Source organism: Mycolicibacterium sp. XJ1819, assembly GCF_053483675.1.
This window is the reverse complement of the sequence record NZ_JBEFST010000015.1, coordinates 57672-154899: the sequence shown is the minus strand read 5'-3', so window position 1 is coordinate 154899 and position 97228 is coordinate 57672. Positions and strand designations below refer to the sequence as shown.

The 97228-nt window shown below is 66.9% G+C and carries 94 protein-coding genes and 1 tRNA gene (1 of these 95 running past the window's edge); 54 read left to right on the top strand and 41 right to left on the bottom strand.

The genetic code is table 11. The annotated features are described in order from the left end of the window. Positions 1 to 4 precede the first annotated feature (4 nt). From ku to ABQE89_RS18045, 3 genes are read right to left on the bottom strand one after another with little or no spacing between them, the layout of a single operon-like run. On the bottom strand, positions 5 to 940 hold the full coding sequence (gene ku, locus ABQE89_RS18055; RefSeq protein WP_448419040.1) for a non-homologous end joining protein Ku: 936 nt from the start codon (positions 938 to 940) through the stop codon (positions 5 to 7). Positions 941 to 949: 9 nt separating this feature from the next. Continuing rightward, positions 950 to 1906 (bottom strand): carbohydrate kinase family protein, encoded by a 957-nt coding sequence (locus ABQE89_RS18050; protein WP_448419038.1) that lies wholly within the window; start codon positions 1904 to 1906, stop codon positions 950 to 952. Positions 1907 to 1923: 17 nt separating this feature from the next. Then, the gene (locus ABQE89_RS18045; RefSeq protein WP_448419036.1) at positions 1924 to 2157 is read right to left on the bottom strand and encodes a hypothetical protein; all 234 of its coding nucleotides are present in this window, start codon (positions 2155 to 2157) and stop codon (positions 1924 to 1926) included. A gap of 31 nt (positions 2158 to 2188) precedes the next feature. On the opposite strand from ABQE89_RS18045, the gene ABQE89_RS18040 reads away from it, so the two are divergent. Continuing rightward, on the top strand, positions 2189 to 4459 hold the full coding sequence (locus tag ABQE89_RS18040; protein WP_448419034.1) for an ATP-dependent DNA ligase: 2271 nt from the start codon (positions 2189 to 2191) through the stop codon (positions 4457 to 4459). Between the two features lie 13 nt (positions 4460 to 4472). Here ABQE89_RS18040 and ABQE89_RS18035 read toward each other — a convergent pair whose 3' ends face one another. Continuing rightward, the gene (locus tag ABQE89_RS18035) at positions 4473 to 5348 is read right to left on the bottom strand and encodes an LLM class flavin-dependent oxidoreductase (RefSeq protein ID WP_448419032.1); all 876 of its coding nucleotides are present in this window, start codon (positions 5346 to 5348) and stop codon (positions 4473 to 4475) included. 60 nt (positions 5349 to 5408) lie between these two features. Here ABQE89_RS18035 and ABQE89_RS18030 point away from each other — a divergent pair, with 60 nt between their 5' ends. Continuing rightward, entirely contained in the window at positions 5409 to 5681 is a 273-nt protein-coding gene (locus ABQE89_RS18030) for a DUF4235 domain-containing protein (protein ID WP_448419030.1), read from the top strand. A gap of 4 nt (positions 5682 to 5685) precedes the next feature. Here the strand turns inward: ABQE89_RS18030 and ABQE89_RS18025 are convergent, their stop codons facing one another. Together ABQE89_RS18025 and ABQE89_RS18020 are read right to left on the bottom strand one after the other, a co-directional pair. Then, positions 5686 to 5958 carry a DUF4873 domain-containing protein gene (locus tag ABQE89_RS18025; RefSeq protein ID WP_448419028.1) on the bottom strand — a complete coding sequence of 91 codons (273 nt, stop codon included), beginning with the start codon at positions 5956 to 5958 and terminating at the stop codon, positions 5686 to 5688. Continuing rightward, a complete protein-coding gene (locus tag ABQE89_RS18020) occupies positions 5955 to 6845 on the bottom strand; it encodes an AurF N-oxygenase family protein (protein WP_448419027.1) in 891 nt (296 codons plus the stop codon). Before ABQE89_RS18020 ends, ABQE89_RS18025 begins: the two co-directional genes overlap by 4 nt. 126 nt (positions 6846 to 6971) lie before the next feature. Between ABQE89_RS18020 and cobF the strand changes: the two genes are divergently transcribed. From cobF to ABQE89_RS17995, 5 genes are read left to right on the top strand one after another with little or no spacing between them, the layout of a single operon-like run. Continuing rightward, positions 6972 to 7721 (top strand): precorrin-6A synthase (deacetylating), encoded by a 750-nt coding sequence (gene cobF / locus ABQE89_RS18015; protein WP_448419025.1) that lies wholly within the window; start codon positions 6972 to 6974, stop codon positions 7719 to 7721. A 29-nt stretch (positions 7722 to 7750) separates the two neighbouring features. Next, positions 7751 to 8143 (top strand): phage holin family protein, encoded by a 393-nt coding sequence (locus tag ABQE89_RS18010; protein ID WP_448419023.1) that lies wholly within the window; start codon positions 7751 to 7753, stop codon positions 8141 to 8143. A 19-nt stretch (positions 8144 to 8162) separates the two neighbouring features. Further along, positions 8163 to 9026, top strand: a complete 864-nt coding sequence (locus tag ABQE89_RS18005) for an Fpg/Nei family DNA glycosylase (RefSeq protein WP_448419021.1) — start codon at positions 8163 to 8165, stop codon at positions 9024 to 9026. Positions 9027 to 9035: 9 nt separating this feature from the next. Further along, positions 9036 to 9785 (top strand): SDR family oxidoreductase, encoded by a 750-nt coding sequence (locus ABQE89_RS18000; protein WP_448419019.1) that lies wholly within the window; start codon positions 9036 to 9038, stop codon positions 9783 to 9785. 46 nt (positions 9786 to 9831) lie between these two features. Next, positions 9832 to 10149: a hypothetical protein gene (locus tag ABQE89_RS17995; protein WP_448419017.1), complete on the top strand. Its 318-nt coding sequence runs from the start codon at positions 9832 to 9834 to the stop codon at positions 10147 to 10149. A 3-nt stretch (positions 10150 to 10152) separates the two neighbouring features. On the opposite strand, the gene pgi is transcribed toward ABQE89_RS17995, so the two are convergent. Then, positions 10153 to 11820 (bottom strand): glucose-6-phosphate isomerase, encoded by a 1668-nt coding sequence (gene pgi, locus ABQE89_RS17990; RefSeq protein ID WP_448419015.1) that lies wholly within the window; start codon positions 11818 to 11820, stop codon positions 10153 to 10155. Between the two features lie 48 nt (positions 11821 to 11868). Between pgi and ABQE89_RS17985 the strand changes: the two genes are divergently transcribed. Continuing rightward, the gene (locus tag ABQE89_RS17985; protein WP_448419013.1) at positions 11869 to 13317 is read left to right on the top strand and encodes an NAD-dependent succinate-semialdehyde dehydrogenase; all 1449 of its coding nucleotides are present in this window, start codon (positions 11869 to 11871) and stop codon (positions 13315 to 13317) included. A gap of 58 nt (positions 13318 to 13375) precedes the next feature. Continuing rightward, entirely contained in the window at positions 13376 to 15367 is a 1992-nt protein-coding gene (locus tag ABQE89_RS17980; RefSeq protein ID WP_448419011.1) for an acyltransferase family protein, read from the top strand. Between the two features lie 7 nt (positions 15368 to 15374). Here ABQE89_RS17980 and ABQE89_RS17975 read toward each other — a convergent pair whose 3' ends face one another. After that, positions 15375 to 15677 carry a chorismate mutase gene (locus ABQE89_RS17975; RefSeq protein ID WP_448419009.1) on the bottom strand — a complete coding sequence of 101 codons (303 nt, stop codon included), beginning with the start codon at positions 15675 to 15677 and terminating at the stop codon, positions 15375 to 15377. Between the two features lie 199 nt (positions 15678 to 15876). On the opposite strand from ABQE89_RS17975, the gene pcrA reads away from it, so the two are divergent. Continuing rightward, complete coding sequence (gene pcrA / locus ABQE89_RS17970; protein ID WP_448419007.1) at positions 15877 to 18216, top strand: DNA helicase PcrA; 2340 nt, start codon at positions 15877 to 15879, stop codon at positions 18214 to 18216. Here the strand turns inward: pcrA and ABQE89_RS17965 are convergent. Then, positions 18213 to 18722, bottom strand: coding sequence for a hypothetical protein (locus ABQE89_RS17965; protein ID WP_448419005.1), 510 nt, complete (start codon positions 18720 to 18722; stop codon positions 18213 to 18215). The two genes, pcrA and ABQE89_RS17965, sit on opposite strands and share 4 nt — an antisense overlap. A 9-nt stretch (positions 18723 to 18731) precedes the next feature. Further along, positions 18732 to 19802, bottom strand: coding sequence for a M23 family metallopeptidase (locus ABQE89_RS17960; protein ID WP_448419003.1), 1071 nt, complete (start codon positions 19800 to 19802; stop codon positions 18732 to 18734). A gap of 247 nt (positions 19803 to 20049) precedes the next feature. On the opposite strand from ABQE89_RS17960, the gene sucC reads away from it, so the two are divergent. The 3 genes from sucC to ABQE89_RS17945 all read left to right on the top strand — a co-directional run bounded on the left by sucC (position 20050) and on the right by ABQE89_RS17945 (position 23827). Beyond that, the gene (gene sucC / locus ABQE89_RS17955) at positions 20050 to 21216 is read left to right on the top strand and encodes an ADP-forming succinate--CoA ligase subunit beta (protein ID WP_448419001.1); all 1167 of its coding nucleotides are present in this window, start codon (positions 20050 to 20052) and stop codon (positions 21214 to 21216) included. A 13-nt stretch (positions 21217 to 21229) separates the two neighbouring features. Further along, positions 21230 to 22132, top strand: coding sequence for a succinate--CoA ligase subunit alpha (sucD, locus tag ABQE89_RS17950; RefSeq protein ID WP_448418999.1), 903 nt, complete (start codon positions 21230 to 21232; stop codon positions 22130 to 22132). 165 nt (positions 22133 to 22297) lie between these two features. Beyond that, positions 22298 to 23827: an acetyl-CoA acetyltransferase gene (locus tag ABQE89_RS17945; protein ID WP_448418997.1), complete on the top strand. Its 1530-nt coding sequence runs from the start codon at positions 22298 to 22300 to the stop codon at positions 23825 to 23827. A 16-nt stretch (positions 23828 to 23843) separates the two neighbouring features. Here the strand turns inward: ABQE89_RS17945 and ABQE89_RS17940 are convergent, their stop codons facing one another. Beyond that, entirely contained in the window at positions 23844 to 24692 is an 849-nt protein-coding gene (locus ABQE89_RS17940; RefSeq protein WP_448418995.1) for an LLM class F420-dependent oxidoreductase, read from the bottom strand. A 188-nt stretch (positions 24693 to 24880) separates the two neighbouring features. Between ABQE89_RS17940 and ABQE89_RS17935 the strand changes: the two genes are divergently transcribed. Genes ABQE89_RS17935 through ABQE89_RS17910 form a run of 6 tightly spaced genes read left to right on the top strand, consistent with a single transcriptional unit; the run spans position 24881 to position 32696 of the window. Then, positions 24881 to 25705, top strand: coding sequence for a DUF5336 domain-containing protein (locus ABQE89_RS17935; protein ID WP_448418993.1), 825 nt, complete (start codon positions 24881 to 24883; stop codon positions 25703 to 25705). Between the two features lie 57 nt (positions 25706 to 25762). Further along, positions 25763 to 27079: a cell division protein PerM gene (locus tag ABQE89_RS17930; protein ID WP_448418991.1), complete on the top strand. Its 1317-nt coding sequence runs from the start codon at positions 25763 to 25765 to the stop codon at positions 27077 to 27079. Positions 27080 to 27089: 10 nt separating this feature from the next. Then, a complete protein-coding gene (gene purN, locus ABQE89_RS17925; protein WP_448418989.1) occupies positions 27090 to 27719 on the top strand; it encodes a phosphoribosylglycinamide formyltransferase in 630 nt (209 codons plus the stop codon). Then, the gene (gene purH / locus ABQE89_RS17920; protein ID WP_448418987.1) at positions 27716 to 29284 is read left to right on the top strand and encodes a bifunctional phosphoribosylaminoimidazolecarboxamide formyltransferase/IMP cyclohydrolase; all 1569 of its coding nucleotides are present in this window, start codon (positions 27716 to 27718) and stop codon (positions 29282 to 29284) included. The genes purN and purH overlap by 4 nt, the downstream gene beginning before the upstream one ends. 57 nt (positions 29285 to 29341) lie before the next feature. Beyond that, positions 29342 to 30724: a sigma 54-interacting transcriptional regulator gene (locus ABQE89_RS17915; protein ID WP_448418985.1), complete on the top strand. Its 1383-nt coding sequence runs from the start codon at positions 29342 to 29344 to the stop codon at positions 30722 to 30724. Next, a complete protein-coding gene (locus tag ABQE89_RS17910) occupies positions 30717 to 32696 on the top strand; it encodes a vWA domain-containing protein (RefSeq protein ID WP_448418983.1) in 1980 nt (659 codons plus the stop codon). The genes ABQE89_RS17915 and ABQE89_RS17910 overlap by 8 nt, the downstream gene beginning before the upstream one ends. Positions 32697 to 32704: 8 nt before the next feature. Here the strand turns inward: ABQE89_RS17910 and ABQE89_RS17905 are convergent, their stop codons facing one another. From ABQE89_RS17905 to ABQE89_RS17870, 8 genes are all read right to left on the bottom strand, one after another. Then, positions 32705 to 33286, bottom strand: coding sequence for a DUF1707 SHOCT-like domain-containing protein (locus ABQE89_RS17905; protein ID WP_448418981.1), 582 nt, complete (start codon positions 33284 to 33286; stop codon positions 32705 to 32707). A gap of 94 nt (positions 33287 to 33380) precedes the next feature. Further along, on the bottom strand, positions 33381 to 34142 hold the full coding sequence (locus ABQE89_RS17900; RefSeq protein ID WP_448418979.1) for an SDR family oxidoreductase: 762 nt from the start codon (positions 34140 to 34142) through the stop codon (positions 33381 to 33383). Continuing rightward, positions 34142 to 34909, bottom strand: a complete 768-nt coding sequence (locus tag ABQE89_RS17895; protein ID WP_448418977.1) for an enoyl-CoA hydratase family protein — start codon at positions 34907 to 34909, stop codon at positions 34142 to 34144. Before ABQE89_RS17895 ends, ABQE89_RS17900 begins: the two co-directional genes overlap by 1 nt. Continuing rightward, positions 34909 to 36069 (bottom strand): acyl-CoA dehydrogenase family protein, encoded by a 1161-nt coding sequence (locus ABQE89_RS17890; RefSeq protein ID WP_448418975.1) that lies wholly within the window; start codon positions 36067 to 36069, stop codon positions 34909 to 34911. The genes ABQE89_RS17895 and ABQE89_RS17890 overlap by 1 nt, the downstream gene beginning before the upstream one ends. Next, positions 36066 to 38009, bottom strand: coding sequence for an acetyl/propionyl/methylcrotonyl-CoA carboxylase subunit alpha (locus ABQE89_RS17885; protein WP_448418973.1), 1944 nt, complete (start codon positions 38007 to 38009; stop codon positions 36066 to 36068). Before ABQE89_RS17885 ends, ABQE89_RS17890 begins: the two co-directional genes overlap by 4 nt. Before the next feature lie 79 nt (positions 38010 to 38088). Continuing rightward, positions 38089 to 39684 (bottom strand): acyl-CoA carboxylase subunit beta, encoded by a 1596-nt coding sequence (locus ABQE89_RS17880; protein WP_448418971.1) that lies wholly within the window; start codon positions 39682 to 39684, stop codon positions 38089 to 38091. Next, on the bottom strand, positions 39681 to 40832 hold the full coding sequence (locus ABQE89_RS17875; protein ID WP_448418969.1) for an acyl-CoA dehydrogenase family protein: 1152 nt from the start codon (positions 40830 to 40832) through the stop codon (positions 39681 to 39683). Before ABQE89_RS17875 ends, ABQE89_RS17880 begins: the two co-directional genes overlap by 4 nt. Further along, positions 40829 to 42553: an acyclic terpene utilization AtuA family protein gene (locus tag ABQE89_RS17870; RefSeq protein ID WP_448418967.1), complete on the bottom strand. Its 1725-nt coding sequence runs from the start codon at positions 42551 to 42553 to the stop codon at positions 40829 to 40831. The genes ABQE89_RS17875 and ABQE89_RS17870 overlap by 4 nt, the downstream gene beginning before the upstream one ends. Before the next feature lie 205 nt (positions 42554 to 42758). Here ABQE89_RS17870 and rpmF point away from each other — a divergent pair, with 205 nt between their 5' ends. The 8 genes from rpmF (at position 42759) to ABQE89_RS17830 (ending at position 49539) form a co-directional block, all read left to right on the top strand. Continuing rightward, positions 42759 to 42932: a 50S ribosomal protein L32 gene (gene rpmF, locus ABQE89_RS17865; protein WP_448418965.1), complete on the top strand. Its 174-nt coding sequence runs from the start codon at positions 42759 to 42761 to the stop codon at positions 42930 to 42932. Positions 42933 to 42985: 53 nt separating this feature from the next. Further along, positions 42986 to 43672 carry a response regulator transcription factor gene (locus ABQE89_RS17860; RefSeq protein WP_448418963.1) on the top strand — a complete coding sequence of 229 codons (687 nt, stop codon included), beginning with the start codon at positions 42986 to 42988 and terminating at the stop codon, positions 43670 to 43672. After that, entirely contained in the window at positions 43673 to 45157 is a 1485-nt protein-coding gene (locus ABQE89_RS17855; protein ID WP_448418961.1) for a HAMP domain-containing sensor histidine kinase, read from the top strand. Between the two features lie 165 nt (positions 45158 to 45322). Further along, positions 45323 to 46636, top strand: a complete 1314-nt coding sequence (locus tag ABQE89_RS17850; protein WP_448418959.1) for a S1C family serine protease — start codon at positions 45323 to 45325, stop codon at positions 46634 to 46636. A gap of 11 nt (positions 46637 to 46647) precedes the next feature. Further along, the gene (locus ABQE89_RS17845) at positions 46648 to 47193 is read left to right on the top strand and encodes a MogA/MoaB family molybdenum cofactor biosynthesis protein (RefSeq protein WP_448419062.1); all 546 of its coding nucleotides are present in this window, start codon (positions 46648 to 46650) and stop codon (positions 47191 to 47193) included. Between the two features lie 69 nt (positions 47194 to 47262). After that, a complete protein-coding gene (locus ABQE89_RS17840; RefSeq protein WP_448418957.1) occupies positions 47263 to 47421 on the top strand; it encodes a hypothetical protein in 159 nt (52 codons plus the stop codon). Between the two features lie 391 nt (positions 47422 to 47812). After that, positions 47813 to 48457 (top strand): porin MspA, encoded by a 645-nt coding sequence (locus tag ABQE89_RS17835; protein WP_448418955.1) that lies wholly within the window; start codon positions 47813 to 47815, stop codon positions 48455 to 48457. 437 nt (positions 48458 to 48894) lie between these two features. After that, a complete protein-coding gene (locus tag ABQE89_RS17830) occupies positions 48895 to 49539 on the top strand; it encodes a porin MspA (protein ID WP_448418955.1) in 645 nt (214 codons plus the stop codon). A gap of 73 nt (positions 49540 to 49612) precedes the next feature. Here the strand turns inward: ABQE89_RS17830 and mscL are convergent, their stop codons facing one another. The 4 genes from mscL to ABQE89_RS17810 form a co-directional block, all read right to left on the bottom strand. Beyond that, positions 49613 to 50059: a large-conductance mechanosensitive channel protein MscL gene (gene mscL / locus ABQE89_RS17825; protein WP_448418953.1), complete on the bottom strand. Its 447-nt coding sequence runs from the start codon at positions 50057 to 50059 to the stop codon at positions 49613 to 49615. Between the two features lie 91 nt (positions 50060 to 50150). After that, positions 50151 to 50822 (bottom strand): SAF domain-containing protein, encoded by a 672-nt coding sequence (locus tag ABQE89_RS17820; RefSeq protein WP_448418951.1) that lies wholly within the window; start codon positions 50820 to 50822, stop codon positions 50151 to 50153. A 73-nt stretch (positions 50823 to 50895) separates the two neighbouring features. Continuing rightward, complete coding sequence (locus ABQE89_RS17815) at positions 50896 to 51240, bottom strand: FmdB family zinc ribbon protein (RefSeq protein ID WP_448418949.1); 345 nt, start codon at positions 51238 to 51240, stop codon at positions 50896 to 50898. Positions 51241 to 51327: 87 nt separating this feature from the next. After that, a complete protein-coding gene (locus ABQE89_RS17810; RefSeq protein WP_448418947.1) occupies positions 51328 to 51909 on the bottom strand; it encodes a 5-formyltetrahydrofolate cyclo-ligase in 582 nt (193 codons plus the stop codon). 85 nt (positions 51910 to 51994) lie between these two features. Here ABQE89_RS17810 and ABQE89_RS17805 point away from each other — a divergent pair, with 85 nt between their 5' ends. From ABQE89_RS17805 to ABQE89_RS17785, 5 genes are all read left to right on the top strand, one after another. Further along, a complete protein-coding gene (locus tag ABQE89_RS17805; RefSeq protein WP_448419060.1) occupies positions 51995 to 52885 on the top strand; it encodes a UTP--glucose-1-phosphate uridylyltransferase in 891 nt (296 codons plus the stop codon). A gap of 37 nt (positions 52886 to 52922) precedes the next feature. After that, positions 52923 to 54227 carry a molybdotransferase-like divisome protein Glp gene (gene glp, locus ABQE89_RS17800; protein WP_448418945.1) on the top strand — a complete coding sequence of 435 codons (1305 nt, stop codon included), beginning with the start codon at positions 52923 to 52925 and terminating at the stop codon, positions 54225 to 54227. Positions 54228 to 54245: 18 nt separating this feature from the next. Beyond that, a complete protein-coding gene (locus ABQE89_RS17795) occupies positions 54246 to 54899 on the top strand; it encodes a GNAT family N-acetyltransferase (protein WP_448418943.1) in 654 nt (217 codons plus the stop codon). 145 nt (positions 54900 to 55044) lie between these two features. Beyond that, positions 55045 to 56004, top strand: a complete 960-nt coding sequence (gene sepX, locus ABQE89_RS17790) for a divisome protein SepX/GlpR (protein ID WP_448418941.1) — start codon at positions 55045 to 55047, stop codon at positions 56002 to 56004. Positions 56005 to 56058: 54 nt separating this feature from the next. Beyond that, positions 56059 to 56131 (top strand) — tRNA-Ala (locus tag ABQE89_RS17785). Between the two features lie 5 nt (positions 56132 to 56136). Here the strand turns inward: ABQE89_RS17785 and ABQE89_RS17780 are convergent. Then, positions 56137 to 56757 carry a superoxide dismutase gene (locus ABQE89_RS17780; RefSeq protein ID WP_448418939.1) on the bottom strand — a complete coding sequence of 207 codons (621 nt, stop codon included), beginning with the start codon at positions 56755 to 56757 and terminating at the stop codon, positions 56137 to 56139. Between the two features lie 230 nt (positions 56758 to 56987). Here ABQE89_RS17780 and ABQE89_RS17775 point away from each other — a divergent pair, with 230 nt between their 5' ends. Next, positions 56988 to 57986, top strand: a complete 999-nt coding sequence (locus ABQE89_RS17775; protein WP_448418937.1) for an acetyltransferase Pat — start codon at positions 56988 to 56990, stop codon at positions 57984 to 57986. A 12-nt stretch (positions 57987 to 57998) separates the two neighbouring features. On the opposite strand, the gene ABQE89_RS17770 is transcribed toward ABQE89_RS17775, so the two are convergent. Next, the gene (locus ABQE89_RS17770; RefSeq protein ID WP_448418935.1) at positions 57999 to 58658 is read right to left on the bottom strand and encodes an envelope biogenesis lipoprotein LpqN; all 660 of its coding nucleotides are present in this window, start codon (positions 58656 to 58658) and stop codon (positions 57999 to 58001) included. A 166-nt stretch (positions 58659 to 58824) separates the two neighbouring features. On the opposite strand from ABQE89_RS17770, the gene ABQE89_RS17765 reads away from it, so the two are divergent. Beyond that, a complete protein-coding gene (locus ABQE89_RS17765; RefSeq protein WP_448418933.1) occupies positions 58825 to 60339 on the top strand; it encodes a PE-PPE domain-containing protein in 1515 nt (504 codons plus the stop codon). Between the two features lie 8 nt (positions 60340 to 60347). Here ABQE89_RS17765 and ABQE89_RS17760 read toward each other — a convergent pair whose 3' ends face one another. Then, entirely contained in the window at positions 60348 to 60659 is a 312-nt protein-coding gene (locus ABQE89_RS17760) for a hypothetical protein (RefSeq protein ID WP_448418931.1), read from the bottom strand. Between the two features lie 110 nt (positions 60660 to 60769). Here ABQE89_RS17760 and ABQE89_RS17755 point away from each other — a divergent pair, with 110 nt between their 5' ends. After that, entirely contained in the window at positions 60770 to 61432 is a 663-nt protein-coding gene (locus ABQE89_RS17755) for a DUF5642 family protein (protein ID WP_448419058.1), read from the top strand. A gap of 10 nt (positions 61433 to 61442) precedes the next feature. Then, positions 61443 to 62099 carry a DUF5642 family protein gene (locus ABQE89_RS17750; protein ID WP_448418929.1) on the top strand — a complete coding sequence of 219 codons (657 nt, stop codon included), beginning with the start codon at positions 61443 to 61445 and terminating at the stop codon, positions 62097 to 62099. Here the strand turns inward: ABQE89_RS17750 and ABQE89_RS17745 are convergent, their stop codons facing one another. Further along, positions 62100 to 62696 carry an alpha-ketoglutarate-dependent dioxygenase AlkB family protein gene (locus ABQE89_RS17745; protein ID WP_448418928.1) on the bottom strand — a complete coding sequence of 199 codons (597 nt, stop codon included), beginning with the start codon at positions 62694 to 62696 and terminating at the stop codon, positions 62100 to 62102. A 33-nt stretch (positions 62697 to 62729) separates the two neighbouring features. Continuing rightward, the gene (gene soxR / locus ABQE89_RS17740; RefSeq protein WP_448418926.1) at positions 62730 to 63164 is read right to left on the bottom strand and encodes a redox-sensitive transcriptional activator SoxR; all 435 of its coding nucleotides are present in this window, start codon (positions 63162 to 63164) and stop codon (positions 62730 to 62732) included. A gap of 55 nt (positions 63165 to 63219) precedes the next feature. On the opposite strand from soxR, the gene arcA reads away from it, so the two are divergent. Then, positions 63220 to 64422, top strand: a complete 1203-nt coding sequence (gene arcA, locus ABQE89_RS17735; RefSeq protein WP_448418924.1) for an arginine deiminase — start codon at positions 63220 to 63222, stop codon at positions 64420 to 64422. Here arcA and ABQE89_RS17730 read toward each other — a convergent pair. Beyond that, positions 64419 to 65255, bottom strand: coding sequence for a type IV toxin-antitoxin system AbiEi family antitoxin (locus ABQE89_RS17730; protein ID WP_448418922.1), 837 nt, complete (start codon positions 65253 to 65255; stop codon positions 64419 to 64421). The genes arcA and ABQE89_RS17730 overlap by 4 nt on opposite strands. A gap of 133 nt (positions 65256 to 65388) precedes the next feature. After that, positions 65389 to 66930: a dolichyl-phosphate-mannose--protein mannosyltransferase gene (locus ABQE89_RS17725; RefSeq protein ID WP_448418920.1), complete on the bottom strand. Its 1542-nt coding sequence runs from the start codon at positions 66928 to 66930 to the stop codon at positions 65389 to 65391. A gap of 24 nt (positions 66931 to 66954) precedes the next feature. Between ABQE89_RS17725 and rsmI the strand changes: the two genes are divergently transcribed. After that, entirely contained in the window at positions 66955 to 67791 is an 837-nt protein-coding gene (gene rsmI, locus ABQE89_RS17720; protein ID WP_448418918.1) for a 16S rRNA (cytidine(1402)-2'-O)-methyltransferase, read from the top strand. Here rsmI and ABQE89_RS17715 read toward each other — a convergent pair. Next, positions 67741 to 69000, bottom strand: coding sequence for an aminodeoxychorismate synthase component I (locus tag ABQE89_RS17715; RefSeq protein WP_448418916.1), 1260 nt, complete (start codon positions 68998 to 69000; stop codon positions 67741 to 67743). The genes rsmI and ABQE89_RS17715 overlap by 51 nt on opposite strands. 117 nt (positions 69001 to 69117) lie before the next feature. Between ABQE89_RS17715 and ABQE89_RS17710 the strand changes: the two genes are divergently transcribed. Genes ABQE89_RS17710 through ABQE89_RS17700 form a run of 3 tightly spaced genes read left to right on the top strand, consistent with a single transcriptional unit; the run spans position 69118 to position 71725 of the window. Beyond that, entirely contained in the window at positions 69118 to 70323 is a 1206-nt protein-coding gene (locus tag ABQE89_RS17710; RefSeq protein ID WP_448418914.1) for an amidohydrolase family protein, read from the top strand. Beyond that, on the top strand, positions 70323 to 70958 hold the full coding sequence (locus ABQE89_RS17705) for a TetR/AcrR family transcriptional regulator (protein ID WP_448418912.1): 636 nt from the start codon (positions 70323 to 70325) through the stop codon (positions 70956 to 70958). The genes ABQE89_RS17710 and ABQE89_RS17705 overlap by 1 nt, the downstream gene beginning before the upstream one ends. Next, a complete protein-coding gene (locus tag ABQE89_RS17700) occupies positions 70958 to 71725 on the top strand; it encodes an SDR family NAD(P)-dependent oxidoreductase (RefSeq protein ID WP_448418910.1) in 768 nt (255 codons plus the stop codon). Before ABQE89_RS17705 ends, ABQE89_RS17700 begins: the two co-directional genes overlap by 1 nt. Positions 71726 to 71743: 18 nt before the next feature. Here ABQE89_RS17700 and ABQE89_RS17695 read toward each other — a convergent pair whose 3' ends face one another. Both ABQE89_RS17695 and ABQE89_RS17690 read right to left on the bottom strand, forming a co-directional pair. After that, entirely contained in the window at positions 71744 to 72997 is a 1254-nt protein-coding gene (locus tag ABQE89_RS17695; protein WP_448418908.1) for a cytochrome P450, read from the bottom strand. Between the two features lie 5 nt (positions 72998 to 73002). Then, positions 73003 to 74466: an aldehyde dehydrogenase family protein gene (locus ABQE89_RS17690; RefSeq protein ID WP_448418906.1), complete on the bottom strand. Its 1464-nt coding sequence runs from the start codon at positions 74464 to 74466 to the stop codon at positions 73003 to 73005. Between the two features lie 272 nt (positions 74467 to 74738). On the opposite strand from ABQE89_RS17690, the gene ABQE89_RS17685 reads away from it, so the two are divergent. Continuing rightward, positions 74739 to 75332, top strand: a complete 594-nt coding sequence (locus ABQE89_RS17685) for a TetR/AcrR family transcriptional regulator (protein ID WP_448418904.1) — start codon at positions 74739 to 74741, stop codon at positions 75330 to 75332. Between the two features lie 14 nt (positions 75333 to 75346). Here the strand turns inward: ABQE89_RS17685 and ABQE89_RS17680 are convergent, their stop codons facing one another. Genes ABQE89_RS17680 through ABQE89_RS17665 form a run of 4 tightly spaced genes read right to left on the bottom strand, consistent with a single transcriptional unit; the run spans position 75347 to position 79989 of the window. After that, positions 75347 to 76813, bottom strand: a complete 1467-nt coding sequence (locus ABQE89_RS17680; RefSeq protein ID WP_448418902.1) for a pyruvate, phosphate dikinase — start codon at positions 76811 to 76813, stop codon at positions 75347 to 75349. Continuing rightward, complete coding sequence (locus ABQE89_RS17675) at positions 76810 to 77415, bottom strand: hypothetical protein (RefSeq protein WP_448418900.1); 606 nt, start codon at positions 77413 to 77415, stop codon at positions 76810 to 76812. Before ABQE89_RS17675 ends, ABQE89_RS17680 begins: the two co-directional genes overlap by 4 nt. Positions 77416 to 77426: 11 nt before the next feature. Next, positions 77427 to 78374 (bottom strand): DUF7064 domain-containing protein, encoded by a 948-nt coding sequence (locus ABQE89_RS17670; protein WP_448418898.1) that lies wholly within the window; start codon positions 78372 to 78374, stop codon positions 77427 to 77429. A 16-nt stretch (positions 78375 to 78390) separates the two neighbouring features. Beyond that, positions 78391 to 79989 (bottom strand): PEP-utilizing enzyme, encoded by a 1599-nt coding sequence (locus tag ABQE89_RS17665; RefSeq protein ID WP_448418896.1) that lies wholly within the window; start codon positions 79987 to 79989, stop codon positions 78391 to 78393. 132 nt (positions 79990 to 80121) lie between these two features. On the opposite strand from ABQE89_RS17665, the gene ABQE89_RS17660 reads away from it, so the two are divergent. The 5 genes from ABQE89_RS17660 (at position 80122) to ABQE89_RS17640 (ending at position 85849) form a co-directional block, all read left to right on the top strand. After that, positions 80122 to 80772 carry a TetR/AcrR family transcriptional regulator gene (locus ABQE89_RS17660; RefSeq protein ID WP_448418894.1) on the top strand — a complete coding sequence of 217 codons (651 nt, stop codon included), beginning with the start codon at positions 80122 to 80124 and terminating at the stop codon, positions 80770 to 80772. Positions 80773 to 80897: 125 nt separating this feature from the next. After that, positions 80898 to 81779 carry a hypothetical protein gene (locus ABQE89_RS17655; protein WP_448418892.1) on the top strand — a complete coding sequence of 294 codons (882 nt, stop codon included), beginning with the start codon at positions 80898 to 80900 and terminating at the stop codon, positions 81777 to 81779. 243 nt (positions 81780 to 82022) lie between these two features. Next, positions 82023 to 83129 (top strand): hypothetical protein, encoded by a 1107-nt coding sequence (locus ABQE89_RS17650; protein WP_448418890.1) that lies wholly within the window; start codon positions 82023 to 82025, stop codon positions 83127 to 83129. A 594-nt stretch (positions 83130 to 83723) separates the two neighbouring features. Next, complete coding sequence (locus ABQE89_RS17645) at positions 83724 to 84911, top strand: CaiB/BaiF CoA transferase family protein (protein ID WP_448418888.1); 1188 nt, start codon at positions 83724 to 83726, stop codon at positions 84909 to 84911. 269 nt (positions 84912 to 85180) lie between these two features. Next, a complete protein-coding gene (locus ABQE89_RS17640; protein WP_448418886.1) occupies positions 85181 to 85849 on the top strand; it encodes a hypothetical protein in 669 nt (222 codons plus the stop codon). A gap of 21 nt (positions 85850 to 85870) precedes the next feature. On the opposite strand, the gene ABQE89_RS17635 is transcribed toward ABQE89_RS17640, so the two are convergent. After that, the gene (locus ABQE89_RS17635) at positions 85871 to 87148 is read right to left on the bottom strand and encodes an amidohydrolase family protein (RefSeq protein ID WP_448418884.1); all 1278 of its coding nucleotides are present in this window, start codon (positions 87146 to 87148) and stop codon (positions 85871 to 85873) included. 215 nt (positions 87149 to 87363) lie between these two features. Here ABQE89_RS17635 and ABQE89_RS17630 point away from each other — a divergent pair, with 215 nt between their 5' ends. From ABQE89_RS17630 to ABQE89_RS17620, 3 genes are read left to right on the top strand one after another with little or no spacing between them, the layout of a single operon-like run. Further along, positions 87364 to 89742, top strand: a complete 2379-nt coding sequence (locus ABQE89_RS17630) for a CaiB/BaiF CoA transferase family protein (protein ID WP_448418882.1) — start codon at positions 87364 to 87366, stop codon at positions 89740 to 89742. A 35-nt stretch (positions 89743 to 89777) separates the two neighbouring features. Continuing rightward, a complete protein-coding gene (locus ABQE89_RS17625) occupies positions 89778 to 90713 on the top strand; it encodes a hypothetical protein (protein WP_448418880.1) in 936 nt (311 codons plus the stop codon). Next, complete coding sequence (locus ABQE89_RS17620; RefSeq protein ID WP_448418878.1) at positions 90710 to 91513, top strand: SDR family NAD(P)-dependent oxidoreductase; 804 nt, start codon at positions 90710 to 90712, stop codon at positions 91511 to 91513. The genes ABQE89_RS17625 and ABQE89_RS17620 overlap by 4 nt, the downstream gene beginning before the upstream one ends. 9 nt (positions 91514 to 91522) lie before the next feature. On the opposite strand, the gene ABQE89_RS17615 is transcribed toward ABQE89_RS17620, so the two are convergent. Then, a complete protein-coding gene (locus ABQE89_RS17615; protein ID WP_448418876.1) occupies positions 91523 to 92140 on the bottom strand; it encodes a TetR/AcrR family transcriptional regulator in 618 nt (205 codons plus the stop codon). A gap of 395 nt (positions 92141 to 92535) precedes the next feature. Here ABQE89_RS17615 and ABQE89_RS17610 point away from each other — a divergent pair, with 395 nt between their 5' ends. The 3 genes from ABQE89_RS17610 to ABQE89_RS17600 are packed head-to-tail and all read left to right on the top strand — an operon-like array spanning position 92536 to position 94273. Next, positions 92536 to 93330, top strand: a complete 795-nt coding sequence (locus ABQE89_RS17610; RefSeq protein WP_448418874.1) for a hypothetical protein — start codon at positions 92536 to 92538, stop codon at positions 93328 to 93330. A 21-nt stretch (positions 93331 to 93351) separates the two neighbouring features. Then, positions 93352 to 93984, top strand: coding sequence for a cytochrome c oxidase subunit 3 (locus ABQE89_RS17605; RefSeq protein ID WP_448419056.1), 633 nt, complete (start codon positions 93352 to 93354; stop codon positions 93982 to 93984). A 4-nt stretch (positions 93985 to 93988) separates the two neighbouring features. Continuing rightward, positions 93989 to 94273 carry a cytochrome C oxidase subunit IV family protein gene (locus ABQE89_RS17600; protein ID WP_448418872.1) on the top strand — a complete coding sequence of 95 codons (285 nt, stop codon included), beginning with the start codon at positions 93989 to 93991 and terminating at the stop codon, positions 94271 to 94273. A gap of 54 nt (positions 94274 to 94327) precedes the next feature. Here the strand turns inward: ABQE89_RS17600 and ABQE89_RS17595 are convergent, their stop codons facing one another. Beyond that, entirely contained in the window at positions 94328 to 95161 is an 834-nt protein-coding gene (locus ABQE89_RS17595) for a mycofactocin-coupled SDR family oxidoreductase (protein WP_448419054.1), read from the bottom strand. Positions 95162 to 95291: 130 nt separating this feature from the next. Here ABQE89_RS17595 and ABQE89_RS17590 point away from each other — a divergent pair, with 130 nt between their 5' ends. After that, positions 95292 to 96449: an ABC transporter substrate-binding protein gene (locus ABQE89_RS17590; protein ID WP_448418870.1), complete on the top strand. Its 1158-nt coding sequence runs from the start codon at positions 95292 to 95294 to the stop codon at positions 96447 to 96449. Here ABQE89_RS17590 and ABQE89_RS17585 read toward each other — a convergent pair. Continuing rightward, a protein-coding gene (locus ABQE89_RS17585) for an RNA polymerase sigma-70 factor (RefSeq protein ID WP_448418868.1) crosses the window boundary here: on the bottom strand, positions 96439 to 97228 show its 3' portion. 119 nt of this gene lie beyond the right edge of the window; 790 of the gene's 909 nt are visible here — the last part of the coding sequence; the start codon falls outside the window, past its right edge; its stop codon occupies positions 96439 to 96441. The genes ABQE89_RS17590 and ABQE89_RS17585 overlap by 11 nt on opposite strands.

The window sequence follows — 97228 nt, the reverse complement described above, 5'->3', positions numbered from 1 at the left end:
TCCGTCACTTCTTGGCGGCGGTCTTCTTCGCCGACTTCTTCGCGGGGGTCTTCTTCGCAGACTTGGATGCCCCCGACTTCTTCGCGGCCTTCTTGGCCGGGGCCTTCTTCGCGGGCGCCTTCTTGTCGGATTCTTTGTCACCGCCGCCGCGGCGCGCCTTCACGCTGGCCTCCAGCTTGGCCAGCAGATCGGAGACGTCCTCGCTCTCGTCGAGCTCGGTCGGCTCCTGATCCTCGGTGGTAAAGGCTTCGCCGCCTTCGAGTTTCGCCGCCACCAGTTCCTTGAGCTGGTCCTGGTAGTCGTCGTGGTAGCGGTCGGGTTTGAAGTCGTCGGTCATCGACTCGACGACCTGGCTGGCCATCTTCAGTTCGGCGGGCTTGATGTCGACTTCCTTGTCCAGCACGGGAAAGTCGGGATCACGAATCTCGTCGGGCCACAACAGCGTCTGAATCACCATCACATCGCGCTTGGAGAAGTCCTGCACGCGCAGTGCGGCAAGCCGGGTCTTGTTGCGCAGCGCGAAGTGCACGATCGCGACCCGGTCGGTCTCCATCAGCGTCTTGGCCAGCAGCACATATGATTTCGACGACTTGCCCTCGGGCTCGAGGAAGTAGCTGCGGTCGTACATCATCGGGTCGATGTCACTGGCGGGCACGAACTCGAGCACCTCGATCTCGCGGCTGCGCTCTTCGGGCAGCGTCGCGATGTCCTCGTCGGTGATGATCACCGTCTGCCCGTCATCGGACTCGTAGGCCCTGGCGATGTCACGGTATTCGACGACTTCGCCGCACACCTCGCAGACCCGTTTGTACCGGATGCGCCCATTGTCTTTGGCATGCACCTGGTGGAACTTCACGTCGTGGTCCTCGGTCGCGCTGTAGACCTTGACCGGCACATTCACCAGGCCGAAGGCGATCGAACCCTTCCAAATGGATCGCATTACGCCAGGCTAGCGGTGCTGAGGGGACAATGGGTCCCACGCGGCCGCAGCAGCGTCGCGGGTGGCGCGATCGGGCAGGTCAGCCCCGGCGCGAGCGACGGTCAGCGCCGAGGACAGCGCGGCGGTGCGCAGCACGTCGGTCAACGCCTCGGTGCTGATGTCGGCCAACGCGCGACGACGCTGGGCGCCGAGCAGATCCAGCGACCACAACGCGTCGATCAGACCGGTCATGAACGCATCCCCCGCACCGACGGTGTCCACGACTTCCACGTCATAGGCGGGCATCCGCGCCGTTCCGTTCGCGCACAACGCGAACGCCCCGCGGCCGCCCATCGTCACCGCGACGATCGACGGGCCCAGCCCCAGCCAGGTGGTCGCGACCTGTTCGGGGGAGCGATCCGGATCGATCCAGCGCATGTCCTCGTCGCTGACCTTCACCACATCGCTGCGTTGGATGAGCCGGTCGATGCGCCCGCGCGCGGCGGCGTCGTCCTCGATGAGCGCCGGACGCACGTTCGGGTCGAAGGAGACCGTCGCCGACGGATGATAGGTGTCCAGCAGCGCGGCGGTGGCCCGGCAACCCGGTTCGAGCACCGTCGCGATCGACCCGGTGTGGGTGACCAGCGGCGGTCCCACCTCGGGGGTGCCGGTCAGCTGCCAGTCGATGTCGAACACGTAATCGGCCGACCCGTCCGCACCGATGGTGGCGACCGCGGTCGGCGTTCTCTTTGCGGTGGTGCTCCCCGGAACCAGTTGCACCCCTGAGCTTTCGACATGCTCGACGATGCGTCGTCCGCGGGCGTCAGTGCCGATGTGGGTGAGGAAGTCCACCTGCCTGCCGAGCCGGGCGAGACCGACCGCGACGTTGAGCGGACTGCCGCCGACGTGCTCACCGGAGATCCGGCCGTCGCGTTCGACGATGTCGATCAACGCCTCGCCGATCACCAGGGCCCGTGGCGAGTTCATCGGAGATCCTTTCGTGGCTATCCGCCGCCGAGCACCGCGGGGTTGGCCGGGTCCAGACCGCTCGGCAGGTCGGGATCCAGGCCCGAACCGTGGGTGAACTCCTGATGGGCCATCGGTCGGCAGTTGTTGTCGATCGGCGTCTGATCACCGGAGCAGTACGGGACGAGATCCTCGGGGTCGGCCGCTGCGTGCGGAGCCGCGACCACGAGCGCGGCCGCCGCCAGCAGGCACGCCGTCAGCATTCTGCTCATGGTTCAACGCTACAGCGGGTAATACCGTGAGGTGGTGGATCAGTACGGTCGGGTGAGGCTGACCAATCCGGACAAGGTGCTCTACCCGGCGACGGGCACCACCAAGGCCGAGGTGTTCGACTACTACATCAACGTGGCCGAGGCGATGCTGCCCCACATCGCGGGCCGGCCCGTCACCCGCAAGCGCTGGCCCAACGGCGTGCATGAGTCGTCGTTCTTCGAAAAGCAACTCGCGTCCTCGGCGCCGGACTGGCTGGACCGCGGCACCATCGTGCACAGGTCCGGAACGACGACCTATCCGATCATCGACACCGTCGAAGGCCTGGCCTGGATCGCCCAGCAGGCCGCGCTCGAGGTGCACGTCCCGCAGTGGCAGTTTGTCGCGGGCTCCGAGGAACCGGGGCCGGCCACCCGGTTGGTGTTCGACCTCGACCCCGGCGAGGGCGTCAAGATGAAGCAACTGTGTGAGGTGGCGTCGGCGGTGCGCGAACTGATGGACGATATCGGGTTGACGACATTTCCGCTCACCAGCGGCAGCAAAGGTCTGCACCTCTACGCCCCGCTCGACGAGCCGATCAGCTCACGCGGCGCGGTGGTGCTGGCCAAACGTGTTGCCCAGCAACTGGAAAAAGCGATGCCCAAGCTTGTCACGTCGACCATGACCCGCAGCCTGCGCACCGGCAAGGTCTTCCTGGACTGGAGCCAGAACAACGCCGCCAAGACCACGATCGCGCCGTATTCGCTTCGCGGACGCGAACATCCGATGGTCGCCGCACCGCGCACCTGGGACGAGATCCACGACCCGAAGCTGCGCCATCTCGGGTTCGACGAGGTCCTGGAGCGCCTGGACTCGACGGGCGACCTGCTCGAAGCCCTCGACGAACCGCTGCCGTCGGTGGACCGGCTGACGAAATACCGCAGCATGCGCGATGCGGCGAAAACGCCGGAACCGGTGCCGAAGAAGGCGCCCAAGACCGGCGACAACAACCTGTTCGTCATCCAGGAGCACCACGCCCGCCGACTGCACTACGACCTGCGGCTGGAACGCGACGGCGTGCTGGTCAGTTGGGCGGTGCCCAAGAACCTGCCCGACACCCCTGCTGTCAACCACCTCGCCGTGCACACCGAGGACCATCCGCTGGAGTACCTGACGTTTCACGGCACCATCCCGAAGGGCGAATACGGGGCCGGGAAGATGGTCATCTGGGACACCGGCACATACGAGACCGAGAAGTTCAACGACCATCCACCGGACGGACCGGAGAAGGGCGGCGAGGTCATCGTCACCCTGCACGGCAAGAAGATCGACGGTCGCTACGCGCTGATCCAGACCGACGGCAAGAACTGGCTGGCCCATCGCATGAAGGACCAAAAGCGGCCGCAGGTGGGCGATCTCGCGCCGATGTTGGCCACCGAGGGGTCGGTGGCCAAACTCAAGGCGGCCCAGTGGGCGTTCGAAGCGAAGTGGGACGGGTACCGCGTCATCGTGGAGGCCGACCGCGGCAGGCTCAGCGTGCGCTCCAGGCGCGGGCGCGACGTCACCGGCGAGTATCCCCAATTCGAGGCGCTGGCCGCAGATCTGGCCGACCACCACGTGATCCTCGACGGCGAGGCGGTGGCGCTCGACCGCTCCGGCGTGCCGAGCTTCTCCGAGATGCAGAACCGGGCCCGTTCCACCCGAGTCGAGTTCTGGGCGTTCGACATCCTGCACCTCGACGGCCGATCGCTGCTGCGGGCGAAGTACACCGACCGGCGGAAACTTCTCGAGACCCTGGCCGAGGGCGGCGGCCTGATCGTGCCCGACCTGCTGCCCGGTGACGGGCCCGAGGCGCTCGAGCATGCCCGCGAACACCGATGGGAGGGGGTGGTCGCCAAGAAGCGCGACTCCACCTATCAGCCGGGCCGACGGTCGGCGTCGTGGATCAAGGACAAGATCTGGAACACCCAGGAAGTCGTGATCGGCGGTTGGCGCCGGGGCGAGGGCGGACGCTCGAGCGGGATCGGTTCGCTGATGCTCGGGATTCCGGCCGACGGGGGACTGCAGTTCGTCGGTCGCGTGGGCACGGGTTTCACCGACAAGGCCCTCGCCGAACTCAAGAAGATCCTCACCCCGCTGCAGACTGATGAAAGCCCGTTCAATGACGCGCTGCCCCGCCAGGACGCCAAGGGCGTCACTTTCGTGCGTCCCGAACTCGTCGGCGAAGTGCGCTACAGCGAACGCACCTCGGATGACCGTCTGCGCCAACCGAGTTGGCGCGGACTGCGGGAAGACAAGAGTCCGGACGAGGTGCGGTGGGAATAGTCCAGCACCCGTGTCAGACCTTGGAGATCACCTTTTCGGCATACTTCTCGATGCTGCGGATCTTGTTCTCGAGGGGCTCGGTGTCTGGTCCGACGACGTAGGGCATCCGAAAGCCGACCATGATGTCGGTGACGCCGCGGTCTTCGAGCCGCTTGATGCCGTCGGGCTTGTAGGCGTCCAGCGACATGGCATGAATCTCGAACGGCCCGCTGCGACCCTCTTCATCACGAATCTGCTTGAGCCGCTGGATGTACCAATCCAAGGCCGCCGGATCGCCGAGATCGCCACCGCCGTGCATCCAGCCGTCGTTTCGGGCGGCCCGGCGCAGGGCGGCCTCGGCGTGCCCCCCGACCAGGATCGGCACCGGCTTGCTGGGCGCCGGTGACATCTTCGTCTTGGGGATGTCGTAGAACTCGCCGTGGAATTCGAAGTACTCGCCGGTGGTGAGGCCCTTGATGATCTCGATGCACTCGTCCATGCGCTTGCCGCGACGCGCGAACGGCACACCCATCAGGTCGTAGTCCTCGCGCCAGGGACTGGAACCGACGCCCATACCCAACCGGTTGTCGAACATCGCGGCCAGCGAACCGGCCTGCTTGGCGACCAGCGCCGGCGGGCGGATCGGCAGCTTGAGCACGAACATGTTGAACTTCAGCGTCGTCGTCACCGCGCACAGCGCGCTGGCCAACACGAACGCCTCGATGATCTCCTTGCCGTCGAGGAACTCGCGGCCACCGTCCTCGGTGTAGGGGTAGGTCGAGTCCGATTCGTACGGATAGGCGAGGCTGTCCGCGATCGTCATGGCATGGAATCCGGCCGCTTCGGCCGCCTGCGCGAGCGGGATGTAGTACTTCGGATCCGTCATCGCTTCGGCATAGGTGAATCGCACGCCGCCATCCTAGGGTTCAAAAAGCGTTTAGGAACCGCCGAGGCGGGAACGTTGATCGGCATGAGCGCGGTTTCCAAAGCCATGTACATGCCCCTTCAGATCGCGATCAGCGTCGGAGGCGGACTGTTGGCGAGCAAGGTCTTCACCGAGGTCTGGCAGCGGGTGAACCCGTCGGATCGCGAACCGCCCGACCCGAAGGACCTCGACCGGTCCGCCCGCGAGGCGATCACCGCCGCCGCGCTGCAGGGGCTGGTGTTCGGACTGGTGCGCGCGGCCGTCGATCGCGCGGGTGCGCACGGCTACCGCGCGGTGACCCACCGCAGCCCCGAGTGAGACGTCACCCCGGATAGGGGGGCGCGCCCACACCGGCCACGCTGTGGGTGCCCCACGGCGTGACCTCGACGAGCTGAGCCGAGGCGCTGCGCTCTCCGATGCGCACGTCGACCTGCTGGGGAAACCGGACGGGACCCTGCGGTGTCCAGTCGAAAACCATTCCGCGCCAGTGGTATCGGCCGTCGATAGGGTCGAAGTGGCCGGTCAGCCGGACCCGCACGGTGTGGTCGCGATCGTCGACACGCATCTGCGCGGGTCCGTCGTACACCGAGGTCATTGCGGCAGGAACCCGCTGCGACGCCACATCCGCCGGGCGATCGGGCCCATCAGCCCCACCTCTTCGAGAAACGCCGCCAGCGGCGCGAAGCCGAGGATCTGGGTTTCGCGGCGGTGCGCGCTGTTGCGGGCGACCCGCCGCGCCGCGCGGCCGTCCAGACCCACCCGGCTGTACTGGACCTTGTTGGTGAACAGGAAGCGGAAGAAATACCCGCCGAGCCCGTTGACGTTGGCCACCAGGAACTTCGGCAGGCGGCGCATGTGCGGAGTGCGCCTGCGCAGCCCGTCGCGGGCGAACTGGATGTGGCGGGCTTCCTCGGCGACGTGAATGCGCATCAGGCGCTGGACCATCGGCTGTAGTTCGTCGTCGTCCATCATCTGGCGCTGCAACGAGTCGAAGATCTCCTCACCGATCAGGGCGGCCACCCACAGCGCCGGTCCCTGGAAGGCGAAGGGAAGCATGTTGATGATGACGCGCTGGTAATACCTGGGCCGCACCGGTTTCGCACCGACCCGCTCGATCGCCTTGCCGAACATCACCATGTGCCGCGTCTCGTCGCCCAACTCCGTGAGCGCGTAGTGCGTGGTGCTGGCGGTCGGATCCCGATGCATCATCTTGCGCAGCAGCGCCTGGTTGAGAATGTTCTCGAACCAGATGCCCGCTGAGAGCGTGTTGACCAGTTCCTGCCGGGACAACTCGATCTGCTGCTCGCGCGTCATCGCGTCCCACAGCGGCGTGCCGTAGAGCGACACGGTCTTCGGTGGCAGGAAGAACTTGTCGGGATCCAGCGGCGCGTCCCAGTCGATGTCGACGATCGGCGCATAGGACTTCTTGACTGAGCCGCTCAGCAGGCGCTCGGCGAACTGTGCACGCGTGGGCGCGGTCATCGTTGACCTCCTCCTGGGTGAGACAACCGTAAGGAGCCGCGACCGAAGTTGTCAATACCTGCGGTATGAGGTACTTGCGGTAGCACCAGTGTGGGCCGGGGTGGGCGCTGCCGCATACTCGCGAGCGTGACTCGGCGGATACATGTCATCGGCGTCGGCGCAGGCGACCCGGACTACGTGACGGCGCAGGCGGTCGCCGCGCTCAACGACACACAGGTCTTCTTCGCGATGGACAAGGGCGAGCAGAAGAGCGATCTGGTGGCGCTGCGCCGGCTGATCTGTGAGCGCTACATCCAACGGCCGGGCTACCGGTTCGTCGAACTGCCCGATCCGCCACGGGACAGAACGCCGTCCGACAGTCCGGCCTACCGGCGGGCCGTCTCGGACTGGCACGCGCAACGCGCCCGGCTGTGGGCCGAGGCGATCGAGACCGAGCTGGCGCCCGGTGGCGTCGGCGCGTTTCTGGCGTGGGGTGACCCGTCGCTCTACGACAGCACACTGCGGATCCTGGAAACCGTCGCGACCCACGTCGACATCGACTACGACGTGATCCCCGGCATCACCGCGATCCAGGTGCTCACCGCCCGACATCGCATCCCGCTCAACGACATCGGCGAACCCGTGCTCATCACCACCGGGCGGCAGCTGCGCGAGGGCGCACTGTCCGGCAGCGCGGTGGTGATGCTCGACGGGGACTGCTCGTTTCTGACCTGCCCACCGCAGACCCGGATCTGGTGGGGCGCCTACCTCGGAACCCCGGACGAACTGCTGGTGTCGGGCACCGTCGGCGAGGTCGGCGAGGCCATCGCCGACCTGCGCGCGCGGGCCCGCGCCGAGCACGGCTGGATCATGGACACCTATCTGCTGCGGCCCTAAGTCGCCCGCCGCGTGGCAAGATCAGCGCCATGGGATCGTTCCTGCTCCGCGCCGCACTGACCGGCCTCGCGCTGTGGGTGGTCACCCTCGTCGTACCCGGAATCACGTTCGTGGGCGCGAATTCGCGGCTGCAGGAAGTCGGCATCGTCTTCGTGGTGGCGGTGATCTTCGGGGTGGTCAACGCGTTCGTCAAGCCGATCGTCCAGATCATCTCGATCCCGCTCTACATCCTCACGTTGGGGCTGTTCCACATCGTGATCAACGCGCTGATGCTGTGGATCACGTCGTGGATCACCGAGCACACCACCCGCTGGGGCCTCTACATCGACGACTTCTGGTGGACGGCCATCTGGGCGGCCATCGTGCTCTCGATTGTGAGCTGGCTGCTCTCGCTGATCGTGGGGCGCAGCGTGCGGGACTGACCACCGGCACACTGGACCCATGCCCGAACTGCCCGAGATCGAAGCGCTCGCCGACCACCTGCGCCGCCATGCGGTGGGGCTGACCGTCGGACGCATCGACGTGTCGGCGTTCTCGGTGCTCAAGACCTTCGACCCGGCCATCAACGTGTTGCACGGTCAGACCGTCACCGATGCGGGCCGGTGGGGCAAGTATCTGGGCCTGCAGGTCGGCGACCTGCATCTCATCGCGCACCTGTCGCGGGCCGGCTGGCTGCGCTGGTCGGACAAGCTGGCCGCCGCGCCGCTGAGACCGGGTAAGGGCCCGATCGCGCTGCGGGTGCACCTGGGTGTACCAGGTGATGCGCCGGGCTTCGACCTCACCGAGGCGGGCACCCAGAAGCGCCTGGCGGTATGGCTGGTCGGCGAACCGACCACGGTGCCCGGCATCGCGGCGCTGGGGCCTGACGCGCTGTCGCTGGACCCCGACGGCCTGGCCGCGGCGCTGGCGGGCAATACCGGGCGGATCAAGACCGTCATCACCGACCAGAAGGTCATCGCGGGCATCGGCAACGCCTACAGCGACGAGATCCTGCACGTCGCCCGGCTCAGCCCGTTCGCCACCGCGAACAAGCTCTCGGAGGCGCAACTCGCGGCGTTGCACGACGCGATGATCGGGGTGCTGACCGACGCCGTGGGTCGCTCGGTCGGCCAGGGCGCCGCGACACTCAAGGGCGAGAAGCGCTCCGGGCTGCGGGTGCACGCGCGCACCGGTCTGCCGTGCCCGGTCTGCGGCGACACCGTGCGCGAGGTGTCGTTCGCCGACAAGTCGTTCCAGTACTGCCCGACCTGCCAGACCGGCGGCAAGGTGCTGGCCGACCGGCGGCTGTCCCGGTTGCTGAAATAGTCTGGCGGCGTGACTCGTCGCAAGATCTTGATCACCGGTGCCAGCTCCGGCCTGGGCGCGGGCATGGCCCGGGCTTTCGCGGCCAAGGGACGCGACCTCGCGCTGTGTGCCCGCCGCGCCGACCGGCTCGAGGAACTGCGGGCCGAACTGCTCGGGCGGTACCCCGGCATCACGGTCGCGGTGGCCGCCCTCGACGTCAACGACCACGAGCAGGTGCCGAAGGTGTTCGCCGAGCTCTCCGACGAACTGGGCGGCATCGACCGGATCATCGTCAACGCGGGCGTCGGCAAGGGCGCACGCCTGGGTTCAGGCAAGCTGTGGGCCAACAAGGCCACCATCGAGACCAATCTCGTTGCGGCGCTTGTACAAATCGAGACCGCGATCGAGATGTTCAAGAAAGCCGGTGGCGGAAACCTGGTTTTGATCTCGTCGGTTCTGGGCAATAAGGGTGTACCTGGAGTGAAGGCCGCCTATGCCGCCAGCAAAGCGGGCGTGTCGTCGCTGGGGGAGTCCCTGCGCGCCGAGTACGCCAGTGGCCCCATCACGGTGACGACCCTGGAGCCCGGCTACATCGAATCGGAGATGACGGCCGCCTCGGAGACCACGATGTTGATGGTGGACAACGAAACCGGGGTCAGGGCGATGGTCGCTGCGATCGAACGCGAACGCGGCCGGGCCGCTGTGCCGTGGTGGCCCTGGGCGCCGCTCGCGCAGCTCATGCGGGTCCTGCCGCCGCGGTTGGTCAAGCCGTTTGCCTAGCCGCCCTTGATGTTTAACCGTTTCGTGATCGTGGTAGCCGATTGCCATGATGCCAACACTGATGAAGAAGATGCCGATTCTGTTCGTCGGGGCGGCCGCCTCAGCCATTGCCTTCGCACCGCTGGCCGGTGCGAATCCGCCGCCCCCACCGCCGTGCGTCAACGCCGACGGCACCCCGTGCGCGAGCGTCGGAACCGCCGGTCCCGAGGGCGCCGCGGGCGCGATTCCGGGTGGGCCCGCTGGTCAGGCCGGCCCTGAGGGCGCCAGTGGCGCGATTCCGTTCGGGCCGTCAGGGTCCGCCGGGCCCGACGGCGCCAGCGGGTGCATCCCGAATGTCGGATGCGCCACGATTCCCGCGCCCTGACGCCTAGCTCGGGCGGCCGCGCTCGGTGCGGTAACGCCGCACCAGCGCGTCCGTCGAGGAGTCCGGCTGCGGGGCAGGCGAGGCGTCACCGGTGATCACCGGTAGCAGCGCCTTGGCCTGGGTCTTTCCGAGTTCGACCCCCCACTGGTCGAAGGAGTCGATGCCCCAGATGACCCCTTCGGTGAAGACCTGATGTTCGTAGAGCGCGATCAACTGCCCCAGCGCCGACGGCGTCAACTTGGTCGCGAGGATCGAGGTGGTGGGCCGGTTGCCCGGCATCACCTTGTGCGGCACCACATTCGGCGGAGTGCCCTCGGCGGCGATCTCCTCGGCGGTCTTGCCGAACGCCAGCACCTGCGTCTGGGCGAAGAAGTTGCTCATCAACAGGTCGTGCATGCTGCCCGCACCGTCGGCGGTCGGCAGATCGTCGGTGGGCTGGGAGAACCCGAGGAAATCCGCGGGCACCAGCCGGGTGCCCTGGTGCAGCAGTTGGTAGAACGCGTGCTGGCCGTTGGTTCCCGGCTCGCCCCAGAAGATTTCGCCGGTGCTGGTGGTCACCGGTGACCCGTCGGCCCGCACCGACTTTCCGTTGGACTCCATGGTCAGCTGCTGGAGGTAGGCGGCAAAGCGGGCCAGATCATTCGAATACGGTAATACCGCACGGGTTTCCGCGCCGAAGAACTCGTTGTACCACAGCCCGATGAGGCCGAGCAGCACCGGCGCGTTGGCCTCCAGCGGCGCGGTGCGGAAGTGTTCGTCGACGATGTGGAAACCGGACAGGAACTCCGCGAACCGCTCCCGGCCGATCACGGCCATCACGCTCAGCCCGATCGCGCTGTCGACCGAATAACGGCCACCCACCCAGTCCCAGAAGCCGAACATGTTCGCCGTGTTGATGCCGAAGTCGTCGACGAGTTTCTCGTTGGTCGACACCGCGACGAAGTGTTTGGACACCGCCGCATCGCCGAGGGCGTCGGTCAGCCAGCGCCGCGCGGCGGTCGCGTTGGTCAACGTCTCCAACGTCGAGAACGTCTTGGACGCGATGATGAAAAGCGTTGTGGCCGGGTCGAGTCCGTCGAGTTTGGCCACCAAATCGGCCGGGTCGACGTTGGAGACGAACCGCGCCTGGATGCCGGCGTCGGCGTAGTGGCGCAGGGCCAGCGTGACCATCGCCGGGCCGAGGTCGGAGCCACCGATCCCGATGTTGACGACGGTTTCGATGCGCTGGCCGGTGGCCCCGGTCCACTCGCCGCTGCGCAGCCGGTCGGTGAAGTCACCCATCTTGTCGAGCACCGCGTGGACGTCGGCGACGACGTTGCGCCCGTCGACGCTGAGTTCCGCGTCGCGCGGCAGCCGCAGCGCGGTGTGCAGCACCGCCCGGTCCTCCGAGGTGTTGATGTGCGCCCCGGAGAACATCGCGTCGCGACGCTGCTCGAGGTTCGCGGTGCGTGCGAGGGCCACCAGCAGCGACAGCGTCTCGCGGGTGACGCGATGCTTGCTGTAGTCGATGTAGAGGTCGCCGACCGACAGTGTCAGCTCGGTGCCGCGCTGCGGATCGTCGGCGAACAGCTCGCGCAGGTGTATATCGCGAACCTCGCTGTGATGCCGTTGCAGGGCCTGCCAAGCCGTGGTCGCGGTGATGTCGGGAATCTGCTGGGGGTCGACCGTCATGGGCACGACACTAGTGCGAGCACTTGGTCGAGGGTGTAAGGAAGAGTCATGGATACCGCCAAGTTGCTGTCGTCAGTGCCCACCGGCCTGTGGATCGGAGGCGAGGAGCGCGACGGCTCCGCCAGGTTCGACGTTCTGGACCCGTCCGACGATCAGGTGCTGGCCTCGGTGGCCGACGCCACCGCCGACGACGCGGTGGCCGCGCTGGACGCCGCGTGTGCGGTGCAGGCCGAGTGGGCGGGGACCCCGCCCCGCGACCGCGGCGAGATCCTGCGCGCGGTATTCGAGAAGATCACCGAACGCGCCGAGGACGTCGCCACCCTGATGACCCTGGAGATGGGCAAGGTGCTGCCCGAGAGCATGGGTGAGGTCAAATACGGCGCGGAGTTCTTCCGCTGGTTCGCCGAAGAGGCGGTGCGCGTGGCGGGTCGCTACACACACAGCCCGGCGGGCACCGGTCGCGTGCTGGTGACCAAGCAGCCCGTCGGACCCTGCTACGCGATCACCCCGTGGAACTTCCCGTTGGCGATGGGCACCCGCAAGATCGGCCCCGCCTTCGCCGCCGGCTGCACGATGATCGTCAAACCCGCGCAGGAAACCCCGCTGACCATGCTGCTGCTGGCCAAGCTGATGGACGAGGCCGGGCTGCCCAAGGGCGTGCTGTCGGTGCTGCCGACCAAGAGTCCCGGGCCCGTCACCGAGGCGCTGGTCAACGACGGCCGCCTGCGCAAACTGACCTTCACCGGATCGACGGGCGTGGGCAAGGCACTGGTCAGACAATCGGCCGACAAGCTGCTGCGCACGTCGATGGAACTCGGCGGCAACGCGCCGTTCGTGGTGTTCGACGACGCCGACGTCGACGCGGCCGTCGACGGCGCGATCCTGGCCAAGATGCGCAACGGCGGCGAGGCGTGCACCGCGGCCAACCGCTTCCACGTGGCCAACGCGGTGCGTGAGGAGTTCACCGACAAGCTGGTCAAGCGGATGAGCGAGTTCACCCTGGGCAAGGGCCTCGACGAGGCGGCCACGCTGGGGCCGCTGATCAACGCCAAGCAGGTCGCCACTGTCGAACAACTGGTCTCCGACGCGGTGTCGCGCGGGGCGACCGTCGCCGTCGGCGGCACCGCCCCCGGCGGCCCCGGCAACTTCTACCCGGCCACCGTGCTCACCGATGTGCCCGCCGACGCCCGCATCCTCAGAGAGGAGGTTTTCGGTCCCGTCGCGCCGATCACCGGTTTCGACACCGAGGACGAGGGCATCGCGGCGGCCAACGACACCGAGTACGGTCTGGCGGCCTACATCTACACCCGGTCGCTGGACCGCGCGCTGCGGGTGGCCGAGGCCATCGAATCCGGGATGGTGGGCATCAACCGCGGCGTGATCTCCGATCCGGCCGCGCCGTTCGGTGGGGTCAAGGAATCCGGCTTCGGTCGCGAGGGCGGTTTCGAGGGCATGGAGGAGTACCTCGAGACCAAGTACATCGCGCTGACGAAATAGCTCGACACGCCGCCGCGCCTGCCACCACGGGTCCGTCGGCGCGGGCAAGATTTCCCGAGTGAATGCGCGTCGTTTCGTCGCGCCCGCTGATCGCCGCCCGCTTTCGGGCCACGGCTCCTCGCGTGCGCGCGGCCAGATCCCCGCCCTGGACGGCATCCGCGCCGTGGCGGTCGCGCTCGTGCTCGCCGACCACGGCGGCATCCCCGGGGTGAGCGGCGGCTTCCTGGGCGTCGACGTGTTCTTCGTGCTCAGCGGATTCCTGATCACCTCGCTGCTGCTCGACGAATACCGGCGGACCGCGCGAATCCGCCTCACCGACTTCTGGATTCGCCGGGCCCGTCGCCTGCTGCCCGCGCTGCTCGTCATGGTGCTCGCGGTGGTGGCCTGCCGTGAGTTCTTCACCTCCGAGTCCACCGCATCGCTGCGCGACGATGCCGTCGCCGCGTTCTTCTGGATCTCCAACTGGGTGTTCGTCGCACAGCGCACCGACTACTTCGCCCAGGGCGCGCCGCCGTCGCCGCTGCAGCACACCTGGTCACTCGGCGTCGAGGAGCAGTACTACCTGATCTGGCCGGTGGTGGTGATCGCCGTGGCCGCGCTGTTCTGGGCGCAGCTGCGGCTGGCCGTGTTCGTGCTGGCCGGCGTCGGCGTGGTGGCGTCGGCGACCGCGGCGATCGTGCTGACCACCGACGCCGGAGCCGCCGAGTTGAACCGGGTCTACTTCGGCACCGACACCCGGGTGCAGGCGATCCTCGTCGGCGCCGCGGCGGCGGCCCTGTTGGTGCGGGACTGGTCGGTGCTCGTCGACGGCGGCTCGCTGATCCGGACGCGCTGGGGGCACATCGCGGCCCGCATCGCGCCGTTCGTCGGGCTGGCCGTGCTGGGCGCGGCGGTGCATTACGCCACCGGTAGCGCCGACGACTTCCGCCGCGGTCTGCTGATCGTGGTGGCGCTGGCCGCCGTCCTCGTCGTCGCGGGGGTGGCGCTGGAACAGGACGGGCCCGTCGCCCGGGTGCTCGCGTGGCGGCCCCTGGTGGGGCTGGGCGCGATCTCCTACGGCGTGTACCTGTGGCACTGGCCGATATTTCTGGCGCTCAACGGCGAACGCACGGGGTGGTCGGGTTGGCCGCTGTTCGTGCTTCGCTGCGCGGTGACGGTGGCGGTGGCCGCGGCGTCCTGGTGGCTGCTGGAGCAGCCCGTCCGCCGCTGGCGCCCGGTGATCGTCCCGATGCTGCCCCTGGCCGGCGCGACGGCCGCCACCGCCGCGGTGATCACGATGACGGTGCTGCCGGTGGGGGTCACCGTCGAGCAGCCGGCCCGCGACAGCATCGACTCCGCAGCGCTGGTCGGCCCGGAGGTGCCGGTCGAGGTGCGCACGCCCGTGCAGCACGCGCCGGGCACCCGGACCGTCTCGGTGTTCGGCGACTCGGTGGCCTGGACGCTGATGCGGTATCTGCCGCCGACCCCCGGCCTGGCGTTGAGCAACCACACCACGATCGGCTGCGGCATCGCCCGCGGCGGGCCCTACCGCTACGTCGGCGAGACCCTCAACCAGAAACCCGAATGCGACACCTGGCCGAGCCGATGGGCGCAACGCATCAACCACGAACGCCCCGACCGGGTGCTGCTGATCATCGGACGCTGGGAGGTCGTCGACCGGATCAACGAAGGCCGCTGGGCCCACGTCGGCGAACCGGGCTACGACGCCTACCTGCGCGGTGAACTCAACCGGGCGCTGGACATCCTGGGCTCGACCGGCGCGAAGATCATCGTCACCACGCAGCCCTACAACCGGCGCGCCGAACGGCCCGACGGCAGCCTGTACCCGGAGGACGACCCCGACCGCGCGGACGCCTGGAACGCGTTGCTGCGCAGCGTCGTCAAGCACCGGCCGAACGTGACCGTGCTGGACCTCAACCGCAAGCTCGGCCCGGACGGCGGCTACACCAACCGCATCGACGGCATCCGGATCCGCAGCGACGGCGTGCACCCCACGCCCGAGGCCGTGGAATGGCTGACGCCGTGGCTGACCGAGGCGCTGCGCAAGTAGGCCGGCGTCAGTGGCCGAGACGGCCGCGGCCAAGGCGCAGCAGCAGCATCGCCAGGTCCTTGCCGTCGGGCCCGAGCACGCTGTAGCGCTCGATGACCTTCATCTCGCGGCTGTGCACCAGACGGGTGCCACCGGAGGCCATCCGGGCCTTGCCGATGAGCTTGGAGACCTCGGTGCGGCGCTGGACGGCGGCCAGGATCTCGGCGTCCAGCCGGTCGATCTCCTGCCGCAGGTCATCGATGTTCATCTCGACGGGCGGTGTGGACATGGGATTCTCCGCGTTCTCGTTGTGTGGGGGTGTCGGTCTCATCCGGTTTCGGGCCTCACACAAGAGAGGAGCCCCGGATCCGAAAGCGGACCGCGGGGCTCTTTTGAGCAGCTAAACCACGGGGACCGCTGGCCGGTACCCGTAAAAAAATCGTCCTTGCTGCGTGAGCACCCATCGAGTGTGCCACCAAAGGCCACGCGGGCGCAAAGTGTCGCTGCTCAGCGGTAAGTTCGACAGCGATATGTCTCTTTCTTCGCCGGCCACTTCCTCTCCGGCTTCTTCGGCCGCAGACCAACTCCTCGACGGACTCAACCCGCAGCAGCGCCGCGCGGTGTTGCACGAGGGTTCGCCGCTGCTGATCGTCGCCGGTGCGGGGTCGGGCAAGACCGCGGTGCTGACCCGCCGCATCGCCTACCTGCTGGCCGCCCGCGACGTCGGCGTCGGCCAGGTGCTGGCGATCACGTTCACCAACAAGGCCGCCGCCGAGATGCGCGAGCGGGTCGTGCAGTTGGTGGGCCCGCGTGCGCGCTCGATGTGGGTGTCGACATTCCACTCCACCTGTGTGCGGATCCTGCGCAACCAGGCCTCGCTGCTGCCGGGGCTGAACTCGAACTTCTCGATCTATGACGCCGACGACTCGCGACGGCTGTTGCTGATGATCGGCAAGGACATGGGGCTGGACACCAAGCGGTACTCACCGCGGCTGCTGGCCAACGGCATCTCCAACTACAAGAACGAGCTGATCGGGCCCGAGCAGGCCGCCGCGGAGGCGTCGGAGGCCGGCGAGGAACTGCCGGGCATCATCGCCGAGGTGTACGCCGAGTACCAGCGTCGGCTGCGGGCGGCCAACGCGTTGGACTTCGACGACCTGATCGGCGAGACCGTCGGTGTGCTGCAAGCGTTTCCGCAGATCGCGCAGTACTACCGGCGGCGGTTCCGGCACATCCTCGTCGACGAGTATCAGGACACCAACCACGCGCAGTACGTGTTGGTGCGAGAACTGGTCGGCACCGCGGGCCCGGCCGACGATCCCGCCGCGGTGGCGCCCGCCGAGCTGTGCGTGGTCGGTGACGCCGACCAGTCCATCTACGCCTTCCGCGGCGCGACGATCCGCAACATCGAGGACTTCGAACGCGACTTCCCCGACGCCACAACGATTCTGCTGGAGCAGAACTACCGCTCGACGCAGAACATCCTCAACGCCGCCAACGCGGTGATCGCCCGCAACGCCGGGCGGCGGGAGAAGCGGTTGTGGACCGACTCCGGAGAAGGGGACCTGATCGTCGGCTACGTCGCCGACAACGAGCACGACGAGGCGCGTTTCGTGGCCGGCGAGATCGACGCGCTCGTCGACGAGGGCGGCAGTTACAACGACGTCGCGGTGTTCTACCGCACCAACAACTCCTCGCGTGCGCTCGAAGAGATCTTCATCCGCTCCGGCATCCCTTACAAAGTCGTCGGCGGCGTCCGGTTCTACGAGCGCAGGGAGATCCGCGACATCGTCGCCTACCTGCGGGTGCTCGACAATCCCGGGGACGCGGTCAGCATGCGCCGCATCCTCAACACGCCGCGGCGCGGCATCGGTGACCGCGCCGAGGCGTGTGTGGCGGTCTACGCCGAGAACACCGGGCTGTCGTTCAACGATGCCCTGCAGGCGGCCGCCGAGGGCAAGGTCCCGATGCTCAACACCCGCGCGGAGAAGTGCATCGCGGCCTTCGTCGAACTGCTCGACGGGCTGCGCGGGCGCCTCGACGACGAACTCGGCGAGCTCGTCGAGGCGGTGCTGGACCGCACCGGTTATCGCGCAGAGCTCGAATCATCAAGTGATCCACAGGACCTCGCGAGGCTGGACAACCTGAACGAACTGGTGAGCGTCGCACACGAGTTCAGCATCGACCTGGCCAACGCGGAGGCCACCGGGGAGCTGGACCCCGCCGACGAGGACATCCCGGACACCGGTGTGCTCGCGCAGTTCCTCGAGCGGGTGTCGCTGGTCGCCGACGCCGACGAACTGCCGGAGCACGGCGCAGGTGTGGTGACGCTGATGACCCTGCACACCGCCAAGGGGCTGGAGTTCCCGGTGGTGTTCGTGACCGGTTGGGAGGACGGCATGTTCCCGCACATGCGGGCGCTGGGCGACCCCACCGAACTGTCCGAGGAACGCCGACTGGCCTACGTCGGCATCACCCGTGCGCGTCAACGGCTCTACGTCAGCCGCGCCAAGGTCCGCTCGTCGTGGGGGCAGCCGATGCTCAACCCCGAGTCGCGGTTCCTCAAGGAGATCCCGCAGCACCTGATCGACTGGCGGCGCACCGATCCGGGCCCGTCGCTGCCCGCCCCGGTCAGCGGTGCCGGCCGGTTCGGCACGCCCGAGTCCCGACGGCCCGCGCCGTCACGTTCGGCGTCGAAGCGTCCGCTGGTGGTGCTCGAGCCCGGCGATCGGGTCAGCCACGACAAGTACGGCCTCGGCCGCGTCGAAGAGGTCACCGGGGTCGGGGAGTCGGCCATGTCGCTGATCGACTTCGGCAGTGCGGGCCGGGTCAAGCTGATGCACAACCACGCCCCGATCACCAAGCTCTAGCCCGACCGCGCCCAGCGTCGAGTCGCGGGCAGCAGCACCAGGGCGACGGTGGCCACCGGCAGCACCGGGATGGCATAGACCACCGGAGGCAGTTTCGCGCCCGCGACGAACAGGGCGGAGAAGATCAGCAGCGCCACCACCGCGCCGACGACGATCAGAAGTCGGCTCATCCGGCGGCGCAGCAGCAGCGCGATCAGGCCGGCGATGCTCGCCGCCGCCGACACCGCGGCCAGGAAGCCGACGGCCACGCAGAACAACGGGTCGGAGTTCCACCAGCCGGTGATCAGATCGGTGGCGATGACGGCCGTCGCCCAACCCGCCAGGATCGTCACCACGGCCGTGGCGATGGCCCCCTTGGGATTGGCTGCCTTCGCGCCCGCCGGGCCCACAGCGACGGGCCTGGCCCGCGGTATGTACGTCGTCTGAGGATCTGCGGCCGCCGCGGGAATCTGCCCGGTGGGATGACGCCGGATGATCGAGGTCTGCGGGGTGTCGTCGCCGGCCACCCGGCCAGACTAGTCGCCGGGGCCGAGTCCGCGTTTGGCCAGCCAACCGACCGGGTCGACGCGGTCGGTGCCGTTGAGCAGCACCTCGAAGTGCAGGTGCGGGCCCGTCGAGTTGCCGGTGTTGCCCATCTTCGCGATCTGGTCACCCGCCCACACCCGCTGGCCGATGTCGACCATCACCGAGCTGAGGTGGCCGTAGAGCGTCACGGTGCCGTCGGAGTGCCGCAGCTTGACCATGTTGCCGTAGCCGGCATATGGACCGGCCGAGATCACCACCCCGTCGGAGGCCGCAAGGATCGGCGTGCCAATGGAATTGGCGATGTCGATGCCGCCGTGCAGCACGCCCCAGCGGTAGCCGAAGCCCGACGTCCACACGCCGCGGGTGGGCATCACGAACATCGGCCGCTGCAACCTGGCCTCGCGCTCGGCGCGCTCCTGCGCGAACGCCGCGGCCTTGACGATCTCCTCGGCGTGCACGGCCGCGCTGGCCGCCGGCGCCACCGCCACCACCTGCATGCCGTCGGCCGATCCGGTGATCATGCCGCCGCCGATCGCCGCCGTGTCCGCGGCCAGCACCGTGTCCGCGGGGGCCTTGTCGGTGGCGTTGACCATCGTGTACGCGCCCGCCGCGGTGGCGCCCACGGCCATGGCGGCGACCATCAGCCGGCCCTTCACGGGGACCTCGGCCTTGCGGTGCGCGGCGCGGCGGCCGCCGATGGCGATGATGTCGGTCGCGGCGACGCCGTCGCTGACGTCGGTGTGGCTGTCGCGGTACGCGCGCGGAGTCGACCGGCGCTCCTGCCCCGGCTCCGGCCGGAACTCCGAGGGCACCGCCAGCCGCAGGGGCGTCTGGTCGTCGGTGTCGTTGAGATCGTCGAGTTCCGGCGCGTGAACGACCTGCGCCTCGCGGTCGAACGCGCTGTTGGCGCGGAAGTCCGACTCAGCCAGCCGGCCGAATTCGTTGAACGGGATGATGTCGGTGACCTCGGCGGCGGTCTCGGGGAAACGCGTTACGCGACCGTTGATTTGCTGGTCCGTCGGTCGACCTGCGTGAAGCCGAGACGAACGGTGCCGAGCCAACCTGAGGAGTCCTTTGTGTCGTGACCGAAACGTGATCTAGACCAGAGGCACGTTAACCAAAGTGGGAAGCGGGTGGCAAGCCAAGTGAGTATTCCGTCGCTGAATGTGACGTCTATCACGATTGCGCGGCGGTGAGATCGACCACATCAGAGGTGGGCGGTTTTTTAGCCGTTAGTTCGTGTGGATAAAGTTCCCCCGAACCCGTCAGGCAAACGTTCGACATCCGCGTTCGACAGACAGTGAGACCATGGATCTCTTCGAGTACCAGGCGAAAGAGCTTTTCGCCAAGCACAACGTGCCCACCACCCCCGGCCGGGTGACCGTCACCGCCGAGGACGCCAAGGCGATCGCCACCGAGATCGGCAAGCCCGTCATGGTGAAGGCACAGGTCAAGACCGGCGGCCGCGGTAAGGCCGGAGGTGTGAAGTACGCCGCCACCGCCGACGACGCCTTCACCCATGCACAGAACATCCTCGGCCTGGACATCAAGGGCCACATCGTCAAGAAGCTGCTGGTCTCCGAGGCGAGCGACATCGCCGAGGAGTACTACATCTCGTTCCTGCTCGACCGGGCCAACCGCACCTACCTGGCGATGTGCTCGGTGGAGGGCGGTATGGAGATCGAAGAGGTCGCCGCGACCAAGCCCGAACGGCTGGCCAAGGTGCCCGTCGACCCGATCAAGGGCGTCGACGAGGCGTTCGCCCGCGAGATCGCCGAGAAGGGCCACCTGCCCGCCGAGGTGCTCGACGCCGCGGCGGTGACGATCGCCAAGCTGTGGGAGGTCTTCGTCGCCGAGGACGCGACGCTGGTCGAGGTCAACCCGCTGGTGCGTACTCCCGACGATCAGATTCTGGCGCTGGACGGCAAGGTCACCCTCGACGGCAACGCCGACTTCCGCCATCCCGAGCACGCCGAGTTCGAGGACCGTGACGCCACCGATCCGCTGGAGCTCAAGGCCAAGGAGCACGACCTCAACTACGTCAAGCTCGACGGGGCGGTCGGCATCATCGGGAACGGTGCCGGTCTGGTGATGTCGACGCTGGACGTCACCGCCTACGCCGGCGAGAAGCACGGGGGCGTGAAGCCGGCCAACTTCCTCGACATCGGCGGCGGCGCCTCGGCCGAGGTGATGGCCGCGGGTCTGGATGTCATCCTCAACGACGAACAGGTCAAGAGTGTGTTCGTCAACGTGTTCGGCGGCATCACCTCATGCGACGCCGTCGCCAACGGCATCGTCAACGCGCTGAAGATCCTCGGTGACGAGGCGAACAAGCCACTCGTGGTGCGCCTGGACGGCAACAACGTCGAGGAGGGCCGCCGCATCCTGGCCGAGGCCAACCACCCGTTGGTGATCCAGGCCGACACCATGGACGCCGGTGCTGACAAAGCCGCCGAGCTGGCGAACAAGTCTTAAGGAGCTATGACCCATGTCTATCTTTTTGAACAAGGACTCCAAGGTCATCGTCCAGGGCATCACCGGCGGTGAGGGCACCAAGCACACCGCGTTGATGCTCAAGGCCGGCACGCAGCTGCTGGGCGGCGTCAACGCCCGCAAGGCCGGAACCACCGTGTCGCACAAGGACAAAGACGGCAATGACGTCGAACTGCCGGTGTTCGGCACCGTTGCGGAGGCGATGAAGGAGACCGGCGCCGACGTGTCGGTGGTCTTCGTGCCGCCGAAGTTCGCCAAGGACGCGATCATCGAGGCCATCGACGCCGAGATCCCGCTGCTGGTCGTCATCACCGAGGGAATCCCGGTGCAGGACACCGCCTATGCGTGGGCCTACAACGTGCACAAGGGCAGCAAGACCCGCATCATCGGACCGAACTGCCCCGGCATCATCACGCCCGGCGAGGCGTTGGCGGGTATCACCCCGGCCAACATCACCGGCCCGGGTCCGGTCGGCCTGGTGTCGAAGTCCGGCACGCTGACCTACCAGATGATGTTCGAACTGCGCGATTTCGGGTTCTCGACCGCGATCGGCATCGGCGGCGACCCGGTGATCGGCACCACCCACATCGACGCGATCGAGGCGTTCGAGAAGGACCCCGACACCAAGGTCATCGTGATGATCGGCGAGATCGGCGGCGATGCCGAGGAACGTGCCGCCGACTACATCAAGGCCAACGTCTCCAAGCCGGTCGTCGGCTACGTCGCGGGTTTCACCGCGCCGGAAGGCAAGACGATGGGCCATGCGGGCGCCATCGTGTCCGGTTCGTCGGGCACCGCGCAGGCCAAGAAGGAAGCGCTGGAGGCCGCGGGCGTCAAGGTCGGCAAGACCCCGTCGGAGGCCGCCCGGTTGGCCCGGGAGATCCTGCAGAACCAATAGCGGTTCCGCGGCCTTTTCTGCGCGCACTGGTTGGCGTGGCCGAAGCCGCATCGGTTAGCCTGTCGAACTAGCTCGTCCGCGGTGGTGAGCGTGCGCAGACTCCGCACTTTTCGCGGCGTGTCGCCCTCAGACATGCACGCTCGCGAAAAAGGGAAAGGTGAGCTCATGGCGGTCGATCCCCGCACCCCGGTACTCGTCGGCGTCGGCCAGTTCACCGAACGCATCGACGACCCCGGCTACCGGGGCATGTCGGCGGTCGACCTCGCGACCGCGGCCGCCGAGGAGGCGCTGGCCGACACGGGCGTGAGCGCCGCCGCGGTGGCGTCCGCGATCGACACGGTGTTCGCGCTGCGCCAGTTCGAGATCTCCGGTCCGATGCCGGCGGCGCTGGGTAAGTCGAACAACTATCCGCGCTCGGTGATGAACCGGCTCGGCGGCGACCCGGCTCGGGTGGTGCTGGAACCCGTTGGGGGACAAGGCCCGCAGAAGCTGGTCACCGAGGCGGGTGCCGGGATCGCCGCGGGTGAGGCCGACGTCGTGATGATCGTCGGTTCCGAGCCCGGGTCGACGGCGCGGTACTTCGCCGACCGCGAGGACAAGCCCGACTTCACCGAGCACGTCGAGGGGCAGCTCGAGGACCGCGGCCACCAGATCTTCGGCTACATCGACGACTACACGATCCGACACGGCCTGACCGGCGCGCCGGTGCAGTACGGGCTGCTGGAGAACGCGCGACGGGCCCGGCTGGGCCGCAGTGTCGCCGACTATCGGCACGAGATGGCCGAGCTGTTCGCGCCGTTGTCGAAAGTGGCTGCCAAGAACCCTCTTTCGTCATCGCCGGTGGAGCGGTCGGTGGACGAGATCGTCACCGTCACCGCCGACAACCGGATGATCTGCGAGCCGTATCCGCGGCTGCTGGTGGCCCGTGACCAGGTCAACCAGGGTGCCGCCGCGGTGTTGACGTCGATCGAGGCGGCCCGCAGGCTCGGCGTGCCCGAAGACAAGTGGGTCTACGTGCACGGCCACGCCGACCTCGTCGAGCAGGCCCTGCTCGACCGCGGCGATCTCGGCGCCGGTCCGTCGGTGAAACTGGCGGCCGAAGAAGCGCTGCGGCTCGCCGGCATCGGGCCCGACGACATCGCCACCTTCGACCTCTACAGCTGCTTCCCGTTCCCGGTGTTCGTCATGTGCGAGGCGCTCGGCATCGACGGCGACGACGCGCGCGGGTTGACCCTCACTGGAGGGTTGCCCTACTTCGGCGGCCCGGGCAACAGCTACTCGCTGCACGCCATCGCCGAGACTGTGGTCCAGATGCGAGACAGACCAGGGCAATTCGGCCTCGTCGGCGCGAACGGCGGCATCCTGAGCAAGTACTCGGTGGGCATCTACTCCACCGAGCCCGCCGAGTGGCGCGCCGACCGCAGCGCCGAACTCAACGCGCAAATCGCCGCGCTGCCGACCGTCGACGTGGTCAAGGAGCCCGAGGGCGCGGCCACCGTCGAGACGTACTCGGTGCGCTACGACTGGCCCGAAACCACCGGGATCATCGTCGGCAGGCTCGACGCCGACGGCGCACGGTTCATGGCCACCACCGTCGAGCAGGACTTGGTGGCGCTGATGTCGCAGGGCGATCCGCTGGGCGCCGCGATCACGGTGCGCAGCACCGAACACGGCAACCGCGCGTCGCTTCGGTGAGCAAAGGGCGCCGAGTCTAGGCCAGCGTGGCCAGTTTGCCCGCCAGACGTTCGACGTAGGAACCGACCTCGGCCTCGGGCTTGTCCGGCAGGCCGAACAGCACCTCGGTGACGCCGAGGTCGGCCCAGCGGGCCAGCTTGTCGGGGTCCGGCTTGAAGTCCAGCGCGACGATCTGCGGGGCGCCTTCGCGGCCGGCGCCGGCCCAGATGTCCTGCAGCAGCTTGACCGGGGCGTCGATGTCGAAATCGCGAGGTGTGGTGATCCAGCCGTCGGCGGAGCGCGCGATCCACTTGAAGTTCTTCTCGGTGCCCGCCGCCCCGACCAGCACCGGGATGTGGGCCTGCACCGGCTTGGGCCACGCCCAGCTGGGGCCGAAGCTGACGAACTCGCCCTCGTAGGCGGCTTCCTCCTCGGTCCACAGCGCCCGCATGGCCTCCAGATATTCGCGCAGCATCGTGCGGCGGCGCCCGGGCGGCACCTTGTGGTCGGCCAACTCGTCGGTGTTCCACCCGAATCCGACGCCGAGTGAGACGCGGCCGCCGGACAGGTGATCCAGCGACGCGATGGTCTTGGCCAGCGAGATCGGGTCGTGCTCGACGGGCAGGGCGACCGCGGTGGACAGCCGCACCCGCGAGGTCACCGCGCAGGCGGTGGCCAGTGACACCCACGGATCCAGGGTGCGCATGTAGCGGTCGTCGGGCAGCGTCTCGTCGCCGGTGGTCGGGTGGGCGGCCTGGCGCTTGACCGGGATGTGGGTGTGCTCGGGCACATAGAACGTGGTGAAGCCGTGGTCATCGGCGAGTTTGGCGGCCGACGCGGGAGTGATGCCCCGGTCGCTGGTGAAGAGTACGAGCCCGTAGTCCATAGAGGAATTAGAACGTGTTCTAGTCAGAAGGGCAACGTCGGGGTGGCAAACCGCCGCCCGCGGCGGCGCCGCCGGTGAGCGAAAGCGATGAGCCAGAACGGGATTCGGAGGTCGCAGACGTGCGCGCGTCGCAGTGCGTCCACGTGCGCTAGCGTGGGTCTTCAAGCCCGCCCAGAACAGGAGAGGTCATGACGTATCCCCCAGGCCCGCCCGGTAGCCCCGGATACCCGCCGGCGCAGCAGCCGACCACTCAGTTCGCCGCGCCGACCCAACAGTTCGGCAGGTCCCCCGACACCGCTTCGACCCCGCAGGCCCCGAGTGCACTGCCGATGTATCTGACCGCGGCGGTGGCGTTTCTGGGGCTCGCCGTGTATCTGGCGGGCTTCGGTCCGCTGTTCACCGCGAGCACCGACTTCTTCACGCCCGGCCTGCTCGACATCGGGATCACCGCGGCGATCCTGGCCGGGCTGCTCGCCGGCGTCGCGCTGCTGCCCAGGCAACGGGTGGCGCCCGGCGTCATCGCGGCGCTGTCGGTGCTGAGCTTCCTGCTGGTGATCGCGATCGTGCTGACCGCGCCGGCCGGGGTGTCGGCCGACTGGGGGCTGTACCTGATCATCGCGTTCACGGTGTTGCAGTCCGTCGTCGCGGTCGCCGCGCTGCTGTACGACGCCGGTGTCATCACACCGCCGGCGCCGCGGCCCAAGTACGACCAGCAGTACGGCCAGTACGGCTACTACGGCCAGCCTTCCCACGGCGGTCCGCACCAGCAGCAGGGCCCCGGCCAGCAGCGCCCCGGCTATCCGTCCCCGTACGGCTACCCGGGCGGCTACAACGCGGGTCCGCAGCAGGGCCAGCAGAGCGGGCCACCGACCCCGCCCACCGGCTTTCCCGCCTACGGGCAGCCGCCGTCGAACTCCGCGCCGACCACCCAGACTCCTGCCCAGTCTCCTCAGACGCCCACACAGCAGGAATCGCCGTCGCCTTCCGCGCAGTCTGCTCCGCCGCCGTCGTAATCTGAGCCGCGCGCGTGAACTGCGCGCGCTGAGCTTGCGCGAGGAGCGGCCCAACTAGTGGAAGACCGACCAGTCGGCACACGCCAGGCGCGTGACCTGCTCCGGGTCGCCTTCGGGCCGTCCATCGTGGCGCTGGGCGTCGTCGCGGCCGTCGTGCTGCTGCAGCTGCTCATCGCCAACAGCGACATGACCGGTGCGCCGGGTGCGATCGCCAGTATGTGGCTGGGCGTGCACCTGGTGCCGGTCTCGATCAGCGGCGCCGAGCTGGGCGTGATGCCGTTGCTGCCGATGCTGGCGATGGTGTGGGGCACCGCGCGCACCACGGCGGCGGCCACCTCGCCGCAGGCGTCGTGGTTCGTGACGCGTTGGGTGGCGGCAGCCGCGCTGGGCGGGCCGCTGCTGTTGGCGGCGATCTCGTTGGCCGTCGTCCACGACGCCGCCTCGGTGCTCACGCAGTTGCAGACCCCCAACGCGCTGGCCGCGTTCGGCGGCGTGGCAGCCGTGCACGCGGTCGGGGCGGCGCTGGGGGTCGGATCTCGGGTCGGTGGGCGGCTGCTGGCCGCGTCGCCGCTGCCGGGGTGGCTGCCCGACGCGCTGCGGGCCGCCGCCGCGGGCGTGCTGGCACTGCTCGGGCTCTCCGGTGTGGTGATGGCCGGCTCGATGGTCGTGCACTGGGCGACGATGAACGATCTGTACTCGATCACCGATTCGGTGTTCGGACAGCTCAGCCTGACGGTGTTGTCGGTGCTGTACATCCCGAACGTGATGGTCGGCACCGCCGCGGTCGCCGTCGGCTCCAGCGCCCATGTCGGGCTGGCCACCTTCAGCGCGTTCACCGTGTTCGGTGGCGATGTCCCGGCGCTGCCGGTGCTGGCCGCGGCGCCGACGCCACCGCTGGGACCGGTGTGGGTGGCGCTGCTGATCGTCGCGGCGGCCGCCGCGGTGGCGGTCGGGCAGCAGTCCGCCCGACGGCCGATGCCGTTGGGCCCGGCGATGGGCAAGGTCGTGGTGGCGGCGGGTCTGGCCGCGGTGACGATGGCGGTGCTCGGTGCCGCCGGCAGCGGGCGCCTCGGCAACTTCGGCCACGTCGGCATCGACCAGACCACCTTCGCGCCCGCCGTCTTCTTGTGGTTCGCCGGCATCGGGGCGTTGACGGTGGCGATGACGGGCGGGATCACCCGCAGGCCGGCCAAGCCGGCCGTGCCGGATCCCGAGCCGGAACTCGAACCGGAGCCCGAACCGGAGCCCGAGCCGGAGGCGGGGCCCGAACCCGAGCCGGAACCCGGGCCGGAATCTGAGGTGCCGCCGCCGGCGATCGAAGAAGTCGAGGACCACTTCATGGTCGACGACATGGACGATGACGAGGCCGATTAGGCTGCCAGGCGTGCAGGAACCGCTTCGTGTGCCACCGAGCGCACCGGCACGGGTGGTGGTGTTGGCCTCCGGTACCGGATCGTTGCTCGCCTCGGTGCTGGCGGCGGCGGTCGGTGACTATCCGGCCAGGGTGGTGGCGGTCGGAACCGACCGCGTCTGCGCGGCGCTGGACATCGCGACCGCATCCGATGTGCCGGTGTTCACCGTCCGCCTCGGCGACCACGCCGACCGCGACGCGTGGGACGCCGCGATCACCGAAGCCACCGCCGCTTATGAGCCCGATCTGGTTGTCTCGGCCGGGTTCATGAAAATCCTTGGCCCGCGGTTTCTTTCTCGGTTTCCCGGCCGCGTGGTGAACACGCACCCCGCGCTGCTGCCCGCCTTTCCCGGTGCGCACGCGGTGGCCGATGCGCTGGAGCACGGTGTGAAGGTGACCGGCTGCACCGTTCATCTCGTCGACGCGGGAACCGACACCGGGCCGATCATCGCTCAGCAGGCCGTGCCGATTCTCGATGACGACGACGAGGCCACCCTGCACGAGCGGATAAAGGTCGTCGAACGGCGGCTTCTGGTGGACGTTCTCGAGACGCTGGCGACCCGCGGCGTGACCTGGACTGGACGAAAGGCGAATCTGGGATGACAGACGACGGCCGCAGGCCGATCCGGCGCGCGTTGATCAGCGTTTACGACAAGACCGGAATCGCCGATCTGGCGCGCGGTCTGCGCGACGCGGGCGTGGACATCGTGTCCACCGGCTCGACCGCGAAAACCATTGCCGACGCCGGTGTTCCGGTCACGCCCGTCGAAGAGGTCACCGGCTTCCCCGAGGTGCTCGACGGCCGGGTCAAGACCCTACACCCGCACGTGCACGCCGGCCTGCTCGCCGATCAGCGCAACGCCGAACATGTTTCGGCGCTGGCCGACCTCGGGGTGGCGCCGTTCGAACTGGTGGTCGTCAACCTCTACCCGTTCACCCAGACCGTCGACTCCGGCGCCGGTGTCGACGAGTGTGTCGAGCAGATCGACATCGGCGGGCCGTCGATGGTGCGCGCCGCGGCCAAGAACCATCCCAGCGTCGCGGTCGTTGTCGAACCGCTGGGCTACGACGGTGTGCTGGCCGCGGTGCGGGCCGGTGGTTTCACCCTCGCCGAGCGACAGAAGCTGGCCGCCCTGGCGTTTCGGCACACCGCCGAATACGACGTCGCGGTGGCGTCGTGGATGACCTCGGTGGTGGCGCCGGAGGACGCATCGCAGCCGCTGCCGCCGTGGCTGGGCGCGACGTGGCGACGCGAAGCCGTGCTGCGGTACGGCGAGAACCCCCACCAGCAGGCCGCCCTCTACCGCGACGACTCGGCGTGGCCGGGGCTGGCGCAGGCCGAGCAGCTGCACGGAAAACCGATGTCCTACAACAACTTCACCGACGCCGATGCCGCCTGGCGTGCCGCGTTCGACCACGACGACATCTGTGTGGCGATCATCAAGCACGCCAACCCGTGTGGGATCGCGGTCTCGTCGGTGTCGGTGGCCGACGCGCACCGAAAGGCACACGAGTGCGATCCGCTCTCGGCGTTCGGTGGGGTGATCGCGGCCAACACCGAGGTGAGCGTGGAGATGGCCGAGACCGTCGCCGACATCTTCACCGAGGTGATCATCGCGCCCGCCTACCAGCCCGGTGCGGTGGAGGTGCTGGCCCGCAAGAAGAACATCCGGGTGCTGGTGGCGGCCGAACCGCAGCGGCGGGCCACCGAGTTCCGTCAGATCAGCGGCGGCCTGCTGCTGCAGCAGCGCGACGAGTTCACCGCCCCCGGCGACGACCCGGCGAACTGGACGCTGGCCGCCGGTTCGGCCGCCGACCCGGCGATGCTGGCCGAGCTCAAGTTCGCGTGGCGGGTCTGTCGCGCGGTGAAGTCCAACGCGATCGTGGTGGTGGCCGGCGGCGCCACCGTCGGCGTGGGCATGGGCCAGGTCAACCGGGTCGACGCCGCGCGGCTGGCCGTGCAACGCGGCGGTGACCGGGTGCGCGGCGCCGTCGCCGCCTCCGACGCGTTCTTCCCGTTCCCCGACGGGCTGCAGGTGCTGACCGAGGCGGGGGTCGCGGCGGTGGTGCATCCCGGCGGGTCGGTGCGCGACGAGGAGGTCACCGCCGCCGCGGCCGAGGCGGGCATCACGCTCTACCTGACCGGGGCTCGCCACTTCGCACACTGAGGCGGCCGTCTGTCGGCCTGCGGCACACCCGCGCGCGCAGTTGCGTAACTTGGAGTCGTGACTCAACCGCATGATCTGCCCTCCACCGTCGGCGAGCTGAAGGCATCCGGCCACCGCGAACGAAGCGTGAAGCAGGAGATCCAGGAGAACCTGCTGGCCGCGCTGGCCGAGGGCGCCAACCCGTGGCCGGGCATCTTCGGCTTCGAAGACACCGTGATCCCGCAGCTGGAGCGCGCCCTGATCGCCGGGCACGACGTGGTGCTGCTCGGTGAGCGCGGGCAGGGCAAGACCCGGTTGCTGCGCGCCCTGACCGGGCTGCTCGACGAGTGGACGCCCGTCATCGACGGCGCCGAACTGGCCGAACACCCCTATCGCCCGATCACCCCCGAATCGCTGCGCCGGGCCGCCGAACTGGGCGACGAGCTGCCGGTGGCGTGGCGCCACCGCAGCGATCGCTACACCGAGAAGCTGGCCACCCCGGACACCAGCGTGGCCGACCTCGTCGGCGACATCGACCCGATCAAGGTGGCCGAGGGCCGCAGCCTCGGCGACCCCGAGACCATCGCCTACGGGCTGATCCCGCGGGCGCACCGCGGCATCGTCGCGGTCAACGAGCTGCCCGACCTGGCCGAGCGCATCCAGGTGTCGATGCTCAACGTGATGGAGGAGCGCGACATCCAGGTCCGTGGCTACACGCTGCGCCTTCCGCTCGACGTGCTGGTGGTGGCCAGCGCCAACCCCGAGGACTACACCAACCGCGGCCGCATCATCACCCCGCTCAAGGACCGGTTCGGCGCCGAGATCCGCACGCACTACCCGCTGGAACTCGACGCCGAGGTGGGCGTCATCAGCCAGGAGGCGCACCTGTCCGCCGAGGTCCCGGAGTACCTGCTGGCGGTGCTGGCGCGGTTCGCCCGCTATCTGCGCGAGTCGCGGTCGATCGACCAGCGCTCGGGTGTCTCGGCGCGGTTCGCGATCGCCGCCGCCGAGACCGTCGCGGCCGCCGCGCGGCACCGCTCGGCGGTGCTCGGTGAGAAGGATCCGGTGGCCCGGGTGGTCGATCTGGCCACGATCGTCGACGTGCTGCGCGGCAAGCTGGAATTCGAGTCCGGCGAGGAGGGCCGCGAACAGGCGGTGCTCGAGCATCTGCTGCGCCGCGCCACCGCCGACACCGCGCAGCGACTGCTCGGCGGCATCGACGTCGGGCCGCTGGTGGTCGCGATCGAGAACGGTTCGGCGATCACCACCGGTGAGCGGGTGTCGGCGCGCGACGTGCTGGCCGCGGTTCCCGAGGTGCCCGCGATCGCCGAGATCCAGCAACGTCTCGGCGCGACGACCGACGGTCAGCGCGCCGCCGCCGTCGAGTTGGCGCTCGAGGCACTGTATCTGGCGAAGCGGATCGACAAGGAATCGGGCGAGGGCGAAACCGTTTATGGCTAAACATATTTCGCGATACTCGCGATACACCGGCGGGCCCGACCCGCTGGCGCCCCCGGTCGACTTGCGCGAAGCCCTGGAGCAGATCGGCCAGGATGTGATGGAGGGCAGCTCGCCGCGCCGCGCGCTGTCCGAACTGCTTCGGCGCGGCACGAACAGCATGCGCGGTGCGGACAGGCTGGCCGCGGAGGCCAACCGGCGTCGCCGGGAACTGCTGCAGCGCAACAACCTCGACGGCACCCTCGCCGAGATCAAGAAGCTGCTCGACGGGGCGGTGCTGGCCGAGCGCAAGGAACTCGCGCGGGCGCTCGACGACGATGCGCGGTTCCAGGAGATGCGCATCGAGAACCTGCCGTCGTCGCCGGCCAAGGCGGTCCAGGAACTCGGCGACTACCAGTGGCGCAGCCCCGAGGCGCGCGAATCGTACGAGAAGATCAAGGATCTGCTCGGCCGCGAGATGCTCGACCAACGGTTCGCCGGAATGAAGCAGGCGCTGGAGAACGCCACCGACGAGGACCGGCAGCGCGTCAACGAGATGCTCGACGACCTCAACGACCTGCTGGACAAGCACGCCCGCGGCGAGGACACCGAGCAGGATTTCCAAGACTTCATGGACAAGCACGGGGAATTCTTCCCGGAGAACCCGCGCAACGTCGACGAGCTGCTGGACTCGCTGGCTCAGCGCGCGGCCGCCGCGCAGCGGTTCCGCAACAGCCTGTCCGCCGAGCAGCGCGCCGAACTGGATGCGTTGGCGCAGCAGGCGTTCGGCTCGCCGTCGCTGATGAATGCGCTGGGCCGCCTGGATTCCCATCTGCAGGCGGCGCGGCCGGGTGAGGACTGGACGGGCTCGTCGCGGTTCTCCGGCGACAACCCGCTCGGCATGGGTGAGGGCGCCGAGGCGCTCGAGGACGTCGCCGAGCTCGAACAGCTCGCCGAGGCGCTGTCGCAGAGCTACGCGGGCGCCACCATGGAGGACGTCGACCTCGACATGCTGGCCCGCCAGCTCGGTGACGAGGCGGCCGTCGACGCCAAGACCCTGGCCGAGTTGGAGCGCGCGCTGATGGAACAGGGGTTCTTGGACCGCGGTTCCGACGGGCAGTGGCGGCTGTCCCCGAAGGCGATGCGTCAGCTCGGGCAGACGGCGTTACGCGATGTCGCCCAGCAGCTCTCGGGCAGACACGGCGAGCGCGACACCCGCCGCGCGGGCGCCGCCGGCGAGCTCACCGGCGCGACGCGGCCGTGGGCGTTCGGCGACACCGAACCGTGGAACGTCACCCGCACGCTGACCAACGCGGTGCTGCGCCGCGCGGGTACCGGCGTCGCGGAGCTGCCGGTGTCGATCACGGTCGAGGACGTGGAGATCTCCGAGACCGAGACCCGCACCCAGGCCGCGGTCGCGCTGCTGGTGGACACGTCGTTCTCGATGGTGATGGAGAACCGCTGGCTGCCGATGAAGCGCACCGCGCTGGCGCTCAACCATCTGGTGAGCACGCGGTTCCGCTCAGATGCGTTGCAGATCATCGCGTTCGGCCGGTACGCCCGCACGGTGACGGCCGCCGAACTCACCGGGCTCGAAGGCGTCTACGAGCAGGGCACCAACCTGCACCATGCGCTGGCCCTGGCCGGCCGCCACCTTCGTCGCCACCCCAACGCCCAGCCGGTGGTGCTCGTCGTCACCGACGGTGAGCCCACCGCGCACCTGGAGGACTACTCGACGGGTTCGGACGAGGGCCCGATGGTGTTCTTTGATTACCCGCCGCATCCGCGCACCATCGCGCACACCGTCAAGGGTTTCGACGACGTGTCCAGCCTCGGGGCGCAGGTCACCATCTTCCGGCTGGGCAGCGATCCGGGCCTGGCGCGGTTCATCGATCAGGTGGCCCGGCGCGTGGAGGGCCGAGTGGTCGTGCCCGACCTCGACGGGTTGGGCGCCGCGGTGGTCGGCGACTATCTGCGCGCGCGGCGACGCCGCTGACGGGTGGCTCAGGTGGGCTTGCGCTTGAGGCGCCTGATGCCCACCCGGCCCCACAGCGAGAAGCCGCGGATCCGGACGCACGGCGCACCGGGTGCGCCGTCGCCCTCGACGCCCTGGTCGAAAGCGCCCATCACGCCCAGGCCGTGCAGGTCCACGTTGACCTCCGGCGGCACCAGGATGGTCTGGCTGCCGAAAATCGAGTAGGCGCGGATCTCGACCTCGGGCGAGGTGAAGTCGGCGTAGCGCAGATCGACGACGCCGCCACCGAACATCGCGAATGTGGTCAGGCGGTTGGGGACGTTCCACCTGCCGCGCCGCTCGAAGCCACTCATCAGCGCGAACAACACCGTCGACGGGGCGGGCCGCACCGGGCCGCCGCTGCGACCGCGGGTGAACGCCCCGGGCAGGTCGGCCGACACCCGGTCGAGTTCGTCGTAGGTCTGCGCGGCGTAGGCCCTGTTCAACCGCTCCTCGTACTCGTCGAGACGCAGACGGCCGTGAGCGGCGGCATCGGTGAGCAACTGCGCCACCTGAATCCGATCGGTGTCAGCAGCGCGCATCGAACCGTTTCGCGACGCTGGGGTACTCATCAGTGACGAGCCTACGACGAACGCTGGCACATGCAAGGCCGTTGGCCAAACTGTGCTCTCCGCGCCCTCGGCGAAGCATGTAGTCGGGCTAATTTTACGCGGCCTGGGCCAGATAGTCGGCGAAACGCGTCGTGCCGACCGGGTTCTGCGGGACCAGGTTGGCGCCCGAGCGATAGCCCGCGACGATGCGGCCCGGCAACGGCGCCGACACCACCCGGCGGCGGCTTCCCCGCGCCGCGCGATACATCTCGGCCAGCTCCGCGTGGGGACAGATCTGCGGACCGCCGATGTCGGGTGCGCGGCCCGCGGGCTCCGCGTCGATCAGCTCGACCAGGCGCGCCGCGACGTCGCGGGTGTCGATCGGCTGGAACCGCACCCCGCGCAGCGCCCACAGCACGGGGGAGAACCGCTGGATCGCGAACGTGGTGCGGATCAGCTCGTGGAACTGCGTGGCCCGCAGCACGGTGTGCCCGACGCCCGAGGACTCCAGTTCGCGTTCGACGGCCAGCTTGGTTCGGTAATAGGGCAGCGGGATGCGGTCGATGCCCACGATCGACACGTGCACGAGGTGGCCGACCCCGGCCCGCCGCGCCGCCGCGATCAGGTTGCGCATCGACGCGACGTCCTTGCCGCCGGTGGGCTGCGTCGCGCAGTGCACCACCACGTCCACCCCGTCGAGCGCCGAATCCAGCCCGGTGCCCGCCAGCAGGTCGGCCTGGGCCCAGTTCACCCCGGTGTATCCGACATGGCTTCTGCGGCTCAGCGCCCGGACCCGGTGGCCGGCCTGGACCGCTTCGGGAACCACCCGGTGGCCCAGGGTGCCGGTCGCACCCGTGACCAGAACCGTGCGCGGCATCAGCCGACCCAGCGCGGTGGACGCTTCTGCAGGAAAGCCGTCATGCCTTCGCGGGCCTCCTCGGAGACGAACAGTTCGGCCGACTGCCGGGTGAGCGTTTCGGCATGGCGGTCGAAGGACTCCAGAATAGGCGCCGTCGTCAAGGCTTTCGACGCCGCCAGCCCCTGCGGCGAGGCCTTGGCGATCGCGGCGGTCAGCTCCGCCACCGTCTCATCGACGTCGGCGGCCGCGACGGTGACCAGCCCGACGGCGGCCGCGTCGGCCGAGCCGAACTTCTCGCCGGTCAGAAAGTACCGGCCGGCGGCCCTGGGGGTCATCTTGGGCAGCAGCGTCAGCGAGATGATCGACGGGGCGACGCCGAGGCGGGCCTCGGTCAGCGCGAACGTGCCCGCCGGCCCGGCGACCACGATGTCGCACGCGCCGATCAGGCCCAGGCCGCCCGCGCGGACGTGGCCGTCGACCGCGCCGATCACCGGGACCGGCAACTCCAGCAGGCGCCGCAGCAGTCGCGTCATCTCGCGGGCCCGGTCGACCGCGACGTCGCCGAGGTCGCGCCCGGCGGCTTCGGCGAGATCGGCTCCGGCGCAGAAGGTGTCGCCGGTGTGGCCGAGCACCACCGTTCGCACGCCGCGGTCCTCGGTGGCGTCGGTGAGCCGTTGGTGCAACTGGTCGACGAGCGCGGTGGACAGCGCGTTGCGGTTGCCGGGGGAGTCCAGCGTCAGCCGCGCGACGGCGCCGTCGACGGAGTAGCGGACCAGCGGGTCCATCAGTACGACCGGGGCAGGCCCAGCGAGGTCTGCGCGACGAAGTTGAGCACCATCTCCCTGCTGACCGGGGCGATGCGGGCCAGCTTGGCGGCGGTCACCGCCGCGGCGATGCCGTACTCCTTGGTCAAGCCGTTGCCGCCGAGCGACTGGACCGCTTGGTCGACGGCGCGTACCGAGGCCTCGCCCGCGGCGTACTTGGCCATGTTGGCGGCCTCGGCGGCACCCGCGTCGTCGCCGAGGTCGTACAGCGAGGCCGCCTTCTGCATCATCAGCTTGGCCAGTTCGATCTCGATGTGGTTCTGCGCCAACGGATGTGACAGTCCCTGATGTGCGCCGATCGGCGTCTTCCACACCTGACGGGTCTTGACGTAGTCGACGGCCTTGCCGATCGCGAAGCGGCCCATACCGACCGCGCTGGCCGCCCCCATGATCCGCTCGGGGTTCAGGCCGGCGAAGAGTTGGGCGATCGCGGCGTCCTCGGCGCCCACCAGTGCGTCCGCGGGCAGGCGCACCTCGTCGAGGAACACCTGGAACTGACTCTCCGGGCAGATCAACTCCATGTCGATCTTCGTCCAACTCAGCCCCGGTGTGTCGGTGGGCACGATGAACAGCGCCGGTTTGAGGTTTCCGGTCTTGTGGTCTGCTGTCCGGCCGACCACCAGCACCGCCTGCGCCTGGTCGATACCGGAGATGAACACCTTCTGTCCGGACAGGATCCAGTCGTCGCCGTCGCGGTGGGCGGTGGTGGTGATGCGGTGGCTGTTGGACCCGGCGTCGGGTTCGGTGATCGCGAACGCCATCGTGACGGTCCCGTCGGCGATGCCGGGCAGCCAGCGCTTCTTCTGGTCGTCGGTGCCGAACTTGGCGATGATCGTGCCGTTGATCGCGGGGGAGACCACCATCATCAGCAGCGGGCAACCCGCGGCCGACATCTCCTCCATCACCATCGACAGTTCGTACATGCCCGCGCCGCCGCCGCCGTACTGTTCGGGCAGGTTCACCCCGATGAAGCCGAGTTTGCCTGCCTCACTCCACAGTTCGTCGGTGTGCTGGCCGGCACGGGCCTTGTCGAGGTAGTAGTCCTGGCCGTAGTTGGCGGCCATGGCGGCGACGGCCTCGCGCAGCGCCTGGCGTTCTTCGGTCTCGACGAAACTGCTCACTGCTCTCCTTCGGGGTGGGCGAGGACTCGGGCCATGACGAAGCCGACGTCGACCTGCTGGCCGGGTTCGACGTTGAGTTCTTCGAGCACACCGTCGCCGGGGGCGGTCACGGTGTGCTCCATCTTCATCGCCTCCAACCACACCAGCGGTTGTCCGGCGGTGACGGTATCGCCCACCGCGGCGCCGACGCGCAGCACCGAACCGGGCATCGGCGCCAGCAGCGAACCGAGTGCGACGGCCGCGTCGGGGTCACCGAAGCGGGGCAGCGCGACGAGTTGGGCCGGGCCCAGCGGCGAGTCGACGAAGACATCGTCTTGGTAACGGGCCACGTCGAACGGAAGGTCGACACCGGCGACGGCCAGCACGACCTGCCCGGGGGTGGCCGAGACGAGTGCGACATCGTCGTGGTCGGGGAACTCGACGCCGGTGCGGGTGAACCGGTAGCGAACGTCGTGTACCTCGTCGTGGGTGTCGCGGTAGCGCTTGATCTGGTGACCCGACGCCAGGTTGCGCCAGCCACTGGGCGCTGCGGCGAAAACCGTTGCGCTCGCGCGGTTGTGGGCGGCGTCGGCGAGGGCGGTGGCCAGCGCTGAGAGCGTGACCGCCCGCTCGTCGGACAGCGGCGCCGCGAGGTCGGCCAGGCCGTGGGTCTCGAAGAACGCGGTGTCGGTGGCCCCGTCGAGAAACGCCGGATGCCGCAGCACGTTGACCAGGAGCTCGCGGTTGGTACGCACCCCGTGGATGCGGGCGCGCGCCAACGCGTCGGCGAGCACGCCCGCGGCCTGCCGACGGGTCGGCGCATGTGAGATGACCTTGGCCAGCATCGGGTCGTAATGGATGGACACCGTTGACCCGTCGGCTATTCCGGAGTCCACCCGCACGTCGCCGGGCACCGCGAACCGGTGCACCGTGCCCGCCTGCGGTTGCCAGCCCCTGGCCGGGTCCTCGGCGTACAGGCGGGCCTCGACGGCGTATCCGCGCGACGGCGGCGGTTCGGCGTCGAGCCGGCCACCGTCGGCGATGAGCAGTTGCAGTTCGACGAGGTCCAGCCCGGTGGTCAGTTCGGTGACCGGATGTTCGACCTGCAGCCTGGTGTTCATCTCGAGGAAGAAGAAGTCCCCCGAGTCGTCGGGGGCGGCCATGAACTCGACGGTGCCCGCCCCGGTGTATCCGATCGCGGTCGCGGCCAGCGTCGCGGCGTCGAACAGCTTGGACCGCATGCCGGCAACGCGTTCGACCAGTGGGGAGGGCGCTTCCTCGATGATCTTCTGGTGCCGCCGCTGAATGGAGCATTCCCGCTCGCCCACCGCCCACACGGTGCCGTGTTGGTCGGCGAGCACCTGCACCTCGACATGGTGGCCGGCGGCCAGGTAGCGCTCGCAGAACACCGTCGGATCGCCGAACGCCGAGGCGGCCTCGCGCCGGGCCCCCTCGACCTGGTCGGTCAGCGCGGCCAGGTCCTCGACCACCCGCATACCGCGTCCGCCGCCACCCGCCGACGCCTTGATCAGCACCGGCAACTGGTCGGCGGTCACGGTCTCGGGGTCGAGTTCGGCCAGCACCGGCAGACCGGCGGCGGCCATCATCTTCTTGGCCTCGATCTTGGAGCCCATCGCGGCCACCGCGGACACCGGCGGGCCGATCCATGTCAGCCCCGCGTCGATCACCGCGGCGGCGAATTCGGCGTTCTCCGAAAGGAATCCGTAACCGGGATGAATGGCGTCTGCGCCCGCGGCGCGTGCAGCGGCGATCAGCTGTTCGGGGTCCAGATAACCCTTGTTGCCGTCGAGCCGCACCCGCGCATCGGCCTCCGCCACGTGTGGGGCGTCCGCGTCGGGGTCGGTGTAGACCGCGACGGTGCCGATGCCCAGGCGCCGGCAGGTGCTGAACACCCGCCGGGCGATCTCGCCGCGGTTGGCCACCAGAACTCGAGTGATCATGTGCGCCTCTCCTTAGCGATTTCGGCGTGCTCAGTCGCGCTCACCGCGACCACCCACGCCGAAATCGCTGACATCGCGCTCACATCCGGAAGACGCCGAAGTTCGACGTCCCCTCGATCGGGCCGTTGGCGATGGCCGACAGGCACATACCCAGCACGGTACGGGTGTCCCGCGGATCGATCACGCCGTCGTCGTAGAGCCTGCCGCTCAAGAACATCGGCAGCGACTCGGCTTCGATCTGCGCCTCCACCGCGGCGCGCAGCGCGGCGTCGGCCTGCTCGTCGAACTCCTGGCCGCGGGCCTCGGCCGCGGCCCGGCTGACGATGGACAGCACACCGGCCAGCTGGGCGCCGCCCATCACCGCCGACTTGGCCGACGGCCACGCGAACAAGAACCGCGGATCGTAGGCCCGCCCGCACATGCCGTAGTGGCCCGCGCCGTAGGAGGCGCCGATCAGCAGCGAGATGTGCGGCACGGTGGAGTTGGAGACGGCGTTGATCATCATCGAGCCGTGCTTGATCATCCCGCCTTCCTCGTAGGCGCGGCCGACCATGTATCCGGTGGTGTTGTGCAGGAACAGCAGTGGCGTGTCGGCGCGGTTGGCCAGCTGAATGAACTGGGTGGCCTTCTGCGACTCCTCACTGAACAACACCCCGCGGTGGTTGGCCAATATGCCGATCGGATAGCCGTACAGGCTGGCCCAACCGGTCACCAGCGACGAACCGTAGAGCGCCTTGAATTCGTCGAACTCCGACCCGTCGACGATCCGGGCGATCACCTCGCGCGGGTCGAACGGCACCCGTAGATCCGGCGGCACCACGCCGAGCAGTTCCTCGGTGTCGAACAGCGGCTCGGCGACCGGGCCGGGTTCGGGGCCGCGCTTGCGCCAGTTGAGCCGGGCCACGATGCGCCGCCCGATGCGGAGCGCGTCGAGTTCGTCGACGGCGAAGTAGTCGGCCAGACCCGATGTGCGGGCGTGCATTTCGGCCCCGCCCAGCGATTCGTCGTCGGACTCCTCACCGGTGGCCATCTTCACCAGCGGCGGCCCGGCCAGAAACACCTTGGAGCGTTCCTTGATCATCACCACGTGGTCGGACATGCCGGGGATGTAGGCCCCGCCTGCGGTGGAGTTGCCGAACACCAGCGCGATCGTCGGCACGCCGGCCGCCGACAGCCGGGTCAGGTCACGGAACATCTGCCCGCCGGGGATGAAGATCTCCTTCTGGGTGGGCAGATCGGCGCCACCGGACTCCACCAGCGAGATCACCGGCAGCCGGTTCTGCAGTGCGATCTGGTTGGCGCGCAGCACCTTTTTCAGCGTCCACGGGTTGCTGGTGCCGCCCTTGACGGTCGGGTCGTTGGCGACCAGCATGCACTCGACACCGCTGACCGCGCCGATTCCGGTGACCACGCTGGCACCGACCTGAAAGTCGCTGCCATAGGCGGCAAGTGGGCTCAGTTCCAGAAACGGCGCATCCGCGTCGAGCAGGTTCTCGATGCGCTCGCGCGGGGTGAGCTTGCCGCGGGCATGATGCCGCTCGACGTATTTCGGCCCGCCGCCGGCCAGCGCCTTGGCGTGTTCGGCGTCGAGTTCGGCCAGTTTGGCGGTCATCGCCTCGGCCGCCTCCACGTAGGCGGGGGCGTTGGGGTCGAGGGCGGAGCGCAGCGCGGTCATGCCTGAAACCCCAGCGTTTTCGCGGCCAGCGAGGTCAGGATCTCGGTGGTGCCGCCGCCGATGCCGAGGATGCGCATGTCGCGGTACTGGCGTTCGACTTCGCACTCGGACATGTAGCCCATCCCACCGAACAACTGCACGGCCTGGTGGGCCACCCATTCACCGGCCTCGACAGCGGTGTTCTTGGCGAAGCACACCTCGGCGATCAGGTTGGACTCGCCGGCGATTTGGCGCTCGACGACGTGCCGGGTGTACACCCGGGCCACGTCGATGCGACGGGCCATCTCGGCGAGCGTGTTCTGCACCTGCTGACGGGAGATCAGCGGATGTCCGAACGTCTCGCGGTTTCGGCACCATTCGACGGTCAGATCCAGACAGCGTTGCGCGCTGGCGTAGGCCTGGGCGGCCAGGCCGACGCGTTCGGCGACGAACGCCGACGCGATCTGCAGGAAGCCGCTGTTCTCGGCGCCGACCAGGTTGGCCGCGGGCACCCGGACATCGGTGTAGGACAACTCGGCGGTGTCCGAGGACCGCCAGCCCATCTTGTCGAGCTTGCGGGTCACCTCAAATCCGGGAGTGCCCTTGTCCACGACGATCAGCGAAACCCCCGACGCACCAGGCCCGCCCGTGCGCGCCGCGGTGACGACGTAGTCGGCGCGCACGCCGGAGGTGATGTAGGTCTTGGCGCCGTTGAGGATGTAGTCGCCGGAGTCGTCGCGCACCGCGCGGGTGGTCAGATGGCCGACGTCGGAGCCGCCGCCGGGTTCGGTGATCGCCAGGCTGCCGATCAACTCGCCGCGCAACGTCGGGCGCACATAGGTGTCGATCAACCGCTGATCTCCGGACGCGATCATGTGCGGCACCGAGATTCCACAGGTGAACAGCGAGGCGAACACACCGCCGGGGGCGCCGGCCTGATGCATTTCCTCGCAGATGACCAGCGCGTCGGCCCCGTCACCGCCGCCACCGCCGGCGGCCTCGGGCAGGCCGGCGCCGAGCAGTCCGGCCTCGCCGGCCTTGCGGTGCAGCTCGCGCGGCAACTCGCCGGTGCGTTCCCACTCCTCGACGTGCGGCAGCACCTCACGTTCGGCGAACGTGCGCACCGTCTTACGCAGTTGCTCCCGCTCCGGGGTGTGCCAGATGCTCACGCCAACAACTCCTCGGGTACGTCGATGTGCCGGCTGCGCAACCATTCGCCCAGCCCCTTGGCCTGCGGATCGAACCTGGCCTGGTAGGCCACCCCCTGCCCGAGCAGCCCCTCGATGACGAAGTTGACCGCCCGCAGGTTGGGCAGCACGTGGCGGGTGACGCGCAGATCGGCTGTCTCGGGCAACAATTCGCGGAGCTTGTCCACCGTCAGCGTGTGCACCAGCCACCGCCACTGGTCGTCGGCCCCGCTGCGCACCCACACCCCCACGTTCGCGTCGCCGCCCTTGTCGCCGCTGCGCGCGCCCGCGATGGTGCCCAGTGGCACGCGGCGGGTCTCGCCGAAGCCCAGCGGTTCGGGCAGCGCGAACGGCGGGACCGCCGCGAGTTCGAGGGTCTCGGTGGCGGGCGGGATGTCGGTACGGCTGCCGTCGGCGTGCACGGCGACATGGGGCACGTCGGCCGCGGGGACGTATGCGGGACGGAACACCCCGTACACCTGGCCCTGGCCCGGAGGGCTGGTGGCGTGGAAACCGGGGTAGCTGGCCAACGCGAGTTCGACTGCGGCCGAAGAAAACTGACGCCCGACATGATCGGGGTTCGGATCGCGTACTACGCAACGCAGCAACGCGCTGGCGGTCTCCTCGGTGTCGGCGTCGACGTGGTCGGTGCGGGCCAGTGTCCAGTCCATCTCGGCGGGCTTGACGGTCAGGCTGTGTTCGAGCTGCGTGCGCACCAGCTCGGCCTTGGCCTCGATGTCCAGGCCGGTGAGCACCAGTGTCATCTCGTTGCGGAAGCCGCCGATGCTGTTCAGCGACACCTTCAACGTCGGTGGCGGCGGCTCGCCGCGCACCCCGGTGATGCGCACCCGGTCGGGGCCGTCGTCGGCCAGTTCGATCGTGTCGACGCGCAGCGTGGCATCGGGATTGGCGTAGCGCGCGCCGGAGATCTCGTAGAGCAACTGAGCGGTCACGGTGTCGACGGTGACGGCGCCGCCGGTGCCCGGATGCTTGGTGATCACCGAGGAGCCGTCGGCGTGGATCTCGGCCAGCGGAAACCCCGGGTGGAGTAACGCCGTGAGGTCGGGAAAATCTCGGGCGAAGAACGCGTAGTTGCCGCCGGTGGCCTGCGTGCCGCACTCGATGACATGGCCGGCCGCGATCGCCCCGGCCAGCCGGTCGTAGTCGGTGCGGCCCCAGCCGTGGTGGGCGGCGGCGGGCCCGACGATCACCGACGCGTCGGTCACCCGGCCGGTCACCACGACGTCGGCGCCGGCGTCGAGGCAGTCCACGATGCCCCATGCGCCGAGGTAGGCGTTGGCGGCCAGCGCGTCGCCGAAGCCGAACTCGTCGGCGCGCCCCAGCAGGTCGTCGCCCTCCACATGCGCGACCCGCACGCTCAGCCCGAGGCGCTCGGCGAGCGCGCGCACCGCCGCGGCCAGGCCCGCCGGGTTCAGCCCCCCGGCGTTGGCCACGATGCGCACCCCACGGTCGACCGCCAGACCCAGGCATTCCTCGAGTTGGGTGACAAATGTCTTGGCGTAGCCGCGGTCGGGCGCCTTCGCTCGGTCGCGGGCCAGGATCAACATGGTCAGTTCGGCCAGGTAGTCGCCGGTCAGGAAGTCCAGCTCGCCGCCGGTGAGCATTTCGCGCATCGCCGCCAGCCGGTCGCCGTAGAAGCCCGAGCAGTTGCCGATACGGACCGGAGCGCTCGCAGGCGTCACGAAGCCTCCCTTCGATGCGCGGGCCCAACCAACCGGTAGGTTAGCCTATCGGGGATTTCGGCGTGCCGAGTAGCGCTGAGCGCGACCAGCTGCACCGAAATCGCGAGGTTTTGGAAGGCGAGCAGGTCGTTCGCTATTCTGAGAGGCAATTGCCGGCGCCTCACACCATGCGCGGCGGTACCCCTTGTACAAGGAGACTTCGATCATGGCTGTGCCCAAGCGCAGGATGTCGCGTGCGAACACCAGGAGCCGTCGCTCGCAGTGGAAGGCCGAGCGCCCCGAGCTGGTCAGCGTCACGGTCGCCGGCCGGCAGCACAAGGTTCCGCGCCGGCTGCTCAAGGCCGCCCGGCTCGGCCTGATCGACCTCGACCGCGGCTAGCCCGTCGGCGCGCCTCTCAGGTCGCTCTCAGACAGGGGGTTGACACTGTGGCAGTGCGCATACTTGTCGTTGACGATGACCGCGCGGTGCGTGAATCGCTGCGTCGGTCCCTGTCTTTCAACGGATACGCCGTCGAGCTGGCCCAGGACGGCGTCGAAGCCCTCGACCTGATCCGCGCCGATCGCCCGGACGCGCTGGTGCTCGACGTGATGATGCCGCGCCTGGACGGCCTGGAGGTCTGCCGCCAGTTGCGCAGCACCGGCGACGACCTGCCGATCCTGGTGTTGACCGCACGCGATTCGGTGTCCGAACGGGTGGCCGGCCTCGACGCCGGCGCCGACGACTACCTTCCCAAGCCGTTCGCGCTGGAGGAACTGCTGGCCCGCATGCGCGCCCTGTTGCGCCGCACCACACCCGACGGCGGTGCGGACTCGGAGGCGTTGACGTTCTCCGATTTGTCCCTGGACCCGGTGACCCGCGAGGTCACGCGTGGCGACCGCTCGATCAGCCTGACCCGCACCGAGTTCGCGCTGCTGGAGATGCTGATCGCCAACCCGCGCCGGGTGCTCACCCGCAGCCGGATCCTCGAGGAAGTGTGGGGGTTCGACTTCCCCACCTCCGGTAACGCGCTGGAGGTGTATGTCGGATACCTCCGGCGCAAGACCGAAGCCCAAGGAGAGCCGCGGCTGATCCACACCGTTCGCGGGGTGGGTTACGTGTTGCGCGAGACGCCGCCGTAAATGTCGATACCGCCCGGTTACGCGCCACCGCCCCACCCGCCGCCGGCGCCGTCGACGGCGAGTTCGCTGTCATTGCGATGGCGGGTGATGCTGCTCGCGATGTCCATGGTGGCGATGGTGGTGGTGTTCGTCGCACTGGCCGTCTGGGCGGTGGTCTCGCGCACGCTCTACGACGACATCGACACCCAGTTGCACACCCGGGCCCGGCTGCTCATCGAGAGCGGTTCGCTGGCCGCGGACCCCGCCAAGGCGATCGAGGGCACCGCGTACTCGGATGTCAACGCGATGCTGGTGATCCCGGGCCGCTCCATCTACACCGCCAACCAGCAGGGCCAGACGCTGCCGTTCGGGGAACCGGAGAAGGCCGTCGTCAAGGGTGAGCTGTTCATGTCGCTGCGCAGCGCGGGCCAGCAGCGGGTGCTGGCACTGCACCTCTCCAACGACAGCACGCTGCTGATCTCCAAGAGCCTGGTGCCCACCAACCAGGTGCTCGGACGGTTGGGCACGGTGCTGCTCATCGTCGGCGGGCTGGGCATCGCGGTCGCCGCGGTGGCCGGCGGTGCGGTCGCGCGCGCCGGCCTGAGGCCGGTGGCCCGGCTGACCGCCGCCGCCGAGCGGGTCGCGCGGACCGACGACCTGCGGCCGATCCCGGTCTACGGCAGCGACGAACTCGCCCGTCTCACAGAGGCTTTCAACCTGATGCTGCGGGCGCTGGCCGAATCACGCGAACGGCAGGCCCGGCTGGTCAGCGATGCCGGGCACGAACTGCGCACGCCGCTGACGTCACTGCGCACCAACGTCGAACTTTTGATGGCTTCGATGGTGCCCGGTGCGCCGCGGCTGCCCGAAGAGGAGATGGCCGGGCTGCGCGCCGATGTGATCGCCCAGATCGAGGAGCTCTCGACGCTGGTGGGCGATCTGGTCGACCTCACCCGCGACGACGCGACGGTGGTCAGCCACGAGCCCGTCGACATGTCCGAGATCATCGACCGCTCCCTGGATCGAGTTCGCCGCCGCCGCAACGACATCACCTTCGACGTGCAGGTGACGCCGTGGCAGGTGCACGGCGACAGCGGCGGCCTGGGCCGTGCGGTGCTCAACCTGCTCGACAACGCCGCGAAGTGGAGCCCACCGGGCGGCCGGGTGGTGGTGCGGTTGACTGCGCTCGACCCGGCGCACGCGCAGCTGGTGGTGGCCGATCAGGGCCCGGGCATTCCGCCGGCCGAGCGGCAGTTGGTGTTCGAGCGGTTCTTCCGGTCGACGTCGGCGCGCGCCATGCCGGGGTCGGGCCTGGGGTTGGCGATCGTCAAACAGGTGGTGCTCCGGCACGGCGGCGCGGTGCGCGTCGACGACACCGTCCCCGGGGGCGACCCGCCGGGCACCTCGATATCGGTGATCCTGCCGGGATCGCAGATCCCGGGCGGTTCGGCGCCCCGACACGCGGTCGGTGACGTGGACTTCGCGGGTGGCCAGGGCCGACAATGAGTGTCGGGGGATTATCGGGCGGCGGCAGGGGGAAGGACTCTCAGGTGTGTCCCGAAGCTTCTCTAAGTGGATTCTCAGCCCACTTGGGCACCGTAGGCGCATATCCACCGTTGTCTTGATGTCCGCAACCCGCACCGAAGACCTGAAGGAAGAGCACCGCACGACATGACCAATCACCCGAGGTATTCGCCGCCGCCACCGCATCCAGGCCGCAGGCCCGATGTGCACGGCCACGCGGCGCCCGGTTACCCCGGCCCGCCGCGGCCAGGCCCGTATCAGCAGCAGCAATACGACTGGCGCTACGCGACCCAACAGCAGGCGCCGCAGATGCCCGGGCCCTACGATCCGTACCGGAATGCGCAGCCGCTGCAGGCGCCGCCGCAAAAACGTTCCCGCGCAGGCGCTTTGACGGTCGGCGCGCTCGCGATCGCGATGGTGTCGGCGGGGATCGGCGGGGGAGTCGCGCTGGTGGCCGCACCGGACCGGCCGTCGGCGGAGTCGGTTGCCGACGGCGCGGCGCCCACCGTTCCGGCCGCCAGCCTGCCCGCAGGCTCGGTCGAACAGGTCGCGGCGAAGGTGGTGCCCAGCGTCGTCAAACTCGAGGTGGACCTGGGCCGGGCTTCCGAGGAGGGCTCGGGCATCATCCTGACCTCCGACGGGCTGATCCTGACCAACAACCATGTGGTCTCGGCCGCCGCGGAGGGAGCCGCAGGCGGACAGACCAAGGTGACGTTCTCCGACGGGCGCACCGCGGCGTTCACCGTGGTGGGCACCGACCCCAGCAGCGACATCGCGGTCGTGCGCGCACAGGGCGTCTCGGGCCTGACGCCTATCATCGTCGGCTCGTCGGCTGATCTGCGGGTCGGCCAGGACGTGGTGGCCATCGGCTCCCCGCTCGGGCTGGAGGGCACCGTGACCACCGGCATCATCAGCGCGCTCAATCGACCGGTCGCGGCGGGCGGGGATGCCCGCAACCAGAACACCGTGCTCGACGCGATCCAGACCGACGCCGCCATCAACCCCGGTAACTCCGGTGGTGCGCTGGTCAACATGAACGGCGAACTGGTCGGCGTGAACTCCGCGATCGCCACCCTCGGCGGCGATGCGGGGCCGCGGGCGCAGGGCGGCTCGATCGGACTGGGCTTCGCGATCCCGGTCGACCAGGCCAAGCGGATCGCCGACGAATTGGTCAAGAACGGCAGCGTCGCGCACGCATCGCTCGGGGTCCAGGTCAGCAACGACACCGTCAGCGACGGCGCGCGAATCGTCGAGGTGACCGAGGGCGGCGCCGCGGCGAAGGCCGGTCTGCCCAGCGGTGTGGTGGTGACCAAGGTCGACGACCGCGTGATCAACAGCGCCGACGCGCTGGTGGCCGCGGTCCGGTCGAAGGCGCCGGGCGACACGGTGACGCTGACCTACGTGGATCCCGCAGGTGGTCCGCAGACGGTGCAGGTGACGCTGGGCAGGGCGCAGCGGTGAGCACGCCGATGCTGAGAGTGGCCGCGCCGCCGTCGGGTGCCGGATATACGGTTGGGATCATGGAACAGCCGACGGACTTGGTGGGCCGTGCGCTGGTGGTCGTCGTCGACGATCGCACCGCACATGGCGACGAGGAGGACCACAGCGGTCCATTGGTCACCGAGTTGCTCGGTGAGGCCGGCTTCGTCGTCGACGGTGTGGTCGTGGTGTCCTCCGACGAGGTCGAGATCCGCAACGCGTTGAACACCGCGGTGATCGGCGGTGTGGATCTGGTGGTGTCGGTGGGCGGCACCGGGGTCACCCCGCGCGACGTCACCCCCGAGGCCACCCGCGAACTGCTCGACCGCGAACTGCTCGGGATCTCCGAGGCGCTTCGCGCGTCGGCCCTGTCGGCCGGAATCGTCGACGCCGGGGTGTCGCGCGGACTGGCCGGCATCTCCGGTAGCACCCTGGTGGTCAACCTCGCCGGCTCGCGCGCCGCGGTGCGCGACGGCATGGCCACCCTGAATCCGTTGGCCGCCCACATCATCGGTCAGCTTTCCAGCCTGGAGATCTAACGGGTCATTGCGAACGGAAGAACGGCGAATGTCACTCCCGTGTGATCTTAGTCACACGGGAGGGTGTCGATGACGAGGCGCGCAAAGGGCAAACAAGAGCCCGAGAAGGCCGACATCGCAAAGGTCTTGTCCGAGATGGCAATTGACCAGCGGGATGATTATTCGCCGGACGACGCTGCCGAGCACGATCGGTGGTTGCGCGAAAACGTTCCGCCGCACCATAGCTGACCTGTGTATTAGTGCTAGCCACCTGCGTTCGGTGGCATTGCGCAAACCACTCCGACGCGACCGACACGTCCCGCCGCGGCGCACCCGCGTCGTGATGGCTGCGGCCCACCGGATGGCGCGTCGTATCACGGTCAAGATCAGCGCGCTGGCTGGCAAACCCTCGGAGCCCCGGTCGACGCCTCGATTCGCCGCTCGCTTCGCGTTGCCGCCCGGATGCGCCGCCGTTATGTTCCTCCTGTCAACGATGAGCTAAACGTAAGAGCAGCATGTGAGGTTTCTCATTTGCGTCACCTGAGGCTCCTGCGACGTGTGTGGTGGAGCGGTAGGGCCAGGCGCGAACAAATGAACACGGTGGATCAGCGGGGTCCACGTCGGGATAGCTAGGGAGAACATGAAGGTAATCAGTCGGGTGCTGATCGCGGTGGTTGCTGCCGTCGCGTCACTGTTCGTGAGCACTGGCACCTCTCACGCAGGGCTGGATAACGAGCTGAGTCTGGTGGATGGCCAGGATCGGACTTTGACCATTCAGCAGTGGGACACCTTCCTCAATGGTGTCTTTCCGTTGGACCGTAACCGGCTGACCCGCGAGTGGTTCCATAGTGGGCGCGCGAAGTACATCGTGGCCGGGCCGGGTGCCGAGGATTTCGAGGGCACGCTGGAGTTGGGTTATCAGATCGGTTTCCCGTGGTCGTTGGGTGTGGGGATCAATTTCAGCTACACCACTCCCAATGTGTTGTTGGACCAGGCCCCGTTGGTGCTGAGCCCGCTTGATGCCATCGGTGGTGGGTTCATCACCACGCCGAACCTGTTCCCGGGGGTGTCGATCAGTGCTGATCTGGGCAATGGCCCCGGTATTCAGGAGGTGGCGACGTTCTCGGTGGATGTCGCTGGTGAGAGTGGCGGTGTGGCGGTGTCCAATGCGCATGGCACGGTGACCGGTGCGGCCGGTGGTGTGTTGCTGCGTCCGTTCGCTCGGCTGATCTCGTCGGCGGGTGACAGTGTCACCACCTACGGTGAGCCCTGGAACATGAACTAGCTGTCTCCCAGGCTACGAACACAGCCCCCGGCAACCCTCCGGGGGCTGTTTCGTCGGTATGGGTGACGTTCGTCACGACCGGCGGGGCCCCGACGGTGGCGGGGAGGTGGCCGGCTCGCGGCAACACCCTGGTGGGCCGGATGCGTACCAACGACGACCTGTGATTTCTTAGCTGACGACGGTTCGGCGGGCGTGCTCCACAGCTAACACCGGCCGACGGTGAGAGGTCGGTTTTGACCATGCTGCCGTTGCCGCGTCGACACGGTGCCGTTATGTTCCTCATGTCACCGAGTGCGAAATCATCCAGACCAGCACGGGGTGTGCCGACTGCGACATATGAGGCTCCTGCGTCGGGTGTTGTAACGGCATCAGTGCCAGGCACGAACAAATGAACACGGTGGATCAGCGGGGTCCACGTCGGGATAGCTAGGGAGAACATGAAGGTAATCAGTCGGGTGCTGATCGCGGTGGTTGCTGCCGTCGCGTCACTGTTCGTGAGCACTGGCACCTCTCACGCAGGGCTGGATAACGAGCTGAGTCTGGTGGATGGCCAGGATCGGACTTTGACCATTCAGCAGTGGGACACCTTCCTCAATGGTGTCTTTCCGTTGGACCGTAACCGGCTGACCCGCGAGTGGTTCCATAGTGGGCGCGCGAAGTACATCGTGGCCGGGCCGGGTGCCGAGGATTTCGAGGGCACGCTGGAGTTGGGTTATCAGATCGGTTTCCCGTGGTCGTTGGGTGTGGGGATCAATTTCAGCTACACCACTCCCAATGTGTTGTTGGACCAGGCCCCGTTGGTGCTGAGCCCGCTTGATGCCATCGGTGGTGGGTTCATCACCACGCCGAACCTGTTCCCGGGGGTGTCGATCAGTGCTGATCTGGGCAATGGCCCCGGTATTCAGGAGGTGGCGACGTTCTCGGTGGATGTCGCTGGTGAGAGTGGCGGTGTGGCGGTGTCCAATGCGCATGGCACGGTGACCGGTGCGGCCGGTGGTGTGTTGCTGCGTCCGTTCGCTCGGCTGATCTCGTCGGCGGGTGACAGTGTCACCACCTACGGTGAGCCCTGGAACATGAACTAGCTGTCTCCCAGGCTACGAACACAGCCCCCGGAAACCCTCCGGGGGCTGTTTCGTGTCCAACGCGTGAAAGGCCTCAGGACTTGTCGGCGCTCGTGGTCTCGGCGGTGTCGGGGCTGGGGGCGGCGCCGTGCCTGCCGGCCGAACCGTTGGTCTCGGCGAGGATGTTGCGGATCTCGGTCAGCAGGGTCAACTCCGTGTCCTGAGCCTGCTCGACCTCGCCCTTCTTGCGCAGCCTGTTGTAGGGCACCACGACGAGGAAGTAGACGACCGCGGCGACCAGGATGAAGTTGATGGCGGCGGTCAGCAAGACGTTCAGATCGATGGTCTCGCCGCCGCCGATGCCGATCTGCAGAATGCCGTAGTCCGAGTCTTCGCCGGCCCCGATCCGGTTGATGAGCGGCTGGATGATGCTGTCGGTGAACTTCGTGACCAGCGCGGTGAACGCCGTGCCGATGACCACGGCGACCGACAGGTCGACGATGTTGCCTCGAGCGAGGAATTCCTTGAAGCCTTTCATCATGCTGGCGGTTCCTTCCTGCGATCAGAGCCGGGAATCAGACCTCTGACGCTAGTCCGCGACTTCGGCGCCATCCCCGCATTTCGTGCGGTTTCTAGTGGAATGTCAGGGTGACCGCCCGCGCGAGTGCGGCGCCCGCAACCTCGTTGGCGGCGTGGGACGGCAGTGCCACCAGCACCACCCGATCGCCCGCGCCCGTGCCCGTCGGCTTCTGCGACACCAGGACCACGATCGCGCCGGTGGCGACCACTTGCGGGCGTCCGGCGCCGTCGCCACCGGAGTCGGCCCCCGCGGCCAACACGTCGACGACGTCACCGGGGCGGATCAGGTCCAGCAGCGCGGTGTCGTCGAGGTGCAGTGGCACGAGGCGGGCGTTGCGCCCGGCCGCCGAGTCGGCCAGCCTGGGCCCCAGCAGCCGCACGTCGGTCAACGCCTCGCCGCGGCGGGCCGGTCCCGCCAACGTAGCGCCGAGGACCGCGGACAGATCGTGCTGGGCGCCATCGGGAACCGTTGGCGCCGGGCGGCCTTCGAGGCGCACATCGGCGAGGTCGAGCTCGACCCCCGGGGTCAGGTCGCGCGCGGCGACGACGACCTGTACGCGGTCGTCGTCGGGATCAGGGCGAAACGCGGCGACGCCGGCCAGCACGACGAGCACGCCCGCCGCGGCGCGACGGGCCGCCACGGTGCGTGCCCAGTCGGGCCGCAGCCGCGTCAGAAACCGGCTCAACGCCGGCGGATTCAGAGATTCGCCCCGTGCTTGCCCCATCCCGCCAACCTAGGCAGCGGAAAGCGACGACGGCGCGGACGCGATGCGCGCCTGTGGATAACTGTGCGGCTGGTCAGCCGGACGCCGCCGCGGCGGCCGTACCCGAGGAACCCGTCCCCGAGGCGCTCGTCGAACTCGTGCCCGACGACTTGTCCGACGACTTGTCCGACGAGGAGGTCGACTCCGAACCGCCCGACGAACCGTTGGACGAACTCGACTTGCTCGACGAGCTCTTGGCGGACTCGCGGCTGTCCGTGCGGTAGAAGCCGCTGCCCTTGAACACCACACCCACATTGCCGAACAGCTTGCGCAGGCGACCGTTGCACTCGGTGCAGGTGGTCAGCGCGGCGTCGGTGAAGGCCTGCACCGCGTCGAACCGATGGCCGCATGCGGTGCATGCATATGAATAGGTAGGCACGCGAAACCTCCGAGGTGGTGAAACTGCTTAGCACTCTACCGGCTCAAGTGCTAGAACCGCTACGTGGCGTGCGTCATTCCCCGGCGATCAGCCGAGCGCCACCAGCCCGCGCGCCGGGGTCAGCGCGTGGGTGACGGGGACGTCGTGGGCATCGGCGGGCAGCTTGTCGACGAGTTCGTCGTCGCGCACCACCGCGACCAACCGGGCCGCCGGATCGGCCAACGGCAGCGACCTGTCGTAGAAGCCCGCGCCCCGGCCCAGCCGGTGTCCGGACCGGTCGACCGCGAGCGCGGGCACCAGCACCACCGACGCCGTCGACACCGCCTCGGCCGGCAGCCACGGTTCGGCCGGTTCCCGCAGGCCGTGGCGCGCCGCCACCAGGCGGCCCGGGCGGTATTCGCCCCACTGAAGCGGCTGCGGTACACCGTCGCCGCCGTAGCGCGCGACCGGAAGCAGCACCCGGACACCGCGGTCGTAGAGGGAATCGATCAGCTCCATCGAGCCGGGCTCCGGGCCGACCGGCACATAGGCGCAGGCCGTCTCACCATCGCCGACCACCGACGGCAGGTGTTGCGCCAGGGCGTGGGCCTCGGCATCGCGCTGACGTGTCGGTAACGCGCGGCGGGCGGAGAGAAACGCGGCACGCAGGTCGCCTTTCACACCACCCACGCGGAGGCCTCCAAACACCTGACCCGGCAGTAACAGCAGACACCAAGAGGCTAATGTGTGAACTGTGACACGGTCGAAGGAATCGATGCCGCATACGGCGGTCGTCCCCGCTGCGGGTCTGGGTACGCGGTTCCTGCCCGCTACCAAGACGGTGCCCAAGGAACTGCTTCCCGTAGTGGACACTCCCGGAATCGAATTGGTGGCAGCAGAGGCCGCCGAGGCAGGCGCTGATCGCCTCATCATCGTGACCTCCGAGGGTAAGGACGGGGTGGTCGCCCACTTCGTCCAGGACCTCGTGCTCGAGGGCACGCTGGAGGCGCGCGGTAAGAAGTCGATGTTGGAGAAGGTGCGCCGCGCGCCGGCGCTGATCAAGGTCGAGTCGGTGGTCCAGCGCGAGCCGCTCGGGCTGGGCCACGCCGTCGGCTGCGTCGAGGAGGCCCTGGCGCCCGACGAGACCGCCATCGCGGTGCTCCTTCCCGACGACCTGGTGCTGCCCACCGGTGTGCTGGAGACGATGGCGAAAGTCCGTGCCGAGCACGGTGGTTCGGTGTTGTGCGCCATCGAGGTGGAGCCCGACGAGATCAGCGCGTACGGCGTCTTCGACGTCGAGACCGTGGCCGACTCGGCCAACCCCGACGTGATGCGGGTCAAGGGCATGGTGGAGAAACCCAGCCCCGAAGATGCGCCGTCACCGTATGCCGCCGCCGGGCGCTACCTGCTGGACCGCGCGATCTTCGCCGCGCTCAAGCGGGTTCCGCGCGGCGCGGGCAACGAGATCCAGCTGACCGACGCGATCGCGATGTTGATCGACGAGGGGCACCCCGTGCATGTGGTGGTGCATCGCGGCTCTCGACACGACCTGGGAAATCCCGGCGGGTACCTCAAGGCTGCGGTTGACTTTGCGTTGGAGCGTGACGATTACGGACCCGAGCTGCGGCGGTGGTTGGTAGAGCGACTTGACCTGGCCCAACACTGAGCGCGCGCGACGGGCCCGCTGAGACGAAAGGCGTGTTGTGCGGTCGGTGGAGGAGCAGCAAGCTCGGGTAGCGGCTGCCGCGGTGGCTCCCCGGCCTGTCCGGGTGGCGATCGCCGAGGCCCAGGGTCTGATGTGCGCCGAAGAGGTGGTGACCGAGCGTCCGCTGCCGGGATTCGACCAGGCCGCCATCGACGGCTACGCGGTGCGCAGCGTGGACGTGCTGGGCGTTTTAGGAGGCGATGCCGGAGAGGCGGGCGACGCGGAGGAGTCCGCGAACCTGTCAGACGCCTCGGAGGTTTCGGCTTCGAGTCAGGAGATCAGCCTGCCGGTGATGGGCGTGATCGAGGCGGGCGCGCGGACCCCGAGCAGACTGCAGCCGCGACAGGCCGCGCGCGTGCAGACGGGTGCGCCGATGCCCACGCTGGCCGACGCGGTTCTGCCGTTGCGGTGGACCGACGGCGGCGAGTCGCGGGTGAGGGTGCTGCGCGGGGTGCGATCCGGTGCGTACGTGCGCCGCACCGGCGACGACGTCCAACCCGGCGACGTGGCGGTGCGCGCCGGAACCATCATCGGTCCGGCGCAGGTGGGCCTGCTGGCGGCGGTCGGGCGGGAACGGGTGCTGGTGCATCCGCGACCGCGGCTGACGGTGATCAGCGTGGGCGGCGAACTGGTCGACATCTCGCGCACGCCGGGCAATGGTCAGGTATACGACGTCAACTCCTACGCGTTGGCCGCAGCGGGCCGCGACGCCGGCGCCGAGGTCAACCGCGTCGGGATCGTCGACACTGATCCCAAGGTGCTGCGCGACGTGGTCGAGGGGCAGGTCAGCCGGGCCGAGGTGGTGGTCATCGCCGGCGCCGTCGGCGGGGCGGCCGCCGAGGGGGTGCGCGCCGTGCTCTCCGAACTCGGCGAGATGGAGGTCACCCGCATCGCGATGCACCCCGGATCCGTTCAGGGCTTCGGCCAGCTCGGCGCCGACGGGGTGCCGGTGTTTCTGTTGCCCGCCAACCCGGTCAGCGCGCTGGTGGTGTTCGAGGTGATGGTGCGTCCGCTCATCCGGTTGTCGCTGGGCAAACGTCAGGCGCACCGACGCATCGTGCAGGCCCGCGCCCTGTCGCCGATCAGCTCGGTGGCGGGCCGCAAGGGCTACCTGCGGGGGCAGCTGATGCGCGACCAGGACACCGGCGAATATCTGGTGCAGGCGCTCGGCGGGACCCCGGGCGCCTCGCATCTGCTCGCGACGCTGGCCGAAGCGAACTGTCTGGTGGTGGTGCCCACCGAGGCTGAACAGATTCGCACCGGCGAGATCGTCGACGTCGCGTTCCTGGCCCAACGCGGCTGATCCGCCTGGTCTGCCGTCGTGAACCTGTGGCGTTCGAGTTCTCAGCACCCGGGGTGGCCGCTGCCCGTCGGTCCGCTGCGGGTGGCCGGTGGTGTGGTGACGCTGCGTCCGGTGCGGCTGCGCGACGGCTCGCAGTGGAGCCGAATCCGGCTGGCCGACCAAGACCATCTCGAGCCGTGGGAGCCGGCCACCGGCATGGATTGGAAAGTGCGCCACTCGATTACCACGTGGCCCTCGGTGTGCGCAGGGCTGCGGTCAGAGGCGCGCAAGGGCCGGATGCTGCCCTATGTCATCGAAGTCGACGGTGAGTTCAGCGGCCAACTGACGATCGGCAACGTGACACACGGTGCGCTGCGCTCGGCGTGGATCGGGTACTGGGTGGCCAGTACGATCACCGGGCGCGGGGTGGCGACGGCCGCGTTGGCGTTGGGCCTGGACCACTGTTTCGGTCCCGTGTCGCTGCACCGCGTGGAGGCGACCGTGCGCCCCGAGAACGCCGCGAGCCGGGCGGTGCTGGCCAAGGTCGGATTCCGCGAAGAGGGGCTGCTGCGCCGCTATCTCGACGTCGACGGAGCGTGGCGTGACCACCTGTTGGTGGCGATCACGGTCGAGGAACTCGAGGGTTCGGCGGCGTCCACCCTGGTCCGGCGGGGGCAGGCGAGCTGGGTGTAGACGAGCTCCCGATTGTTACGAATGTGACATTTGTGACAGTTGGTGCTTGTCAGCAGCGAATTACAGGTGTGTAATTGTCTCGGCGCGCCGTCTCCGGATGCGCTGGTCACGGCCCTAGCCTGAAGGGGAAAGGAGCGAAGGCGCCATGCCAAGCATCCCCCAGTCACTCCTCTGGATCTCCCTGGTCATTCTCTGGCTATTCGTGCTGGTCCCGATGCTCATCAGCAAGCGTGACGCCGTGCGCCGCACCAGCGACGTGGCGTTGGCGACGCGGGTGCTCAACAGCGGCGCCAACGCTCGCCTGCGACGACGCAGCGGGCCCGCGGCCGGACACGCGAGCGACCCGGACTGGCAGCCCGCCGAAGATGTCGACGACGACGTCGACGAACCCAGCCGGTCGGTGGTGGTGGCCGAGGCGGTGGTCGAGGAGACGGAACCCGAGTACCTCGACGTCGACGTCGTCGAAGAAGACGCCGAAGCGTTGCCCGCGGGCGTCGAGACGGTGCCGGACGTGGCCGAACCGGAGGCCGAAACCGACGAGCTGCCTTTGGAATTCGACGAGGTCGAAGAGCCGGCGGATGAGCCCGTCGACGACGGATACGAGTACGTGGCGGACTCCTCGGGTCTGGAGGTGCCGTCCGAGGCCGACCTGCAGCTGGCCGAGTCCCTGAGCGAGGCGCGCAGGCGGCGCTACGAGTCCAAGACCGCCGCGGCGGTCACCGCGCGCAAGTACCGGTTCCGCAAGCGGATGCTGACGTCGATGCTCGTCGCGTTGGTGGCGTCCGCGGTCGCCGCGCTGATGCTGGGCTCCAGCTGGTGGTGGGTGTGCGGGGCGGTGGGCGCGGTGACGGTGCTCTACCTCGGCTATCTACGCCGGCAGACCCGCATCGAAGAGCGGCTGCGCCGGCGCCGCGCCGAGCGGGTCGCACGGTCGCGCCTGGGCGTGGAGAACACCGACGACCGCGATTTCAACGTGGTGCCCGCGCGGCTGCGTCGGCCCGGTTCGGTGGTGCTGGAGATCGACGACGAAGACCCGATCTTCGAGCACCTCGACTACGCACCGTTCGCACGCGACTTCGACCTGCCGCGCGCGGCGGGGCAGTGACGCGCTCGGTTTCGACCGTCGCGCGCTGACTGGTAGCCTGTGCTACCGGTATCAGGGGCTATGGCGCAGTTGGTAGCGCGACTCGTTCGCATCGAGTAGGTCCGGGGTTCGATTCCCCGTAGCTCCACAGAGTTACACGATCAGACCGTGACCCCGGCTGGTGGCCGCGGCGAACCTGTTCTGTACGTCCTCCCAGTTGACGACGTTCCAGAAGGCCTTCACGTAATCGGCTTTCACGTTCTTGTACTGCAGGTAGTAGGCGTGCTCCCACATGTCGACCTGCAACAGCGGGATGATGCCCAGCGGAACGTTGGCCTGCTGGTCGTAGAGCTGGAAGGTGAGCAGGCGCTGACCCAATGTGTCATAGCCCAGCACTGCCCAGCCCGAACCCTGCAGCCCGTTGGCCGCGGCGGTGAACTGCGCCTGAAATTTTTCGAACGATCCGAACTGATCATCGATCGCCGCGGCGAGGTCGCCGGTCGGCTTGTCACCGCCGTTGGGCGACAGGTTCTTCCACCAGATCGTGTGGTTGACATGACCGCCGAGGTGAAACGCCAGGTTCTTCTCATTGAGGAAGATCGCCCCGTGGTCGCCGTTGGCGCGCGCCTCTTCCAGTTTGGCGATCGCGTCGTTGAGCCCCTTGACGTACGCGGCGTGGTGCTTGCTGTGGTGAATCTCGTTGATCTGGCCGGAAATGTGCGGTTCCAGCGCGCCGTAGTCGTAGTCCAGGTCCGGCAGTATGTACTCGGCCATCAGGCTCCCTCGTGTCGTTCGACGTCTTCCCGACGGCAGCCTACGAACGAAGAAGGTCATCTGTCCAACTGTTCAGATATTCAGATGACTGGTAGCGTCAGGCGTGGGTCGGCCGTCTGTGACATCGATGCAGCACATCGTGTGGCGGCTTGTCAGCAGGGCAGTTGCGTGCGGCGGCCGACCCGTTCAACCTCCCCGACTGTCCGACAGGCAGCGGGTAACCTCGTGACGTGGCCGGCCAGATTGTCGTCCGCGCCGACGAACTCGCCGCTTTGGAGGTCTTTGCCGGCTGTCCGAGCCTGGCTCTGGAGCCGCTGGCGGCGCAACTACGCCCGTTGACCGCCGCACCCGGGCAGGTCCTGATGCAGCAGGGTGAGCTCGCGGTCTCCTTTCTGTTGATCGGCACCGGTCACGCCGAGGTCACCCATGTCGGAGCCGACGGCCACGACACCGTCGCCCAACTGGAGCCCGGCTGGATCGTCGGTGAGATCGCGCTGCTGCGCGACACCGCGCGCACCGCGACGGTGGTGGCCACCGAGCCGCTGACGGGATGGGTCGGCGGACGCGAGGCCTTCGCCACCATGCTCGAGGTACCGGGCATGCTGGAGAAGCTGGTGCGCACGGCGCGCCAACGTTTGGCCGCCTACATCAACCCGATCCCGGTGCGGGTGCGCGACGGCACCGAGCTGTACCTGCGGCCGGTGCTGCCCGGCGACATCGAGCGCACCGCGAACGGACCCGTGGAGTTCTCCCGCGAGACGATGTACCGCCGCTTCCAGTCGCCGCGCAGCGTCACCAAGTCGCTGTTGAGCTATTTGTTCGAGGTGGACTACATCCACCACTTCGTCTGGGTGATCACCGACGGACCCGACGGCCCGGTGGTGGCCGACGCGCGGTTCGTGCGCGACGAGAACGATCCGACCGTTGCCGAGGTCGCGTTCATCGTCGGTGACGACTATCAGGGCCGCGGCATCGGGAGCTTCCTGATGAACGCGCTCATGGTGGCCGCGAGTTTCAGTGGCGTGCAACGTTTCACCGCGCGAGTGCTGATGGACAACTACTCGATGCGGGCGATACTGGATCGCTTCGGGGCGGTGTGGCACCGCGACGACCTCGGCGTGGTCACCACGGCCGTCGACGTTCCGGACGTCGACACCCTGCGCCTACCGTCCACGCTGATCAAACAGATCCGCGATATGACCAACCGAGTCACCAGGGCCGTCGGATGACGGAGCGACGCGTCAGGGTGTGATCGTGGTCTGCTCGTCGATGATCGACGTGGCATCCATCAGCACGCCGATCTGTTCGTCTCGCCCGTCGGCGTTGAGCTGCAGCACGAAAAGCCCGTCCTGACCGGGGATCACGACGGTCTTCTGCGCGGTGGCGTGCTTGACGCCGTCTTTGACGTACGTGCCGCCGATCTGGGTGGCGTCGAATCCGCTGAGTTTGCTCGGGCTGCCGGTCGACGCGCCTTCGTAACCGGGCAGGTTCCTGATCTCGCCCGAGGCGAATTCGAGGATCTTCGCCGGGTCGACGTTTCCGTTCAGCTTGGAGACCAACGCGATGATCGTCGGCGGTTGCGGCCCGAGCGCCGGGTCGGTGGCCACGATCGCGCCGTACGCACCCTGCGGTGTGCCGGCGTCGGCCCACCCGGGCGGGACCGGGAGGTTGATCGTCGGCGCCCCGGGCATCCCGCGTTGCACCGGCGTCTCGACGATTCCGTTTTCACGGATGTAGTCGGCGATGGTGTAATTCGGCTTCGCCGCCTGGGCCGACGTCGTGGGGCTTTCGCTGGTCGACGGCTCTTCGGTGGACTCGCCGTTGGATCCGCAGCCGGCCAATCCGATGCCCAAAGCGACAGCCGCAACGGCGATGACGCCAGCCCTCACCGACTTGCTCATTGGGTCTCCCCTCGTTGCACCTGCGCCGTAGCCTACGGTCGGCGCTCACGACGCGCAGGCGAAACTGTACGCATCCCCTCGTGCGTCCGGCGGTGATCGACACGTTTCGTTTTGCTCTCGTGATCTGGAGTGGTTGAATTTCGGCAGGCCACGAAAGGGTGCAGGAATGCGGACACTTCTACGTTCGCTGGGGGCGACGTGCCTGGCGGTTCTGAGCGTCATCGTGTTGGCGGTGGCGTGGACCACCACCGCTGCGGTGCAACTGGTGGCGACGGCGCTCATCATGGGCGGCACCGAACATCCGCTCAGCACGCCCGAAGATCCGGTGGAGTTCATCAACGGCTACATGCAGAACGCTGTCGACGGTTTCATCAACCCGGCGGCCGCCGCGCCCGCCGGCACCGGCAACGGCCCCATCCCGTCGGTCGGGCCGGACGATGACCGCTACGCGATCATCACACCCGAACAGTTCTTCCCGGTGTTCGGGTCGATGACGTTCGACGAATCCGTCGTGGTCGGCCTCGCCAACCTGTCGAAATGTGTTCGCGGCGCCGCGGACTGCCTCTACAACGACAACCCGCAGATCGATCCGACACCCCCGGCCACGCCGCCGGTGGCCGGTGACGAGTTCGTCGTCTTCGGTTATTCGCAGAGCGCGGTGATCGCCTCGCTGCTGAAGAAGGACTTCATCGACAATCCCGACGACGCTCCGGACAACGTCTCGTTTTTCCTGCTCGCCAACCCGATGCGGCCCAACGGCGGCTTCCTGTCACGTGGTCCGATGGGGCTGACGATTCCGATTCTGGGCGTGACGTTCTACGGCCCCACCCCGACGAACAGTTGTGAGGGGGACGGACCCTGCTACCGAACCGCCGACATGGCAGGGCAATACGACGGCCTGGGCGGTGACGCGGCCGTCGGTCTGACGAACGTGGTCGCCGTGCTGAACGCGGCGATGGGCTACCTGCTGCTGCACGGTGAGCTGCAGAACGCCGACTTCGACAACGGGCTCTATCAGGGTTCCTTCGGCGACACCGACTACTACCTGATCCCCACGCCGCGGCTACCCCTGCTGATGCCGTTCGCGTCGTTCGTGCCGTCGCCGATCCTCACCGCGATCGACCTGCCGCTGCGGACCTTCATCGAGGGGGCCTACCGCCGCGACATCAACCCCGGCGTCCCGACCGGTGTGGGGTTGCTGCCGTTGCACGATCCGCTGGGGACGCTGCTCAACGTGCTCATCGCGGTGCCGACCGGTATCGACGACGCGATCGCCGAGGCCACCAACGACCCGGCCAACCGGCCGCTCGGCACCGCCCCGGTCACCGGCCCGTTCGGGGTGGGCGGGCCCGATCTGCCCGAGCCGCCGTCGGAATCGGAGTCGGAGTCGGAGCTGGAATTGGAAATGTTCTCGAACCGCGCGGACAGCGACGAGGACACCATCGAAGACGACGACGACGCATTCGAGAAGACCCTGGACATGGGCCGCGAAGAGGACGACCCCGACTCCGAGTCCGAATCCGAATCCGGTGCCGTCACGACCACGGACACCTCAACGACGGGCACCACCACGACGACGGACACCACCGACCCCACCGACACCCCGACGGTGGACACCAACCCAACGACGGACACCACGACCTCGACGACGACGGGCGATACCGGCCAGACGGCGGCCTGACGGCGCGGTCAGACGTCGCAGTTCAGTGACACCGTGATCGACTTCGACACGACCACGGTGACGTACTCGCGCTTCTTGCCCTTGCCGACCGCGAACGTCTGCGTCACTTCCTGCGGGTTGCGCACGCTGGTCACGATGCACTCCTCGAGCGGACCGCTGCCCACCCGGTCGACCACCACGTCGTAGCCGCTGGCCTCCAATTCCCCGATGACCCGTGGGGCGTCGCCGGGGCGGGCGGGTTGGGCATCGGCGGCGCCCGCCGTGCCGAGTGCGAGGGCCGTCGCCGCCGCCACTGTTGTCAGACCCCATACCGTGTGCATGCGGGCCTCCGTTCGTCTGTTTGCCTGGTACTGATTCATCGCCCGCCGGACACGAGACGTTGCACGCCCCCGCCGGCCGTCAGCTGTGGTATCAACGGCGCGTGCGCGCGATGCTCGCGGCGGCGGCCTTGCTGGTCGGCGCCTGCGGCGGACAGTCCGGGCCCGCCCCCGACGGCCTGTCGGGAGCCGACGGCGCGTCGACGCGGATCGAACCGGCCAGAATCGACCGGGTCCGCGCCGAACTGCCCGACGGTTACGAGGTCGCCGGCGTCCAGAATTGGGTCAGCCCCGCGGCGGTGTGGGGATTTCGCACCGAATGGCAGGCCGAGCCGTCGGCCTGCGGGACACTGGCCGACCCGGCGGTCGATCCGTCGACGGCACGGGGCTGGTCGGGGTCGGGCGCGGGCGGCATCGTGTACGCCGCGGTGGCCCGGTCACGCGGTTCGGCCCCGGATCCGGCGGTGATCGCCGACTGTGCGCGGTGGACGATGTCGGGCGGGCAGGCAACTGGCAGCGTCGCGCTCACCGAACCCCCGGGCGTAGACGCCGAGACCGTCGCGATGGCCGCGGAGACCAGAACCGTCGTCGAGGGTGGCACCGAAACCCGCGCGCACGCCGAGACCGTCACCGCCTATCTGGCCGATCACGTCGTGTACGTCGTCGTCGTCACCGATCCCGGCTCACCGAATCCTCAACTCGGCCGGGAGTTCGCGTCCGCGTTGATGATCGAAACCGTGTCGACGCTGCGAGGCGCGGCCGACAGCGCCAGGTAGATTGACGGCGATGTCGAAATCAGCGGTGATCAGCGTGGTGTGCGTCGGCGTGCTGACGGCATGCGGCGGCGGCCATGCGGGCGAGGATGCGGCCGACGCCGATATCGCCCGCGTCAAGGAGGTGCGGTCGAGTTTCGGCCCGGAGTTCTCGGTCACCGAGACCGGTCCGACCGGTGTCGACCCCAAGTTGCTCGGGCCGCAGACGTTGCCGCCGGGCTTGAAGTTCGACCCGGCCGACTGCTTCGGCGCGACGCAGGTGGTGCCGCCGGGTGTGCAGGGCAACATGGCGGCGGTGACGGCCGAAGGCGAGGGCAACCGGTTCATCGCGATCGCGGTGGAAACCTCCGAGGAGGTGCCGCTCAACCGGCCCGCGAGCAATTGTCAGAAGGTCGGTTTCGCCGGTGGGCAGGTGCGTGGGCTCATCCAGGTGGTCGAGGCGCCGCAGATCGACGGCGTGGAGACTCTCGGTGTCCACCGAGTGGTGCAGACCGCAGTCGACGGCCGGCCGCGCACCGGACAGGTCTACACCTACCTCGCCAACTTCGGGCCGTTCCTCGTGGTGGTCACCGCCAACCCGCTGGTGGTGCCGGGCCAGCCCGTCGCGCCGGTCAACACCGAGCGTGCCGGTGAGCTGCTCACCGAGGCTGTCGCCGCGGTGAAGGGCTAGTCACCGCACGTCGTGCGGGCGGAACTGGATGCTGATCCGCGGCCCCGTCGGCCTGGTGGTCTTCGGTATCGAATGCTCCCAGGTGCGCTGACAAGAGCCACCCATCACGAGCAGGTCGCCATGCCGGTGCCGCAGGCGCAGTGACTTACCGCCGCCGCGCGGCCGCAGCGCGAAAACCCTTGTGGCGCCGAGGCTGACGATGGCGACCATGGTGTCTTCGGTGCTGCTGCGGCCGATGTTGTCGCCGTGCCAGGCCACACTGTCGTCGCCGTCGCGGTACAGGCACAGTCCGGCGGTGGTGAACGGTTCGCCGAGCTCGCCGGCGTAGGCGTCGTTGAGGCGTCTGCGCAGTTGTTTGAGGCGGGGATGCGGGGCGGGCTGCTCGGTGAGGTTGTGAAAGCTGACCAGCCTCGGGACGGCGACGACGCGGTCATACATCGGGCGCCGCTCGGTGCGCCACGGAATAGCCTCGCGCAACTGGCCGAACAGGTCGTCGGCGTCCTCGAGCCAGCCGGATCGGTATTCGATCCAGGCTCCGTTTCCGAGATGGCGCCGTTCGGCGTGCTCGAACAGCGAGCTCTGTAGAGCCAGCTCCATGCGCCCGAGTCTATCGCACAAGCGTTCGAGTCGTCATAGTCGGGCGGCGCCGGGTCCCTGCTCGGCGAGGACGTCGCCGGGGTTGGTCAGCGCGCAGGTCTTCAGGCTCAGGCAGCCACACCCGATGCACCCCGCCAGGTTGTCGCGCAACCGCTGCAGATGCAGGATCCGGTCGTCGAGATCCTGCCGCCAGACTGCGGAGAGTTTGGCCCAGTCCTTGCTGGTGGGAACCCGGTCGGTGGGCAGCGTGGCCAGCGCTTCGCGGATGCGGGCCAGCGGAATGCCCAACCGCTGGCTCATCCGGATGAACGCCACTCGGCGCAGCGTCTCGCGCGCGTAGCGGCGCTGATTGCCCCCGGTGCGACGACTCCGGATCAGCCCCTCGCGCTCGTAGAAGTGCAGCGCGGAGACCGCGACGCCGCTGCGATGCGACATCTCGCCGGGTGTGAGTTCGTGGATCAACTCCATGACCTAAACCATAGTTGAGGTGCTGGCGGGCGGACGAGGCGTTACGGTGCTAAATGTGACGCTGGGCTGTGACTCCGAGGTCGGCCGCATGCGTGTCGTCATCCTGCACCGGCCCGGGGCCGAACTGCAGCGGTTGACGCCGCGCAACAACGACGCGCTGCTGTTCGACGGCTTGCCGTGGGTGGCCAAGGCGCAGCGCGAACACGACGAGTTCGGTGCCCTGCTGACCTCACGTGGTGTCGAAGTGCTGCTGCTCGCCGATCTGCTGACCGAAGCGCTGGCGCACAGTGGCGCGGCGCGCATGCACGGGATCTCTGCGGCCGTGGATGCCCGACGTTTGGGATCGCCTCTGGCTCAAGAGCTTTCGGCATATCTTCGCACGCTTGACCCGGCGCCGTTGGCGTCGGTGCTGATGGCCGGAATGACGTTCAACGAGTTGCCGTTCAGCGGTGGCGAGGTGTCCCTGGTGCGCAGGATGCACCACGGCGGAGACTTCGTGATCGACCCCCTGCCGAATCTGTTGTTCACCCGCGACTCGTCGTTCTGGATCGGCCCACGGGTGGCGATCACCTCGCTCGCGTTGCCCGCTCGGGTGCGCGAGACGTCGTTGACCGACGTGATCTATGCCCACCATCCGCGGTTCCTCGGTGTGCGCAGGGCCTACGAGTCGCGTTCAGCGCCCGTCGAGGGCGGTGACGTGTTGCTCCTCGGCCCGGGGGTCGTGGCCGTCGGGGTTGGGGAGCGGACCACGCCGGCCGGAGCGGAGGCATTGGCGCGCAGCCTGTTCGACGACGATCTGGCGCACACGGTGTTGGCCGTCCCGATCGCGCAGGTGCGCGCGCAGATGCATCTGGACACCGTGTGCACGATGGTCGACGTCGACGCCGTGGTGATGTACCCGAACATCGTCGATACGTTGTCGGCGTTCACGATTCACCGTAACGGTGACGGCGGTGTCCGTATCGACGACGCGATGCCGTTCGTCGACGCCGCGGCCTCGGCGATGGGCATCGAGCGGTTGCGGGTGATCGCGACGGGTCTGGACCCCGTCACCGCCGAACGGGAGCAGTGGGACGACGGTAACAACACGCTGGCGCTGGAGCCGGGCGTCGTCGTGGCCTATGAACGCAACAGCGAAACCAACAAGCGGCTGGCCGACGCCGGCATCGAGGTGCTGTCGATCGAGGCCTCCGAACTGGGCACCGGCCGCGGCGGTCCACGCTGCATGTCGTGTCCGGCGGCCCGCGATCCGCTCTAACGCCCACTACCTACTCGTAGCGCGGCGCGCACCCGACCGATGACCGAAGACCCCGTATGCCCGGGCAGTGCGCAGACCAGTATCCAGCCCTGGCGTTGGAACAGTTCCCGGGTCGCGGCCGTCTGCGCGGCCAGATAGGGGTCGCTGGCTTCATCGTCGGCCAACGCCACGCCCACCTTCGGTCCGGGCCAGCCCATCGGAATGGCTGCTTCCCAGAGTTCGTCTGCCACCACGATATTCGTGCACGGTTTCGGCAAACCCGCGTCGATGAGCTGCAGCCGCAAGCGGGATTCCTGCGGGCTTTGTGCACCACCGTCCATCAGCGCGGTCGCCTCACGCGCGGCGGGAATTCCGCGGGCGCCCCGGTAGCGCTCCACCAGGACCGCCACTTGGCGCGCGGTAACCCCGGTGACCGCGGCCAGAGCGTCGATGTGAGCCACCGCCTCGTCGCGAGGAAGATGGCGGGACAGATCGAGCGCGGTCCGCGCCGGCGATGTCACGGGCAGCCGTGCGATGGCAGTGACCTCGTCGGCAGCGATCCGTTCTTGACGGATCACGACTCCGCTTCTGGCGCGGCGGTGGCGTGCGATCAACTCGACGGGCACCGTGTCGTCGATCCACGTGACGCCGTGCAGGTAAGCGGCCGCCCGCCCGGCGACGATGCCCCGGCGGCCGGTCCACAGCCACGCGGCCGCGGCATAGACGGACAAGTCCTTGGGTTGGTCTTTACGCACGTACACGTCGGGGTGCAGGGCGGTGTAGTTCCATCGCAGTGCACCCCGCGAAAGGGCGCCGGACGCAATCGCCTTGCTGCCGATGATGGGTCGAGTCATACCGACGATCGTCTTGTCGGGCACTGACGATTCCAACTGCTATGTCCCAGTTCGACACCACGGCTGTGGATAACGCATCCGCCGGTTACTGGACAGCCCTGGTGTCGATATTGAGCCTAGGACTGCGGTCGCACTACCTCCACGACGGCAGCCAGATCTGCATGTTCCACGTGGACTGCGAAATCGGGATGCCCGTCAGGATCGGGAACAGCCAGACGAAGTTGGTGATTACCAGCGCGACATAGAAGCACACCGCGATCAACCCCAGCGTTCTTCGCTCGGCGTTCTGCCCGGGTTTGTGAAGGATGTCTCCGCAGATCATCGCGATCGCCATCACCAGAAACGGCGCCATGGTCGCGGCATAGAAGAAGTACATCTGCCGGTCGATCTCGGCGAACCACGGCAGAAAGCCCGCGCTGTAGCCGACGAGGATCGCCGCGTATCGCCAATCGCGCTTGATGAACGTGCGCCACAGCGCCCAACCCAGCACCGGCACCGCGATGAACCACATCGCCGGCGTGCCGACGAGCATCACCACCTTCACGCACGACTGCGCTCCGCAGCCCGGCACGTCCTGGTTGTCGATCGCGTAGAGGACCGGGCGCAGCGACATCGGCCACGTCCAGGGTTTGGACTCCCACGGATGGTGATTGCCGTCGGCGTTGGTCAGTCCGGCGTGAAACCGGTAGGCCGCATAGGTGTAGTGCCACAGCGAGCGCACTGCGTCCGGCAGCGGCAGCACGCTGTGCTCACCGATCGAGCGGCCGACCTCGTAGCGGTTGATCGCGGTCTCGGAGGCAAACCACGGCGCATAGGAAGCTAGGTACACCCCGAACGGGATGAGCACCAGCGCGTACAGCGACGGCCCGAGGTCGCGGCGGAAGGCGCCCAGCCACGGCCGTGGCACCCGGTACTGGTGGCGTGCGGCGATATCGAACGCCATCGTCATCACGCCGAAGAAGGCGACGAAGTAAAGCCCGGACCATTTTGTCGCGCAGGCCAATCCGAGCAGCACGCCCGCGCCGAACCGCCACCATCGCACCCCCAGCCGCGGACCCCACGGTGTCTCGCCGATGCGGCCCTCGACCAACGCGTTATGCATTCGCTCACGCACCTGATCGCGGTCGACGATCAGACACCCGAACGCCGCCACCACGAACACCACCAGAAAACCGTCGAGCAGCGCGGTGCGCGACGCGACGAAGCTCACCCCGTCGGCGATCAGCAACAGCCCCGCGATCGCGCCCACCAGGGTGGAACGGCTGATCCGCCGCGCGATCCGCGCGACGAGCAGCACCACGATGACGCCGCAGACCGCCCCGGAGAACCGCCAGCCCAGACCGTTGTAGCCGAACAGTGCCTCGCCGATCGCGATCAACTGCTTGCCGACCGGCGGGTGCACCACCAGCCCGTAGCCCGGGTTGTCCTCGACGCCGTGGTTGTGCAGCATCTGCCACGCTTGCGGTGCGTAGTGCTTCTCGTCGAAGATCGGGGTGCCCGCATCGGTCGGCGATCCCAGGTTGAGGAAACGCGTCACGGCAGCCAGCGCGGTGATGACGGCCGTCATCACCCAGCCCTGCAGGCGGTCGACGGGTCCGAAGTCGGCGACCGGCATCAGGGGCGCGGGACTGATGACGGGAGCCCCGCGCGGCGCTTCGGTGGCGGGGGCGGTCACGTCTGCGATCGTAGGCTGTGCGACATGACCACCGGCCGTCTGCTTATCGGCGCCACTCCGCTGGGCCAGCCGTCGGATGCCTCTGCGCGGCTGGTCAGGGCGCTCGGCAGCGCCGACGTCATCGCCGCCGAGGACACCCGCAGGCTGCGCACCCTGGCCCGGGCCCTCGACGTCGCACCCGCGGGAAAGGTGGTCAGCCTCTTCGATCAGAACGAGGCGTCGCGGGTGCCGGATCTGGTCGCCCGGATCGCGGCCGGGGCGACGGTACTGCTGGTCAGTGACGCCGGGATGCCGTTGATCAGCGATCCGGGCTATCGCCTGGTGACGGCGTGTGTGCAGGCGGATCTGCCGGTGTCGTGTCTACCCGGGCCATCGGCGGTGACGACGGCGCTGGCGGTGTCGGCGCTGCCGTCGGAGCGGTTCTGCTTCGAAGGCTTCGTCCCGCGCAGACAGGCCGCCCGCCGAAGCTGGCTGGCCGAACTGACCACCGAACCGCGCACCTGCGTGTTCTTCGAGTCGCCGCGGCGGCTCGCCGACACGCTCACCGACGCCGTCGAGGTGCTCGGGCCCGACCGCCCGGCGGTGGTGTGCCGGGAGCTGACCAAGATCCACGAGGAGATCCTGCGGGGCTCGCTGGCCGAGCTCGCCGAGTGGGCGCGTGACGGCGTGCTCGGCGAGATCACCGTGGTGTTGGCCGGTGCGGTGCCGAAGGCCGACCTGGACGCGTTGGTGGCCGAGGTCAACGCCCTGGCCGACGAGGGCATGCGGGTCAAGGACGCCTGCGCGCAGGTCGTCGCCGCGAATCCCGGCTCACCCCCGCGGCGCGAGCTCTACGGCGCGGTGCTGCGCTCGCGCGGCTGACCGACCGATGATCGGGGCGGCCTTGTGCAGGCATTCGTCCCATTCGTGGTCGGGGTCGGAATCGGCGGTGATGCCGCCGCCCACACCGAGCACCGCGTTGCCGTCGGCGTCGAACTCCACGGTCCGGATCGCCACGTTCAGCTCGCAGCCGGCCACCGGCGAGGCCAGGCCGACCGTGCCGCAATAAACTCCGCGACGCCGCGGCTCCCAGTGCTGCAGCAGCTGACGTGCGCGCGTCTTCGGGGTGCCGGTCACCGATGCCGGCGGGAACGTCGCGTCGAGCACCTCGGTCATCGGCACGTCGACGTTCACGCGCGCGGCGACCGTCGACACCAGATGCCACACCCCCGGGGCCGGTCGCACCGTGAGCAGTTCGGGCACCGTCACCGACCCGGTCACGGCGACGCGGCCCAGATCGTTACGGACCAGATCGACGATCATGATGTTCTCCGCGACATCCTTGGTCGAGGCCCGCAACTCCGCCGGATCCGCGGTGTCTGGCAGCGTGCCCTTGATCGGACTGGACGCCACCGCCTCACCGCGCCTGCGCAGGAACAGTTCCGGTGACAGGGAGGCCACCGCGCCCCAGCCGCCAGCCAGGTAGGCCGCCCGCGCCGGCGAGGTGTGCGCGACGGCGTCGACGAAGAAGTCGAGCGGGTCGCCGTCGAGACGACCGGCGAATTGCGTGCACACACAGGCCTGGTACACCTCGCCCGCGGCGATCGCCTCCAGGCAGTCCAGCACCCCACGACGGTGCGCAAAGCGGTCCGCGTCGTCCCACGCGATCGAGCTGGGGCGCGCCGCGGACGTCGCATGTAGCGCTTCGATCGCCCACCCTGAAAGCGCCGTGCCGGTGAGGCTTTCGTACCACCAGTGGCCGTCGCGGTCCTGGCGCAGTACGCAGTTCGACCAGCCGCCGGCCGCCTCGGGTATCCGCGGGCCCGACCCGTCGGCCCCGGCCTCCGGGTACGACAGGTAGCCGAACCATCCGCCGCCGACGGGTCCGTCCGAGTCCCCGGGGGGCACGGCGAACACGTCGCCGGTCTCGACGGGCATCACCTCGACCGACGGCGCGATCACCGCGGCCGAGTCGAACCACTCACCGATCAGCGCCGCCGGAGGCGGCAGACCCCGCTGCGCGGCGCCAGCAGCGAGCGCGCGCAGTACATCGGGCGCATCGCCGAGGTCGCCCATGGGTTCGATCAGCACCGCTCAAGCGTGGCAGATAGGCCCGTGATGTGCCCGCGACGGGCACTGTTGCATTTTAAGCCACTGTGGAATAATAATCGTGTTCGAGACGCACGGCATGTAGATGAAGGGACGACGATGGCGCTCATTGAGGACACGGTCGGCACGCTGCCCTACCGCATGGTGGACTTCGACCAGCATTCCTACGAGGCGACCGACTGCTTCACACGGCACATGCCGAAAAGCAAGATCGACAGCGCCATTCGGCTGATCGACCTGCCGAGCGGTCACAAGGCCCTGTTGGCGAACGAACGGATCATCACCGCCTTCGAGAAGGAGCACGACCTCGAGAAGGCCTACGTGCCGGGGTCGTTGGCAGAGATGCTGCGCAAGCGTGCATCGGGGGACGCCGCGGACGCGGAACGGTTCTTCGAGCCGATGCAGCCCGAGTACCTCGACCGGGATGCCCGCGTGGCCCAACTCGCCGAGCAGCAGATCGAGAAGTCGATCATGTACCCCGGTGGCTGGGCGCTGCTAGCCGAACCGTTCCTCGACAGCGTGGACGCTCTCTACGACAACTTCACCTCCTTCAATCGGTGGATCGACGAGGACTGGGGATTCAACTACCGCGACACCATCTACGCGCCGGCGCTGCTGTCACTGCGCGATCTCGACCGTGCGGTGGCCGAACTCGATCGCGTGCTGGCCGCAGGGGCGCGCTTCATCTATCTGGCCGCCGGCCCGGCCTACGGTCGCAGCCCGGGCGACCCGTACTTCGATCCGTTCTGGGCCCGCATCAACGAAGCCAAGGCGGTCATCTGCTACCACATCTCGGAGTTCCACTATCAGCAGGAGGTCGCCCCGCACTGGGGTTGGAAGATCGGGCCGCCGTTCCAGTTCTCGGCCTGGCAATGGCAGAACACCTATGGAGAGCGGCCGATCACCGATACGCTGTCCGCGCTGATCTTCGACAACCTGTTCGGACGTTTCCCTGACATCCGGGTGGTGGTCAGCGAATTCGGCGCGTCCTGGATTCCGCATTTCATCAGGCACATGGACAAGAGTCGCGGCATGGCCCGGCTGGGGCCCTGGCTGGGCGGGCCGCTGACCGAGAGGCCGAGCACGATCTTCAAACGACACGTCAAGGTGGTGCCCTACCCCGAGGACGACACCGTGGCCTTGGCCGACGAGCTCGGTGGGACAGAGGCATTGGTGATGGGGTCCGACTGGCCGCATGCCGAGGGTCTGCGGGAACCCGCGGAGTTCTACGGCCGCGTCGAGTCGCTGGGCGAGGACAAGCGCCGACACTTCCTACGCGACAACGGAATGACCCTCTTTCAATAATGACCACCGCGCAACGGTCGGCGGAGGAGCGGGGTGACGACACCTTCCTCGGCCGTGGCCGCCCACGCGATCCGACGATCGAGGAACGAGTACTCGAGGCGTCGAGAGACGAGCTCTCGGAGCGCGGATTCGAGGGCTACAGCGTGCGCAGCGTCGCGCGCAGGTCGGGCGTGTCGCGACCGAGCCTTGTTCTGCGTTGGCCCGATCGTGACACCCTCATCCTGGAAACCCTTGAACACCTGGCTGAATGGCCGACTCCCAACCCGGCTGCCGACTTGCGCCAGGAGTTGGAGGCCATCGTCGCGCGGGTCGTCGAGTTGTTGAACCCCACCGTCCTCGGTATCCAAATGCGGCTGGTGGCAGACGCTCCGCGACACCCGAAACTGTTTGCGGCATTTCAGGATACGGTCATGGCCAGGGCCTCGATGCAGTTGACGACGCTGCTGAACCAAGCGGTGGCCGACGGGCAGTTGCGTGCCGACATGGATGTCGATTGGGCGGCAGATGCGCTGATCGGTGCCGTGTTCATGCGGATCGTCCGCAAGTTCGGCAAGGGTTCACTGACCGCCAACGCTCAGCGGCGGATCGTCGACTCTCTGCTCGAGACGTTCGGCTATCAACCGAAAGGTAATTGATGTATGAGAACGAGCTCGACGGAGAGGTGGCGGTCGTCACGGCGGCCGCCGGGGTGGGAATAGGACAGGCGACTGCCCGCCGCCTAGCGGCGGGTGGCGCGAATGTTGTTGTGACCGACATTCATCCGGGACGCACCCATAAGGTCGCCGATGCCATCGGCAACGATTATCCCGGTGTCCGGGTATTGGGAATCCCCCTAGATGCCGGTGACCGTGAACAGATTGACGCGGTTGTGGCCACGGTGCGCGACGAGTTCGGCCGCATCGACATCCTGGTCAACAACGCCGCAGTCAACATCATCAAGCCGATCTTCGAATGCGAGCCGCAGGACTGGGATCGGGTGATGACCGTCAATATCGATGGGCCCTGGTATCTGGCGCGTCGGGTGTTACCGATGATGCGCGACCGCGAACATGGCGCGATCGTCAACGTCACCAGTTTTGCCGGTGACGTCGGGGGAGCCGGAATCGAAACCCCCTATGCGGTCAGCAAAGGCGCGCTGAACACTCTGACGCGATGCCTTGCCCACGAAGCCGGGCCGTTCGGAATCCGGGTGAACAGCGTTAGTCCGGGTCTGACCGAGGGGACCAAATTCCTGCTCGACCATCCGGAGATCCGCGAACGTCCAGACGCCCGCGGACCGCTGCCGTCGCTGCCGCACAAGGACGAGATCGCCGAGGCGATAGCATTTCTCGCGTCGCCACGTGCTCCTCATATCACCGGGGAGATCCTGAACATTTCCGCGGGGGCGTATATGCGCAATTGAGAGTGTTCGATGCGTTTGTCAGTCGTCCATTGGCAGCGTGGCGCCGACGGGCCTGCTGGGGGTGAAGGTCGCGGGAAGGGTCGCGTATCCGTTGACCTGTCCCAACGATGGGTAGCGTTGAGCCGCTGCCAGATCGACTTCCAGATCGGGCAAACGACGCAACGTCGTTTTGAGCACTTCCTGGAATTGCACCCGTCCGAGGTTCGAGCCCAGGCAGCGGTGTGCGCCCAGCCCGAAAGCCTGGTGGCGGTTCGGCCAACGGTCCATGTCGACCTCGTCCGGGTTCTCGAACACGTCGGCGTCCTGATTGGCCGACGCCCAGGACAACAGGAGCCGGTCGCCCGGACACAGCCGTTGGCCACCAAGTTCGGTTTCAACGGTGACGGTGCGGGCCAGCGCCGGGGCGGGCGACACCCATCGCAGGAACTCCTCGGTCGCCCGCTTCAGGATTTCCGGTTCATCGATCAGACGTTGGCGTTGATCGGGATTCTCAGACAGCCAGGCATAGGTGTGCGAGAGCAACCCGGTGCTGGTGTCGACGCCGCCGATGAGCTGGAGGAAACAGATGCTGAGGATATCTTCCTCGGTCAGCGGCTTGTCGTCGATTTTCGAGTTGACCAGAAAGGTCAGCAGGTCGTCGCGGGGGTTCTCCCGGCGCTTGCCGAGTTCTTCGGAAAGTCGGCCGAGAACACCGAAGATGCCTTCGATCGCGCGCTGGTACATCTCGGAGCCGGGTACCGCCCACGATATCTCGTGGAACGGCGTCGCGACGTCCTCCCAGTCCGCGAGCGGCAGACCGAGAAGTTTCATCGTCAGCATCGCAGGCACCGGACTGGCCAGGTCTTGCACCAGATCGCATTCACCCTTTTCGCAGAACCGGTCGATCATCGCGTCGGCAACCCGCTGCAGGAACGGTCGCCAGGGCTCGGCCGCCGAAGGTGAGAACTTCGGGTTCAGCAGCTGGCGGTACTGATTGAACCGCGGCGGGTCGACCTCTATCGGAATGAGTTGCATCGGCGCCCGCGGAATCGCGGTACCCTGGCCGCCGTTACGTTCGCCAGTCGTGTCGTTATCCGAGGAAAACGTGACGTCGTCAAGCGCCACGGTCTTGACGTCCTCGTATCGCGTCACGACCCAGTAGCCGCCGTGGGCTTCTGTCCAGGCCACCGGACACTTCGCCCTCAGCTCCGCGGTGATGTTTCGCCAGTTGTCGGCGAATTCCGCTGAGTGGTGGTCGAAATCAATAACGGGGCGGAATGTTTCGTTCTTCATCTCAGTCACATCAGGCTCACAAATACGTTCTTGGGATGGGTGAATTCGCGGATACCGTCGAGGCCGCCCAGTCGACCCCAGCCGCTCTGCTTGACGCCGCCGAACGGCGTGGAGACCGGGATCCCGAGGAACCCGTTTATCCAGATGTTTCCGACGTCCAACTGCTGGGCGATCAGGTGGGCTCGCTTGAGGTTGGACGTCTGGATGTAGCCCGCCAGGCCGAAGGGAGAGTCGTTGGCGATGTGGACTGCTTCCTCGTCGGTGTCAAACGGCATCACCGCTACAACGGGACCGAAAATTTCATCACGGGCCAACGGCGTGGAATTGCCGACATCGGCAAACACGGTTGGGGCGATGAAAAACCCGTCGGCCAGGTCACCGCCCAGCCGGTCTCCGCCGGTCACCAGTCGAACATCGTCCTGCTTGGCCGTCTCGATGACCGCCATGATTCGTTCGGCCGCCTGTTGGTTGATCACCGGGCCGAAGAATGTCGACGCGGTCAACGGATCGCCGACCTCGAGCGTGCCGAGGATCCCCTTCATAAGGGCCAATACCTCCTCGTACACCGGACGTTGTACGAGTACCCGAGTGCCGTTGATGCAGCCCTGGCCGCTGCCCTGCATGCCGAGGACGGCCTGCATCGCGGCATTGTTCAGGTCGGCATCGGCGAAGATGATGTTCGCCGACTTGCCCCCGAGTTCGAGCCCTACCGGTTTGAGCACGTCCTTGGCGGTGTCCAGGATCCGTTTGGCGGTGGCTCCGCTGCCGGTGAAGTGGATCTTGTCGATACCCGGGTGCGCCACCATCGCCTGTCCGCCCTCGGGGCCGGCGGTGACGATATTCAGGACACCTGGCGGGAACCCGGCCTCGAGGAACAATTCGCCGATCCTGATTGCCGAATACGGCGCTAGCTCAGGTGGTTTCAGCAATACGCAGTTGCCAGCGGCCAACGCGGGCGCGACCGTCATACCGATCGCGTACACCGGGCCGTTCCAGGGAATGATGATGCCCACCACCCCGTAGGGTTCGCGGGTGGCGTAGTCCAGCGACGGCGTCGGCCAGGTAGGGATGACGTCACCGCTGAGTTTGTCCGCCCAACCGGCGCAGTATGCGAAGTGGTCGGCGGCAACTTGTGGTCCGCCTGATGCCGCGAATACCGGCATGCTGTTGTCGACTTGAGAGATGGCAATCAACTCTTCGGCGTGGTCGCGCAGAAGCTGGGCGGCACGGAAAAGAATCTCTCGGCGCTGGTCCGGCGGCATCGCTTTCCACAGCGGTAGGGCGGTGCGCGCAGCCTGTACGGCGTCGTCGATCTCGCGGCTCCCCGCCAGGGGGACCTCGGCAGTGCGTCTTCCGGTGGCTCCGTAGATGTGGTCGACGGCGCCACCCGACGTGTCGTCTATTCGGCGATCGCCGATCAGCAGGCCGGGTGCGGGCAGCAGCTCCAATGGTGGGGCTGTGATTGTCACACGACCTCCTTGTCACGGAGAGCTATTCGAACCAATATCGGTCATAAGCTACAGGGAAAGAACAGACCTGACAAGACTGTCGATTCTGTGTTCCACACCAGCAGAACGCGTGACTTCGTACAACGGGGCGCTGACGCGCCTCACCCCACCTGTGACCTGGCATTGCTACCATCGAGGTGCAATGGTTGCGTTTGAATCACAGTTGCTCGTCAGGATCGCCGATGCCTAGAACCTCCCCTCGCCCGCAGACACAGGTCCGCCGAAACGGGCCTGTGACGGAGGTCGGCAGTAAGGGGTTGCGCACCAAAAGGCGCATTCTCGAAGAGGCCAAGCGGCTGATGTTGGAAAAGGGATACGACGCCACCACGATCAGCGATATCACGGAGGCCAGCGGCATTCGGCGAGCCTCGTTTTACACCTACTTCACCAGCAAGCAAGACGTATTGATGGCACTCGGCCACGACTCGGAAGAGGCAGGCATTGTCGCGGCGGAGGGATTACGACGCTTGGGGCCGAAGTCGTCGATCGACGATGTGGCGCTGTGGGTTGAGGAATATTTCGCATTCTGGGATGAGCATGGAGCTTTCATTCACGCGGCTTTTCAGGCGGCTTACGCCAATCCGGATCTGAGGGACTGGAGCGTCAACGCAGAGATGATGGGGGCCGAAATTCTGGCCCGGGCGCTGGTGAAACTCCGCGGTGGAAAGCGCGCCCCGGGAGTGGACCCTTTGGTGCAGGGCTTGGCGATTCAGTCGATGATGGAACGTTTCTGGTTTCACTGGCGGGTGGCCGGTGCACCGGTCAAGGACTCGGCGATCGCCTACAGCATCGCCCACATCATCTGGGCGAGTGCGCACGCCGGTTAACCGCCGGCCGACAGCTACGCGCGCCTGGTGCGCAACGCCACTGGGATGTCTGTGAGGTCATGACAGCCCAGCCAGCGCATCAACACATGGACGACGGGGTCATCGGAAGACGTTGAGCGGACGGGGATAGCGCCGGCATAGACGCGTCCGGTCCCACCGTCGACGGTGACGGTCCGACCACGCATCGTTGTGATCGCTCCATGGCCGCAGCCCACGACGCACGGCTTGCCGAGTTCGCGGCTGACGACCGCGGCGTGCGATGTAGAACCGCCGATCTCCGTAACTACCGCTGATGCGGCAATCATGCCGTGGACGTCATTGGGATCTGTGGTGGGGCGGGCCAATACGACGTCGACACCTTCGGCTGTCTTCGCCTCGGCCTCGTCGGCTGTTGTCACGACCACGCCGGTCCCGTAACCGGGAGATGCGGGCTCGCCGTGGGCAATTGGGTCAAAGCGCGCAGCTGCGGATAGATCAAGCCGCGGGCGCAACAGCGTAGCCACATCGTCCGGTGTGAATCTGGCCAGGGCTTCGTCGCGGTCGATCACATTTTCGTCGCAGAGCGCGATCGCGATGCGCACGGCAGCTTCCGGGGAGCGTTTCGCCGCTCTCGTCTGCAGAATCCACAGCCGGCCTCCATCCACCGTGAACTCGATGTCCTGGACATCGCGGTTGACTGTTTCAAGATGTCGGGCCGCTTGGAGGAGATCCGCGTGCACCCTGGGCAACTGCTCTGCCAGTACCTCTAGACCATCAGGCGTCACGTGGCCGGACACCACGTCCTCTCCCTGCGCCCTGCCCAGCCACTCGCCGTACGATCGAGCCTCGCCATTGAGGGGGTTGCGGGTGAAGAGCACGCCGGTTCCGGAAGACTCGTCGCGGTTGCCGAAAACCATCACCTGCACGGTCACCGCGGTGCCGCCATCATGGCTCAGGCCATGATGATCGCGATAGGCGCAGGCCCGGGGCGAATGCCAGGATCGGAACACAGCGCCCACGGCTTTGACCAGTTGTTGCATCGGATCATCGGGCGGCGCGCTGCCCACCACTCGCTCGAACTGTTCGACGAATCGCGTGCGAACCTCTTCCGCCATAGGCCCCGTACCAAATTCGTCAGCGAATGTTGGTCCGTGCTCGGGCGTGATCCCCAGGTTGAGGACAGTGTCCATCATGCCCGGCATGCTGTGTTGCGCACCGGACCGCACTGAGACGATGAGTGGGATCGCGCCCCCGAACACTCGCCCGGTTTTCGCTTCCAGCCATTGCACTCCGGCCGCGAGGGCATCGTAGCCCCGGTCGGGGAGACGACCGCCCGCGGCATGGAAGGCCCGGCAGACATCGGTGGTTAGCGCAAACGCCGGTGGGGTCGGCAACCCCAGGGCGGCAAGCCTATTGATTCCCCAGGCCTTCCCGCCGAGCAGCTCGGGACCGAGTGTCGAAGAGCCGTCCAAGGTGACATAGTCAATGGTCGTAGATTTCATGCGCGGCCTTCGGCGGCCTCTTGCTCACGGGTACGACCGAGCACCTCGATGAGCTCCTGGTGCAGCTCGAACCAGACCTGGTGGTAACTGTCCACGAGTGGACTTGCGAGAAAACAATGTTCCCCGCCGTGCAACCTGGCCATGGCTTCGCTCAATCGAGCCTCGTAGATCGCTAACCGTGGTACCAGGGTGGACAGGTGGCGCAGCAGTGGACAGATGCGCTCATGCACCCGAGCTAATCGTGCGATGACTTGCTGGTCGTACTCGGCGTCGCCGTGGTCGTTCGGCACATTCGGCTCCCGGAGCTGCCACGCGCTGACGATCTCCTTGAGTTGTGTGTTGACTGCGGTGAATTCGTCGTAGACCGACGTGATCGCGGCGATGTCAAGCTGTTCGCGTTCTGCGGACAGCAACTCGTTGAGGTTGGTGCGGCCCTGCGCGGTGAGTTGCAGCGAGCTGCCCCGTTGTACGAAGTCGGCGTGCTCTGCATCAGTCAACACCCGCTCCAGGGTATCGCTTTCGAGTCCGGTGAAGTCAGGAAGATGAGATTCGGCCGCGCGTCCTTTGAGCCGAATAGTCTGTAACACCAACAGTTCGTGCATGTCTCGATCCTTCATGAGAGTGCAGTTGCCTCCTCGCGAATGCCAGCGACGGCCTTGGCGCTCAGGCCCGTCCCGCATTCGACAAATGAAAACCCACCCGATTGGTCGATGTCGCCGATGAGGTCACGGGACAGGTAGCTGTCACGTAAGAGCGGCATCCGGATGTCGGTGTGTGTTACGACCGTGATTTCCCGTCCGTCGTTGAGGATTCGGACACGGCGGATATCCGCGTCGTCGAATGAGCCGTCGATGACCTCGATCGTCGGCATGGGTAACACCGTGAAGCTCGATTGCGTTGCCGAGAAGCCGAACCCGAACTCGCCTCCCGCGCCCTGACCGACTACGCCCGACTGGTGCAGGCTCAGATCCGACGAGACAGTCGAGAAGAAGACGGCGCGTTCGACATCGGCGAGGCTGCGGGGTCCCCATGAGTGGTCTCGAATACCGAGTCCATTCGTGCGGACGGTGTCATTCCCAACTCGCAGTACACCGTTCCAGTTGTGCGCGTGATCGTAGTGTCCGCTTCCTGCACCCGAATCGGAGGTCAGCTGCGACCAGTCGATGGGGGGCAGCGCTGTGCGCAACGTGATGAGTGCGCTGATCGGCAGGACCTTCTGCCCGGGACCATCGACCTCTAACCCGACGTAGCCCGCAGTTGACTCGGTGGAGCAGCCGACCCCGTTCAGTTCGAGTTCCCACTGTCGGAATGGATCGTGGTTGTGAGCCCGAAATTCCGGATATGCCACCTCTGTGGCGATGGGGTGTCTGGCACCGAATGTGTACTGCGTACCGTCGATTGTCACGACGCCACGGATCTGTGCCTGCCGACCCGAGGGGATGAGCTTCAGATGAACGGCGAAACCGTTGCGGCTCTGGTCAAACCCGCAGAAGTACATATTCTCCTGCCAGTTGGTGCCTTGGGCGCAGTCGAGGTGCAGACGTTCGTGTCGGGCATCCATGCGTGCGTTCTGCTTTCTAGTTCCGAAGGACACTGCCCGTGTCGCCGTCGACGACGACGGTGTCACCGGTTCGCAACGTGCGGGTGCCGTGCTTGGTGTTGATCACGCAAGGTATGCCCAGCTCGCGGGCGATGATGGCACCATGACTCATTGGCCCCCCGACATCGATCACCAAAGCCGACGCCACCAACATCAGTGCACCCCAGCTCGGGTCGGAGGTGTGGCAGACAAGTATTTCACCGGGATTGAGCTGGCTCTCACCGTCCGGATCAACGATGACCCGAACGGTGCCCTGTATCCGACCGGGACTCACCCCCAGCCCGTGCAGGTCGTCGCCGGCTGAACCCTCGGTGATTACTGCAGGTGTCGGTTCGCCGATCCACGTGTCCGGCAGGTCGATCTGTCTGTGTTGCGTGAACCGCTCACGGCGAAGGGCGACAAGCTCCTTGAGATCGACCGCCGGACCGTCGACCATGGCTTCCGCCCGAAGAAGGAAGAACACGTCCTCGGGTTCGTCGATCAGGCGCCGACGCGCGAGGATGTTTCCGACCGCTCGGGCGGCCACGCGGGCGACGTCGATGGCGAGCGGATAGGTTGCCTTACCCCGCTCGCGCAGCTTGACGCCGAGCGCCAGTCGCCGGATCGCTCTGCGCGCCTTCCTCCGGCCGAGCGGCGACAGCGCCGCCAGGAGCGAGGCTTCCGCTTGCACACGTTCCTCGGCGCGCCGAGCGGCGACCGCGAGCGGAGCCCTGTCGTCCGGCATCGATGCGTAGGAGTCCAATATCGTCACCAGCGGTTTGGTGTCCTCACGCCACGACGGTACGGCGAGCTGTCCCTCTGCCGGTCCGTGGAATCCGTAACTGGCGATGAATTCGTCCAATGTCGACTGCCCACGGCTGACTTGCCACAACTTGCCCATCACGGCCAAATCCTCAGTGTCGGTGTAACCGCCTGACAACGCGGTTTCCACCCCCGACAGCCCGGCCTGGGCGCCGACCGCGGCGAGTTCGCCGAATGCTCGTTGTGCCATGTTTGAACCCCGGCAATGCACGCGCATCACGTATTCGAAACGAGTGACGGCGTCTGCCCAAAGGGCTCGCGCTTCTGCGAGATCGTCGGTGGCTTCTGAGCCGAGCGCGTGCTCTTGCCACCATCGGTGCGATTCGAGGTAGTTGCGTTCAATCAGCGCAGGAAGGCGCTTGAGCATGAGCGGCGCCTTGGCGAACATGACGGGATAGCGGGTCCGAGTGGGCTGGGACACCGCGTCCGGTCGCACTGACCCAAGGATGTCACGCTCGATCTCTTCGCCGCTGGTCCCTGGCGTGCGATCGGCCATTTTCCGAATGAAGTCGACATTGAGCGCGACCCGGCCGTAGAAGGCCGCCCACACGCGTTCATCGACCGATTTCGGCTGGGCGACTTCAGAGGCACGCAGCACCCCGAGGTCATACCAGGAGCCGCGCATCGCCCGTTCCGCGGTGTCGTCCCAAAAGTCCCAAGACAGTGGTGTGCACACGCCGGGCTGCGCCTCTGCGGCATTCACCCTTGACCACAGCGTCGTGGGGCCGCTCTCGACGTGCAGGTTGTCGATCCTGGCAGAGGTATCGCGGAGCATTTCATCCTCCCTACTCGTGTATGACACGAGTAGTGCCTGACACTAGAATCGGATCGGATATTCGTCAACCCCGGGAAGGTGATGGTCGTGACGGTTGATCGCGCGCCACGGCGACGGAAGAGAAGCCCGCGTGTGGCCCTGCGCAAAGACCAAATCACCGCTGCTGCAACTGCTTTAGTTCATGCTCATGGTCTGTCGGCGCTGACGATGTCCCGGGTAGCGTCGGAGCTGGGCGTCGGGGAGATGACGTTGTATTGGCACTTTCCGACCAAGCAATCACTTCTAGAATCCGTGGCTGATGGTCTATTGAAGGACTTGTCCACTCCCGCGCAGCGCCAGTCTGCCGGGGATCGCGCACGACGGATCGCGGAAACGTTCTGGGAATTCGTCACCGCGAACGCGGACCTCGGTGCCTTCCTGTGCTCGCGTGGCCCGGTCTTTCCCACCGAGCATGGATTTCGTTTGGCGGATGCGGCGATGCAGGCGTTCCTCGACGAGGGGTTGTCGGCGGACGACGCGGCCCGCCGGTTTGCGGCGATCTGGGTATTCACCGCGGGACACGTCACCCTCCTCGGAGGATCGCTAGGGCGGGGCGTCAAGCCTCTTCATCTCGACACATGGCGCCAGCTGGTTCGCGACAATGCTCCCGACCCAGTTAAATACCCCGCCTTGGCGACTGTTCTGCCGCCGCTACTTCGACTTGATGCTCGCGAGTATTTCGACGCGGGTTTCACACGTCTGATGGAAGTGGAAGATCGTTCTCATCGACGGTCGCGCCGGTAATCAACCGCTGTTCCCAGCGTGACGGGAAGATTCTTGACAAGAGTGTCGGGTCTTGATTGGCTCACTGAAATGAGCCTCGCGTCTCGTGGCGCGGTCCGTTTCATGGCGAGCGAATGGAAGTCAGAATGACTGTCGGTGCCCAGAAAGCCGGTGTGCAGCATGGCCCGATGGGGCCGAAGGTGCGTGTCGGGCACGTGGGAACCGGCGCAACAGGCCGAGAAGCTTTGCGCGGCATCATTGCGCATTCCGATCTCGAACTCGTCGGTCTATGGGCGGCGACACCGGAGAAGGTCGGACGTGACGCCGGGGAGTTGGCTGGCGTCGACTGGGTGGGCGTCCCGGCCGTAGGTTCGCTCAACGAAGTTCTCGAATCGGCTCCGGACGTGCTGAGCTACTGCGGAAACGGACTTGGGCGCGACGCAGAGGTGGTCGACGAAATCGGGCAAGCGATGGAACGGGGCATCGACGTCATCACCATTTCGTTGCTCGGCATGCTCTTTCCGCCGGCGGGACCCACCGATCTTCGCCAGCCGCTGCTAGCGGCTGCCGAGAAGGGCGGCGCGACGTTTCTCGCGACGGGCCTCGATCCCGGGTTCTCTAGCGACCTGTTGCCGATGACGCCGTTGACCGTGTCGGACTCGGTAGAGCACATTCATATACAGGAGATCGGGATATACGACCACTACGACGTCGAACCAGTAATCCGCGAAATCATGGGGTTCGGTCAGTCACCGTCCTACGAAGCGCCGATCGCCAGCGGGGGTGCCTTCGTGGCGTTCTGGGGTCCGATGGTGCGCCAGCTGGCCGACAGGCTCGACGTAGAGCTTGACGAGATCGTCGGCTCAAACGACTTCGCCGTACACGATCGTGACCTGGATACGTCGGTCGGTGTCATGACGGCCGGAAGCGTGGTCGCTCGTCGGGTGGCGTGCGAGGGTCGAGTGGGCGGGCGTGCCGTCATCACCGCCGAACACATCACCAGGATGACCGCCGAGGTCGCCCCCTGACTGGCCGCGGTTCGACGGAGCCGGCGAGTCGAACTACCGCATCACCATCGACGGCAACTCCAACATGCGTTGCGATCTTGCCTCGGCAGGCATGGCGGCGTGTGGGGTTCGGTCAGCGGCACCGCGATGCGGCTGGTGAACCTCATTCCCGCCTTACCCAGCGCCCCTCCGGGGCTAATCTCAGCTCCGGATCTACCGTTGACGACATCCCGAAATATCTCTCGGGGCGAGAAGGACTCGTGAATGACCGCACGCACCAGAGTCGTCATCTGGGGCCCGGGCCGGCTGGGCGGTCTTGTCCTTCGAGTGCTGCTGCAGCGCCCCGACGAGTTTGATGTGGTCGGAGTCCTCGCCTTCTCCGAGGAGAAGGAGGGCCGTGACATCGGGGAGTTGGTCGGTCTGTCCCGACATGGGGTGACCATTACCCGCGACCGTGACGCGATCGACAGGCTCGATACCGATGTCGTGGTCTACACCCCCCTGGTTGCGCTGGGCCCCACCGAGAGTCACGCTGATGCGCTGCGCCTACTGTCGGACGGCAAAAACCTGCTGCTGGCGCACGACTATTTCTATCCGGCCGGAATAAGCGAGAGCTACGCCCGCGAGATCTATGAGGCGTGCCGGCGTGGCGGATCCACGGTGATGGCGGTGGGGTCGAACCCGGGCTTCGTCGCCGAGCGTCTGGCGACCACACTTGCCGGACATACTCTTGAAGTCGCACATGTCGACATCCTCGAGCGGATGGACTGTACCGATCTGGACGCCCACATATACCCGTTGCTCGGATTCGGCGCGACGCCCGACGACTTTCCGCGCGAACAGATCGTCGCAATGTTCGACCACATGTATCGCCAGACACCGCACGCCGTGGCCGAACAGTTGGGTCAGCGCCTCGACGAGGTCGTCGTCGACGCGAGGTTCGCAACGACGGATCGGGACTTACCGAATGTCTCGGCGCCGGTGCCGTCCGGAATGGTGGCCGGCACGGAGTTCTCCTGGACCGGCTTCATCGACGGGGATCCGTTCGTGCGGATCTGTTGTCGGTGGGTTTGCGACAGACAGATCTCGGGCTGGGAAGTCGACAATGACTGGATCATCACGGTGGAGGGGACGCCCTCGGTGCAGGTTCGTTATGCGCGGGGGCTCTCGTTCGCTGACGGGGTGCGTCATGGCGGTCATATCGATGATCCCGACGGCGAGTGGTGGCTGGATTCGCAGTCGTGGACTTCCGTTGCTGCGTTCGTCAACGCGAGCTCCGGAGTCGTGGCAGCCGCACCAGGCCACATGCTTGCACCGGTGTTCGGTGCGCCTCGGCACCGTTGGTCTGGTCGGCCACTAAGGCTTCCCTGAGGCTGGTCCCTGGCGGCTCGGTGACACCCCCAGTCCCAAGCACTCAAGGTGTGCCGCGCTCGCCGGACGACATGCCGAGGGCCCCTTCGACCACCTGCCTCCGGCCAGAGGTCGTGTGTACCCACAGTGCGGCGAAGATCCCGAGAAGAAACATCGAGCCGCCGCCGAGGTCACCGGCCATGTTGAGCGGACGAACCGGCCGTTCGCCCACCAACCGTTCGTCGTGCGCGAGGCATGGGTGGGGCCCGAGCCCAGCCGTTCGGTGAACCCTGGCTTACAGCCCTCGATCATCTCGGTCTTCAGATCGGCGCCTACCAAGCGTTGGTTGGGAAGCGTCCAGTCGCGATCCTAATTAGCTAACGGCCCCTTATGGTTTGGTGCCGCTCAACCCGACCACCTCGGTACTGAGATCGCCGAGGGCATCGCTACGTCTGGTCCTGGGCCGATCCTGCCAGTTCGATGACTCGTCGACCGCTCAACGGGCCGCTGCTGTGATTGTCGTCGGACATGGATTACGAACTAGACGCGCGAACCAGAAATGACAATACTGTCAACTTGAGACGGTTTTCACGTATTCGGTGACAGGGAGCAAGGGTGCGCAACCTCCTGGAAGGTGTTCGCGTCGTGGAGTCGGCGGTTCTGCTCAATGGCGACACGGTCGGCATGCTGCTGGGCGATCTCGGCGCCGACGTGATCAAAGTCGAATCACCGCCGGGTGGCGACTATCTGAGGTATTTCCTCGGTCAGATCGTCCCCGGGGTGAGCGTGGCACACGCCCAGGTGAACCGGAACAAACGCTCGATACTTCTGGATCTGACCCGCGAGGCTGACCTTGCGACGTTTTGGCGGTTGATCGACACCGCGGATGTTTTCATCGACGGCAACCGGCCCGGGGTATGTGATCGTCTCGGGATCGGCCCGAAGGCGATGCGGGCGCGCAAGCCGTCGATCGTCTATGTGCAGCACACCGGCTTCGGCGCGAGTGGTCCGTATGCCGCGATCCCCACTCACGGAATGCTGATGAACGCGCTCGTCGGGGCGCATGCCGTCGAACGCGGCGACGACGGCCTGCTCCAGCGCGGCGCCTTCGCCGAGGACGGCGCGAACCTGGGTGGCGAGGCGACCAGCGTCGGTGCGTTGCATGCCGCGCTGCACGCGGTGGCCGCGCTGGTGCGGGCGCGCGCCACGGGTATCGGAGCCTACGTCGACGTCGCGGCGTCGGACGCGACTGCCATGACGGCATGGCTGCCGATCGTCCTACAGCTCAACGCAGATCGCATCACCGACAGGTCCGGAATGGCGGCCCGCGAAAGTGGGGCGCTGACCGGTTCGCGCTACCAGTTCTACGAGACGGCCGACGGCCGGGTGGTGCTGTTCGGTTGCATCGAACAGCGGTTCTGGGACAAATGGGCGGTTGCCGCCGGCCGCGACGATCTCGTCGACCGACGCGCCGACACCTCCAACGCATCGGTGGACTGGGGTGATGACGTCGAACGCCGACTCGTGGCCGAGGTAATCGCCACCAAACCGTTGCAGGAATGGCTCGCGCTTGCCGCCGAGCACGGGTTCGCGCTCGGCGCGGCATACCAGAGCGTCCGAGAGGTGGCCGCCGATCCGCACATCGCCGAGCGGAACGTCTTCGTCGAGGGGCAGCACCCGGTTGCCGGGCCCGTCACATATGTCGGTTCGGCCGCCGTCGTCGACGGTGCGCGCTTCACGGTGCGTAGGCATGCGCCGGCGCCCGGCGAACACACCGAGGAGATCCTGGCCGAACTTCAATGACGCTGTGCCAGCGTAGAGACGTCCTACCGGCTCACTGAGCCGGTGCCCCGATGGACGCGCCGCCGTCAACGCACCACACATGGCCCGTCACATGGGCGGAATCGTCGTCGGCCAGAAACAATGCGACCTTACTCATGCCGTACGCCGAATCGCGCTAGGCATTCGAGGATACGACCGCGACGAAATGGCCGCTGCGCCTGCGAAGCCAGGTCGGCAGCAGCGTTCGGGCCGCCCACACCTGCGACATTGTATGCAGATTCCACATCCTGGTGAAGACGGCGTCATCGGTGAAGGGGTCGCACGCCTGTTCCGGTGCCGGCGTTGGCGATCCAGATGTCGATCGCACCGAACTTCTGCGTCGCCGCATCGGCGACCGCACGCACCCCGGGTTCGGTGGACAGGTCTGCGCGCACACCAAGTCCGTCCACCTCTTTCGCAACGGATCGAGCCGCGTGATCGTCAATGTCGGCCACGACGATCCCGGCCGGCCCACGCCTGCTGATCTCCTGCGCCAGGCAGGCGCCGAGCCCAGACCCACCGCCGGTGACCACTGCAACACGTCCGGAAAACCGCATAACGCAACTCCTCGGCAGGTACCCTACTTGACAAGTCCGTCGAATACTATCGACTTTGCACAACTGCAGATTCCGGCGAAAATGATCCAACTCACCGAGCAGACGGAGGAGTGCTATATGAACTCTGAAAACGTTGAACCAGAGCATGATCCGCTATCCGAAGAGATGGACCTGATCACCTTTCAGGAGGCCGATGCACGCCTGTACAAGGAGCAGGCGCGGACCAGAGCGCTCATCGAAAAGCTCGAGTCGGCACTGGACCCGGACCCCGAGGAGAGCAGCGCACAACGGAGCCGCCTGGAGGCCCTTGGACGGGTGGAGGCGCGGCTGCGCGCCCAACGCACGCAGCCGCCTCTGCGTTGAGGCATTTCGGTGATGCCCGACTTAGCCGGACGTCGCCGTCCCGGCTACGACATCGGAAACGTCAGGTCCGCGTTGACCATCATTCGCGCTGACCGGTGTGGCTTTGATGGCCGGGGGCCGCTCGCCGTTGCCGTAGGTGTTCTTCGGGCGCGGGCTGTTCACCGTGGCCCTTCCGCTTTCGGTGACGGGGAATCGGAAGATTCGTTCGGCATTTCGGTGGGTGATCTTGTCGATCTGCTCAGGGGAAAGGTGACCGAGGACCTTGGCTGCCTCGCTCTGGCTGGCCGGCCAGGTGGTCTCGGAGTGCGGATAGTCCGATTCCCACAGGATGTTGTCGATTCCGATCGCGTCGATGGCCTCTTGGGAAAGGCCGAAGGCCTCGTTGACCGCGCACACAGCGAACTGTCGGTGGAAGATCTCCGACGGCTGTACGTCACCGAACGGTGCCCAGTACCGGTGTTTGTTCCAGACGAAGTCGGCGCGTTCCAGGACGTAGGGGATGTAGCCGACACCGCCTTCGGTCAACACGAACTGTACGTTGGGGAAGCGCCGGGGGAGTGTGCCGAACAAGAGGTCGGTGATCGTTTCGATACCGACGACAGCGGGCGCGGCTGTGATGGCAATGCTGAAGTGGGAGTCGGGAGTCGGCATCGGGATGTGCCCGCTGGAACCCAGGTGCATCGAACAGACCAGACCCGTTTCCTCGAATGCATGAAACACCGGGTCCCAATGATCGGTGTGCAGCGAGGGCTGGTTGAGGTAGCTCGGATTCTCCGGAAATGAGACGGCTCGGGCACCGCGGTCCGCACAGCGCCGGATCTCGGCCGCGGCGAGCTCGGGGTCCCACAGCTGGGTGATGATCGTCGGCACGAAGATATCGGGTGCGGCCGCGCACCATTCGTCGATGACGAAGTCGTTGTAGGCACGGACGCACAGGTCAGCGAGTTCCTTGTCCTTCATCTCGAAGAACACCCGACCGCCGAAGCCCGGAAGTGATGGGAAGAGCACACTTCCCACGATCCCGTCGGCACGGAAGTCGTCGGCACGTGCCGCTGGGTCGTAGCAACCGGGAATCAGGTCAGCGAACCGCACCGGATCGGTACCCCAGTCCTTCGGGTCCTTACCCGCAACGGCGTTGAGGCCCATCGTGGCCGAGCGCTGATCCTCGTAGACCCAGAACTGCCGTCCCTCGGCCTCGACGACGTGTGGGCCCTTGTCCATGAACTTCTTCGGTAGCCGCTTGGTCCACACGTCCGCGGGTTCGACGATGTGGTCGTCGACGCTGAACAGCTTGAGCACGTTTCCTCCCGAAGGCGATCGAATGTTGGTGGTGACAGACCTATTGAGATCAGCATCACATTGCTTTAAAATCGACAATAGCGTCGACTTTGTGTGAAGTGCAAGGCGGCGGGACTAAACCAACGGGTCGGTCATGGATCACATGCGGTAACAACACGATTGGATACTCTCGTCACTTGCGTGGGATGTATCGACTGCGAGGAGAATCAACACCTGTGACCTCATCGGACACGAGATCAGTTGCTGCCTCGCGGGTGCTCAGCCTTGCCGGCGACCTTGCAGGCGCTTACTGCACCCGGCTACTTGCCGACGGTGGCGCGCAGGTGGTGCGTATCGAGGATCCCACCGGGGACCCGCTGCGCACCTGGTCACATTCTGGTGCCGCGCGTGGGGATGGTGCGTTGTTCCAGTTCCTCGCGGCAGGCTCGACGTCGGTGGTGGTGACCGATCCGGCCGAGTTGACCGCGAGCGTGCAGGGTGCGGATGCAATCGTGTGGTCGCCGCACAGCTCGATAGCCCGGGCGCTGGCCCCAGATCGGCTGCGCGAACTCAACCCGCACGCAGTCGTCACGGCTATCACCGACTTCGGTCTGACCGGGCCGTGGGCCGGTCGACCCGCGACCGATCTCACTTTGCAGGCGATGTCGGGCGGGCCCGGCCAGCGCGGCGCACCCGAGCGCCCGCCTCTGGCGGCCGGCGGCCGGCTCGGGGAGTGGGTGGCAGGGATGTTCGCCGCCGTCCACAGTGCGGCCGCGTTGTACGGCGGCGGCGCGGAGGTGCTCGATGTTTCGGTGCTCGAGTCGTTGATCCTGACGACCACCGTTCATCCAGTGTCCTGGTACACCATCGCGGGGACACCGCTGCGACCGATCCGGGCTCGCAATCTGCCTGATATCCATCCGGCCAAGGACGGCTATATCGGTTTCATGGTGGTCACGGGCCAGCAGTGGTTGGATTTCTGCTCCATCGTCGACCGCAGCGACTGGATGGAAGACGCCGAGCTGGGAATCATGGCTAACCGATTCAAGCGGCGTCACGAACTGATGGAGGCGATCGACTCTTGGACAGCCGAACGAACGTGCGCCGAGATTCTCGAGATCGCCGACCTGATGCGGGTGCCCGCAGCTGTCGTGGGCACGGGTGAGACGATCCCACACCTCGAACACCTGGCCGCACGTGGCGCCTTCGAAGCCAACGCCACGGGCGGCTTCTTGCAGCCGGTAACACCATGGCGTCTGCACGGTGTTGCGGCTCCTGAGCGAGAGCGCGCACCCGTGCTCGGTTCCGGCGTACTACCCGACTGGTCACCGACAACGAGGACACCGAGATCGCCAACTACGAAGCGGGCCCGGCCGTTCGAAGGCATCCGTGTGGCGGACTTCACGGCCAACTGGGCCGGCCCGATCGTCGGTCATCTGCTGGCGATGCTCGGGGCCGACGTGATCCATGTCGAAAGCGGTAAGCGGCCCGACGCCATCAGAAACAACACCTGCAAGCCGATGACCGACCCGGACTGGCCGGAGTTCTCCGGCATCTTCGCGGGCACCAACACCGGGAAGCGCTCGGTCACCGTGGACATGACCACTGAGCAAGGGCGGGATCTGGCCCGGCGCCTCATCGCCACGTGTGACGTTGTCGTGGAGAACTACAGCCCCCGTGTGATGGAGTCCTGGGGACTCGGGTGGGAGCAGGTGCACGCGGTCAATCCCCGTGCGGTGATGGTGCGGATGCCCGCCTACGGGCTGGACGGGCCGTGGCGCGAACGCGGCGGCTACGCGCAGACCATGGAGATGATCTCCGGAATGGCATGGTCGACCGGCTGGCCGGACTCCACTCCCGAGATTCTGAACGGTCCCTGTGATCCAATCGCCGGCAGCCACGCGACCTTGGCGCTGATCCTGGCCCTGGAACATGTCGCCGCGGGTGGCGAAGGGGTGCTGGTCGAGGCGCCGATGATCTCTGCCGCACTCAGCGTCGCCGCAGAAGTGGTGATCGAACACAGTGCCTACGGCGCGGACCGGCACAGGACCGGGAATCGATCGAATGTCATCTCACCACAGGGGATTTACCCGACATCCGAACCGGATGCGGTCGGTATGGGCGACCGTCGGTGGGTGGCGATCTCAGTCGTCGACGATTCGGGGTGGCGAGCGCTGTGTTCGATCCTCGACAAGGACGACTGGTCCGGTTGGACCGAACCCGAGCGACGCGTACACCACGACGAGATCGACGCCGCGATCACCGAATGGACATCGAGAAACACCGTCGAGCACATCGTGCGGGCGATGACGCAGGCCGGCACACCGGTAGGTGAGGTGGTGCTCGGTCACCTCGTGCCGCAACTCGAACAGCTCCGGCATCGTGGATTCTTCGAGGAGATCCACCATCCCAAGACGGGAACCAACACCCACGCGGGAATAGCCGTTCGGTGGGCGTCGATGCCGGGAGCCGTCCAACGTGGTCCCGCACCGATGCTCGGTGAACACGACGAACAGGTGTGGATGGACGAGGTCGGTCTGTCCGTCGACGAGTTCCGCGCCCTGCGGCAGGCAGGTGTGCTCGGACGGTCCGATATCAAAGCCCTCGCCTGGTAAGGGACCAGGCGAACTCAACCGAAAGGTCACCATCGATGACGATCGAGACGCGGACTGATGAACAGCCCGCGGCCAGTGCGCCGCAACCGTCGCGCACCGCGGTGTGGCTACCGTGGGTAGTCGTTTCGGCGCTCGCCGCGATTGTTGCGCTGACGTTTGTGCTGACGGATAACAGCGCAACAGCACCCCATCCCCCCTATCCGTCTCATCATCTTGATGATCCCTACGTGCCTTGGCTTTTTGCCTATGTCTTCCCGGTCATCTGGTTCGGTCTGCTCGTCACTATCGTGGTGTGGACCGCCCGTCAGAAGTCGTTCGCGATGCCCGCGCTGCTCTTCCTCGCCGGCACCACCATGTTCTGGATCGAGTGGTTTGCGGACTGGGGCTCATATCTGGTCTGGAATCGGGACTTTCCACTTTTCGAGGCGTGGACATCCACGTGGTACCAGACTCATTTGAAGCCGATCAGCGTGGTGTTCGGTTACGGGATCTTTTTCGGTGTCGAGGCTCTCGTGTTGCTCAAGGTGGTGCCGAGAATCAGTTCCGCGCTGCAGCGAGTGCTGCCGAAGGTCTCGCCGACAGTACTGCTCATCGCGTCCTGCATGATGCTCTTCTACGCGATCGATATGATCGGCGAGCGCCTGATGACGGCCGCCGGCTGGTACTCCTACGTTGACGCGGTCGGTCCGTTCTGGGAATCAAGCCGTGGCACGATTTCCTTCGTTTGGCCGGCGATCCCGTTCCTGTTCTTCGCGGTGATCGTCTCGTTGTGTCTGCGCGTAGACGAGAACGGAAACTATCCGAACGAGCGGCTGTTCCGTGTGCATGCGCTTGCGCCGGGCTGGGGTCGTGAGTTCGCACGGCTTGCGGTGTGGATCGTCACGATGAATGTCGCGATCTTCATCGCGCAGCCACTGTTCCTGATCATCGGAAGACTGCTGTTCTTCCACGACAGCGTCTATGTTCCATGAGCACTGGGCAGACGGCGCGCCCGCACGCCGGGCGCGCCGCCCTCGTGACGGGCGCGGGACGAGGACTCGGCCGCGCATCGGCCCACCGTCTGGCGGCGGAGGGAGCGAGCACGATTCTCGTCGGCCGGGGCGCCGAAGCGCTCGGCACCGTGGCGGCAGAGATCGAGCAGGCCGGCGGACAGGCACGGGTGATCGCCGCCGACCTGACCGACGATGCCGATATCGATCGGCTCCGAAATGAGGCAGGACCGATCGACATTCTGGTGAACAACGCTGCGGCCGAGGAACAGTGGGGTCCCGTTGCCACTGCCGAGATCGACTCGTGGCGTGCGGTGTTCGAGGTGAATGTCTTTGCCCCGGTGAAGCTCATCCAGGCGTTCGCGCCCGGTATGGCCGAGCGTGGCTACGGCGTGGTGATCAACATGAGCAGTGTCGGAGGCACCCAACCGGCACCGTTTCTGGCCACTTACGGCGCGAGCAAGGCTGCGTTGGACATGGTCTCGCGGACGGCCGCGATGGAACTGGCACGCAGCGGCGTACGCGTCAACAGCATCGCATCGGGGATCACCGACATGGGCAAGACGTATGAGCTTCTCCCACCCGGCCTGCTCGCCGATGTCGGCCGGATCATCCCCGCCGGACGGCTGGCGAACGACGAGGATATCGCGGCTGCCGTGTCCTATCTATGCAGCGACGGCGGAGCGTACGTCAACGGTCAGGTGCTCACCGTGGACGGTGCGATGACGTCGGGACAGTGGTCGACGATGACGGTGATGACCGACAGCATGAATTCGGCGTGAGCGCCCGCATCACCGAGCTGTGGATTCGACAGAGACCAGGGCCGGCATGACATAGCTCTTGGCTGTGTCGAGCAGCTTGGCCGGGCTTTCGTCCTGCGAGAAGAAGAGCCAGGACAGGCAGACCTGAAGGAGCCACTTCACTGTTTCGTCGATCGACAGGTCTGATCGCATCCGTCCGCTCTCTTGCGCGGAGACGAGATGCGGTCTGACCACATCTGCTGCGCGGGCGAGGAATCGTTCCGAAGTGGCTCGGGTCCTGAAGGTTTCGCCATCGCCCATCAACGACATCGCCTTGAGCACCTCGGGCATACGTCGCGTCTCGTCCACGGCTGTGACCATCGCGTAGGCAAGATCGTCAGGGAATAGATCGGCCTTATCGAGTCGTGCTGCGGCACGTTCCAGGATGGGTTTCGACCGTCGATCTAGGACCTCATCGACGATCGCATCCCGGTCCGCGAAATGCCGATACACGGTTACCCGGTGAATACCAGCGGCGTCGGCGATCTCAGCAACGCTGATCTTGTCAATGTCTACGTCGTCGAACAACTTTTCGGCGGCGGCGATGATCCGATCACGCGTCGGATTGCGCGTCGGTCGATCGATTCGGTCCCGTTTTGGCGCCGCCATGTTCTCATTTGAGCATAGGAGCTACCCACATCGACCGCCCGACCTCAATATCGAGTTGATCCACCCTGCGCTACGGATGACCATAACTTGTAGTGAACATCAGATAGCCGTGTTTCGTGACCGGCTGGCCCGCAGTCCTGGACGACGGATCAAGTCAGATATGTTCTTCGCAAGGCACTTATGCTGACATCAGGCTGTTCAGTCATTGTCGAGTAGACAGTCGTACTAGTCGTCGATTGCGCACGGGGCCGAGCAGTAAGTGCCTCTTGCGCTACATCTAATCATATATGTAGTCTGGCCGAGTCGCGGGCGCTGCCGATCGCGCGCGTATTGAGGTGCCGCTGGGCGGCTACTCAAGACAGTTCGGATGAGCTATCAGCAAGGGGAATCACGAAATGAGTGTCGCGAAAAGTCGACTCGACGAGAGGTTGGAGTCGCTGGGGGCATGGTCGGGCGTTGCGTGGTTCATTTTCGCGGCCGGCGGATTCATCGGATCCCGTCTGGTGCCGGCGAAGTCTCCCGCGACCAATTCTGTGGAGCTTGCTGCCTTCATCAGTGATCACAAAATCCAAATCCTGGTTGGCATGACGATCCTGCTGATCGGCGGGTTTCCCTTTTTGATCACGTGGTCGTTGACGTTGGCATATCAGATAAAGCTGTACGTGAATCCTTCACCCCTGGCGTTCAACTTCAATGTCGCCGTCGGCGGGTATGGCGCCATCATCGGCATGCTGACGGGGGTAATCGGTTGCGCGATGGCATTCCGGGTGGACACGATGTCCCCGGACACCACTCAGTTGCTCTACGACCTCATCTTCTTCCTGTTCCTGATTCCGTGGCCGGCATTCGCAATGTGGCTCTTCGTCGTCGGGTTTGCCATCTTGAGTGACTGCAACAGCGGAATTATGTTTCCCCGCTGGGTCGGATACTTCTCGATGTGGGCCGGAGCGCTCGAGGTTCTCGCCTTTCTACCTGTCTTCTGGTACTCGGGCCCGTGGAGTTACAACGGCTTGGTCGCGTTCTGGGTGCCTGGTGGATCCTTCTTCATCTGGGTTGTAGTGCTGGCCGTCATGCAAGTCAGCAGGATCAAACTGGCGAGGGCCAATGCAGTGGCCGACTGGGAATATCCGGAACTGAGATCTCGAGCGGACATCTCAGATCCCTCTGTCGTAGAGCCCACCAAGGTGTAGAAGGGGTTTCAAGTGACGACCATGTCGAATAAAGCTGAGGGCATGACCGAAGAGCGTCCGCGCGCCACAGCGACCAACGCGTCGGTCCGACATATTCCCGGTGAACCGGGGATATGGGTCTTTATCTTCCTCGAGCTGTTGATTTTCGCTTGGATGTTCGGCATTTTCGTCTGGCATCGAGCTGAGAACCGTGAGCTCTTTGAAGCATCCCGGCAAGCGGTCGACCCCGTTTACGGGCTCGCTTACACGATTCTCTTGTTGGCCAGTTCATGGTGTGTGGTAACGGCCGTAGCCGCAGCCAAGAAGCGCCTCGTTGACGCCGCGTCCAAGCTGATCTGGCTGGCATTCGCATTTGGCGCTGCCTTCATTCTGATCAAGGTCGTCGATTACGCCATCAAGATGAGCGGCGGTATCACACCGTTTACAAACGATTTCTTCATGCTCTTTTATGTGATCACCTTCATTCACTTCCTCCACGTGTTGGCAGGCCTCGGCGTGCTGACATATATGCGTAGTCAAGCACGCGCCTTGGGATCGGGGGTCAGCCTGCTTGATGACAAGCGCATAGGCATGGTCGAGGTAGGAGGAATCTTCTGGCACTTCGTCGACCTGCTCTGGCTTGTCATGTTCGCACTCTTCTACCTGAGGGGATAAAGATTTGCCGAAATTGGTTTACCGACGCGCGACTTTGACGTTTGCGCTGCTTTCGCTGATAACTGTCCTGTCCTACTGGTTCACCGTCGGCCACGGATCGTCGCTTGCGCACGCGAGTGAGCCGACTGTGTGGACGGTGGTCATGATTCTCACGTACATCAAGGTGCGATGGGTGATGTTGGACTTCATGGAACTGCGTGGCTCGCGAGTCGGACTGCGAATGGTTTTCGAGTGCGTTGCGCTGGTGATGGCTACGTCGCTGATCGCCATAAACTGGTTGGTCGCATAATAATTCGGACCGTTCTTCGGTGGACAGGAATGGCCGACGTCCCCGGCCCGCGTCTCAGAGTCGGGCGTTGAAGCCAGCGTCCACAGGCATGGTCACACCGGTGATGTACTGGGCCTCGTCGGAGGCCAGGAATGCCACGGTGTGGCTCACATCGACCGGATCCAGCGCGGGCACCGGAAGGGGATTGGTCATCCGGTCGGCGATTTCGGGATGATTCCCCACCCAAGTGACGAACGAATCGTTCATGATCATAGGTGTCATGACACCGGTTGGATGAACAGTGTTGACCCGAATACTGTGTGGTGCCAGCACATTCGCATAGGTCCGCATCAGGCCGACCACTCCGTGCTTGGCGGCGACGTAGCCGTCAGGCCCGCCGTTGCCGTCCGACATTCCCTTGAGCCCTGCCGCAGAGCTGATGATGATGATGGACCCACCGCGCCCGCCGTCGACGAGCGCTTTGCGGCTGACCTTGATGGTGTTGCGGACGCCGGTGAGCATGACCCCGACCGCCAGGTCCCAAGAGAAGTCGTCGTCCTCGTGGGTCCAATCGGTATCGCCGTAGTGCATGATCCCGGCGTTCGCGACCACGATGTCGATCCCGCCGCCCAACTCGGCCACGCCGTCGTCGAAGGCGGACCGCAGCACGTTGATGTCGCGAACATCAGCGACTTTGGTGACCACGCGGGCGCCCGCTTCTCCGACCAGTTTCGCGGTGTGGTCCAGGTCGTCGACGGTGGCGAGCGGATACGGCACGGAAGGCAGATCGGCGCAGATGTCGACGGCGATGATGTCGGCGCCTTCCTCTGCAAGCCGGACCGCATGGGCTCGACCCTGGCCCCGGCCTGCTCCGGTGATGAAGGCGACCTTACCGTCCAACTTGCCCATGATCTTGGTCCTCGTCATTGTCGGATGCAGAGGGATAAGCGCTGGTTGGTCACGCTAGTAATAGTCGACACACTTGTCAAGAATGCGTTAGTCTCTCGGCTTGACAAGCGAGTCGATAAGGAAGTGGGACATGGCCGAGCATTCAGACGCTTTATCGCTCTCTCTGCCGAAGGCCACCTCCGGTGTGCGAGAACCGCATCGGGTGGCGATCATTCAGGACTGGGGAGTGGGTCTGCAGCCACTCTACGATCAGTACGACGCGACTCAACTGGCGTTCGACGAAGCCCACGAGTCCGGCCTCCTCGACCGGCCGGTCGAACTGAAGGTCGTCGAGGTCGAGGGGTTGCCCTACGCGAGGGCAACCACGATCCTCGATGCCGTCGACTCCACCGTGCGGGACTTTCAGCCGATCGCGATCATCGGTCCGCACACCTCGGAAAACGTGCCGGTGATCAACCCGTATGCGGAGCAGATCGGTATACCGTTCATTGCGATGTCCGGGGCGCTCGACCTTGCCGGACCCTGGACATTTCTGACACCGAACGGCACCTTCCCCGACGAGGCCATCCTGATGGTCGATCACGCGGTCGACGTGTGCTGCGCCTCCCGGATCGGAGTGATACGCGAGGACAACATCCTCGGTGACGAGTACGCACAACACATCAAGAGTCGCGCCAATGTCCGCGGTGTCTCGATCGTCGCCGACGTGCCGGTCGGTTCGTTCATCGATGGGGATTCCGCCGCATCCGCAATCACGGCCATGCGGGACGCCGGCGCGCAGGCCTACATGTATGTCGGCTTTGGCGCGAACGCCTTTGCAGTTTTGGGGGCGTCACAGACGCTGGCCGCGGCGGGCTATGACGTCCCGCGCATCACGATGTCGATCTTCATGGGCGCGATCGAGGGACTGACGCCCTACGCCGGGCTGATCGACAATTTCGAGGGCTGGGTCGGCGTGGACCAGTTCGATGAGCGCAACCAGACCTTCACCGCGATGCTCGACCGCTTCGAAAAGCGGTTCGGTCGCCGCCCGGTGCACTGTTACACCGCTCAGGGCTACGACATGGGCAACGTCGTCGCGCACGGGTTGGCGAGGGCCAAGCCGCACTCACGCGACGGACTCCGGCGAAGCCTCGAGACGATTCGGCGACTCGACGCCGCGGCGGGCGGGCCCGGCAACCACATCTCCTTCGGCCGGTATGACCACCGCGGCTACAAGGGCGACTACATCGTCATGCGCCAGATCCGCAACGGCGAGAACGTCCCGGCGTCAACAGCTACCGACTGATCTGTCGCGGGACGTCGACGCCGGTCAGCTTGTCGGGGTTGCGCATCGCATAGAAGTGGCTGATGCGGCCGTCGGTGATCTCGACGGTGATGACACCCTCGAAGCTGTCGCCGAGATACAGCTTGAGTGCGGGGGCGTTGTTGTACATCGCGGGTTCGATGCGTCCCTGCTCGCCGGCCACCCGGATGAGACCGACGATCACCCTGGCGACCTTCTCGGCGCCGACGATCGGTCGGCGGGCAGCGCTGACCTTGCCGTCGCTGTCGGCGGTCCACTGGACGTCGGCGGTGAGCATCTCGAGCAGGCCGTCGAGGTCGCCGGTGGAGGCGGCGGTGAAGAACCGCTCGGTCAGTTCCAGTGAGACCTTCGGGTCGACGGGCTCGAACCGCTTGCGCCGCGACTGCACGTGTTCGCGGGCGCGGTGGGCCATCTGACGCACCGCGCCCGCGGACTTGTCCAGTGTCGAGGCGATCTCGTCGTGGCTGAAGCCGAAGACCTCGCGCAGCACGAACACCGCCCGTTCGTCGGGGCTCAGCGTCTCCAGCACGACGAGCATCGCCATCGAAACCGATTCGGCGAGCACCACATCCGTCGACGCGTCGGTGCCGTCGCCGGTGTCCAGCAGTAACGGTTCGGGCAGCCACGGCCCGACGTAGTCCTCGCGTCTGCGCGACTGCGCCCGCAGACTGTTGAGTGCCTGCCGGGTGACCAGCCGGGCCAGGTACGCCTTGGTGTCGTTGACGGTCGCGAGGTCGACCTCGGCCCAGCGCAGGTAACTA

Excerpts from the sequence above, each read along its gene's own strand:
- ABQE89_RS17590 (WP_448418870.1), top strand. The coding sequence starts at position 95,292 with ATGGCCGAGCATTCAGACGCTTTATCGCTCTCTCTGCCGAAGGCCACC.
- ABQE89_RS17760 (WP_448418931.1), bottom strand. The coding sequence starts at position 60,659 with ATGCACACGGTATGGGGTCTGACAACAGTGGCGGCGGCGACGGCCCTC.
- ku (WP_448419040.1), bottom strand. The coding sequence starts at position 940 with ATGCGATCCATTTGGAAGGGTTCGATCGCCTTCGGCCTGGTGAATGTG.
- ABQE89_RS17880 (WP_448418971.1), bottom strand. The coding sequence starts at position 39,684 with ATGACCGCGCTGCGCTCCGCCCTCGACCCCAACGCCCCCGCCTACGTG.
- ABQE89_RS17615 (WP_448418876.1), bottom strand. The coding sequence starts at position 92,140 with ATGGCGGCGCCAAAACGGGACCGAATCGATCGACCGACGCGCAATCCG.
- ABQE89_RS18030 (WP_448419030.1), top strand. The coding sequence starts at position 5,409 with ATGAGCGCGGTTTCCAAAGCCATGTACATGCCCCTTCAGATCGCGATC.
- sucD (WP_448418999.1), top strand. The coding sequence starts at position 21,230 with ATGTCTATCTTTTTGAACAAGGACTCCAAGGTCATCGTCCAGGGCATC.
- ABQE89_RS17625 (WP_448418880.1), top strand. The coding sequence starts at position 89,778 with ATGACGATCGAGACGCGGACTGATGAACAGCCCGCGGCCAGTGCGCCG.
- ABQE89_RS17620 (WP_448418878.1), top strand. The coding sequence starts at position 90,710 with ATGAGCACTGGGCAGACGGCGCGCCCGCACGCCGGGCGCGCCGCCCTC.
- ABQE89_RS17655 (WP_448418892.1), top strand. The coding sequence starts at position 80,898 with ATGACTGTCGGTGCCCAGAAAGCCGGTGTGCAGCATGGCCCGATGGGG.
- ABQE89_RS17835 (WP_448418955.1), top strand. The coding sequence starts at position 47,813 with ATGAAGGTAATCAGTCGGGTGCTGATCGCGGTGGTTGCTGCCGTCGCG.
- ABQE89_RS17945 (WP_448418997.1), top strand. The coding sequence starts at position 22,298 with ATGGCGGTCGATCCCCGCACCCCGGTACTCGTCGGCGTCGGCCAGTTC.
- ABQE89_RS17665 (WP_448418896.1), bottom strand. The coding sequence starts at position 79,989 with ATGCTCCGCGATACCTCTGCCAGGATCGACAACCTGCACGTCGAGAGC.
- ABQE89_RS17905 (WP_448418981.1), bottom strand. The coding sequence starts at position 33,286 with ATGAGTACCCCAGCGTCGCGAAACGGTTCGATGCGCGCTGCTGACACC.
- ABQE89_RS17680 (WP_448418902.1), bottom strand. The coding sequence starts at position 76,813 with ATGAAATCTACGACCATTGACTATGTCACCTTGGACGGCTCTTCGACA.
- ABQE89_RS18025 (WP_448419028.1), bottom strand. The coding sequence starts at position 5,958 with ATGACCTCGGTGTACGACGGACCCGCGCAGATGCGTGTCGACGATCGC.
- ABQE89_RS17675 (WP_448418900.1), bottom strand. The coding sequence starts at position 77,415 with ATGCACGAACTGTTGGTGTTACAGACTATTCGGCTCAAAGGACGCGCG.
- ABQE89_RS17895 (WP_448418977.1), bottom strand. The coding sequence starts at position 34,909 with ATGGACCCGCTGGTCCGCTACTCCGTCGACGGCGCCGTCGCGCGGCTG.
- mscL (WP_448418953.1), bottom strand. The coding sequence starts at position 50,059 with ATGATGAAAGGCTTCAAGGAATTCCTCGCTCGAGGCAACATCGTCGAC.
- ABQE89_RS17850 (WP_448418959.1), top strand. The coding sequence starts at position 45,323 with ATGACCAATCACCCGAGGTATTCGCCGCCGCCACCGCATCCAGGCCGC.
- rsmI (WP_448418918.1), top strand. The coding sequence starts at position 66,955 with ATGACCACCGGCCGTCTGCTTATCGGCGCCACTCCGCTGGGCCAGCCG.
- soxR (WP_448418926.1), bottom strand. The coding sequence starts at position 63,164 with ATGGAGTTGATCCACGAACTCACACCCGGCGAGATGTCGCATCGCAGC.
- ABQE89_RS17975 (WP_448419009.1), bottom strand. The coding sequence starts at position 15,677 with ATGAGACCGACACCCCCACACAACGAGAACGCGGAGAATCCCATGTCC.
- ABQE89_RS17700 (WP_448418910.1), top strand. The coding sequence starts at position 70,958 with ATGTATGAGAACGAGCTCGACGGAGAGGTGGCGGTCGTCACGGCGGCC.
- ABQE89_RS17995 (WP_448419017.1), top strand. The coding sequence starts at position 9,832 with ATGATGCCAACACTGATGAAGAAGATGCCGATTCTGTTCGTCGGGGCG.
- ABQE89_RS17695 (WP_448418908.1), bottom strand. The coding sequence starts at position 72,997 with ATGAAGAACGAAACATTCCGCCCCGTTATTGATTTCGACCACCACTCA.
- ABQE89_RS17830 (WP_448418955.1), top strand. The coding sequence starts at position 48,895 with ATGAAGGTAATCAGTCGGGTGCTGATCGCGGTGGTTGCTGCCGTCGCG.
- ABQE89_RS17705 (WP_448418912.1), top strand. The coding sequence starts at position 70,323 with ATGACCACCGCGCAACGGTCGGCGGAGGAGCGGGGTGACGACACCTTC.
- pgi (WP_448419015.1), bottom strand. The coding sequence starts at position 11,820 with ATGACGGTCGACCCCCAGCAGATTCCCGACATCACCGCGACCACGGCT.
- ABQE89_RS17710 (WP_448418914.1), top strand. The coding sequence starts at position 69,118 with ATGGCGCTCATTGAGGACACGGTCGGCACGCTGCCCTACCGCATGGTG.
- ABQE89_RS17755 (WP_448419058.1), top strand. The coding sequence starts at position 60,770 with ATGCTCGCGGCGGCGGCCTTGCTGGTCGGCGCCTGCGGCGGACAGTCC.
- ABQE89_RS17840 (WP_448418957.1), top strand. The coding sequence starts at position 47,263 with ATGACGAGGCGCGCAAAGGGCAAACAAGAGCCCGAGAAGGCCGACATC.
- ABQE89_RS17885 (WP_448418973.1), bottom strand. The coding sequence starts at position 38,009 with ATGATCACTCGAGTTCTGGTGGCCAACCGCGGCGAGATCGCCCGGCGG.
- ABQE89_RS17750 (WP_448418929.1), top strand. The coding sequence starts at position 61,443 with ATGTCGAAATCAGCGGTGATCAGCGTGGTGTGCGTCGGCGTGCTGACG.
- ABQE89_RS17900 (WP_448418979.1), bottom strand. The coding sequence starts at position 34,142 with ATGCCGCGCACGGTTCTGGTCACGGGTGCGACCGGCACCCTGGGCCAC.
- ABQE89_RS17670 (WP_448418898.1), bottom strand. The coding sequence starts at position 78,374 with ATGGATGCCCGACACGAACGTCTGCACCTCGACTGCGCCCAAGGCACC.
- ABQE89_RS17730 (WP_448418922.1), bottom strand. The coding sequence starts at position 65,255 with ATGACTCGACCCATCATCGGCAGCAAGGCGATTGCGTCCGGCGCCCTT.
- sucC (WP_448419001.1), top strand. The coding sequence starts at position 20,050 with ATGGATCTCTTCGAGTACCAGGCGAAAGAGCTTTTCGCCAAGCACAAC.
- ABQE89_RS17605 (WP_448419056.1), top strand. The coding sequence starts at position 93,352 with ATGTCGAATAAAGCTGAGGGCATGACCGAAGAGCGTCCGCGCGCCACA.
- ABQE89_RS17855 (WP_448418961.1), top strand. The coding sequence starts at position 43,673 with ATGTCGATACCGCCCGGTTACGCGCCACCGCCCCACCCGCCGCCGGCG.
- ABQE89_RS17940 (WP_448418995.1), bottom strand. The coding sequence starts at position 24,692 with ATGGACTACGGGCTCGTACTCTTCACCAGCGACCGGGGCATCACTCCC.
- ABQE89_RS17985 (WP_448419013.1), top strand. The coding sequence starts at position 11,869 with ATGGATACCGCCAAGTTGCTGTCGTCAGTGCCCACCGGCCTGTGGATC.
- ABQE89_RS17650 (WP_448418890.1), top strand. The coding sequence starts at position 82,023 with ATGACCGCACGCACCAGAGTCGTCATCTGGGGCCCGGGCCGGCTGGGC.
- ABQE89_RS17765 (WP_448418933.1), top strand. The coding sequence starts at position 58,825 with ATGCGGACACTTCTACGTTCGCTGGGGGCGACGTGCCTGGCGGTTCTG.
- ABQE89_RS18010 (WP_448419023.1), top strand. The coding sequence starts at position 7,751 with ATGGGATCGTTCCTGCTCCGCGCCGCACTGACCGGCCTCGCGCTGTGG.
- ABQE89_RS17745 (WP_448418928.1), bottom strand. The coding sequence starts at position 62,696 with ATGGAGCTGGCTCTACAGAGCTCGCTGTTCGAGCACGCCGAACGGCGC.
- rpmF (WP_448418965.1), top strand. The coding sequence starts at position 42,759 with ATGGCTGTGCCCAAGCGCAGGATGTCGCGTGCGAACACCAGGAGCCGT.
- ABQE89_RS18020 (WP_448419027.1), bottom strand. The coding sequence starts at position 6,845 with ATGACCGCGCCCACGCGTGCACAGTTCGCCGAGCGCCTGCTGAGCGGC.
- ABQE89_RS17805 (WP_448419060.1), top strand. The coding sequence starts at position 51,995 with ATGCCGCATACGGCGGTCGTCCCCGCTGCGGGTCTGGGTACGCGGTTC.
- sepX (WP_448418941.1), top strand. The coding sequence starts at position 55,045 with ATGCCAAGCATCCCCCAGTCACTCCTCTGGATCTCCCTGGTCATTCTC.
- pcrA (WP_448419007.1), top strand. The coding sequence starts at position 15,877 with ATGTCTCTTTCTTCGCCGGCCACTTCCTCTCCGGCTTCTTCGGCCGCA.
- ABQE89_RS17770 (WP_448418935.1), bottom strand. The coding sequence starts at position 58,658 with ATGAGCAAGTCGGTGAGGGCTGGCGTCATCGCCGTTGCGGCTGTCGCT.
- ABQE89_RS17935 (WP_448418993.1), top strand. The coding sequence starts at position 24,881 with ATGACGTATCCCCCAGGCCCGCCCGGTAGCCCCGGATACCCGCCGGCG.
- ABQE89_RS18045 (WP_448419036.1), bottom strand. The coding sequence starts at position 2,157 with ATGAGCAGAATGCTGACGGCGTGCCTGCTGGCGGCGGCCGCGCTCGTG.
- ABQE89_RS17910 (WP_448418983.1), top strand. The coding sequence starts at position 30,717 with ATGGCTAAACATATTTCGCGATACTCGCGATACACCGGCGGGCCCGAC.
- ABQE89_RS17820 (WP_448418951.1), bottom strand. The coding sequence starts at position 50,822 with ATGGGGCAAGCACGGGGCGAATCTCTGAATCCGCCGGCGTTGAGCCGG.
- ABQE89_RS18050 (WP_448419038.1), bottom strand. The coding sequence starts at position 1,906 with ATGAACTCGCCACGGGCCCTGGTGATCGGCGAGGCGTTGATCGACATC.
- ABQE89_RS17595 (WP_448419054.1), bottom strand. The coding sequence starts at position 95,161 with ATGGGCAAGTTGGACGGTAAGGTCGCCTTCATCACCGGAGCAGGCCGG.
- ABQE89_RS17780 (WP_448418939.1), bottom strand. The coding sequence starts at position 56,757 with ATGGCCGAGTACATACTGCCGGACCTGGACTACGACTACGGCGCGCTG.
- ABQE89_RS17610 (WP_448418874.1), top strand. The coding sequence starts at position 92,536 with ATGAGTGTCGCGAAAAGTCGACTCGACGAGAGGTTGGAGTCGCTGGGG.
- ABQE89_RS18005 (WP_448419021.1), top strand. The coding sequence starts at position 8,163 with ATGCCCGAACTGCCCGAGATCGAAGCGCTCGCCGACCACCTGCGCCGC.
- purH (WP_448418987.1), top strand. The coding sequence starts at position 27,716 with ATGACAGACGACGGCCGCAGGCCGATCCGGCGCGCGTTGATCAGCGTT.